Origin of the sequence: Psychrobacter pacificensis (assembly GCF_018336615.1) — a bacterium.
Taxonomy (GTDB): domain Bacteria; phylum Pseudomonadota; class Gammaproteobacteria; order Pseudomonadales; family Moraxellaceae; genus Psychrobacter; species Psychrobacter pacificensis.
Genome location: NZ_CP048752.1, coordinates 692,058 through 807,400, shown reverse-complemented (window position 1 = coordinate 807,400; position 115,343 = coordinate 692,058). Strand labels below are relative to the sequence as shown.

At 44.7% G+C, this 115,343-nt stretch carries 97 protein-coding genes and 1 tRNA gene (2 of these 98 cut by a window edge); 40 read left to right on the top strand and 58 right to left on the bottom strand.

Going from position 1 to position 115,343, the window contains the following annotated elements:
* Both purM and purN read left to right on the top strand, forming a co-directional pair.
* On the top strand, positions 1–294 hold the end of the coding sequence (purM, locus tag GYK50_RS03510; RefSeq protein WP_186473916.1) for a phosphoribosylformylglycinamidine cyclo-ligase. Its footprint begins 756 nt before the window's first position; 294 of the gene's 1,050 nt are visible here — the last part of the coding sequence; the start codon falls outside the window, past its left edge; the stop codon is at positions 292–294.
* A complete protein-coding gene (purN, locus tag GYK50_RS03505; RefSeq protein ID WP_186473914.1) occupies positions 294–977 on the top strand; it encodes a phosphoribosylglycinamide formyltransferase in 684 nt (227 codons plus the stop codon). The genes purM and purN overlap by 1 nt, the downstream gene beginning before the upstream one ends.
* 271 nt (positions 978–1,248) lie before the next feature.
* On the opposite strand, the gene GYK50_RS03500 is transcribed toward purN, so the two are convergent.
* Both GYK50_RS03500 and GYK50_RS03495 read right to left on the bottom strand, forming a co-directional pair.
* Positions 1,249–2,628 carry an NAD-dependent succinate-semialdehyde dehydrogenase gene (locus GYK50_RS03500; protein WP_212564276.1) on the bottom strand — a complete coding sequence of 460 codons (1,380 nt, stop codon included), beginning with the start codon at positions 2,626–2,628 and terminating at the stop codon, positions 1,249–1,251.
* A 386-nt stretch (positions 2,629–3,014) separates the two neighbouring features.
* Positions 3,015–4,004, bottom strand: coding sequence for a LysR family transcriptional regulator (locus GYK50_RS03495; RefSeq protein WP_071002118.1), 990 nt, complete (start codon positions 4,002–4,004; stop codon positions 3,015–3,017).
* A gap of 653 nt (positions 4,005–4,657) precedes the next feature.
* Between GYK50_RS03495 and GYK50_RS03490 the strand changes: the two genes are divergently transcribed.
* Positions 4,658–6,244, top strand: coding sequence for an isocitrate lyase (locus GYK50_RS03490; RefSeq protein WP_071002119.1), 1,587 nt, complete (start codon positions 4,658–4,660; stop codon positions 6,242–6,244).
* A gap of 154 nt (positions 6,245–6,398) precedes the next feature.
* Positions 6,399–7,985, top strand: coding sequence for a CYTH and CHAD domain-containing protein (locus tag GYK50_RS03485; protein WP_093071326.1), 1,587 nt, complete (start codon positions 6,399–6,401; stop codon positions 7,983–7,985).
* Positions 7,986–8,220: 235 nt separating this feature from the next.
* Here the strand turns inward: GYK50_RS03485 and GYK50_RS03480 are convergent, their stop codons facing one another.
* Positions 8,221–8,736, bottom strand: coding sequence for a L,D-transpeptidase (locus GYK50_RS03480; RefSeq protein WP_093071327.1), 516 nt, complete (start codon positions 8,734–8,736; stop codon positions 8,221–8,223).
* Positions 8,737–8,877: 141 nt separating this feature from the next.
* On the opposite strand from GYK50_RS03480, the gene GYK50_RS03475 reads away from it, so the two are divergent.
* Positions 8,878–10,155, top strand: a complete 1,278-nt coding sequence (locus tag GYK50_RS03475; RefSeq protein WP_093071328.1) for a hypothetical protein — start codon at positions 8,878–8,880, stop codon at positions 10,153–10,155.
* 145 nt (positions 10,156–10,300) lie between these two features.
* Here GYK50_RS03475 and GYK50_RS03470 read toward each other — a convergent pair whose 3' ends face one another.
* A complete protein-coding gene (locus GYK50_RS03470) occupies positions 10,301–11,539 on the bottom strand; it encodes an argininosuccinate synthase (RefSeq protein WP_093071329.1) in 1,239 nt (412 codons plus the stop codon).
* A 293-nt stretch (positions 11,540–11,832) separates the two neighbouring features.
* Between GYK50_RS03470 and pyrC the strand changes: the two genes are divergently transcribed.
* The 3 genes from pyrC (at position 11,833) to GYK50_RS03455 (ending at position 14,454) form a co-directional block, all read left to right on the top strand.
* Entirely contained in the window at positions 11,833–12,903 is a 1,071-nt protein-coding gene (gene pyrC / locus GYK50_RS03465) for a dihydroorotase (RefSeq protein ID WP_093071330.1), read from the top strand.
* A gap of 164 nt (positions 12,904–13,067) precedes the next feature.
* On the top strand, positions 13,068–13,847 hold the full coding sequence (gene rnt / locus GYK50_RS03460) for a ribonuclease T (protein ID WP_223333204.1): 780 nt from the start codon (positions 13,068–13,070) through the stop codon (positions 13,845–13,847).
* 531 nt (positions 13,848–14,378) lie between these two features.
* A tRNA-Glu gene (locus GYK50_RS03455) sits at positions 14,379–14,454 on the top strand.
* Between the two features lie 270 nt (positions 14,455–14,724).
* On the opposite strand, the gene GYK50_RS03450 is transcribed toward GYK50_RS03455, so the two are convergent.
* The 12 genes from GYK50_RS03450 to GYK50_RS03395 all read right to left on the bottom strand — a co-directional run bounded on the left by GYK50_RS03450 (position 14,725) and on the right by GYK50_RS03395 (position 30,387).
* Complete coding sequence (locus tag GYK50_RS03450; RefSeq protein ID WP_093071331.1) at positions 14,725–15,333, bottom strand: BLUF domain-containing protein; 609 nt, start codon at positions 15,331–15,333, stop codon at positions 14,725–14,727.
* Between the two features lie 359 nt (positions 15,334–15,692).
* Positions 15,693–16,427, bottom strand: coding sequence for a 2-C-methyl-D-erythritol 4-phosphate cytidylyltransferase (gene ispD / locus GYK50_RS03445; RefSeq protein ID WP_093071333.1), 735 nt, complete (start codon positions 16,425–16,427; stop codon positions 15,693–15,695).
* A gap of 130 nt (positions 16,428–16,557) precedes the next feature.
* On the bottom strand, positions 16,558–16,866 hold the full coding sequence (locus tag GYK50_RS03440; RefSeq protein ID WP_093071244.1) for a septum formation initiator family protein: 309 nt from the start codon (positions 16,864–16,866) through the stop codon (positions 16,558–16,560).
* 161 nt (positions 16,867–17,027) lie between these two features.
* Positions 17,028–18,344, bottom strand: a complete 1,317-nt coding sequence (gene eno / locus GYK50_RS03435) for a phosphopyruvate hydratase (RefSeq protein ID WP_058024089.1) — start codon at positions 18,342–18,344, stop codon at positions 17,028–17,030.
* Positions 18,345–18,669: 325 nt separating this feature from the next.
* On the bottom strand, positions 18,670–21,027 hold the full coding sequence (locus tag GYK50_RS03430; protein ID WP_186473910.1) for a heavy metal translocating P-type ATPase: 2,358 nt from the start codon (positions 21,025–21,027) through the stop codon (positions 18,670–18,672).
* 345 nt (positions 21,028–21,372) lie between these two features.
* Positions 21,373–21,597, bottom strand: a complete 225-nt coding sequence (locus GYK50_RS03425; RefSeq protein ID WP_071002129.1) for a heavy-metal-associated domain-containing protein — start codon at positions 21,595–21,597, stop codon at positions 21,373–21,375.
* 232 nt (positions 21,598–21,829) lie between these two features.
* The gene (locus tag GYK50_RS03420) at positions 21,830–22,084 is read right to left on the bottom strand and encodes a heavy-metal-associated domain-containing protein (RefSeq protein ID WP_093071246.1); all 255 of its coding nucleotides are present in this window, start codon (positions 22,082–22,084) and stop codon (positions 21,830–21,832) included.
* Between the two features lie 27 nt (positions 22,085–22,111).
* Positions 22,112–22,987, bottom strand: coding sequence for a 3-deoxy-8-phosphooctulonate synthase (gene kdsA, locus GYK50_RS03415; RefSeq protein ID WP_093071247.1), 876 nt, complete (start codon positions 22,985–22,987; stop codon positions 22,112–22,114).
* Between the two features lie 233 nt (positions 22,988–23,220).
* Positions 23,221–24,855: a CTP synthase gene (locus GYK50_RS03410; RefSeq protein ID WP_212564275.1), complete on the bottom strand. Its 1,635-nt coding sequence runs from the start codon at positions 24,853–24,855 to the stop codon at positions 23,221–23,223.
* Positions 24,856–25,085: 230 nt separating this feature from the next.
* Positions 25,086–26,171 carry a porin gene (locus GYK50_RS03405; protein WP_134292215.1) on the bottom strand — a complete coding sequence of 362 codons (1,086 nt, stop codon included), beginning with the start codon at positions 26,169–26,171 and terminating at the stop codon, positions 25,086–25,088.
* Between the two features lie 297 nt (positions 26,172–26,468).
* Entirely contained in the window at positions 26,469–27,578 is a 1,110-nt protein-coding gene (locus GYK50_RS03400; RefSeq protein WP_071002135.1) for a porin, read from the bottom strand.
* A gap of 610 nt (positions 27,579–28,188) precedes the next feature.
* The gene (locus tag GYK50_RS03395; protein WP_212564274.1) at positions 28,189–30,387 is read right to left on the bottom strand and encodes a malate synthase G; all 2,199 of its coding nucleotides are present in this window, start codon (positions 30,385–30,387) and stop codon (positions 28,189–28,191) included.
* Between the two features lie 872 nt (positions 30,388–31,259).
* Here GYK50_RS03395 and GYK50_RS03390 point away from each other — a divergent pair.
* Positions 31,260–31,916 carry a MiaE family protein gene (locus GYK50_RS03390; RefSeq protein ID WP_058024125.1) on the top strand — a complete coding sequence of 219 codons (657 nt, stop codon included), beginning with the start codon at positions 31,260–31,262 and terminating at the stop codon, positions 31,914–31,916.
* 173 nt (positions 31,917–32,089) lie between these two features.
* Here GYK50_RS03390 and GYK50_RS03385 read toward each other — a convergent pair whose 3' ends face one another.
* The 6 genes from GYK50_RS03385 to mtgA all read right to left on the bottom strand — a co-directional run bounded on the left by GYK50_RS03385 (position 32,090) and on the right by mtgA (position 36,868).
* Positions 32,090–32,284 (bottom strand): hypothetical protein, encoded by a 195-nt coding sequence (locus tag GYK50_RS03385; RefSeq protein ID WP_212564273.1) that lies wholly within the window; start codon positions 32,282–32,284, stop codon positions 32,090–32,092.
* Positions 32,285–32,415: 131 nt separating this feature from the next.
* Positions 32,416–32,775 (bottom strand): hypothetical protein, encoded by a 360-nt coding sequence (locus tag GYK50_RS03380; RefSeq protein WP_071002138.1) that lies wholly within the window; start codon positions 32,773–32,775, stop codon positions 32,416–32,418.
* Positions 32,776–32,833: 58 nt separating this feature from the next.
* On the bottom strand, positions 32,834–33,079 hold the full coding sequence (locus GYK50_RS03375) for a hypothetical protein (protein WP_071002139.1): 246 nt from the start codon (positions 33,077–33,079) through the stop codon (positions 32,834–32,836).
* A 69-nt stretch (positions 33,080–33,148) separates the two neighbouring features.
* The gene (locus GYK50_RS03370; protein ID WP_167337591.1) at positions 33,149–33,319 is read right to left on the bottom strand and encodes a hypothetical protein; all 171 of its coding nucleotides are present in this window, start codon (positions 33,317–33,319) and stop codon (positions 33,149–33,151) included.
* 360 nt (positions 33,320–33,679) lie between these two features.
* Positions 33,680–35,824, bottom strand: a complete 2,145-nt coding sequence (gene ppk1, locus GYK50_RS03365; protein WP_223333326.1) for a polyphosphate kinase 1 — start codon at positions 35,822–35,824, stop codon at positions 33,680–33,682.
* A gap of 357 nt (positions 35,825–36,181) precedes the next feature.
* Entirely contained in the window at positions 36,182–36,868 is a 687-nt protein-coding gene (gene mtgA, locus GYK50_RS03360; protein ID WP_186473901.1) for a monofunctional biosynthetic peptidoglycan transglycosylase, read from the bottom strand.
* Positions 36,869–37,157: 289 nt separating this feature from the next.
* Between mtgA and GYK50_RS03355 the strand changes: the two genes are divergently transcribed.
* From GYK50_RS03355 to GYK50_RS03340, 4 genes are all read left to right on the top strand, one after another.
* Positions 37,158–37,469 carry a glutaredoxin family protein gene (locus GYK50_RS03355; protein ID WP_186473900.1) on the top strand — a complete coding sequence of 104 codons (312 nt, stop codon included), beginning with the start codon at positions 37,158–37,160 and terminating at the stop codon, positions 37,467–37,469.
* 38 nt (positions 37,470–37,507) lie between these two features.
* Positions 37,508–38,695 (top strand): alpha-hydroxy acid oxidase, encoded by a 1,188-nt coding sequence (locus GYK50_RS03350; RefSeq protein WP_212564271.1) that lies wholly within the window; start codon positions 37,508–37,510, stop codon positions 38,693–38,695.
* A gap of 106 nt (positions 38,696–38,801) precedes the next feature.
* The gene (locus GYK50_RS03345; protein WP_071002142.1) at positions 38,802–39,824 is read left to right on the top strand and encodes a rhomboid family intramembrane serine protease; all 1,023 of its coding nucleotides are present in this window, start codon (positions 38,802–38,804) and stop codon (positions 39,822–39,824) included.
* Positions 39,825–39,964: 140 nt separating this feature from the next.
* Positions 39,965–40,780, top strand: coding sequence for a MipA/OmpV family protein (locus GYK50_RS03340; protein ID WP_212564270.1), 816 nt, complete (start codon positions 39,965–39,967; stop codon positions 40,778–40,780).
* Between the two features lie 81 nt (positions 40,781–40,861).
* Here GYK50_RS03340 and fumC read toward each other — a convergent pair whose 3' ends face one another.
* Positions 40,862–42,265: a class II fumarate hydratase gene (gene fumC, locus GYK50_RS03335; protein ID WP_212564269.1), complete on the bottom strand. Its 1,404-nt coding sequence runs from the start codon at positions 42,263–42,265 to the stop codon at positions 40,862–40,864.
* A gap of 207 nt (positions 42,266–42,472) precedes the next feature.
* Here fumC and GYK50_RS03330 point away from each other — a divergent pair, with 207 nt between their 5' ends.
* Positions 42,473–43,138, top strand: a complete 666-nt coding sequence (locus GYK50_RS03330; protein ID WP_223333231.1) for a 5-formyltetrahydrofolate cyclo-ligase — start codon at positions 42,473–42,475, stop codon at positions 43,136–43,138.
* Complete coding sequence (locus tag GYK50_RS03325; RefSeq protein WP_186473894.1) at positions 43,138–43,392, top strand: hypothetical protein; 255 nt, start codon at positions 43,138–43,140, stop codon at positions 43,390–43,392. The genes GYK50_RS03330 and GYK50_RS03325 overlap by 1 nt, the downstream gene beginning before the upstream one ends.
* 101 nt (positions 43,393–43,493) lie before the next feature.
* On the opposite strand, the gene GYK50_RS03320 is transcribed toward GYK50_RS03325, so the two are convergent.
* Positions 43,494–44,855 carry a Na+/H+ antiporter family protein gene (locus GYK50_RS03320; protein ID WP_212564268.1) on the bottom strand — a complete coding sequence of 454 codons (1,362 nt, stop codon included), beginning with the start codon at positions 44,853–44,855 and terminating at the stop codon, positions 43,494–43,496.
* A 608-nt stretch (positions 44,856–45,463) separates the two neighbouring features.
* On the opposite strand from GYK50_RS03320, the gene lon reads away from it, so the two are divergent.
* Both lon and GYK50_RS03310 read left to right on the top strand, forming a co-directional pair.
* Entirely contained in the window at positions 45,464–47,869 is a 2,406-nt protein-coding gene (gene lon, locus GYK50_RS03315; protein WP_178379264.1) for an endopeptidase La, read from the top strand.
* 369 nt (positions 47,870–48,238) lie between these two features.
* The gene (locus GYK50_RS03310) at positions 48,239–48,796 is read left to right on the top strand and encodes a superoxide dismutase family protein (RefSeq protein WP_212564267.1); all 558 of its coding nucleotides are present in this window, start codon (positions 48,239–48,241) and stop codon (positions 48,794–48,796) included.
* 80 nt (positions 48,797–48,876) lie between these two features.
* On the opposite strand, the gene topA is transcribed toward GYK50_RS03310, so the two are convergent.
* On the bottom strand, positions 48,877–51,543 hold the full coding sequence (gene topA / locus GYK50_RS03305; RefSeq protein WP_212564266.1) for a type I DNA topoisomerase: 2,667 nt from the start codon (positions 51,541–51,543) through the stop codon (positions 48,877–48,879).
* Positions 51,544–51,836: 293 nt separating this feature from the next.
* Positions 51,837–52,439 (bottom strand): hypothetical protein, encoded by a 603-nt coding sequence (locus GYK50_RS03300; protein WP_071002153.1) that lies wholly within the window; start codon positions 52,437–52,439, stop codon positions 51,837–51,839.
* A 400-nt stretch (positions 52,440–52,839) separates the two neighbouring features.
* On the opposite strand from GYK50_RS03300, the gene GYK50_RS03295 reads away from it, so the two are divergent.
* Positions 52,840–53,373, top strand: a complete 534-nt coding sequence (locus tag GYK50_RS03295) for a DUF2799 domain-containing protein (protein ID WP_058024115.1) — start codon at positions 52,840–52,842, stop codon at positions 53,371–53,373.
* A 200-nt stretch (positions 53,374–53,573) separates the two neighbouring features.
* Here GYK50_RS03295 and GYK50_RS03290 read toward each other — a convergent pair whose 3' ends face one another.
* The 3 genes from GYK50_RS03290 to GYK50_RS03280 form a co-directional block, all read right to left on the bottom strand.
* The gene (locus GYK50_RS03290; RefSeq protein WP_071002155.1) at positions 53,574–53,975 is read right to left on the bottom strand and encodes an ExbD/TolR family protein; all 402 of its coding nucleotides are present in this window, start codon (positions 53,973–53,975) and stop codon (positions 53,574–53,576) included.
* A gap of 50 nt (positions 53,976–54,025) precedes the next feature.
* A complete protein-coding gene (locus GYK50_RS03285; RefSeq protein WP_071002156.1) occupies positions 54,026–54,712 on the bottom strand; it encodes a MotA/TolQ/ExbB proton channel family protein in 687 nt (228 codons plus the stop codon).
* Between the two features lie 108 nt (positions 54,713–54,820).
* Entirely contained in the window at positions 54,821–55,801 is a 981-nt protein-coding gene (locus tag GYK50_RS03280; protein ID WP_212564265.1) for an energy transducer TonB, read from the bottom strand.
* Positions 55,802–56,312: 511 nt separating this feature from the next.
* Between GYK50_RS03280 and GYK50_RS03275 the strand changes: the two genes are divergently transcribed.
* The 4 genes from GYK50_RS03275 (at position 56,313) to GYK50_RS03260 (ending at position 60,573) form a co-directional block, all read left to right on the top strand.
* Positions 56,313–57,350, top strand: coding sequence for a siderophore ABC transporter substrate-binding protein (locus tag GYK50_RS03275; protein WP_093070508.1), 1,038 nt, complete (start codon positions 56,313–56,315; stop codon positions 57,348–57,350).
* 199 nt (positions 57,351–57,549) lie between these two features.
* Positions 57,550–58,527, top strand: a complete 978-nt coding sequence (locus tag GYK50_RS03270; RefSeq protein ID WP_071002159.1) for an ABC transporter permease — start codon at positions 57,550–57,552, stop codon at positions 58,525–58,527.
* A gap of 114 nt (positions 58,528–58,641) precedes the next feature.
* Positions 58,642–59,727 (top strand): iron chelate uptake ABC transporter family permease subunit, encoded by a 1,086-nt coding sequence (locus GYK50_RS03265; RefSeq protein ID WP_093070511.1) that lies wholly within the window; start codon positions 58,642–58,644, stop codon positions 59,725–59,727.
* A 75-nt stretch (positions 59,728–59,802) separates the two neighbouring features.
* Positions 59,803–60,573, top strand: coding sequence for an iron ABC transporter ATP-binding protein (locus tag GYK50_RS03260; protein ID WP_093070513.1), 771 nt, complete (start codon positions 59,803–59,805; stop codon positions 60,571–60,573).
* Between the two features lie 93 nt (positions 60,574–60,666).
* Here the strand turns inward: GYK50_RS03260 and GYK50_RS03255 are convergent, their stop codons facing one another.
* Positions 60,667–62,004 (bottom strand): PepSY-associated TM helix domain-containing protein, encoded by a 1,338-nt coding sequence (locus GYK50_RS03255; RefSeq protein ID WP_093070516.1) that lies wholly within the window; start codon positions 62,002–62,004, stop codon positions 60,667–60,669.
* A 163-nt stretch (positions 62,005–62,167) separates the two neighbouring features.
* Positions 62,168–64,255, bottom strand: coding sequence for a TonB-dependent receptor domain-containing protein (locus GYK50_RS03250; protein WP_186473869.1), 2,088 nt, complete (start codon positions 64,253–64,255; stop codon positions 62,168–62,170).
* Between the two features lie 515 nt (positions 64,256–64,770).
* Between GYK50_RS03250 and GYK50_RS03245 the strand changes: the two genes are divergently transcribed.
* From GYK50_RS03245 to GYK50_RS03230, 4 genes are all read left to right on the top strand, one after another.
* The gene (locus GYK50_RS03245) at positions 64,771–65,046 is read left to right on the top strand and encodes a Trp family transcriptional regulator (protein WP_093070521.1); all 276 of its coding nucleotides are present in this window, start codon (positions 64,771–64,773) and stop codon (positions 65,044–65,046) included.
* 87 nt (positions 65,047–65,133) lie between these two features.
* On the top strand, positions 65,134–66,552 hold the full coding sequence (locus tag GYK50_RS03240) for an anthranilate synthase component I family protein (RefSeq protein WP_212564264.1): 1,419 nt from the start codon (positions 65,134–65,136) through the stop codon (positions 66,550–66,552).
* Positions 66,553–66,585: 33 nt separating this feature from the next.
* Complete coding sequence (locus GYK50_RS03235) at positions 66,586–67,233, top strand: anthranilate synthase component II (protein WP_186473865.1); 648 nt, start codon at positions 66,586–66,588, stop codon at positions 67,231–67,233.
* Positions 67,234–67,560: 327 nt separating this feature from the next.
* On the top strand, positions 67,561–68,514 hold the full coding sequence (locus GYK50_RS03230) for a DMT family transporter (protein ID WP_186473863.1): 954 nt from the start codon (positions 67,561–67,563) through the stop codon (positions 68,512–68,514).
* 132 nt (positions 68,515–68,646) lie between these two features.
* Here GYK50_RS03230 and GYK50_RS03225 read toward each other — a convergent pair whose 3' ends face one another.
* The 5 genes from GYK50_RS03225 to GYK50_RS03205 all read right to left on the bottom strand — a co-directional run bounded on the left by GYK50_RS03225 (position 68,647) and on the right by GYK50_RS03205 (position 72,950).
* Positions 68,647–69,159, bottom strand: a complete 513-nt coding sequence (locus GYK50_RS03225) for a hypothetical protein (protein WP_152978606.1) — start codon at positions 69,157–69,159, stop codon at positions 68,647–68,649.
* Positions 69,160–69,470: 311 nt separating this feature from the next.
* Positions 69,471–70,214: an amino acid ABC transporter ATP-binding protein gene (locus GYK50_RS03220; RefSeq protein ID WP_058024436.1), complete on the bottom strand. Its 744-nt coding sequence runs from the start codon at positions 70,212–70,214 to the stop codon at positions 69,471–69,473.
* Between the two features lie 76 nt (positions 70,215–70,290).
* A complete protein-coding gene (locus GYK50_RS03215) occupies positions 70,291–71,028 on the bottom strand; it encodes an amino acid ABC transporter permease (RefSeq protein WP_071002167.1) in 738 nt (245 codons plus the stop codon).
* A complete protein-coding gene (locus tag GYK50_RS03210) occupies positions 71,028–71,864 on the bottom strand; it encodes an amino acid ABC transporter substrate-binding protein (protein ID WP_071002168.1) in 837 nt (278 codons plus the stop codon). Before GYK50_RS03210 ends, GYK50_RS03215 begins: the two co-directional genes overlap by 1 nt.
* Positions 71,865–72,206: 342 nt before the next feature.
* Complete coding sequence (locus GYK50_RS03205; protein ID WP_212564263.1) at positions 72,207–72,950, bottom strand: UTRA domain-containing protein; 744 nt, start codon at positions 72,948–72,950, stop codon at positions 72,207–72,209.
* A 293-nt stretch (positions 72,951–73,243) separates the two neighbouring features.
* On the opposite strand from GYK50_RS03205, the gene hutU reads away from it, so the two are divergent.
* The 10 genes from hutU to GYK50_RS03155 all read left to right on the top strand — a co-directional run bounded on the left by hutU (position 73,244) and on the right by GYK50_RS03155 (position 83,395).
* Positions 73,244–74,956, top strand: coding sequence for a urocanate hydratase (gene hutU, locus GYK50_RS03200; protein WP_212564262.1), 1,713 nt, complete (start codon positions 73,244–73,246; stop codon positions 74,954–74,956).
* Between the two features lie 63 nt (positions 74,957–75,019).
* Positions 75,020–76,582, top strand: a complete 1,563-nt coding sequence (hutH, locus tag GYK50_RS03195; protein WP_071002171.1) for a histidine ammonia-lyase — start codon at positions 75,020–75,022, stop codon at positions 76,580–76,582.
* 42 nt (positions 76,583–76,624) lie between these two features.
* Positions 76,625–77,656: a formimidoylglutamase gene (gene hutG, locus GYK50_RS03190; RefSeq protein ID WP_071003668.1), complete on the top strand. Its 1,032-nt coding sequence runs from the start codon at positions 76,625–76,627 to the stop codon at positions 77,654–77,656.
* A gap of 62 nt (positions 77,657–77,718) precedes the next feature.
* Positions 77,719–79,044 (top strand): imidazolonepropionase, encoded by a 1,326-nt coding sequence (gene hutI, locus GYK50_RS03185; RefSeq protein WP_197496746.1) that lies wholly within the window; start codon positions 77,719–77,721, stop codon positions 79,042–79,044.
* A 243-nt stretch (positions 79,045–79,287) separates the two neighbouring features.
* Positions 79,288–79,650, top strand: a complete 363-nt coding sequence (locus GYK50_RS03180) for a roadblock/LC7 domain-containing protein (RefSeq protein WP_071002172.1) — start codon at positions 79,288–79,290, stop codon at positions 79,648–79,650.
* Positions 79,651–79,733: 83 nt separating this feature from the next.
* A complete protein-coding gene (locus tag GYK50_RS03175) occupies positions 79,734–80,228 on the top strand; it encodes a PAS domain-containing protein (protein WP_071002173.1) in 495 nt (164 codons plus the stop codon).
* Between the two features lie 3 nt (positions 80,229–80,231).
* Positions 80,232–80,981 carry a PhnD/SsuA/transferrin family substrate-binding protein gene (locus GYK50_RS03170; RefSeq protein ID WP_212564261.1) on the top strand — a complete coding sequence of 250 codons (750 nt, stop codon included), beginning with the start codon at positions 80,232–80,234 and terminating at the stop codon, positions 80,979–80,981.
* 99 nt (positions 80,982–81,080) lie between these two features.
* A complete protein-coding gene (locus tag GYK50_RS03165; RefSeq protein WP_212564260.1) occupies positions 81,081–81,710 on the top strand; it encodes a hypothetical protein in 630 nt (209 codons plus the stop codon).
* A 67-nt stretch (positions 81,711–81,777) separates the two neighbouring features.
* Entirely contained in the window at positions 81,778–82,392 is a 615-nt protein-coding gene (locus GYK50_RS03160; protein WP_186473855.1) for a hypothetical protein, read from the top strand.
* Positions 82,393–82,765: 373 nt separating this feature from the next.
* The gene (locus tag GYK50_RS03155) at positions 82,766–83,395 is read left to right on the top strand and encodes a class I SAM-dependent methyltransferase (protein WP_212564259.1); all 630 of its coding nucleotides are present in this window, start codon (positions 82,766–82,768) and stop codon (positions 83,393–83,395) included.
* A gap of 53 nt (positions 83,396–83,448) precedes the next feature.
* Here GYK50_RS03155 and GYK50_RS03150 read toward each other — a convergent pair whose 3' ends face one another.
* The 7 genes from GYK50_RS03150 to nfsB all read right to left on the bottom strand — a co-directional run bounded on the left by GYK50_RS03150 (position 83,449) and on the right by nfsB (position 91,470).
* Entirely contained in the window at positions 83,449–84,009 is a 561-nt protein-coding gene (locus GYK50_RS03150; protein ID WP_414706386.1) for a GNAT family N-acetyltransferase, read from the bottom strand.
* Between the two features lie 25 nt (positions 84,010–84,034).
* The gene (locus tag GYK50_RS03145) at positions 84,035–84,745 is read right to left on the bottom strand and encodes a nucleotidyltransferase family protein (protein ID WP_071002178.1); all 711 of its coding nucleotides are present in this window, start codon (positions 84,743–84,745) and stop codon (positions 84,035–84,037) included.
* Complete coding sequence (locus GYK50_RS03140; RefSeq protein WP_212564258.1) at positions 84,742–86,034, bottom strand: XdhC family protein; 1,293 nt, start codon at positions 86,032–86,034, stop codon at positions 84,742–84,744. The genes GYK50_RS03145 and GYK50_RS03140 overlap by 4 nt, the downstream gene beginning before the upstream one ends.
* 124 nt (positions 86,035–86,158) lie before the next feature.
* Positions 86,159–88,582, bottom strand: coding sequence for a xanthine dehydrogenase family protein molybdopterin-binding subunit (locus GYK50_RS03135; RefSeq protein WP_212564257.1), 2,424 nt, complete (start codon positions 88,580–88,582; stop codon positions 86,159–86,161).
* Positions 88,583–88,584: 2 nt separating this feature from the next.
* Positions 88,585–89,577: an FAD binding domain-containing protein gene (locus GYK50_RS03130; RefSeq protein WP_186473844.1), complete on the bottom strand. Its 993-nt coding sequence runs from the start codon at positions 89,575–89,577 to the stop codon at positions 88,585–88,587.
* A complete protein-coding gene (locus GYK50_RS03125) occupies positions 89,574–90,230 on the bottom strand; it encodes a 2Fe-2S iron-sulfur cluster-binding protein (RefSeq protein WP_186473843.1) in 657 nt (218 codons plus the stop codon). Before GYK50_RS03125 ends, GYK50_RS03130 begins: the two co-directional genes overlap by 4 nt.
* 625 nt (positions 90,231–90,855) lie before the next feature.
* Complete coding sequence (gene nfsB, locus GYK50_RS03120) at positions 90,856–91,470, bottom strand: oxygen-insensitive NAD(P)H nitroreductase (RefSeq protein WP_228724544.1); 615 nt, start codon at positions 91,468–91,470, stop codon at positions 90,856–90,858.
* Between the two features lie 420 nt (positions 91,471–91,890).
* On the opposite strand from nfsB, the gene GYK50_RS03115 reads away from it, so the two are divergent.
* Positions 91,891–92,544: a DsbA family oxidoreductase gene (locus tag GYK50_RS03115; RefSeq protein ID WP_186473842.1), complete on the top strand. Its 654-nt coding sequence runs from the start codon at positions 91,891–91,893 to the stop codon at positions 92,542–92,544.
* Between the two features lie 120 nt (positions 92,545–92,664).
* On the opposite strand, the gene GYK50_RS03110 is transcribed toward GYK50_RS03115, so the two are convergent.
* Positions 92,665–93,774: an S-(hydroxymethyl)glutathione dehydrogenase/class III alcohol dehydrogenase gene (locus GYK50_RS03110; protein ID WP_186475487.1), complete on the bottom strand. Its 1,110-nt coding sequence runs from the start codon at positions 93,772–93,774 to the stop codon at positions 92,665–92,667.
* A 311-nt stretch (positions 93,775–94,085) separates the two neighbouring features.
* On the opposite strand from GYK50_RS03110, the gene GYK50_RS03105 reads away from it, so the two are divergent.
* Positions 94,086–94,952 (top strand): LysR family transcriptional regulator, encoded by an 867-nt coding sequence (locus GYK50_RS03105; RefSeq protein ID WP_186473841.1) that lies wholly within the window; start codon positions 94,086–94,088, stop codon positions 94,950–94,952.
* A 110-nt stretch (positions 94,953–95,062) separates the two neighbouring features.
* Positions 95,063–95,149 carry a hypothetical protein gene (locus GYK50_RS12810; protein ID WP_323970246.1) on the top strand — a complete coding sequence of 29 codons (87 nt, stop codon included), beginning with the start codon at positions 95,063–95,065 and terminating at the stop codon, positions 95,147–95,149.
* Positions 95,150–95,351: 202 nt separating this feature from the next.
* Here GYK50_RS12810 and GYK50_RS03100 read toward each other — a convergent pair whose 3' ends face one another.
* The 8 genes from GYK50_RS03100 to epmB all read right to left on the bottom strand — a co-directional run bounded on the left by GYK50_RS03100 (position 95,352) and on the right by epmB (position 106,318).
* The gene (locus GYK50_RS03100; protein WP_186473840.1) at positions 95,352–95,639 is read right to left on the bottom strand and encodes a DUF4031 domain-containing protein; all 288 of its coding nucleotides are present in this window, start codon (positions 95,637–95,639) and stop codon (positions 95,352–95,354) included.
* 113 nt (positions 95,640–95,752) lie between these two features.
* Entirely contained in the window at positions 95,753–97,984 is a 2,232-nt protein-coding gene (locus GYK50_RS03095; RefSeq protein ID WP_186473839.1) for a transglutaminase TgpA family protein, read from the bottom strand.
* Positions 97,981–98,952, bottom strand: a complete 972-nt coding sequence (locus GYK50_RS03090) for a DUF58 domain-containing protein (protein WP_227517189.1) — start codon at positions 98,950–98,952, stop codon at positions 97,981–97,983. Before GYK50_RS03090 ends, GYK50_RS03095 begins: the two co-directional genes overlap by 4 nt.
* Positions 98,953–99,123: 171 nt before the next feature.
* Positions 99,124–100,152 (bottom strand): AAA family ATPase, encoded by a 1,029-nt coding sequence (locus GYK50_RS03085; protein WP_186473837.1) that lies wholly within the window; start codon positions 100,150–100,152, stop codon positions 99,124–99,126.
* A 48-nt stretch (positions 100,153–100,200) separates the two neighbouring features.
* Positions 100,201–100,659, bottom strand: coding sequence for a c-type cytochrome (locus tag GYK50_RS03080; protein WP_058024410.1), 459 nt, complete (start codon positions 100,657–100,659; stop codon positions 100,201–100,203).
* A 58-nt stretch (positions 100,660–100,717) separates the two neighbouring features.
* Complete coding sequence (locus GYK50_RS03075) at positions 100,718–102,805, bottom strand: EAL domain-containing protein (RefSeq protein ID WP_212564256.1); 2,088 nt, start codon at positions 102,803–102,805, stop codon at positions 100,718–100,720.
* Positions 102,806–103,279: 474 nt separating this feature from the next.
* Positions 103,280–105,019: a hypothetical protein gene (locus GYK50_RS03070; protein WP_212564255.1), complete on the bottom strand. Its 1,740-nt coding sequence runs from the start codon at positions 105,017–105,019 to the stop codon at positions 103,280–103,282.
* A 291-nt stretch (positions 105,020–105,310) separates the two neighbouring features.
* Entirely contained in the window at positions 105,311–106,318 is a 1,008-nt protein-coding gene (gene epmB, locus GYK50_RS03065; protein ID WP_212564254.1) for an EF-P beta-lysylation protein EpmB, read from the bottom strand.
* A 162-nt stretch (positions 106,319–106,480) separates the two neighbouring features.
* Between epmB and efp the strand changes: the two genes are divergently transcribed.
* Positions 106,481–107,053 carry an elongation factor P gene (efp, locus tag GYK50_RS03060; protein WP_058025610.1) on the top strand — a complete coding sequence of 191 codons (573 nt, stop codon included), beginning with the start codon at positions 106,481–106,483 and terminating at the stop codon, positions 107,051–107,053.
* Between the two features lie 218 nt (positions 107,054–107,271).
* On the opposite strand, the gene GYK50_RS03055 is transcribed toward efp, so the two are convergent.
* From GYK50_RS03055 to gspN, 6 genes are all read right to left on the bottom strand, one after another.
* A complete protein-coding gene (locus tag GYK50_RS03055; RefSeq protein ID WP_420070469.1) occupies positions 107,272–109,047 on the bottom strand; it encodes a GAF domain-containing hybrid sensor histidine kinase/response regulator in 1,776 nt (591 codons plus the stop codon).
* A gap of 21 nt (positions 109,048–109,068) precedes the next feature.
* Complete coding sequence (locus tag GYK50_RS03050) at positions 109,069–109,950, bottom strand: tRNA threonylcarbamoyladenosine dehydratase (RefSeq protein WP_212564252.1); 882 nt, start codon at positions 109,948–109,950, stop codon at positions 109,069–109,071.
* Between the two features lie 69 nt (positions 109,951–110,019).
* Positions 110,020–111,006 carry a TatD family hydrolase gene (locus GYK50_RS03045; RefSeq protein WP_212564251.1) on the bottom strand — a complete coding sequence of 329 codons (987 nt, stop codon included), beginning with the start codon at positions 111,004–111,006 and terminating at the stop codon, positions 110,020–110,022.
* 512 nt (positions 111,007–111,518) lie between these two features.
* A complete protein-coding gene (gspD, locus tag GYK50_RS03040; protein ID WP_212564250.1) occupies positions 111,519–113,774 on the bottom strand; it encodes a type II secretion system secretin GspD in 2,256 nt (751 codons plus the stop codon).
* Between the two features lie 78 nt (positions 113,775–113,852).
* Positions 113,853–114,749, bottom strand: coding sequence for a type II secretion system protein N (locus GYK50_RS03035; protein ID WP_212564249.1), 897 nt, complete (start codon positions 114,747–114,749; stop codon positions 113,853–113,855).
* Positions 114,750–115,343, bottom strand: partial view of a type II secretion system protein N gene (gene gspN, locus GYK50_RS03030; RefSeq protein ID WP_212564248.1) — the 3' portion only. It continues 243 nt past the right edge of the window; 594 of the gene's 837 nt are visible here — the last part of the coding sequence; the start codon falls outside the window, past its right edge — the gene reads right to left on this strand; it ends in the stop codon at positions 114,750–114,752. It lies immediately after the preceding gene.

Here is a 115,343-nt window from a genome sequence, read left to right as displayed (position 1 = left end):
ATCACAGGTGGCGGTCTCACTGACAACTTGCCACGAGTGCTCCCTGATGACCTAGCGGCTAGCATCGATACCAGCAGCTGGCAGTTCTCAGAGTTATTCACTTGGTTACAGACCCAAGGCAATATTGAGCAAAGTGAGATGTACCGCACCTTTAACTGCGGCGTTGGTTTTGTCATCGTCGTTCCTAAAGACAAAGCTGAAGCAACGATCAAGACGTTGACTGACGCTGGTGAAAACGCTTGGCAACTTGGCGAAATGGTCAAACGTGAAGCCGATGCCGTGGTATACCGTTAATGTCATTTGATAAGACAAACCAACCTGTCAAACCATTACGCATTGCGGTTTTGGTATCAGGCAGTGGCAGTAATTTACAAGTTTTAATCAATGCAGTGCAGCAAAAAGCACTACCGATTGAGATTATCGGCGTTATTAGCAACCGTGAAGACGCCTATGCCATCACCCGCGCCAAAGACGCGGGCATCGAGGTCGCCGTACTCTCGCACGTAGAGAGCGGCAAGCGCATGGGCATCAAAACCTTTGAAAAGCACGCCACCGCACAGCTTGAAGTGTGGCAGCCTGACTTGGTCGTTTTGGCAGGCTTTATGCGGGTATTGAGTGCAGACTTTATTGATAACGCGCCTGCACCGATGATTAACCTGCACCCATCGCTACTTCCCGCTTATAAAGGGCTAGACACGCATACCCGTGTACTCTGCTCAGGTGAGCGTGAGCACGGCTGTAGTATCCATGTGGTCACCGCCGAGCTGGATGCAGGACAAGTGTTAAGCCAAGCGGTTTTGCCTATTCGTCATACCGACACGCCTGATAGTTTGCAAAAGCGCGTACAAGTGCTGGAGCATCACTTATTGCCGTGGACGATATTACAAATTGCTATTGGCGGCGTGTCATTAACGCCAAGTGAGCAAGCCTCTAGCATCTTGCCTGCCCTGCCCTTACGTCTATTGATTGACGCTTAGTTGTTTTAAGATATTAGGGCGTGTCCCTAATTCAAGTGTTTATGACTAAATGGGCTAAAAATGGCTAAATCTTTGGCAAACGGTGTCAAATAGCTGGTCAATATCTTGATATTACCTGCGTTATTTTCCTTGTTTGCCTGTGATTTATCTCATTTTTATCACCATTTTTAAAATAGGGACACGCCCTATTTTCAACCACACAAAAAAACCCAGCTATTAAGTAGCTGGGTTTTTCTTTTTAGTCTTTAACAGTTTTACGTGTTATTCACTATTATTTTCCAAATACGTGTACTGCTTTAATGTTGACAAACTCTTTGATACCAAAGCCGCCGTGCTCGCGACCATAGCCTGAGTTCTTCACACCACCAAATGGCAGTGCAGGATTGGCAAGACCGTAACCATTGATATAGACCATACCAGTATCGAATTGCTCACTGGCTAAACGAATGGCTTTTTCTTCATCTTTTGAGAAGATAGCGCCGCCTAGGCCGTAACGACTGTCATTTGCAATGCGCATGGCATCGTCGTCATCTTTGGCGCGAATCAATGACGCCACTGGGCCAAACAATTCGTCGTCGTAGGCAGGTTGACCTTTCTCGACATTTTCTAAGATAGTTGCTGGATAGAAACTGCCTTTACCTTCTGGTACTTTACCGCCAACAGCAATCGTTGCACCTTTTGCTACGCTTTGTTCTACTTGCTCATGCAACTGATCTCGCAAGTCTGCACGCGCTAATGGACCGATATCTGAGCTGTCATCCATTGGGTCGCCAGATTTTGTACCTTCAAATTTTTCTACGATACGCTTGCGGAATTCGTCATACACGCTATCGACCACGATAAAGCGTTTTGCTGCTACGCAAGTTTCACCGTTATTGACTAAACGGGCTTGGGTACAGGTCTCTACAGCGGTTTCTATATCGGCGTCTTCTAGTACGATAAAGGCGTCATTTGAACCGAGCTCTAGTACTGATCTTTTGATTGCTTTGGCCGCTTGTTGACCAACGATACGACCAGCAGTATCACTACCTGTGAGCGTTACGCCACGTACTTTGTCATTTTCAATCAATTTTTCTGATTGGTCATGATCAATCAAAATCGTACGGAACAAATCATTTGGCAGTTCAGACTCATGGAATATTTTTTCGATCAATAAGCCAGAACCTGTGACGTTTGCTGCATGTTTAAGCAGAACGCTGTTACCTGCCATCAAGTTAGCAATGGCATAACGGAATACTTGATACGCTGGGAAGTTCCAAGGTTGCATACCATAGATGACGCCGATTGGTTGATAAGTCACGATACCTTTTTTCATGCTTTCGATATCTCGCTCATCATCTGCAAGCGCAGCGACACCATTTTCAGCAGTGTAATCACAAATTGCTTTACAGAGATCTACTTCTTGCTGACTTTGACCATATAGCTTACCGCGCTCTTCGGTCATAAGCTTAGATAGCTCCTCCTTATACTCCATCAGTTTGTCACCGATGGTCTTGATGACACGTCCACGTTCTTCATGGCTCACAGTACGCCATTCTAAAAATGCATTATGTGACGCGTCGACAATCTTGTTAACTTCGTCATTGCTCATGTAATCATAATTTTTAATGTCTTCGCCCGTTGCTGGGTTAACAGTAGTAATATCTGACATGTAGATGTCCTTATTATTTGATTTTATATATTCAGTATTATTGTCACTTTTAATTGTTTGGTGTTACGTCTAATTGTTTGGTGTTACGTCGATAGGATAACTCAATAAATGAATCGATAAGTTTGTTTCTATCTGTGCTTATCATAACAAGGTATTTGGCGAAGAGTTTTACAATATATTGTGAAGTGTGTTGAATATGTTAACAGTGTAACCGTCTTATTAAGAATAGCTAAATATTGAACAAGACTACATAGCGATACTAAACAAGAAAACCAGCCTAGTGGCTGGTTTGGCTCGTTGAATATACCAAATATAGGTTAAACAATAATATTCAAAGTGAGTTGATTACTTACTATAAGATACTTACTACTTTATAAAAACTCTTATTAAAACAAGTGATTAATCACAGGTATTTCTTGTGGTGGATTTTCTTCCTCAGCCACTACTTGCCGTGCCACATGCATGATTAATTGACGCAACCAACGGTGAGCAGGATGGTGCTGTAGCAATGGTGACCATGCCATGGTCAGCTCAAACTCAGGAATAAAAAACGGCGGCTCTTCCATGATAATACTGTCGTTATTAGCCTGCATACGAGCCACACGGGTTGGCAATGTCGCTATCAAGTCTTTATTTGCGGCAAGCATGGCTGGCATCTGATAATGACGAGTGAAGACACTAATTTGGCGTTTTTGGCCCAAACGTTGCAATGCCTGATCAATAGATCCTAGGCCACCTGATTTTTCTGGATTAACCCCAAATCCCACGCCCATCCCTGTTTTAGATACCCAAACATGTTGCGCTTTAAGGTAGTTTTTCAGATTAAAGCGGTTGGCATAAGGACTTTCAGACGATAGCAAGCAACTAAACGTATCACGCCATACCAATACCTGATGAAAGCTCTGTGGTATCTCATTAAAACGATTAATCGCCAAATCAACACGCCCCTGCTCCATATCGCGATAAGAGACATCTGAGGGTGTCAAAAAATCCAAAATGACGTTGGGTGCTTCCGAACGTAGTGCCTTCACTAGCCTCGGTACCAAAGTCGCTTCGGCATAATCTGATGTCATGATTCGAAAAACACGAGAGGTACTATAAGGACGGAATTCGGTACGCGGCTCTAGTACTTGAGTCAAATCTGCAAGTATCTCACGGATGCGTGGCTGCAACTCAAGGGCGCGCTCAGTCGGTGTCATCCCTTCAGAGGAGCGCACCAGCAATGGATCATTAAATAACTTACGCAGACGGCGTAAGATATTGCTCATGGCAGGCTGGGTGATACCAAGCTGCTCAGCTGCGCGAGTGACGTTTTTTTCTCGTAGCAACACATCTAGATGGACTAATAAATTTAAATCAACCCGCTGCAAATTCATATGTATTTCTCTTAGCTTTTAAAAGATAAGCACCACGGCATGCTTGGTGTTATCAGTACTGAAATGGTGATTTTCGATCTAGGACCGCATAATTTTGCGAATTTTTATTGGTTTTACCGCAAAAGATACTCAGCATAACTCAATTTCATCACCATAAGATACTGTTATAACTACATTATAACCTATAAAAATACTAAAGATAAGTATCATAAATTAGATAAATCTTGGTAAGGCAGTTATAGTGAGTTCCATAAAGGATTTGCGGTACAGACCACAAACCTGAGTTTTACGAACGGGTTATCGTCCAGAAAACAACATAGTTAAATAGCATAGTAACGGTTTATCTCGACAGTGAAACACTACCAAGTGTCAGTATAATTGTAACATCTCTTGTTGCTAATTATGACAACGCTGTTTATTAAATGCTCAAACACCTTTGATAGACATGGACAAGCTGAATCAACACTATACATCAGTAATTATTTGTCAACTGCTGAGTTCAGCAATCTTCTTGTATTCATGCACAGGTTTGTTTAGGGTAAAGAAGACCTTTACGAGGTATTGATAGCATCACTACCAAATTTATTGATAACGCAAATTATTACTTTAACGCTCAATTTATTATTTTTTACACCCTACCAAGGAGACTATAGATGTCAACTGCATATAAATCAGCGATCGACCTAGTACGTGAATTAAAGCAAAAGCACGGCAACTGGCAGAACATTAGCGAGACTGATGCCGCACGTATGATGTCACAAAACCGCTTTAAAACGGGCTTGGATATCGCAAAGTATACTGCAAAAATCATGCGTCAAGACATGGAAGATTATGACAATGATACGTCTCAGTATACACAGTCTCTAGGTGCATGGCATGGTTTTGTGGCACAGCAAACCATGTATGCCAAGAAAAAATACTTCGGTACGACCTCTAAAACTTATATCTATCTTTCAGGTTGGATGGTAGCGGCGTTACGCTCTGAGTTTGGTCCATTACCTGACCAATCTATGCACGAAAAAACATCCGTACCTAAGCTAATCGAGGAAATCTACACGTTCTTGCGTCAAGCTGACGCTAAAGTATTGAACGACTACTTCCGTGAGCTAAATGCTGCTGAAGAAGCGGGTCAAGACACCTCAGCTATCCTAGAAAAAATCGAAAACTTTGATTCACATGTTGTGCCAATCATCGCTGATATCGATGCAGGTTTCGGTAACGAAGAAGCGACTTACCTATTGACTAAGCAAATGATCGAAGCTGGTGCTTGTGCTATTCAGATCGAAAACCAAGTATCTGATGTGAAGCAGTGTGGTCACCAAGCGGGTAAAGTGACTGTACCGCACGAAGACTTTATCGCCAAACTAAACGCCATCCGCTATGCATTCTTAGAGCTTGGTGTTGAAGACGGTGTTATCGTTGCTCGTACTGACTCTGAAGGCGCATCGTTGACGCAAAAAATCCCAGTATCAAACGAACCAGGTGATCTTGCTTCTAAGTACATCGATTTCCTTGAAGTTGAAGAGATTGAAATCGACGAAGCAAAAGAAAATGACATGCTGCTTAAACGTGATGGCAAATTGGTACGCCCAGTACGCCTAGCAAACGGTCTGTACCAATTCCGCGAAGACACCAACATCGACCGCGTTGTACTTGACTGTGTAACGGCTCTTGAAAACGGTGCTGACTTACTATGGATCGAAACACCGACTCCAGACGTAGCACATATCAAATCAATGGTTGACCGTATTAAAGAGCAACAGCCTAAAGCCAAGCTTGTATACAACAACAGCCCATCATTCAACTGGACGCTTAACTTCCGTAAGCAAGTCATCGCGAAATGGGAAGAAGAAGGTAAAGACATCTCTGCATACAATAAAGATGACTTGATGAGTGCTGACTACGACGGTACTGAACTTGATGCAGCAGCTGACGTTGCCGCTAAGAACTTCCAACGTGATGCGTCACGTGAAGCTGGTGTATTCCATCATCTAATCACGCTACCGACTTACCACACGACTGCTCTTAGCGTTCATGAACTTGCTAAAGGTTACTTCGGTGAAGAAGGCATGCTTGCTTATGCAGCTGGCGTACAACGTAAAGAAATCCGCGAAGGCATCTCTTGTGTTAAGCACCAAGCAATGGCTGGTTCTGACCTTGGCGATGACCACAAAGAAATCTTCTCAGGTGACAACGCACTAAAAGCTGGTGGTGGCAAAAACACGATGAACCAGTTCTAATAAACCCTAGACTAGCAGTACGTACTTAAAAAACCGCCCTATATCATGTAGGGCGGTTTTTTATTGCGGTTTAAATAATCAGAGAGTGGTAGACTAATAATTATCAAGCAAAACCGTCAATCAAAGCCATCAGTCAGAATTATTAGGAGCCAATATGCAAGAGATAGAGCTGAAGTTTTTAGTACCAGAGTCACGTCTAAAGGGTTTAATGCGGCAAGTAAAAGTTAAATCTTCCCAAGTGACGCAACTGGCTGCACATTACTACGATACTCCTGACCAGCAGCTTGCACAGGCAGGTATCGGTCTGCGTATTCGCAAAGAAGGCGATACTTGGGTACAAACCATCAAAGCTGGTGGCGATGGCATTGCCGCTCGTTTGGAGCACAACGCTGTGTTAGATGACAAGCAAGTGCAGGAAATGCTTCATAATAATGGGCTGATGCCTGATTTGACGATATATGCAGAAACTCCTGTCGCCTCTGCGCTGACTAATTTTAAACTCAAAAAGTTAGCACAAAACCTAACACGACTGTATGTCACCAACGTCGAGCGCACCACGCGCTTACTGATAGAAGATAGTAGTGACGAAACAAATAGTTGTATCGAGATGGCTTACGATCATGGAGAAGTTGTCCATGGTACTGATGACTCTCAGCGAAAAACCATTCAGGAGATAGAGTTCGAGTTGGTGTCAGGAGATTTAGATTTTTTGTTTACGACAGCCAAAACATGGTGCAAACGTTACAAGCTGTGTCTATCTACCGTGACCAAAGCTGAGAACGGTGGCTTGCTCATCAACGGACAGAACCACAGTCCAGCAGTTGGCGCTGACCTAAGCCAACTAGATTTGAACAAAGACAGTAGCATGCCCGCCTTTATACGAGCAGCCGTACATAACTGTCTATTACAGATACTGCCAAATAGCAGTGCTATCGTCGCTGGAAGCATTGATGACGAGCATGTTTTGCAGGTAAGCATTGGTCTTGAGCGCTTGCAGGCTGCGTTAACAGCATTTGATAGCTTTTCTGACGAGATCAATCCTGACTGGCTACCGATACTAAAGCAAACCTCGTCGTTGCTGGACAATTATTACCAACTCACTCATATCAATACCTATATCGAGCCTGAGCTACAGGCACTCGGAGCCCCTGCTGTTGATTGGACGACAGATATCGAGAACATAAAAATCACACCGATCAATACACTCCGAGCCAATGACTTTCAGCTCACCTTGCTAGAGCTGATTGCCTTTACCATGAGTGACCCTAGTATTGAGCCTCAAACGGATAAACTTGCTCTCGACAAGCTAGCAAAAATTCTATCGAAACAATATAACAAGTGCCTCAAAGCAGATAAAGAAACTGATGAAGTAAGCAGTACCGAGCTTGGGAGCGATGATGTAAATGTTGATATGGATATCTCTGAGGATAATCAAGACGAAGCGCTACTATGCGATCACTTAAAAGCGTTACGCTATATAAGTGAGTTCTCTGCGCCTTTGTTAAGTAAGAAAAAAGCCAAGAAGAAAACCAAGCGTTGGTTAAAGCGTCTGATAAAAGCGCACATAGCGCTAGAGCAACGCAATGATGACAATCAATATCAACAGTTCTATGCCCTAAAATCAGCGAAAGATACCAATGCTCTATATGGTGCAGGTTGGTTTGCTGCCATGCTCACCGATGACCCAATTTATATCGAAACGCGTTTGGCTAAATTTAAAGACAGCTCAACATTTTGGTAAAACGTATTACTCGGTAAAGATACCTCGATAAAGATACATTGCTTAGTAAAAAGGACAGCTTTTATCAATGAAGCTGTCCTTTTTTATAGATAAACCATTTTATTCTTCGCTTCGATCTTATCGTTCAATATTTATATTCACTACCACCCTTAGCCGTCATCGGATTTTTTGGCTCAAATACCGATAAGTAAATATGCTATAGAAATGTAGAAATAATAAGCACAATTAATCTTAGTTAATCTGCAACGATCATTACCGGCATACCCTCTTCGACTTGCTCAAATAATTCCACGATATCTGTATTACGCATACGTATACAGCCATGTGAAAGCGGTATACCCATCGGCTCAGTATCTGGTGTGCCGTGGATATAGATGTAGCGCTCATAAGTATCACAGCCGCCTTGACTGTTGCTACCTTTATTCGAGCCTTCTTCCAAACCGCTCAACCAAAGAATACGGCTCAGTATCCAATCACGCTTGGGATGTAACGTGCTAAGAGTGGCATCATACACCTCGCCAGTCGGCACACGGCCCACAAACACAGCATTCATAGGCTCACTGCCGCCTATTTTTTTTGCAATGATATGCTGACCAAGTGGCGTGCAACCACTATCTTGCTGACTACCGATGCCATTTTTTGCCGTAGAGACGGTATATTCAGTGACCTCAGCTTGCTGCTTATGCATTGTTAATGTCTGCTTAGCAATATTAATCACTAGATGTTTATTAAAAGTTTCATTATTCGTCATAAATGCTTCCCGCTATCAATCATCCATAAGATAACTGTTAAGGTAATTAGTAAAACTGATTCAAAATTTCTATTATCAAGGGATTGTGTCAATGCTTTTGGCACCGTAATATAGAGGCACACTTTTTGATGCTAGCAGATTATGACGACTATTTCACCGACACGTGTGTCGATGTATGATTTTTTATATCATGATACCAAGCCTATGCTGCCACTTTTGGCTGATGCCGCACAGCTCTCATTGCCACAAGCGAGGCTGGCAATGGATGCCAGTCTACAAGCTATTGTGAGCGCGCTTCTTGCCTATCAGCAGCAACATCAAGAACAAGCACTCAGTAAAAGACTATTTGGACGTGCTGCTGTCAAAGAGTTACGACAATATAACTCCATGAATTTTGCGACTCTTAAGGCGACGTTATATCACCGAAACGATGCAGCAGATGCCGTTTTTAATAACAGCGCCCGTGTGATAAAAATCAGTGATCATATTGCTGAAGATATTCAAGCAAAAACGCAGCAAGTTCAAATCTTACTCACCTCTTTATGCGTGATTGTCCTTCGAGAACTGGCCATCTTGACAGAATACAGTCAACTCGATAGTGACGAGATGAATAAATGGTTTGCCCTACAGCCACAGTTTTTGTCCGCAGCACGCTTTAACAATGTACAAACGCAAGCAGTGCCTACTCTTGAGTCAGAGCGTGCTAACAGCGAGCCGGCCACACTGACAGAGTCTGTAGAAAACAAAAAGTCTTTGGAAAATCATGCGCAGAGTGTAGAACTCAAACTATTACACGCTGAGCAGCTATCAAGCACCCCGCCACCTTTTGATAGCCACTGGTACGAGTTGACAGGGTTCGAGCCTAAAAACCATGAGCCTGTACAAGACATGCAATTGGCAACGGGTAATTACCTAAAAGCTATTGGACGCTCACCGGAGAACTTGCCGCAGGGTCGTCACAACGACATGCTAGTATTTGAAGAGATGCATGCTATTGCTTTGCCACATCAGCGCTGGTTATTACAGCTGGCGAAAATCTCTGATATCTATCTCAGCAGAAACCGGCTGCGCATTAACTCTGAACCTGCCAATCCACCAAAGCCGCCTTTAGTAAGCTTAGGATTGATCGGTGGCAATAATGACAACACGCCAGCGACAACGAGCGACAAGCCGATAGAATATGACGCTTCCACACCGCTTTGGAAAAACCCTGTCATTCTTATTATTATACTTGTCATCGGTGTACTGGGGGCGCTCGCTACGCTCAAATATCAATCGCAAAAGTCTGATGGCGTCGTGCTCGCCACCGAAGAAATATTAGCACAAGATATCACTGATGAGCGGCAGCAACAAGATGTCGCTATTGTGAGAGTGGACGATAAAGAGTCTGATACGGCAGAGACAGCACAAGCTCAATAAAGACATCTGCTTTTAATAAACTAATGTTCAAAACAGAGTCTTGATAGAAACGCATCAGCCATAAAAAAAGAGGCGCTATTTATATAGGCCTCTTTTTTATTGCTGTTGAGCTAAATAGTTAATTAACTATGTATAATCGAAACGCTTATTTAGACAAATCGCGACCACGGCTAGCTTCGATAGCCAAACGCAGACCATTTAGACGGATAAAACCTTCTGCGTCTTTTTGATCGTAAGCACCTGCATCATCTTCGAAAGTTGCAATTTTTTCGTCAAATAACGAATCATCTGACTTGCGACCGACGACGCTCACAGCACCTTTGTATAATTTTACACGTACCGTACCGTTGACGTATTCTTGTGATTTGTCAATCAATGCCTGTAGCATCATACGCTCAGGGCTGAACCAATAGCCATTGTAGATGGTTTTTGCATAGCGTGGCATGAGCTCATCTTTTAGGTGGGCAGCTTCACGATCAAGCGTTAGTGACTCGATACCGCGATGGGCTTTTAGCATAATTGTGCCAGCTGGCGTCTCGTAGCAACCACGTGACTTCATGCCAACATAACGGTTTTCAACGATATCTAAACGGCCGATACCATGTTTACCGCCGATTTCATTCAGCTTAATCATGACTTCATAAGGCTTTAGGGCTTCGCCATCGATAGCAACGATATCGCCTTTCTTGTATTCTAGTTCTAGATATTGCGCTTCATCAGGCGCGTCTTCTGGGCTGACAGACCAGCGCCACATGTCTTCTTCTGCTTCAGTGTACGGCTCTTCTAGAACACCACCTTCATAAGAGATATGTAACAAGTTGGCATCCATTGAATAAGGAGATTTTTTCTTATTGCCTGCATAATCAATAGCGATGTCATGCTCTTTGGCATATTGCATTAAGCTTTCACGGCTTGATAAATCCCACTCACGCCAAGGAGCAATCGTTACCACGTCTGGTGACAAAGCGACAGCACCTAGCTCAAAACGAACTTGGTCATTCCCTTTACCAGTTGCGCCATGACTGATGGCATCGGCATTGTGTTCTTTAGCAATCTCAACCAAACGCTTTGCGATTAGTGGACGAGCGATAGACGTACCGAGTAAATACTCACCTTCATAAATGGCATTGGCACGGAACATCGGGAATACGTAATCACGGGCAAACTCTTCACGCAAATCTTCGATATGGATGTGCTTGATACCCATTGCTTGAGCTTTGGCTCTTGCTGGCTCAACTTCTTCGCCTTGACCGATATCAGCGGTAAAGGTGATCACTTCCGCATCATAGGTTTCTTGCAGCCATTTAGCGATGATTGATGTATCAAGACCACCTGAGTATGCCAATACGATTTTATTAATATTTTTTGGATCAAGTTGAGCCATGAAAAACTCCTGTTATGAGAATTTAGTTTTAGTAAACGCGCTAAGATCAAATCGTAAGCAAGTTAAAAAGAAATTACCTGCTCAGTGTACATCATATTTACTATAGGCAAAAGTCTAACTGCCATAAGGCGTGTGCTTTTGGCTTAAATCTTAAAAAGGGTTAAATAGTACTCAATGAATTATGTACAGATATTTCGCCTTATATTTAGTCAACTGGGCAAATCTGTTATGATAGTCGCACAGTATTATCCTCTTTTTTTCCTTTATTTGACGATATAGAGCGCTTTGACACTATGACTGATTCGATTAGAGAATTAACCATCCTTCAGCCAGATGATTGGCATATTCACTTGCGCGACTATCAGGCTTTGAGCACCACTGTGCCGCACGCAGCAGGTAGCTTTAACCGTGTGATCTGTATGCCAAACCTGGTGCCGCCAGTCAAAAATGCACATGATGCGCAGGCCTATCGCGCGCGTATCATGGAAACTTTGGCAGCAAGCGATTTAAGTCTTGAGCGAAAATCAGCCTTTGATCCACGTATGACTCTGTACTTAACGGACAATACCACTGCTCAAGATATCGAATTGGCCGCACAGTCAGGCATCGTACAAGCGGTCAAACTTTATCCTGCTGGAGCGACCACCAACTCTGCCGATGGTGTGACCAATATCAATGCCTGTGTCGATGTATTTGAAGCACTAGAAAAGCACAATTTACCACTATTGATACATGGTGAAGTGACGCAAGACCATATAGATATCTTTGATCGCGAAAAACGCTTTTTAGATGAAGTGTTGGCGCAAATCATCGTCAAATTTCCAACATTAAAAATCGTGGTAGAGCATATAACGACCAGCGATGCAGCAGATTTTGTATTGGCTCAAGGCAACCATGTTGCTGCTACTATTACGCCGCAGCATTTAATGTTTAATCGCAACCATCTATTAGTTGGTGGTATCAAACCGCACTTTTATTGCTTACCTATCTTGAAGCGTGAAAGCCATCAAAAAGTCCTGTTGGATGTGGCCACGAGTGGTAATCCAAAATTCTTCTTGGGTACCGACTCTGCGCCACATGCTACCGACAAGAAAGAAGCCGCTTGCGGCTGTGCTGGTTGCTATAGTTCAGCAACTGCCCTGCCGTTATATGCCACTGCGTTTGATAGCGTTGGCAAAATAGATAAGCTAGAAGGATTTGCCAGTCGCTTTGGCGCGCAGTTCTACGGTCTACCTCTAAACGAGAGTACCATTACACTTGTCAACACGCCTATGCAAGTACCAAACGACTACCCTTACTTTGATGGTGCATCATTAACGCCGCTCATGGCAGGTGAAACGTTACCTTGGTCGCTTAAGATTTAGTAGCCACACAGCCTAGCACTAACAAAGCAACCTATTATTTTTTCTATAATGCCAATGATACCTTTGTACTAAACCTCATTAGTGCAAAGGCGTTATCGATGTTATGAAATAATGATGTGCAATTCCATATACCAGCACGACTGATAAAAGTGATTGAACTTGATATGACCAATCAAAATACAGCAACCTTGCCTGACGCAGATGTCTCAAATTCCACGGATGACGACCTGAACGTAATTCCAAGTGCTGCTACTGAAGACAAGGGCGACGATGAGCAAACACCCTTGAGTCTAAAAGACCGATTTCGTAAGTTTTTGCCTGTCGTCGTCGATGTCGAGACAGCGGGTTTTAACTCTCAGACTGATGCGCTATTAGAAATCGCCTGTATCCCTGTACTACTTGATGAACATGGCGTATTTTACCCAGGTGAGGCATTCAATGCGCATATTGAACCATTTGAAGGGGCAAATTTAGAGCCCAGTGCCCTTGCCTTTACTGGCATCGATCCTAACAACCCAATGCGCAAAGCCATTGCTGAAGATGAAAAAACGGCCCTTCGCCGTATCTTCAAAGGCTTAAAAGAAGTACGCCGCGAAGAAGAGTGCCGTCAATGTGTTCTGATTGGACACAACGCGCATTTCGATTTGGCATTTCTAAATGCAGCTGTGCTACGTACCAATAGTAAAAATCACAATCCTTTTCACAATTTTTCAGTGTTTGATACCGTGACTTTGTCTGCACTGGCATTTGGACAAACTGTACTAGCACGGGCATGTAAGGCAGCAGGACTCGAGTTTGATGGTAAAAATGCTCACTCAGCACTGTATGACACTCAAAAGACAGCCGAGCTGTTCTGTCACATACTCAATAATTATCCTATGCTCGCTAATGCGATGCACAATGAAGAAGCTACAGAAGCATCAGCTGATAACGATAGTGAATAAGTCACATATCATATATTGCCAATCATAAATAATAGTGCTATTTGTAATATTTGATGACTTTGACATCTTGATTTGATAATCAATAGGGATATGATTGATATCACGATAAGCAGATGGAATTATTTTGTATAATAATAAATGTCATATTTTTGGACGGCTAATATGACTACTTAAGATGAATGTCGCGCTTAAGCGATGCAGTTATATCCTATAGATAGTTCAAGTTGCTCACTCTGCCTTGTTAGCGAATACTATCGAGGCCTAATAGGAGGGACTTTATTATGGATCCACAACTTAAGTTATGGGGAACCATCCTAGGCTATATGTTGCTCGCTTTAACTATTAGTGTTTGTACTTCCCTATGGATTCGGTATCATTTAAAGCGCAATGATCTCCATCCTCGCCGTGCAATTAAAAAAAGATATTTAATTTTAAAAAGACGTAGAAAAAGGCTTGACAGGAAACGCAGACGCTACTAAAATACGCACCACTTCAGCATAAATGGTGAAAACAGTTGAAGTGTTGTTACTAGTCCCCATCGTCTAGAGGCCTAGGACACCGCCCTTTCACGGCGGTAACGGGGGTTCGAATCCCCCTGGGGACGCCACTATTTGGCGTCACTTGTTAGCACTCAATAAGACTAACAATGGTACCACCGAAACCCCCACTCATAATATGTTATGAGTGGGGGTTTTTATGTCTGCTCTTAATATCCAAGCTAGTTGTTTAAATAGAAAAAGCCAGCATTGATTCAATGCTGGCTTTTTCTTGTTTGTCTGCTCAACTAGATATAATTAGTATTTAGCTCGATGAGCAATCGTATGAACATACTTAAAATCATAAGAGAATTAACGCCTATAACTATATTATTTATTGATTACAGCATTAGCCATAGCAATGTGGCAGCTATCATCAAGCCGAGTACCGTCTGAATTAAAAAGAATGCTTGGTGTTGACCAACGACCTTACTCAACGTCACGCCTAGCGTACTGTATTTGACAGGAGGCGTATCAACGTTACCTGTTCTCGTTTGCTCTTCATAGTAGCCCTGCAATATGTCTAAGAACTTCTGCCACTCATTAGAATCCCACTCATACGGCTTAAATGGCATTAACTTTTTAAGCTCAGGCTCTTTAGTCATCCAACGCTCAAGGGTAATTGAACGTAATGACCAACTGGCAAAACGACGTTTGGTAATCTCAGAAAAATCTAAAACCTTCAATTCTTTATGTCGATCATCTATCAACAAACGATTTTTTAGGTTGGTTAGTGCCTGCTCTGAGCCTTCGACACACTGCAAAAAGTAGCCATTGCCATAGCAAAGAATACCCGTGATATTATCTATTTGATTGCGTTCGACCGAGGTCTCTGAGATATCATTAAGCGTGCTAGGACTTGAAAGACCAGTAGAGGTAATCCGGCTTATATATACAAGCTGGCAGAGATCTGTCGTTACTGGATTTGTTGAATCGTTGATTGTTGACAATCAGCTTCTCCCTATTATCAGGTAAATGTCGCTAAAACAATCATGCTAACTTCAGAAAATATAGAGACAACATAACTAAGCGTAATGAATCGATCTGATATATTATTGATTTTATAAGTTTTTTTATATTAATTGTATTAAGTTAGTTACATCATAGGTTAGATTGGTCATCAAAGCAACCTTTTATTAATTGATAGTCTTGCTTATATACAAAAAACATGTTTTAAATATATATTATATATTAAATTAATATATTTTAACTTTTATTGAATCTAAAACTTGCCGTGAAATTGATGCGATATTGACAGTCATTACCTTGAGCTATCTGATATAAATACGAAGCAAATCTATAGATTTGATTAATGTGAGAATTGGATATCAAGAATTGCTGCCAGTAATATGGCATCATCAGGATACGTAAGCTTGATGTTTTGTCGACTACCCGGCACCAAACGTATAGGTAGCGCTAAGTGCTCAAAAGCACTGGCTTCGTCTGTGATGCTAAGCTGATGTTCAGACACATAGCGTAGGACGCGTTTTAGCTGACCTAAACGAAAAACTTGCGGGGTTTGGGCTTGCCATATGTTGCTACGGTCAATAGTGCATTTCGCATAAGGAATGAGTCTATCTTTCTCAGTAGGTGTGATTTTCTGATGGGAGGTCTTCAACGTATCGGCCACCGGTGTCGCTAAAATAGCACCATAAGGCTCCCTCATCGCCGCTTTAATAACTCGATCGACATCTACACTCGGTACAGCGGGACGTGCCGCATCATGAATGAGTACTAAATCCGAATCATCGGCGCCTGACTCACTGATGGCCTCTACCCCTGCCTGCACTGATTGCCAACGCTCGGCCCCACCAACTGCGTAATATATAGGAAGCTCAAACTCTAGCTCCTGCGCTGTGCTGTCGTCTGCTGCTACGACCAATAGGCATTTATTAATATAATCGCTATGACCAAGCCTAGCCACGCTGTGCTGCAACAACGTCTGCTCTTGTAGCATTGTGTACTGTTTGGCAATGGATGCACCAAAACGGCTGCCGCGACCAGCTGCGACAATCATGGCATGTATATTAGGAGTTTTATTCATAGTGTGATACCGATGGTTGAACCCATGACGATATATTTAAAGAGAGATAGTGAAAATGATAAGAATGACGGATGGCTTTATAATAAATGATAATGCTTGATATCACATCATACAGATCGATAGCTATAGCTTAATAGCTACTATGCGTCGTTGGTGCAGTTGATACTTGGACAAAAGTTTCATTTGGTTTGATTAAGCCCAAATCTAAGCGAGCGTGCTCTTCTACCGCCTCAAGTCCAGTTTTTAGATCTTGCACATCGGTACGTAATAGATTGTTTGCTGCCACTTGGTTATCATTTAAGCGTTGTTGCTCTTCAATTTGAGCCGTCAACTTGCTATGTTCAAAATGGCCATTTTCCCCCAGCCAATACTGATATTGCAATCCCAAAAGCACTGCAACGGCTAGAGCAAGTAGTATAAATTGGCTAAAATATTTCATAAGATGACAACGCCAAACAACATAGAAAGAATGATATAAGAGTTTTAAGATAATTAGGCGATACACAAATGATTATATATCGCCTAGATTCAATGATAAGTTCGGCTTTTGAGCTTAGACTTTTTGACGCATATTACACGTTAAAAAGCCAAGTCAGTCTGTTAACCACGTAGACCGATAAACTCTTCACGGCCACGGTAGCTTGCACGTACTTGCTGCTCGATACGTAGCAATTGGTTGTACTTAGCAACACGGTCTGAGCGGCATAGTGAGCCTGTTTTGATCTGACCGGCAGCGGTACCAACTGCTAAATCCGCAATGGTGCTGTCCTCAGTCTCACCTGAACGATGTGAGATAATCGTGGCATAGCCATTTTTCTTCGCCATATAAATCGCATCTAGCGTCTCTGACAATGTACCGATTTGGTTGAACTTAATCAAAATGGCATTGGCAATATGCTTATCAATGCCTTCTTGCAAGATTGTAGGATTGGTCACAAATAGATCATCACCGACCAACTGGACTTTATCACCAATCTGCTCGGTCAGATACTTCCAACCATCCCAATCTGACTCATCAAGACCGTCTTCGATAGAGATAATAGGATACTGACGCGTGAGCCCAACGAGATAGTCTGAGAACCCTTGGCTATCAAAGGCCTTATTACCTTCGCCTGCCAAGACGTATTGACCGTTCTTGTAAAATTCACTAGCCGCACAGTCTAGCGCAAGATGAATGTCTTCACCCGCTTTGTAGCCGACTTGTTCGATCGCCTGCATAATAACCGTGATGGCTTCTTCGTTGCTACGTAGATTTGGTGCAAAACCACCTTCATCACCAACAGCGGTATTTAAGCCTTGTGATTTCAATACAGACTTTAAGCTGTGGAAAATCTCTGTACCAGCACGCAGCGCTTCTGAAAAGCTGGTAAAGCCAACTGGCTCAATCATAAACTCTTGAATATCAACGGTATTGTCCGCGTGCTCGCCACCATTTAGGATGTTCATCATTGGCACAGGCATGGTCAATGACGTCTGATTACGCAAGTTAGCAATATACTGATGCAATGGCAGATTCTGTGACTTGGCAGCCGCTTTGGCCGTCGCAAGTGACACCGCTAGCATGGCATTCGCACCAAGGCTCTCTTTGTTTTCTGTGCCGTCTAGCGCAATCATGGCATCATCAATACCCTGCTGTTCAGTCACATCTTTATCAATCAAAGCACTGCGAATCTGACTGTTGACGTTGGAAACGGCTTTTTTAACGCCTTTACCCATATAGCGAGATTTGTCGCCATCACGTAACTCAAGCGCTTCACGTGAGCCTGTGGATGCGCCACTTGGCGCCGCAGCACGGCCGACAGTGCCATCAGCTAAGATCACATCAGCTTCGATAGTTGGGTTGCCGCGCGAGTCTAAAATTTCACGAGCGCGAATGTCTTTAATTGCGGTGACGTTGTTGGTTTCTTCAGCGTACATAATGTCTGTTAATTCCTTTGGTCATGCCAAGTTTGTGAGATAAATAACGGCAGCTAGCATACAAAAAAGATAAAGAAAAATATCATATAGCCAATATACCTAGAATCCCTTCAAGCCTTTCTGCCATATGGCTGTATTTGCATATGAAGGAAGGCTTATTGAACAGATTAACGGTTGGCTATCGTGCTTGGCATCATAGCATATATTTTACCAAACTTCCCTTATCTTACACTGACTTGCGGTCATAAATATCATCATAGATAGGTATATCTCAAATACTCGTTTGGTCTACGTTGATGAAATATCAGTGCTAATACAGCAATTATTATTTCGCTAAACGCGTTTCATTGGTGTGCGGGTCAGATACCGTATTCTCAAGCGCAACCTCTGTCTTAAATCGTGTCAAGCGTAATGCATTCATCAAAACTGAGATGGAGCTGAGTGCCATCGCTGCTGCTGCAATCATCGGATTTAAGAAGCCCAAAGCGGCAAGCGGGATACCAAGGCAGTTATAAATGAAAGCAAAAAACAGATTTTGTTTAATATTGCGTAGCGTTGCTTGGGCAATCTTCTGCGCCGCATCAATATGCATGAGCGACTCGCCCATTAGACGGGCAGAAGCGCTGTGCTGCGCGACATCTGTTCCCTCAAACATTGCAAAGCTGGCATCGGCAGTGGCCATCGCTGGCGCATCATTGACCCCGTCTCCTGCCATCGCCACCTTATGACCAGCAGTTTGCAGCCGTGCAATTTGACTGGCCTTATCGCGTGGACTCATTTTGCCGTAAGCTTTTTCAATACCCAGCTGCCCTGCCACATGATCGACGACCGACTGCTTATCACCACTCATCAAGATCACATTAATACCCGCATTTTGTAGCGCAGTGATTGCTTGCGGGGTATCCGCTTTCAAGTCATCTGCTAAGGCAAATGCGCCTAGTGGCTCATCATTGATACTAATGGCAACGGTACTGGCAATTTGCCATACTTTTGGCATCAGCTTAGGTAACGTCATATTAGCAAATTCAGCCGTCCCGACGTTTACTCGTCCAAGTCCTTCGATGTTTGCCTGTATACCAGATCCTTTTATCACACTGATATCAGTCACATCGAACAAAGACAGCTGACGCTCTTTAGCCGCGTTGGTCAAAGCAGTTGCCAATGGATGACTGGCATGTGCTTCGACACTGGCGGCGATCTGCAAGACATCATTAACAGCGATCGACTTATCCATCATGACATGATCGACGATAGTGGGTCTGCCAATGGTCAGCGTGCCTGTCTTATCGAGCACCACCGTGTCAATATTCCCTGCCGCCTCGAGACTTTGCGCGTCTTTGAACCACACGCCATGACGCGCCGCAACCCCCATACCCGCCATGATAGCTGCTGGTGTGGCCAAACCAAGGGCACAAGGGCATGCAATGACCAATACTGATACGGCGTGCATCAAGGCAGTATCGACCATACCAGTCAGCCACCATGTTAGGCCAAAAGTAACCAACGCAATAGTGACCACGATTGGCACAAACACAGCAGTCACTCTATCCGCCAATCTTGCCAAGTTAGCTTTTGAGCCTTGCGCATCACTCAATGCTTGTACCATATCGCCCAGCTTGGTGTCACTACCCTTGGCACTGACGCGATAGAGCAAACTACCATTCTCCACCAAAGCACCTGCCAGTAATCCATCGCCCACTTCTTTTTTAAGGGCAATTGACTCACCTGTTAAGTGACTCTCCACGCACCAGCCGCTACCATCTGTGACGATGCCATCGGTCGCGATACGGCTACCTTGCTTGGCACGTAGGATGTCACCTACTTGTACATCAGACAGTGCAATAGAGTGAAAATCACCATTTGGCTGCTGCTGCTCGACTTCATCAGGCGTTAATGACAATAATAAATCAATGCTGTTGAGGCTATGCTTCTTGGTACGTTCCTCTAAGTATTTACCAGTCCGCACAAACGCAATGACCATCACCCCTGCTTCAAAATATACGGCTGGGCTATTACTAGCACCGTGTCCGCCCATGTGTCCACTTTGCAAGAGGCTCCCCAAAGTGCCATCGCCATGAGTAAGCCACAGATAAGCCGAATATGCCCATATCGTCACGGTACCAATCACCACCAGTACATCCATATTGGCAAGACCGCCTTTGATGGATGCCCATGCGCTCTTATAGAATGGTAACGCAAAGCCAAACTGTACAATCGTCGCTAAAATAAACTGAATCCAAATGGGCGGCATCCACGCCATCCCAGCACCCACCAACATGCCTGCCATACCCACCAAAAATGGCACCAAACACAACCATAAACCAATCAATCGCCATGGATATTGGGTGGCTGTGTCTTCATCTGTTTTTGCAAATAAACTGTCGCTGGCCTGTAGATTGGCAACAAAACCCGTCTTGTTTACCCATTCTGTGACCTGTTCTGGCGTCGTTTGCGTCGGATCATAATCTACATTTGCCGTCTCACCAGCAAAATTCACACTCACTTCATACACCGAAGGCTTTTTATTCAGCACCTTTTCGATTCGTGAAGCACAGGCCTGACACGTCATGCCATCAATCGCCAATTGCAGATGCGCACGTTGCGGTGCAAGTGGCGTATTTGATTGAATGTCAGTCTCGACATCGTAGGATCCATCACTAGTGGTACGGGTAGTATCATTCATAAAAATAACTCTTTATAGCGTCTATATACTCATAGAAGCCATAATAAAATATCAGTGGATTGACAAAAAAATCAAATGAAACAAGTAAAACACGATAACAATCAGTATGAATACGCTGTTTAGGCTACCCAGTTATTATAGACAGACATATTGCAATATATTCAGGTAGCACCTATTAGATGGTCACAACCATCATCTATTCAAGTAAGCCTCAATCATTTAGTAAATAGCAGCAAACTAGGACAGCCATGGACGTAATCTATAGTCAGAATTTTTAACCATTAAAAAACCAGCTAACATGCCAGTAATAACATGGTAGCTGGTTTTGTAGATAGATGACGACATTTATGAATTAGCGACAGTCGCCTCAAATCCAGCCTCATCAATGGCCGAAGCAATCGCTTCTGCACTGGTTTTGCTATCATCAAAGGTGACCGTCGCTAGATTGTCAGCTAGATCAACGGTGATCGTATCTAAACCGTCGATGTCGGCAGTAGCAGTATGTACACTTGCCACACAGCCGCTGCAAGTCATGCCATCAATTTGAATAATACGTGTTTGGCTTGCCATGGTTAGCTCCTTATTTTTATTAGTGAAAAGTAGCCTTGATAGCTGTTCTTCAATATTTACTTCTCAAAACCTATCAAAGTACCACTAAACAAGCATAAGCCCTATCATCAGCGACAGCAAGACACTTTGGTTGTTACTTTATTAACGAGATGCTATTAACAAGACAGGAACTTCTTAATAAAAACCTGAACGCTACTCATTGCTTATGTAGCATTCAGATCGTCCATATATCTTAGTCTCTATGATGCGGATTTTGCGGCGCATCGATAGGAAATGGCTGAGTCACATAATCAACCATACTAATCGCCGCCGTCAAAGCATGAATACTCGTATCCGTATCATCATAACTGACCGTTGCAACATCATGCACAGGATCTAGATCGATAGCAGTCACGCCTGAGATATTCTTAAGAGCGGTCATTACACTATCTAGACCATCTTCATCGTCGATATTTTCTATACTGACTTGTGCGGTTTGAATCGCCATTGCATCACCCTCTTATCATTTATAATATCAATGAGTATCTAATGTCTCAAAGCCTTTGACCAAATCATCAATTTGCTTAAGCTGACGCAAAAACGGCTCTAGCTGGCTCATGCGCAGCGCACATGGCCCATCACATTTCGCCGTTTCTGGATTTGGGTGCGCCTCTAAGAAAAGCCCTGCCAATCCTGTCGCCATACCAGCACGTGCCAGTGTCGTAATCTGCTCACGGCGCCCACCTGCACTGTCACTACGCGCGCCTGGCTGCTGCAAGCTATGTGTCACGTCAAAGAATACGGGGATATCCATCTGCTTCATGGTATCAAATCCGAGCATATCAACGACTAAGTTGTTATAACCAAAGGCGCTGCCACGCTCACAAAGTATCAGCTTATCATTACCGCCTTCTAGACACTTATTGACAATATGTCGCATCTCATGCGGCGCCAAAAACTGTGCCTTTTTGATATTAATAATCGCGTTTGTCTTTGCCATCGCATGAACCAAGTCCGTCTGACGTGACAAAAAAGCTGGCAACTGGATAATATCAGCAACTTCAGCGACTGGTGCTGCTTGATGAGGTTCATGTACATCAGTGATAATCGGTACTTGGAATTTTTCTTTGATTTGCCCGAGCCAATCGATACCTTGCGCGAGTCCCGGCCCTCGGTATGAATGCAGGCTTGAGCGGTTGGCTTTATCAAAACTCGCTTTAAACACATAGCCGATACCCAAGCGCTCACATATCTCAACGTATTGCTCAGCAATCTCAAACGCCAACTCTTTAGATTCTAAGACGTTCATCCCACCAAATAATACAAAGGGTTGATCATTACCAATGTTGATCGTCTTATTATTAGGCGTGTTAAGTGCAATGTGTGATTGCGCCGTTAATAGGTTTTCCATTTAGCCACTACCTCTTATTTTGTTATTAATATCTCCATCCCATATTGTAACCGATAGCCTGATTAAAAAAAGTATGCAAGCGTAATTAGAGATTATTAATGAGGATATTGACTCGTTAATAACAACAAACAACCTGAGTTGAGCAAAAAAAAGACCAATCCGAAGATCAGTCTTTTTTATAATAAATACTTTTACTTTACACTACATTATATAGAGTTACTCTATTATGAAGACTATTTTGCTTCGCTATGGTTCTTCGCCGCTTTGACAAAACTATTAAACAGTGGATGACCACCGCGTGGTGAGCTAGTAAATTCAGGATGGAACTGTACAGCAACAAACCATGGATGCTCGCTAATCTCTACCGACTCTACCAAATGCTGCTTGGCAGAATAACCAGATATAGTCATACCCGCTTGCTCTAATGGCTCAATATAACGGTTATTCATCTCATAACGATGGCGATGGCGCTCAGTGATATTGTTAGCACCATAAATCTGAGCAAGCTTGCTACCAGAAACCAGCTCTGCTTGCTGCGCGCCTAGGCGCATGGTGCCGCCAAGATCTGAATCATCGCTACGAATCTGTAGCTCGCCGCGCTCATCCAACCATTCGGTAATCAGACCAATGATAGGCTCCGCGCTTTTGCGGTCAAATTCAGATGAATTGGCATCGATTTTTAGCACGTTACGGGCATATTCAATGACTGCCAGCTGCATACCTAAGCAAATACCCAAGTACGGTACGTTGTTTTCACGCGCATAGGTGACGGCTTTTAGCTTACCGACTGTGCCACGCTCACCAAAACCACCTGGAACCAAGATAGCATCGGCTTGCTTTAAGCGCGCAAACAGGCTGTCATCTGTTTCTAGACGTTCAGCATCAATATAGTCGATGTCGACAGACACCTGATGGGTAAAGCCAGCGTGCAATAACGCTTCGTTGATAGACTTATAAGCATCAGGTAGCTCGACATATTTGCCAACCATAGCGACAGTGACTGTCGACTCTGGGTTGAGCTGTGCTTCGACCACTTTGTCCCAATCGCTAAGATCTGCTTCTGGCACATCAAGACCAAAACGCTCACAGATAAGATCATCAAGGTCTTGCTCATGTAGCGTGCGCGGGATCTGATAGATACTTTGTGCATCTTCACACATGATAACGGCACGCTCTTCTACATTGGTAAACAGTGCAATCTTACGGCGATTGTCAGGCGAGATATGATGATCAGAGCGGCAGATTAAGATATCAGGCTGTAGACCGATAGAACGCAGCTCTTTTACTGAATGCTGCGTTGGCTTGGTTTTAGTCTCACCAGCACTAGCAATATACGGTACCAGCGTTAGATGCATTAGCATGGCTCTATTACGACCAAGCTCTACTTGCATCTGACGGACAGCTTCCATAAAAGGAAGGGATTCGATATCACCGACGGTACCGCCAATCTCAATAATAGCAATATCATATCCTTCGCCGCTCGCGAGGATTTTGTTTTTGATTTCATCGGTAATATGCGGAATAACCTGTACCGTACCGCCAAGGTATTCACCGCGACGTTCTTTATTTAAAACATTTTGATAAATACGGCCACTGGTGAAGTTATTACTTTTACTCATTTTTGAGTGACGTAAAAAACGCTCATAATAACCCAAATCCAAATCTGTCTCTGCGCCATCTTCGGTGACGAACACCTCACCATGCTGAAACGGACTCATCGTACCTGGATCGACGTTAATATACGGATCCATTTTGGTCATCGTGACAGTCACGCCACGTGCTTCTAAGACCGCTGCAAGAGAGGCTGCGGTGATACCTTTTCCTAGTGAGGACACTACCCCACCGGTCACAAATATAAACTTGGTCATAGTACTCTGTCGGTAATTGGTAAAGAAGGATTTTACTAAAAATACGCTACAAAATATAGGGCAAAAGCGCAAACTCTTTAAAACACTCAGTTTTTAACGCTTAATTGTCATAAGTGCGTAATCATCGTAAATACGTAGCTATTATAACCCACTGCGGCTTTAAAAAGGTCACAACAAAAAAACTCACCCCGAAGGATGAGTTTTTTATAATACGTTTTCTAATGTTTAGATTAGAATTTGTATTCAATACCCGTACCTACAATCAAGTCATCTTTGTTATTGTCACGGCTGATTTGCCCTGCATAAATATGACCCGTGGTCGCTTTATTGAATGCATATTCTCCACCAACTGCGATTTCATTTACATCAGCATCTTTTACGCCTTTTTCGTCAGTGGTATTAACATACTGTGCTTTAACTGCCCAAGGTGTTGCACCAACTTTATATTTACCACTAATTAGCCAAGATTTTTCATCTTCACTGGCTTTGTTAACGCGGTTGTTGTTAACGATGCTATAATTATCGTAGTATTGGCTTTGTTGGTATAGAGCACCTAAAGTTAAGCCCGAAACCATATTCATTTTGCCCATATCTAAACCAGCAACCAAACGCCACGTATTATCAATCACGCCAGTATTTACATTGTTAGCACCCATGTCTTTGTCATAAGCACCGGCTAGATAAACACCATTTTTGTCATAGGCTAATAAAGCAGAATAACCGTTATCTTTTACTTTTCTATCACGATAGACTGCAGGCTTCGTACCAGATGCTGCGGAAACGAGAATATCACCGTCGGCATCAGTTTCTGATAATGCGGTAGCTGCCATAAAACTCACTGGCATACCGACAATAACAGGTGATTGATAGGCCACCATATTGTTAGCACGGTATTCACCTGAAACACCCGCATTTTTAATATCAAATAAGCTATCATTAAACACGTCAACTTTGTTTTGTGCAAGTTTCAATGGGGTATCATGGCGTCCCGCTAGTACAGTACCTAAAGTGTTGTGGGCTAAGCCTACATAAGTATTACGTGATCTAAACTGTTGGCTATCGTCATCATGGTAGATTTGATATTCTAATTGATAAATAAGTTTAGTGGTATCAGTTAAATCGTCGTCACCTTTAAAACCGATACGTGATTGATTAGAGTTAAGTTTAAATGTATCTTCATCTGTCTTGTTAGCTGCATCGTAGTCTGTACTAACATAATCTAAGGTTAAAAATGCTTTACCATATACAGTTGGAGCAGCATGGGCAGCAGAAACTGAAAGTGCAGCGACGGCTGTGGCTAAAAGTAATTTTTTCAAAGGATATCTCCACTTTACGATTTGAGTGATAAATGGTCTAAGATCATTAGATATATAATGGCAGGGTGACTACCCTATAGAACATTTATATATATGAGCTAGAAGCATTACTTAGACACAACTTTACCAACCAAATATTACAGTAAGGTGAAAAAACCAAAATTTACACAAATGTTATTATTAATTTTACGGATTCTGTTATTTAAGACACGCTGTTGTTCAAGACACAGTATTGATTACAAAACAAAAAAACCCACCCCGAAGGATGAGTTTTTTATTTAGATTCTAATGGTTAGACTAGAATAAGTATTCTAGACCGCCACCGATAGCGAGTACATCAATATCACCACGTAAGTCGATTTCATTAACATTGCCGTCTTCGTCTCTCGAACCAAAACGACCATTGTTTAATTCCGCTGAATTTAGACCAGCATAGGCATGAGCGATCATATTATTTTTAAACGCATATTTGCCACCTACAACGACTTGATTTGAGTCATTATTCTCAAGACCACTGATATTGTCGGTTTTGTCATACTGAATATAAACAGAGGCTGGACGGGCAAAATTCGAAAGACCCATTTCAGCACTCACCACTAAACCGTCCTCTGTTGCAGTAGTAGTACCGGCATAGTCAGCTTCTTGATATAGAACGCCTAACTTTACAGGAGCTGCGATATATTTACCTAAATCGACGCTAGCACTGCCACGGATAATATCACCACTAACACTCATGTCTTGCTCATAAGCAATACCAGCGGTAATGCCTGTACCTGGATCAAACATCAATGAGGCACCATAGCCTGCGTCACGACCACTCTCAGATATAAAGTCTTCATCAGCACCATACATCAGCGCAAGCGCTAATGGTAGATCGTTGTATTTAGGAGCAAACCAGATGATAGAGTTGTTGATACGGTTACCAACGGTCGGGGTCAAAATATTAGCAAAGCTGTCGTTGTTGTTCAGAGTACTAGAGCCAAGATTATCCCAATAACCTTCATTAACTGATACGTTATTGATATAGTCAATGACTGTGTAGTTACGACCAAAACGGAACTGACCGAAGTCTTTGTTTACTAGACCAAGATAAGTGTCACGGCTTTTGAAGCCAATGTTATCGCTACCACTATCATCAACTTTAACGCCGTACTCTAATTGGTAAATTACGTCAGTGTTGGCCGTTATCGCTTCAGAGCCTCTGAAGCCTAAACGTGAAATATTAGAATTAACTTGTAATGAACCGTTGTCTTCATTAATTCTGTTATTATTATCCATATTCTGACCATCAATTTCAGCATTAACGTAATCAGTAGTAACGAATACTTTACCATAAACGGTAGGTGCTGCCTGTGCGGCAGATACAGATAGGGCTGCGATTGCTGTAGCTAAAAGTAACTTTTTCATGGGGTATCTCCACTTTACAATTGTAGTAATGAGCAAGCCATTATTAGCTGGCGCCCATAATGGTATCGTCACAAATCCTCAAAGATATAATGTGTAACTGGCTACCAAGTTTAGTCAGAAACAAGTATGGCGAATTTCTATTACAGTTAAGATAAAAAACCATGACTCACATAACTGGGATTAAAAACGTAACTGCCATGTAAACTTAAGTCTTATGCGTCCTACTGCGTAACATCCGTTACCAAACTCATACTTCGAGTACAAGCATAACAACTTTGACATAATTTGCAACATATTTTTTCGCTTTTTCGATACCCCCAGTATCAAATGACAAGTCACCTATAAAATCCAAATAGCTACAAAAAAAAGCACTATCTACTCAAGCAGATAGCGCTTTTATTGATTAATATCATTACTTATAGTATTAAAATATTTTAATAAAAACAAAATAATTGCCCAAGAAATAGCGCTATCCATTGATAAATAAATAGCGCTTATGAAGAATCGACCAACGTATTTATGACATATTTAGCGTTACAAACGAGCAAGATTAGATACTACACCTTAGACTTCAGCATACGCTAAAATACCCATTGCTAAGCCGGCCTCTCTAAGCATTGGCTTTTAGATCAAGGCGCGCTTGATGCAACAATGGTTCAGTATAGCCGCTAGGTTGCGCGCGTCCTTTAAAGACCAAATCACAGGCTGCTTTAAATGCATAAGAGTTATCAAAGTTATCTGCCATTGGCTGGTAATCACTATCGCCTGCATTTTGCTCATCGACGACTTTTGCCATACGTTTCATTGTGTCCATCACTTGCTGCTCGCTTACCACATCATGATGTAACCAATTGGCAATATGCTGGCTAGAGATACGTAAGGTAGCACGATCTTCCATCAAGCCAACATCATTGATATCAGGTACTTTGGAACAGCCTACGCCTTGGTTTACCCAACGTACCACATACCCTAAGATACCTTGAGCATTATTTTCAAGCTCTTGCTGCTTCTCTTCTTCTGTCCAATTGGTATTTTTTGCCAATGGAATGGTCAAAATATCATCTAAGCTCGCACGCTCACGTGATTTAAGCGTATCTTGTACATCGGCCACGCTAACTTGATGATAGTGTATGCTGTGCAAGGTAGCGCCCGTTGGTGAGGGTACCCAAGCCGTACTGGCACCAGATTTCGGATGAGCCGCTTTGGTGTCCATCATCTCTTTCATCTCATCAGGTTTTGCCCACATACCTTTACCAATTTGAGCATGACCTTGCAGACCAGTCTCTAGACCGATATCAACGTTCCACTGCTCATACGCAGGTAGCCATGCTTGCGACTTCATGTCGCCTTTTGGCACGAACGGACCGGCATTCATACTGGTATGCATCTCATCACCCGTACGATCTAAGAAACCTGTATTAATAAAGATAACACGCTCTTTTGCTTGGCGAATCGCTTCTTTCAGATTGACTGTGGTACGGCGCTCTTCGTCCATGATACCGATTTTGAGCGTATTACGCTCTAGACCCAATAAGTCCTCTGATGCGTTGAACAAATCATTGGCCATTTTAACTTCTTCAGGGCCATGCATTTTTGGCTTCACAATATACATAGAGCCTTGGCGTGAGTTTGATAGCTCGTTTTTGCCTTTGATATCATTGAGTGACAATAGTGGCGTGATTAAACCATCCATTAAGCCTTCAAATATTTGCTCTTGGCCATTGCCTAAATCAACCAAAATTGCGGGGTTCTGCATGAGATGACCCACGTTACGAATCAAGAGTAGCGAACGACCTGGCAAAATCAGCTTACCGCCATCAGGTGTATTATATTCACGATCTGGGTTTTGTTTGCGAGTACGGGTTTTGCCACCTTTTTCAAAGGTCTCTTGTAGATCGCCGTTCATCAAGCCAAGCCAATTGCGATAGACTTCCACTTTTTCTTCTGCATCTACAGCAGCGACCGAATCTTCACAATCTTGAATCGCAGTCATGGCTGACTCAAGCAAGACATCTTTGATATTTGCTGGGTCATCTTTGCCAACTGGATGATTGGTATCTATTTGAATCTCAGCATGCAAGCCATTGTTTTTGAGCAAAATACCAGAGGGGCTATCTGCCTCGCCGACATAACCGACAAACTTAGCCGTATCTTTTAGCTCGGTACTGCTATCACCCTGTACGACTTCAAGCTTGCCATCGACTACTTTAAAACTGGTCACATCATTGTAAGAGCCTGATGCTAGTGTGAAATGCTCATCTAAAAATGCTTTGGCATAAGCGACAACAGCAGCACCGCGAGTAGGATTATAGCTACCACCCGCTTCTTGACCATTGTCACTACTGATAACATCGGTGCCATACAACGCATCATATAGGCTACCCCAACGTGCGTTGGTCGCATTTAATGCATAACGAGCGTTACGTACTGGTACGACCAGCTGCGGCCCTGCGATGTGCGCGATTTCGTCATCGACATTTTCTGTACTGACCGTAAAGTCATCACCTTCTGGCAACAGATATCCAATTTCCTTCAAAAACGCTTTATAAGCTGGATAATCGATTTCGCCATCTTTTGCAGGGTGTTGTAGGTGCCACTCATCAATCTGTGCTTGAATCTTGTCTCGAGTTTCTAGCAACGCTTTATTACGTGGCGTAAATTCCTTGATAACCTTCTCAAAACCTGACCAATAACTGTCTGAATCAACACCAACTTTTGGCAGCACTTCGTTTTCAATAAAGTCATACAACTGTTGGTCGATGGCAAGAATGCCTTTTTGAATGCGATTGGCGTTAGAAGACTGGCCCATGTCGTTATCCTTATCTATTGGTGAGTATTGGTAATACTAAATTGCTACAGCGACTATTTAAGACACGTTATTTTTATCAACAATTATTTATACAATGAAAGATATCATTGCTACCTACGACAACCTATGGTATTTAATGCTGATAAATAATTATTCATTAAAGAGTTTTTCATCAGCCCTAAAATAGACTGTATAAATCTTCTGTTTTGATACAAGAATTGTCATTGGTATAATGCTTGCGATTCTCTACTAAGTGCTATTGATAGCAAGACACTGTGACTAAAGAGCAAAATCTCATCCTACTATCAAATAATAAAATAAACAAGCAAACGCCATTTAGAAAATAAATATTGGGGTTGTATAATAATGATATCGTATAAGACGTAAGCCTCACAGACCATGAATACTATCTAGAAATTAATGAATGCTCAGTTGAGACTAAACTGTAAGTAATCATTACCATTTATAGTTATATAGTGAAACCATTATAAAAATGGTATAGCAAGATTAAACGCTATTTTTCGCAGCCTCTGGAGACGCAGTCACAGCAAGCAAGAAAAGTAGCGTTTAATCGAGCGCGTTTCCTATGCTGTATCAATTTTATTGAGGTTCTACTATACTTAAATACTGTCCATGATCTAGACAACTTACTTAGCCGTAGTAACTGTAGCCCATTATTTTGAAAGCATCTATAAATTAGCTGCTTTAAACTCTCATTTATAAAAAAGCCCTTTTAGATTATGACTATAAACCAGCCCGACCTCTCGTCCTTACAATCATCAGCGCATGGTACTGATCACTACGATATTCATAAGGATAACCTCGAAAAAGAAGCGCCCTTTTCACCAGTAAATGTCGTTGACGAAAGCAGTATGGACGTAGGGGAAGACAGCGTCGATATTACGCATCTGCGTACTCCTATAAAGGTAGACCTATCCCCTATTTATAATTTTTTGGGTGCGCGCACGACGCAGGCGTGGGTAGATGCGGCTATAGATAACCTACCACTTATCATTCAGGATCATGCCAATTGCGAAAAAAAAGCCGCTGGCACTGCGATGAATTTGATATTTCGATATGAGTTCTCTTATGATTTGCAACGTAAATTGGCACAGCTCATACGTGAAGAGATGCTGCATTACGAGCAGGTGCTTGGCATCATGAACGAACGCGGCCAGGACTGGAAGTATTTGAGTGCAGGTCGCTATGCCAAGGGCATGCTGAAACATAAACGTACTTATGAGCCAGCAGCGATGGTCGATGTACTGATCATTGGGGCGTTCATTGAAGCGCGCTCTTGTGAACGCTTTGCAGCGTTGGCGGAAGTCATTGATGATGCGCGTTTAGCAAAATACTATCGCTATCTACTAAAGTCAGAGAGCCGCCATTTTGAGGATTACCTTGCGCTTGCCCAGTCATTATCAGATGATAATATCGATGAGCGCGTTGCATTTTTTAAAGAAGTAGAAGCAGAATTAATAGACAGTCCAGACGCGGAGCTACGCTTCCATAGTGGTACGCCTGCTTAATAGACAGGCATCATTCGTTTGTACTTTGAAATCTATAGGTTATAGACACAAAAAAGGCATTACCGTTATTCGGGTTATATTTGAACAACGGTAATGCCTCTTTATTTATGCTGATTATTTTCTGACGATCAGCGATACTTTTATGGATCAGAGATACTGGTATATAAATAGTATTACTTATCATCTTCCATCAATGGGCTGTCGTACTGCTTGTCACTCTTAGCCACATTATGCGGATCATGATCGCCTGCTGCTTTGTCTGCTGCCGCTGGATTTACTTTTTGTAGAGCGTCGTCTGGTACGATACCGTTGTTGTCATCTGCATCTTTTAGACTATACTCATCAGTGATGGGCTTGTCATTTGGCATATTTGTCTTACTCCCTATAATAACTATTCATCCAATATTGTAAGCGCCTTTAACTGCTATCTAAATAATGTAGATATCAGTCGATAATTACGCAAATATCATAGTCTTTTGCTCAGCTTTCTATTGTCGTTCTAGTCTTTATCATCAGGATTTAAGGTGCGAGTCTGAGCATTATCAACATTAGCATAGCGATTCATGTTGTTAATTTTTTGGCTATCAGGCCCTTCGCTTGCAACGGTGCTTTCATTGATATTATCATCAAAACCATTACCTGGTTGATCACGGCGATCTGGCTGGCGCGCTGGGTTATCACCATCATTGACGTGCTCAGACTCCACTACACCCTCTTCAAAAGTGTCGGTACCTTTATTTTCATTGACGTTTTCTTCGAGCTTCTCATGGTTTTTCACCGTTTGAGCACTGTCTAAAGTTTCATGCGTGTCCGTTTCTGCGATTCGAGTTTTACTTAAAGCAGGATCTCTGGTTTCCATTGTTTTGTCCTTATTATAATTATTGTTCGTATCGATAACATATTGTGCTTATCATTTGTTAGTCGTCTCGACTCAGATCATAAGCATTTAGGTCCGATACGTTTTTGCCACCCGCAGGCAGATTTTCTTCTTTGCGCGGGTCGACATAGACCTCGTCTGTCTCCTGTGAGGCTTGTTCCGGCCCATCTATATTTGGCTGGTACTTTCGGCCTTCGTAGCTGCCTTGAGGATTTTCTTGCGTCGTAACGGCGGGATCCTCTACAAGGAATTTTTCTTCAGTATTGTTTTTTTCTGGCATGGTCATGGCGTCTCCCTCGCATTATTTATTATCGTTATCTGATTAGTGCTTTGGACGTATGCTGCAAACACACTCTTATTTGTCAGTGCGTAGGTCATCCTCAATGAACGCTGTTTGCTCTTCTTCGCTTAGTGATTCAGGCGCATCGACTTTTTTGTTGTCTTCTAGATTTTTCTCAATCTCTTGACCGTTTGCTTGCTCTGCTGCTTTTTTGATGTCTGAGGTATCATTGTTCGTCGTACTCATGATTTATTCCTTATTTTTATTGTTGACTTAATTTAGAGTTTCTCCGGTGCGGTATCATTATGTACTCAGCCACTTTTAGTCAGTTGCTTTTGTTCAGTTACTTTTAGATAGATGAGTGATGAGGTTTTTGATAAAAATAATAAACTGCACCAGAACTGATGTTAATTATAGGTAGGATACTGTGAGATTCACCAGTGTACTGCCGTATCAATATGTGAATAAATGTGAGGTTACAACACAGTTTGTAACTTTTACAGCGCATTAACCAGAAAAACCAAGCACTGGTATGTACCAATACTTGGTTAAATAGTGTTTGACTAAATAGTGCTTGGTCAAATGATGAAGATAGCACTCAATCAGTTAGCTGGACTCTTCAACACCATTAATCACTTTCAATAAGTGCTCTTGAGCAACGTGTGGCACCTCCCCTGCTGCTGGCTGAAGCTGCTGCCAAACGCCTGTGCCATCCAGTGTCCACGCTTGCGTGTTGTCTTGTAAGTAATTGATCAAACCATCTTGATATATCTGCTTAAAAAGCTTCTTATTTTCGATTGGAAAGGCCACCTCAACGCGGTGGAACAGGTTACGATCCATCCAGTCTGCGCTGCCACAATACAAACGCTCATCCCCATTATTATAGAAATAATAAATACGAGTATGCTCCAAAAATCGGCCAATAATAGAGCGTACAGTGATGTTTTCAGACAGTCCTTTTACTTGCGGACGCAAGCAACACATAGAGCGCAGGATCAGCTCAATCTTGACACCTGCCTGCGAGGCGTCGTACAGCTTATCGATCAGGCGCCGCTCGGTCAAGGCATTGGCTTTGACGATAATATGAGCGCGCTTGCCTGCTTTAGCATGAGCAATTTCGTCATCGATAAAGCTCATTAGTTTTTCGTGCAACGTAAAAGGGGCATGTAGCAGTTTTTTGAGATTGGCAGGTTTGCCCATACCAGTGAGCTCTTGAAATATCTTATGCACATCTTCTGAGATATCAGGATCGGCACTGAATAAACCATAATCTGTATAGACCTTGGCATTGGCCGCATGATAGTTGCCTGTGCCTAGGTGGACATAGCGGCGGATTCGATCTTCTTCACGGCGCACGATGAGCATGAGCTTGGCATGGGTCTTGTAGCCGACGATGCCATAAACCACAACCGCACCTGCTTCTTGTAAATAGTTGGCGACAGCAATATTGGAAGCTTCATCGAAACGCGCACGCAACTCAATGACGGCAGTGACTTCTTTGCCGTTACGAGCGGCAGCGGCAAGCGCTTTGACGATCTCTGAATTGGTACCTGAGCGGTATAATGTCTGCTTGATCGCCAACACTTTGGGATCGCTAGCTGCCTGCCAAAGCAGATTAATAATGGGTGAAAATGCATGAAACGGATGATGCACGAGCACATCGCTTTTACGCATAGCGGCAAACATACTGGATGATTTATCTGATTTATCCATCTCTCGGCGAAAGGCTTTTGGCACGGCATAAGTAAATGGCTGATAACGCAGTCCCGGAATATTAAAATCAAACAATAAGCGCGTCAGATTCACAGGGCCATTGACACGATACAGCTGATTGTCATGCAACTCAAACTCGTTGAGCAGATACTCACTGATGTGCGCTGGACAGTCGGTTGTGACCTCAAGACGGACTTTGTCACCGAAGCGGCGATTTTCAAGCTCGCCTTCTAGCGCTTTGGCGATATCTTCTACATCATCCGCCAGATCTAAATCTGCATTACGCGTGAGCCTGAACTGATGACAACCCGTCACACTCATACCAGGGAACAGCTCACCGATATGCTCATGAATGATGGCTGATAGCATCACATGATGCTCTTTACCACCCGTTAGCTCATCTGGCAGACGAATCACACGCGGCAGACTGCGCGGCGCTGGTACAATCGCCAAGTTGATGTCGCGACCAAAAGCATCTTTGCCTTCTAATGTGGCAATAAAGTTCAGGCTTTTATTGACCAATCGCGGGAATGGATGCGCAGGATCAATGCTTATCGGCGTCAATACTGGCACGACTTGCTCGGTAAAATAACGCTTCATCCAAGCAGACTGCTCGGCATTGAGCTCATCACGTTTTAGGTAGCGGATATCCTCGAGCGCAAGAGCGGGCAAAATATCTTCATTCAGAATGCGATATTGCTCATTGATAGCGTCGTGAGTGATCGCAGAGATCTCGTTTAACACCTCGCTTGGGCGCATACCATGCGCACTGGTCGATACGTCACCGATATTGAGCTTTTGCATGATACCTGCAACACGAATCTCAAAGAATTCATCGAGATTCGATGAAAAAATAATGAGAAAAAACAAGCGCTCAAGCAGTGGGTGACGAGGACTGGCTGCCTGCGCCAATACACGCAGATGAAACTGTAATAAAGACAAATCTCGATTGATATAACTGCTGGGTGAATAGCTGCCGTCTTCTGAGCGTTGCCAGTCGATGTCGGTCAGATCATTATAGTTACTGCTTACGCTCATATTTTTATCAACGTTTTCGTTGCCATCTTCACTCACACTATTAACGTCGATAATCTCGTTCATATCACCGCTGTTCTGATTATTATTTATCTCTACCACGTTACTACTCCTTTTGCGTTATCGATGCGCCGTCGTCTTTATACTATCGTCTTAAAGGTTATTAACTATAGTCGGTTCACTATAAAATCGATACAATAAGATTAAACGCTATTTTTCTTGCTTGCTGTGACTATGTCTCCAGAGGCTGCGAAAAATAGCGTTTAATCAAATGAATTTATTATCCTGTATCGTTTTTATTTAGACTTAACTATATTATTCTTTCCCGTTATTCTTGTTGTTAAGGCTTCTTTTAAAAGATTAAGACGCTTGCGGTAATACGGCGTTTTTCATGCGTTTTTTGATAATACGTTGCTTGTTGCGCAAGCCTCTGTCACCTTGATTGTCTTCGTAATACTTCGGATTGGTAAGCATCCCAATGAGGAGCGCTGATTCGTCTCGGTTCAGATTGGCCGCAGATTTATCAAAATAATGGTGCGCGGCGGCATCGATACCATAGATACCATTACCAAATTCTGCCACATTGAGATAAGCGGTCAAGATACGCTCCTTGTCCCACAGTGTTTCTATCATGACAGTAATGACAGCTTCTTCTGCCTTACGTACATAAGAGCGATGCGAGGTCAAAAACAGGTTTTTTGCCAGCTGTTGGGTGATGGTTGAACCACCAGCGGACATTTTGCCCGTTTCTTCATTTTTCTTTTGTGCCGCTTTGATACCGTCGATATCGAAGCCATTGTGCTGGCTAAACGTGGAATCTTCACTCACGATCGCTGCTTGTTTGACAGACTTGGCGATGGCATCGTACTCAGCCCATGTCTGCGTGACCGTGCCACCCGTTAGGCGATGCGTCAACATAAACATGCTGTTGTTAATCGGCTGCGTTTTCCAGATTAGTAGTAGTCCGGTGACCAAAATATGGAATGCGACAACCAATAACATAATAGCCAATAACAGACGTTTGATAAACTTGCCAAAACTTGTCATGCGCGATATCCGAGTGATTAAAAAAGTAATAAGATAATATAGGTCATCTGCTAATAACTAAAAACAGCAACTATGAACCAATAGTCCTAAAATAGCTGTCATTGTCTTTTATTAACAAGCAGTCATTAGTAATGACCAGTAGCAGGTCATCTTACCTAATCTCACAATCGCTGTCATTATTTACACCAATTCTTTATGATGTAATAATAAACCAACTATTTTTTACTTTTTATCAAAATAGCCTAATAATCAGCATTTTTTGGCATACTTTAAGCTCAGAGATCTCACCATGCATAATAATAGTATAGAAGTATTACGAGCGCGTGTTATTGCCGCAAGCTCAAACCTCAATACTACTGAAAATAGCAATCAATGGTGGCTACTAGGGACCTCTGGTTGTCATTTGTGTGATATCGCTGAGCAAATACTTGCACAGTTTCAGTCGGTACAACCAATCACTTACCAAAATGTCGATATTGCAGACTTTGATGAGGCGCTTATGATGGATTTTGCCACATCTATCCCTGTGATTTTGACTCCATCACAGCGATTAAATTATCCGTTTTCAGTGATGGATTTGCAGCAACTGCTTACGTCATAACATCAAACCGTCTATACATTATTTGTAGTGAGGATCCTATGATAAATCTAGAAAAAATGACCGATATTGAAGATCTGCGCCGTGTCGCTGAGCGTAAAGTGCCGCGTATGTTCTATGACTATGTCGATTCAGGCTCGTGGACTGAGACCACCTATCGTAATAACGAGACTGACTTTGACCGTATCAAGCTGCGCCAGCGCGTATTGGTCGATATGGATAACCGCAGTCTGGCAACGAGTATGATCGGTGAGCCAGTCAAGATGCCTGTAGCCATTGCCCCAACGGGATTTACCGGCATGATGTGGGCAGATGGTGAGATACATGCCGCACGCGCCGCTGAAAAATTCGGCGTGCCCTTTTCACTATCGACCATGAGTATCTGCTCTATCGAAGATGTCGCCACTCATACTAGTAAGCCGTTTTGGTTTCAGCTCTATGTCATGCGTGATCAAGCATTTATGGCCAATCTGATTCGCCGTGCCAAAGAGGCCAATTGCTCAGCACTTATCTTGACCGCCGACTTACAAGTGCTTGGACAACGTCACAAAGACATCAAAAATGGTCTATCCGCACCGCCTAAGCCAACACTAACCAATATCATAAACCTCATGACCAAGCCGCAATGGTGTATGAATATGCTGGGCACCAAACGTCGCACGTTTGGTAATATCGTCGGTCATGCACAAAATGTTGAGGATCTGTCATCACTCTCTGCGTGGACCGCTGAGCAATTCGATCCGCGTCTGAGCTGGGACGATGTGGCGCGTATCAAAGACATGTGGGGCGGTAAACTTATCATAAAAGGTATCATGGAGCCTGAAGATGCTATTATGGCAGCTCGCAGTGGCGCGGATGCCCTAGTCGTCTCAAACCATGGCGGTCGTCAATTGGATGGCGCGTTATCTTCTATCTCTGCCCTCGCAGACATCGTACAGGCAGTACAAGCCGAAAACAGCGATATCGAGGTATGGCTAGACAGTGGCGTTCGCTCTGGTCAAGATGTACTAAAGGCTATCGCATTGGGCGCAAAAGGCACGATGATCGGTCGCGCTTTTCTCTACGGATTGGGAGCGTATGGTGAAGACGGGGTGCGCCGCGCGCTTGAGATTATCTATAAAGAGTGTGATATATCTATGGCATTCTCTGGTCATACCGATATCAATACTGTCACGGATAATATCTTGGTAAAAGGCACGTATGAAAACCTCAAAGTGGGTCGTTTTTAGAGCGGCTGATTGTAGAACAATCAACGTTTAAAACTGGCTATACATAACATAATTTGCTCATACCCTTTATACTGTCTCTATAACTTTTTGATGACAGTTAGCCTTTATGACCATTCAACAATTATTAAAAACAGCGCCCGTCACTACCCTGCTATTAGCCAGCTTTATCGGGCTATTTGTCATGCAGCTAGTCACGGGCGTCGATGCCAATAACCCGTCAACTGAAGCGTTAGTTAAATGGGGTGCCAACGCCTTACCCTTAACGATGATGGATGATCCATGGCGCTTGGTGAGTAGTGCGTTTTTGCACATTGGTCTCATGCATCTCCTATTTAACGGCTTTGCCATGTATTTTTTTGGGCAGATTGCCGAGCCGATATTTGGCTCAGCCAAGTTTTTGGCATTGTTTTTACTAGCAGCCATCGGTGGTAACTTGCTCAATAACTATGTCACATGGCAAAGTATCATAGAAGGAACAGGACAGCCCGGCCTATCAGCGGGAGCTTCTGGTGGTATCATGGGTATCGGTGCGGCGTTACTGATCGCTGCCCTGTTTAAAATATCGGTCAATGGCATGGTACTCAATCTCAAGAGCTTGATCATCATCATGGCGATTAATTTGGTTTATGGCTTTGCCGTACCGGGTATCGATAATGCCGGTCACATCGGCGGCGCGATTACTGGCTTGCTTATCGCCTTGCCTATTGCTCTCGTTTATCGTAAGCGAGAGCTGGCACAGCAAGCAGCTATGGCGCAAGCTCAGCAAGCTTATCAAAACGCGGTCCAAGCGAACTATGCAAGCAATCATCAGCCAAGCTATCAAACGAGCTTACACGATAATCAGCGCGGTAATCCGCCGCTTACCAATATATTTGCTGATAATAATATCCAAACCCCTGTAGACTTAAACAACACCGCAGATACTGCCGATTTCGACCAAAGTGGTGGCTATATAAATAACTACCCCACTTATATTGATCCCAAGAAATTTGCACCAGAGCCTGTTAACGTGAGCATAATCTGGCAACTATTGCCATGGCTTGCGATGCTGATTATTAGTATTGGCTTTGTCTGGTGGTGGCAAGATATTCATCAGCAAATCCTACAAGTGCTAAAAGCCATTGAGTAAATGCGCGTATTTATCTATCATTGCTAAATAACTACCAATAACAGCCGAATTATTTAGACCATTTATTCTTATTCGCTTTTTGCTCGTTTTTTACCTGATCTTACTACCCCGTTATTTATACTCACTTACGAGACCCAATTATGTTAAAACTTGCAGCGCAACCTCACTTCTCTACGCGAGCCATGCTGAGCACGTTAACTGCTACGGCATTACTCAGTGTGTCTAGCCTGTCTAGTGCCATCCCTTTTCTTAATAAAAACCTACCGACTGACAAAGACGCCGAATTGAGCGTTGGGGTCAATGTCATGGCGGTAAAATCCGCCTATGATCTCGAAGACAGCACTGAAGTGCGTGTGCTACCGGGCATTTTTTATGACAATAATAGGATCTATGCGCGCGGTGCTCAAGCGGGTGCGTACTTGATCAATGATGGTGTCAATCAGCTCTCTGCTTACGCGCAGCTCGCAGGGAATTCGTTTGATCCTGATGATGCTAATGGTGCCCTGCAAGGTCTCGATGAGCGTAAACTATCTGCAGAAGCAGGTATAAGCTACCAGCGTCGCACGCCTATCGGTGCGTTTCGTGGTCAGTTTGCGACCGATGTGTTGGACGAAAGTGGCGGTAATACTGGTCGCTTAACTTACCTTGCCAAGATCACGAGAAACAAGCTGACGGTCTATCCAAGCATCGGCTTTGAGTATCATGACGCGGCCTACAATGAATACTACTATGGCGTCAGTGAAGAAGAGTCAGCGGAGACAGGCGTTGCCGCTTATAAATCTAACTCGAGCTTGAATCCGTATGTCAGCGTTAGTGCCAACTACGACTTTAACGATAAATGGGCAGGGTTTGCCAATCAAAGCGTGAGCTATGTACCCAATGAGCAATATGATAGCCCAATGGTCGACTCACGTACTGAAGCGTCGACCACGCTTGGTTTGCTTTATAAGTTCTAATTAAGTTTAGTTTTTTGATAATAAAAAAGACCTTGCCAAATGACAAGGTCTTTTTACTATTCTAAAAAACTATTAGATAGCTTACTTAGGATGTACCATATCAGCAGGAATGACCCACTCATCAAACTGTGCTTCAGTTAATAGCTCTAGCTCAACCGCCACTTGCTTCAACGTTTTGTTTTCTTTATAAGCCGTCTTAGCGATTTTTGCTGCATTTTCATAACCAACATGACGGTTTAATGACGTCACTAGCATCAATGAGTTATGCAAGAAATCATCGATTTTGTCTTTTACTGGCTCGATACCAACGGCACAGTTCTCGTTAAAGCTGTTGCAAGCATCGCCAAGCAGCTTGATAGATTGCAACAAGTTAAATGCGATCACAGGCTTATACACGTTTAGCTCAAAGTTACCTGATGCGCCAGCTATGCTGATCGTCGTATCGTTACCCATCACTTGTGCCACAACCATGGTCATCGCTTCTGACTGCGTTGGGTTCACTTTACCTGGCATGATAGAAGAGCCTGGCTCGTTCTCTGGAATCGTCAACTCACCCAAACCACAACGAGGACCTGAAGCGAGCCAGCGTACGTCGTTAGCGATTTTATTGAGGCTACCTGCTAGGGTTTTTAGCGCGCCAGAAGCAAATACTTCGGCATCACGCGCCGCTAGTGCTTCAAATTTATTTGGGGATGTGACAAATGGCAAGCCCGTCAAAGTCGCTAGTTGCTCAGCTGCTTTTACGGCATAGTCAGGATGGGCGTTTAGACCAGTACCAACCGCAGTACCGCCTAGTGGCAATTCATATAGACCTTGTAGCGCGTTGTCGATACGAGTCAATGCGTGGTCAAGTTGGCTTACATAGCCGCTGAACTCTTGGCCTAGGGTCAAAGGCGTGGCGTCTTGTAAGTGCGTACGGCCGATTTTGACGATGCTATCGAACTCTTTGGACTTTTTATCTAAGGTATCACGTAGCGCTTTGACCGCTGGGATAAGTAAGCTGTTGATCTGACGCGCAGCTGCCACACGAATCGCCGTTGGGAAGCTGTCGTTGGTAGACTGTGCATGGTTCACATGGTCATTTGGGTGAATTGGCGTGTAGCTGCCACGCTCAGAACCCGCGATTTCGTTAGCACGGTTGGCCAGCACTTCGTTCATGTTCATGTTTGACTGCGTGCCAGAACCTGTCTGCCATACGACCAATGGGAACTGATCAACCAGACCACCATTGATGATTTCGTCAGCGGCTTGCACGATAAGATCACGCTTATCGCTTTCGATACGCTCTAGGCTGGCATTGGTAATCGCAGCGGCTTTTTTGACCAGTGCCATCGCTTCGATCATCGGACGCGGCAAAGTCTCGCCACCGATTTTGAAGTTTTCGCGGCTACGCTGTGTTTGCGCGCCCCAATAGGCATCAGCTGGGACTTCTACGTTACCCATGGTGTCTTTTTCGGTACGAGTTGCCTGATTCTGTGTCGACATAACTACCCTCTTTGATGGTTTGTTGTTTTATGACTGCTCTAAAAAATGCAACATCCGCTGCACATAAAGGAGAATACGATATAAAGTGGCGTTATGATAGCATGACTAAGGCGTATTGAATATTCACAAATCACTTTGGTCAATGCCTAAAAACGAATGTCTAGAAGCGCCCCTCATCAATCTGATATATCATTGGATAAGATACCTATGCACTCTGAAACCATGCCCACTGAGTCAAAAATGCTTAACTCACAAGAACCTACGCTAAGTAATCCACCCAGACGGCACTTCACTCGCCAGCGTCGTCAGTTAAGTGATGGCGCGCGTAGGAATATGGCGCAAGCAGCGAGCTTGCATTTGAGCAAATTACAGCAGCGGCTATCAAAAAATGCACGTATTGGGCTATATTATGATGGATTTGGTGAGCTACCCACTCAGCCACTGCTGGATTGGTGCATATGCTTAGGCTATTCTCCTTATTTACCTGTCGTTGGTTCTCTCGGTCGTACTAGTAATGGCAGTGATGATAAACGGTTGCGTTTTGTACCTGTTTACCACTCAAAACTAATCAATGTCCCCACTCGCATTCATCAGCTCGGCATGAAACAAAATCATAGCCGCGCTCTATTATGGGCGTCAGAATTAGATGTGATCATCTGTCCGTTAGTCGCGGTAGATAAACACGGCAATCGTATGGGCATGGGTGGCGGTTTTTATGATACGACGCTTGGCAAAAGCTATCGCTCAGGGGCCAAGAAACCATTAAAAATTGGCTGGTGTTATGACTTTCAAGTGGTTGAACAATTAGCGCGTCAGCCGTGGGATGTGCCATTAGATGGCTTAATTACGCCAAGTGGCTTAAGGTGGTTTTGATGAAAGACGATGAACAATTTGAAAAAGACTCTAGCGCTGCTGTTTCCAGTGCAGACAGTGTGGATGAATATTTGCAAAGGTTAGGTAGCGATGACGCTAGAGAGCAACGTTATTACAGTCAAGAGCAGCCGTTTAGCACTGATGAGATGACACGATTAGTCAATGAAGAACGCTTAAATGAGCTACTTGCGCAAAGTGATGCGTTTTTGAGCAGTTTGAACGGTGAGATTGAGGATTTTGATAAAGATTGTTAAAAATATAGGCAGTTTGAGCAATTAATAGAAACGAAAAAAGGCGAGTATAGTGATTGTTTATACTCGCCTCTCCTATCAAACCCAATCATTCAAATCATTTACTACAGCACCATCGCGGCGATCCAACCAAATGCCAGTAGCGGAATATTGTAGTGAATAAAGGTTGGCACCACACTGTCTTTGATATGGTCATGCTGTCCATCAATATTAAGACCAGAGGTTGGCCCCAATGTCGAATCTGACGCAGGAGAACCGGCATCACCAAGCGCGCCAGCTGTACCGATAATAGCAACCGTTGCTAATGGCGAAAACCCTAAAGAGATACATAGCGGTACATAGATCGCGGCCAAAATAGGAATGGTCGAGAAGGACGAGCCGATACCCATGGTCACAATCAAACCAATCAAGAGCATGATAAATGCTGCCATCGCTTTATTACCACCGAACAGTGACGCCGCCCCATCAACGAGTGGCTGAATCTGCTCAGTGGCTTTCATGACTTCCGCAAAACCCTGCGCCGTAATCATAATAAAGCCAATCATCGCCATCAATTTGATACCATCATTAAAGACGCCATCAGCATCACGCCACTTGACCACGCCTGTCGCCATAAAGACTCCAAAGCCAAACATCGAACCCAAGAGTAGCGAATCAGTGTATAGCTGCACGACGAAAGCCGTCACGATAGCAGCCAATGCAACCAGCGTCTTTAGCTTGCTTTGCGACTGAGCGCCAGCGGCTGTTTTACTTAATGCATCGCCTTCTACGACGGCATCATGCGCTTGCTGATCTATCGCAATCTGCTGATACTCGCGCGGCTTACGGTAGCTTATAAATACCGCGACCAGCAGACCAATGAGCATGCCAAGCGCAGGAATTGCCATGGCCTTCACCACAGAAATATTGGCAACATCAATGCCCGCTTCACCGACGTTTTTTAGCATAATTTGATTGAGGTAAATATCGCCGAACCCATACGGTATAAACATATAGGTGGTGACCAGTCCAAAGGTAATCAGACAGGCAATCAGGCGTCTATCAATCTGCATACGGTTGAACGCCAAAAGCAGTGGCGGTACCAGCAGTGGAATAAAGGCAATATGAATGGGGATTAGGTTTTGGCTAAAGCAGCTCATGGTAATGAGGCCTGCAAACAGCATATATTTAATCATGCCACTCGTGCCCGCAGCATCAATGCGTCTAATCACCGCCCCTGCCAATGACTGCGGCAATCCCGAGTGCGCGATCGCCACGGCAAACGCCCCTAGCAAGGCATACGATAGCGCAATCTGTGCGCCATTACGGATACCTTCTTGGAAGGCATTGAGCGTATCGGTAATACCCAGACCCGCTAACAGACCACCTGCCAGCGCCCCGATTAATAAACTGAGCACCACGTGCACGCGCGAAAGTGACAGTCCTAGCATAATAATAACTGCCAGCAGTACCGCATTGATGGCCATGTATTGCCCCTTGCTCTTTATAACTTGGTCTCATTGAGACCGATGAATATTGACACTAATGAATATCGCTATGATGTCTAAAATACTGCCCTAACAGCCCCTGTTTTTAGACGGGCGCCAGTTTACCTTATTTTGGGTATAAAGCCCATGCATAGAACCGATTAGACACCCGCATCTCACACACGCTCTCGCTATCTAATGGTGAGATTTTACTTATTTAATCCAGACACAGCATTTTTAATCCAACTTTTTAATCCAATAACCGCATTGAAACGTCGGCGTTTGTCGCACTATTTAACAAAGATAACTGTGCATCTTTGCCAATGAGACTTGCAATTTTATCTGTGGACACCATTTATCTAGACATGAACCACGAACTTGACTTTACAAGTCCGGGGAAAGAGGAAAAATATATGAGTGAACATAAAATTACCCAAGACAATATCGACATTGATGTCGACGTTTCATCCACTGCTACAGACAACAATGAGGCAGAGACCTTGTCGAATGCAGCACAAAAAGCGGCGTCAACCAATGAGACAGACACTGGTCTTGATAACACTGACTCTAATAATAAAGATGTAAACGACAACCAACCTGAAAACTACTTGCCACTCTTGGCATTGCGAGATGTGGTTGTCTACCCGCACATGCAGATTGCCTTGTTTGTGGGACGCGCGCCATCGGTCAAAGCCGTTGAGCTGGCACAAGCTGAGTATGGCAACAAAGTACTGGTCGTCGCCCAAAAAGACTCATTGACCGAAGACATTGATCAAGACAACTTGTATCAATACGGTACGGTGTGCCGCATCGTCAGCACCATGCCGCATGACAGCGATGAGAACTGCATCAAAGTACTCATCGAAGGTCAATATCGCGCCCGTGTCGACAATATCGAAAGTCATGACGACTTATTGATGGCGAGATTTGAGCGTGCTGATCTTGATGTCAGCATGGATGAGAGCCAGAAGAAAAACACTATTCAGGCGTTGACCACCCTGTTTGAAGGCTATGCTGATGCTCGTCTGCGTAATGCCCGTGAGCTGACCCGCGTGGCCAAACGTATCGATGATTTGCTTGAGCTTGTGTACTTTATCTCAACTCGCGTCTCGATGGATTTGGATGTTAAACAGTCGTTCTTAGAAGAAAATGATATCAAAACGCATATCAACACCTTGACGGAATATCTGGTCAAGCAAAGTGCTGAGCAAAATATCGAGCAAGATATTCAAGATGCGGTCCGTCAGCAGATGGAAGACAATCAGCGCGAATACTTCTTAAACGAAAAGATGAAAGCGATCAAAAACGAGCTATCAGATCTCAATGATGGCGCGTTTGATGGCGAAGATGATGTCGCTGAGCTAGAGCAGCGTCTAGAAGATGCTGACTTGCCAGATGATGTGCGCAAAAAAGCAGAGCAAGAGTTTAAAAAGCTCAAAATGATGCCACCTGCATCAAGCGAATCGTCAGTGGTACGCAACTACATTGAGTGGATTTTGGATACGCCGTGGAATGCGACGACCAAAGTCTCAATCAATTTAGATAAGGCAAAAACGGTGCTGGACGAAGATCATTATGGCTTGCAAGATGTGAAAGACCGCATCTTAGAATATCTCGCCGTACAATCTCGCGTGAAAAAACTTCGTGGCCCGATTCTTTGTCTCGTTGGCCCTCCAGGTGTGGGTAAAACTTCATTAGGTGAGTCGATTGCCCGTGCCACAGGTCGTAAATTTGTCCGTATGGCACTGGGTGGCGTACGTGATGAAGCGGAAATTCGTGGGCATCGCCGTACTTATATCGGTGCGATGCCAGGTAAAATCGTTCAGTCACTGGCCAAAGTAGAAGTCAAAAACCCGCTGTTCTTATTGGATGAAATCGATAAGATGGCGCAAGACTTCCGCGGTGATCCAGCATCAGCATTGCTTGAAGTATTGGATCCATCACAGAACGACACCTTTAACGACCATTATTTAGATATGGACTTAGATTTGTCGCAAGTGATGTTCATCTGTACGGCTAACAGCATGGATATTCCACCTGCGCTACTTGACCGTATGGAAGTCATTCGTCTGCCGGGTTATACCGAAGAAGAAAAGGTCAATATCGCACAGAAATACCTCGTGCCAAAAGCGATCAAGAATAACGGCCTTAAAGAAGGTGAAATTGAAATCGTTGAAGCGGCCCTACACAGTATCGTACGAAGCTATACGCGTGAAGCGGGTGTGCGTAACCTTGAGCGTGAAGTCAATAAAATCTGCCGCAAAGTAGTACGCGGTTCGGTTGAAACTCATGGCGCGCGCGCTCCGAAAAAAGCGGAACGTCAGCTAGTGACCGTCGATGACAAGAACATCGATGACTATCTAGGTGTACATCAGTACGACTACGGTCTGGCGGAAGAAGAGCCTGAGATTGGACGTATCACTGGTCTTGCGTGGACACAAGTGGGCGGCGAGCTGCTTACTATTGAAGCGGTCGCTATGAAAGGTAAAGGTGAGCTTAGCTTCACCGGCTCACTTGGCGATGTGATGAAGGAGTCGATTCGTGCGGCGATGAGTGTGGTGCGTGCTCGCGGTGACAGTCTTGGCATTGACTATGAGACAGTCAAAACCACAGATATCCATGTGCACATGCCAGAAGGCGCCACGCCAAAAGACGGTCCTTCTGCTGGTGGTGCATTGACGACTGCACTGGTCTCTGCCTTGACAGGTATTGCCATTCGTCCAGATATCGCCATGACAGGTGAGATCACCTTGCGCGGCAAAATCCTACGTATCGGTGGTCTCAAAGAGAAGCTACTGGCAGCGCATCGCGGCGGCATCAAGCATGTCTTGATTCCAGAAAGTAATGAGCGTGATTTGGCCGATATCCCTGATAATGTCAAAGAAGGCTTGACCATTCAGCCAGTTGCAACGATTGAAGAGATTTTAAAGGTTGCTTTGGTAGATATGCCAAAACCGCTCAAGCCTGCAAAAGTAACGGTTGATAAAACGGCAGGCAAAGCGCTACACAACTAATTGAGTATTCGTTAGTCAATGCTTAAAACATAAAAGCCGCTCATCACTATGATGGGCGGCTTTTTTATGCTTATTGATCATTAGTTTACTAACACCTTGGTCATTACCAATTCGTGTTTTTATGTAATCTATGCATTCTGTCGTTCATTTGATGTCATTAATTTTTTTGCCATCTGCTTTTTCAAACCCATACGTTACTTACATTTATTAACCGATTGTTGCGCATTTAATGAATAACTATAGGGTTTGCTTGGCTATACTGACGATGATGTTAACGAATATCGATACGCGCTCTAACAGAACAATAAATACAGATATTTGTGACTTTAACTACGTTCTAAATAATGAATAAAATAACTGGAGATAATAATGAATAAGACAATGCTTGCAAGTGCCCTACTATGCGGATCAGCGTTAGCCATGACTGGTTGCCAAACGGTCGAAGGTCAAATGCAAACAGGCAATCCTGTCAATCAGCCAGCACTAAAATCTACCATCAAAGCAGTGAGCGGTGATAAGAACGAAGTCGGACAGATGTTCCTGCGTCCTGTCGATGGCGGTGTACAAGTCTACGGTAAGCTCATGAATCTACAGCCGGGCCAAACGGTTGCACTACATATTCATGAGACAGGTAGCTGTGCTGATATGGGTAAAGCGGCAGGCGGTCACTTCAATCCTGACAACAAACCACATTCTAATCCCGATGATATGAATGGTCATGCAGGTGACCTACCTAACCTGACAGCCAATGAAGATGGCGTCGCTACTATCAACTATGTGAACAAAAAAATCACGGCCGATAAAGCAGGTAAGTATAGCGTGAATCGCCGCGCCTTTATCGTACATTCTGGCGCTGACGATTACACCAGCCAACCATCAGGCGCATCAGGTGACCGTGTTGCTTGCGGTATTATCGAGATGAACTAATACTATATATATTAGCCATAAAAAACCTCTTAACTATTGTATACGGTTAAGAGGTTTTTTTATGACCGGTAGAAAAGTGGTTACTCTTCTACCCACTCGCCTTTACGCCAGTACACACCCCAACGGGTGGCCTTGCCGTTTTTCTCAGAGCCGATGTACTGCTCTTTTTTCTTACGTGACCAACGTAATATAGTTGGGTTACCATCTGGATCTTCATCTGGTCCCTCAAACAGATATTGGAACTTGTCTTCCATTTTATCTTTTATTTCACGTAGCTCAGCGAGCTTGGGCGCACGAGTCTCACGCACCTTTGGAAATTTAGAAGCCGCAAGGAACATGCCAGCCGCCCCTTCACGCAAGATGAAGTAATCATCATGTTTGGTCGATTTCAGCTCTGGCAGATGAATAGGATCCATACGCGGCGGTGCTGCTTCGCCTGTTTTTAGCACCTTGCGGGTGTTATCGCATTTCTGACAAGCAAAATACGGACCAAAGCGACCTGTCTTTAGCTCCATCTGACCATCACACTTGTCACAGTCGATGGTTGGCGCATCTGAGCCTGGTACTTCAAACTTACCTTCTTCTAGAATATAACCGTCACAATCAGGGTTATTACCGCAGATGTGTAGCTTGAGACCACCATCAACGATATAACCATTCATCGCGGTGCCGCATTTCGGACAGCGTTTTTTCTCCATCAAATCTTTGACTTCTGCCGTTTCATCATCCCCTTCTGCATCATCTAGATTGGCAAACGCTTCGACTGGCATTAGATTTTTGGTGCCTTTACAGCGCTCTTTCGGCGGCAAGTTATAGCCAGTACACCCTAAGAATACGCCTGTTGAGCCTGTACGCAACTGCATCGGACGATCGCAAATATCGCAATGCACATCTGGCACATCAGTCGGATCATTCGGACGCATGCCATCTTTGCCTTTGGCATGCTCAAGAGTAGTCTTAAACTCGCCATAGAAATTATCGAGCACGTCTTTCCAATCTTGCTCACCCTCGGCGACATGATCGAGCTTGTCTTCAAGCGCAGCAGTAAAGGTATAATCCATCAAATCTGGGAAGCTGGCTGTCAATCTATCGGTGACGATATCGCCCATTTTTTCGGCAAACAAGCGCTTGTTCTCAAGCTTCACATAACCACGATCTTGAATGGTCGAGATAATTGAGGCATAAGTCGAGGGACGACCAATACCTTTTTTCTCAAGCTCTTTGACAAGACTTGCCTCAGTATAGCGCGGTGGCGGCTTGGTAAAGTGTTGGCTCGGATCGAGCTTATCTAGGGTGAGCTTATCGCCTTTTTTGACATCAGGGAGCAGCGTATCATCAGTTTTGGCCGGCGGCATAACACGAGTATAGCCATCAAAAGTCATCGTACGGCCGCGCGCTTTTAGCTCGACATTACCCGCCTCTACCAAAAGATTGACTGATAGATACTTAGCAGGCGTCATCTGACAAGCCACAAACTGCCGCCAGATCAGCTCGTATAAACGAATAGCATCACGCTCAACGCCTTTCATTTGCGTTGACTTTAAGTTGACATTAGAAGGACGAATCGCTTCATGCGCCTCTTGAGCACCTTGCTTATTGCCATAAAAATTTGGCTTTTCTGGCACGTATTTTGCGCCATAGCTGTCTTCAATATGACCACGGACAGCCGCGAGCGCATCGCCAGACAAAAAAGTCGAATCGGTACGCATATAAGTGATGTGACCCGCTTCATACAGACGCTGCGCCAAAATCATGGTCTTTTTGACCGAAAACCCTAGACGCGTACTGGCTGCTTGCTGCAAAGTTGAAGTGATAAAGGGTGCGCTAGGACGTGACTGGGTTGGCTTCTCTTCACGCTCTTTAACGATAAAATCGCTTGCTTTGAGTATCTCAAGCACTTTATCGGTTTGCTCTTTATTACCAAGCTTTAGCGTTTTGCCGCCCTGCTTGGTCGCCTCTAGACGGATACCGATTTGCTCTGCATCTGAGGCTTTTTTGGTTTTATCATGAGCGACATGTGTATCTGCATGAATCTGCCAGTATTCTTCTGGAATGAACGCGCGAATTTCATGCTCACGCTCAACAACCAAGCGCATAGCAACTGACTGCACACGGCCTGCTGATAGTCCGCGAGCAATCTTTTGCCATAATAGTGGCGATACCATAAAGCCAACGACACGGTCCAAGAATCTGCGCGCTTGCTGAGCATTGACGCGATCGATATCAAGCTTTGAGGGTTGTTTAAAGGCATTTTGGATGGCTGATTTGGTAATCTCGTTAAAGACCACACGTTGATACTTGCTATCAGGCCCACCGATAACTTCTTTTAGATGCCAAGCGATCGCCTCCCCCTCTCTATCCATATCCGTTGCCAGATAGATTTTGTCAGCGTCTTTGGCCAGTGCTTTGAGCTCTTTGATGACCTTGGTTTTGTTTGGCAATACTTCATAGACCGCCGCCCAATCATGCTCTGGATCTACGCCCATACGGCGCACCAGTGCTTGCTGTGCTTTTTCTTCTTTGGTCAGACTGTCATCTTTTTTGGTCGTGGTTGCTTTTTTTGCGCTTTTATTTGCACTAACTGGTAAATCACGGACGTGGCCGATGCTCGAGCGTACGATAAAATCATCGCCAAGATATTTATTAATCGTTTTTGCTTTGGCTGGTGATTCTACAATCACCAAAGACTTGCCCTTTGGGCTGTCAGCAGCTGATGCTGCGGTTTTTTTGGTTGTGGTTTTTGCCATATTTGACGACACCATAATATAAGTGATTAAAAGTATAAGTAGATTGAAAGTAACATTACAGTCAGCAGCAGAGTAATTTATGGGTGCTGATGATCAGGGGTTAGCCATGACTCAGCGATTTATAGTAATAGTAGCTGCTGATAAAAAAGGTTATAAAACAAATTATAACCATAAAATAAAGATATAGTTATAAAGACGTTACACTGCTAAGCGATAAACTGTCAACTTTAAATAAACTGAATATGAAAAACTACTTGCATATCGCCCTTTAATGGAGACAAAAAAGCGCTTTACTAGCCTCTCGCGTCTTTTTGCATTTGTATCGCCCATTTCTCAAGATTGGCTTTGAGCACTAACAGATCTGCCTCAATCCGTTGCTGATGATACGTGGGATTAGAGTTTGGGCGCACGTAAGCAATGTCTTCCCAATAAATGATAATGCTATTGGCCTTGGTCATCAGCCCTTTAACAAACGGCTCAATGCTCACTGGTAGCTCTAATGGTGCTTTGTCCAAACTAAAATCGGTTTTTTTCACCGTCACATTATTGCTGCTTTGCGTAGAGCGAATGGCACTTGGAATATGGAGTGTTTTTGCATCATCGCTGGTATCAACAAAACTGCTATCTGGTCGCCATTGTCCATCGATCACTTGATAGCGTGTGTGCGGCAGTTTGGTCTCTTCTAATATCAGACAATACTGTCCAAGCATACCGCGGCCATATTCATTATCACGACCTTTGATCCAATCAGGGCAAGCAACGAGCTTTGGATTAAGCTGCAAACGGCGTGCGGTCATACGCAGCTTGTCTAAACGCTGATCGATACCATTCGGTTTGAGCGCCATCATACTCCCTAAGACGAATAGTACAATGATAACGCCAATCAATGTTCCCATGATGCTCTGGCCTTTTAACTAAATAAAAATGATGCTAAACAATATCAATATAACTGCCACGGCTAATAACCGCTGTCTACGCCAACAGTAAAAATAACGGCTTTATAAATAACTATCCTATAAATCGTTAACGTGAACTGGCTGCTACTCACATGACAGATAACGATATAGCAAGACTTATAATGAGCTCGAACCCGCAAAAATCAAGCACTGCCACTCAACTACTATTCAAAAACTGGCTATATGGCTCACTCTTTATTTGTCAGTTATACTGTTAAATCAGACATTTAGCGTGCCTAATCATCAGTAGCATAGCCACATACAAAAACCAGATACAAAAAGTGGTCGGCGTAAAAAAGTGCTATGATAAACCATAATTTTAAACGCGCGCAGGTTTATTATGAATTATCTTATTAAGTCAAACTCGTCAAGCGCTTATATCGCTAGCAAGCTGACAGGTAAACTCCTGAGCAACACTGGCATAAGCTTATCATTACTTGGCGCAATCGTACTAACAGTGTCAGGCTGTGCCACTACCCAAAGCCTGACCCCGCAGCAATGTCAAAGCAGTAACTGGCAAGAAGTCGGTTATGCCGATGGTCTACAAGGTCGTTCAGGGGCTTACTTCGGGCACTATACCAACAGCTGCGCCAGTGTCGGAGGCGCCAGTCCTAACCGCATACAGTGGGAGCAAGGACGACAGCAAGGTCTCAAAAACTACTGTACCGAGCTGAACGCTTATAAGCTCGGTCGCGAAGGCTATGACTGGCAGCCAGTCTGTCCATTAGAAGGTATTGAGAAATTAGAAGAAGCTTACTCTCAAGGACGCTACTACTATATCCGTCAGCGCGATCTGGATTACTTGCGCTCGCCTTATCCGTTTGGTTACGGACATCTGGGCTTTGGCTACCGTCCATTTGGCTATGGCTGGTAAAAAGAAAACCTCAGTGATGACTTAATTTGAGGTTTAAGTCGTCACTGAGGTCGGAGAGAAGCTTATTATTTTGATCGTTCTTATTATTGTTATGGCGCTCGTGCTATTCATTGGCTTGTTGATTTATATCGACAATTTTTTGCTGTAACGGACGTTGCATTTCGCTGCTTATTACTACTTACTACCGTTTATCGCTGCTATTATTCATTGACAAAGGCAATCTTGGTAAGTCCTGCTTGACTGGCAGCCGCCAAGACCTGAGCGACCGTATCATACTTACCTTCTTTATCGGCGCGCAGTTGTACTGAAGGATCTTTGCCGGTTGCGCCTTGCTCCTGCAAACGCGCCTCTAGCGCTTCCATGCTGATGGGATCGCTGTCCCAAAATATCCCCGCGTCTTTATCAATACTGATTTGAATGGCTTCTGGCGGCGTTTGATTGACCTCAGCACTGGTCTTTGGCAAATCTAAAGGAACCGTCGGATTCAGCACGGTCGCTGTCAATAAAAAGATAATCATCAATACCAGCATGATATCGATAAGCGGAATGAGGTTCATCTCATTCATACCTTGAACGTCATCATCACCCAGTTGAAATGCCATAATTATTCTCAATACTTGTGTTTATTGTCATGCCACCAAGAGGTGCTTTTTTATTCTGCCACAGAGCTGCTGTAGTGGCGCGCTTGCTGCGTGTCTACTGCTGCATCGATAGTATTTGAGCGATTGCCTTTAACCGCCTGCACCGATGTTGCGCCCGCATTCGGGCTAGTAGACGATGGCACAGGCTCAGCAGACCCGGACAACAGATCATGTGCTCTATCATTGGCTTGATACATCACACGGCGATTGATACGTACTGCTAGGTTGTAAAACACCACAGCTGGAATAGCCACAGCGATACCAAGACCCGTCATAATTAGTGCCTCACCAACGGGGCCTGCCACTTGTCCCAATCCTGCCTGTCCACTCATACCAATATTATGCAGCGCGTGGAAAATGCCCCACACCGTGCCAAATAAGCCGATAAATGGCGCGATCGCTGCCGTCGTTCCAAGAATAGGTAAGCCGCGCTCGCTGGCAAAACGGTAGCGCCCTATGTGCTTGAGTAACGTCTGTTCAGTGACCAAACGACGAGCGGCAGCATCGGAGCCGACCAAATCGGCCTGCTTTGCTTGTAGTTGTTGACTCAAGTCATCTGCTACACTGGTCGCCAGTTTGCGACTTTGCAATACGCGGACGATACCTGTCACCCAAGAGAGAATAGATAACGCAAGTAACAAAAAGAATAACGTCTTTGTCACCATGTCGCTGATCTGCCAGTATTGCATAAAGTCCATATCAGACTCCTTAATGTTTTATGCCATCACATGCTACTAAAATGAGTATCATGCCTTGTCTTATTATGAAAGATTATCAATAAATACGTTGTTATAAAATATAAATACTTAAGGAACCGCATAGCTGATCGGCAAGGTCACATTGCCCACCACGGGTGCGCCATTCTTGGTAAAGGGTTTGAACTTGCCAGAGCGTACTTGACGCTGGGCTTCTTTATCCAGCAAAGTATTGCCTGAAGACTGCGCCACTCGCACGCTATCGATACCACCTTGTTTATTGACACGCAATACCAATACCACGTTGAGCGTATCACCTGAACGCGCTCTACGTGCCGCACGATCAGGAAAGCTAAAGTTTGGCGCAGAGGCCCAATTGGCAGCGCTCGCAGTAAAGCTTACAGGCTCATTACTCTGTGCTCGAGCAGCAGCTTCCGCAGCTGCCTCAGCTGCTTCTCTAGCGGCTTGTGCTTGGGCGGCGGCTTCTGCTTCTCTAGCAGCTTTTGCTTGTGCCGCAGCCTTAGCATCCGCGACTCTTTTGGCTTCTTGCGCTGCTCTGTCTTGTGCTTCTTGAGCGGCTTTTTTGGCTCGAGCAGCAGCCTCTTTGCGCTGTTCATCAGCAGCTGATGTATCAACTGTCGGTTCTGGGCTGATCTTTTTGGGTGCTGCTTCTTTTGGTACAGGCTTTTGACTACTCTCAGTAGATGTTTTTTCGGTTGCGATGATTGGCGGTGTTTCAGATACTTTTTTCACCACAGGCTTCGCTGGTTCTATAGGTGTCTCGACATGCTTCTTAGGCGGTGGCTCTGCTTTTGGCTTTTGTACAGGCTTAGGTTGCACTTCTTTTTTGACGGTGACCTTTTTGACCTGCTGCACAGGTTCTTTCGTTTCTACTTTCGCTACTGCATTATTAGCAGGTAACGTCACAAACTCTATTTCGACAGGCGTGATATCTTCTTTTGGCGCAGGCTGTGGTTTGGGCGTTTTGATCACCGCCAAGGCGACTGCGGTGAGTACATGCAGCCCTACTACTACGAGAAGAGATAGCAGTATCAATCTGGTTGGTGGTGTCTCTAAATCCGTTGAACTCATAACAGCCTAATGTTTATTATCCGAGGTGGAATGGCGTTGATAATAATGCAAACGATAATTATTATCAATAATAATTTATAATATTTTCTTTGCTTTGTGAACTCATTGCCTCTTATCTCTGACAGATGTCCTATAACTATTGAGCATTACTGCCATCTCGCCCGTATTTAGCTCGCTTTTTTAATAAGTCTTTTAGATAAATACTTATCGTCAATAAAAATCATTATCATTATTATTATTGATAATGAGTCTCAACTACTTTATCATAACGGCTGTTTGGTTTTTCCGTATCATGATCAAAAACTGATACCCATAAAAATATCCAAACCATAAAACGCTCAACCCAAAAGAATAAGGCTAGAGAGTAAAACTGACAGGCGCTCTATCGGCACCCCTTTGATATGAGCATTACTCTGCCCAGCTGCTCTCATCATTTTCTATTTCTATTGTGCTACCTGTGCAGTTGTCTTATTAACAGACTGCTTAAACATCCTGATATACCGAGTCCCTTATGTCTACTACCCCATTATCACACCGTCGTACTAATCCTATTTTTAAACGTCCATTATTGATGATGACAGCTCTAGTCACTGCTATCAGTGTGACAGGTTGTAGCTCGCCTGAGACTGACACCGCTGATGCTACAGCTACCAATCAAACGGCCAATGAGTCGTCAAACGTGGCCAATAACGATGCCGTCTCTGCTGAAAAAATCACGGTGAATACGGTTAAGGGTGATGTTGAATTGGCAATGAGTCCCTCACCGTTGGTGGTTTATGACATGACCTTGATGCAAGACTTGGCAGCACTAGATGTGGCTGTTGACGGTATGCCAGGCAGTTTGTTGTTAGACAATTTACACTCAAAAACGCAGCCTGAACCAAAAGCGGTCGGCACTGTGTTTGAGCCAGATCTTGAGGCATTGAATGCCATGCAACCACAAGCAATATTGGTGGGCTCACGCATGGCAGAAAAGTATAATGAGCTGTCAAACATCGCGCCGACGTTGGATATGTCTATCGACACGGCTAATATTTATGAGTCGAGTAAGCAGCGTTTGCATGATTTGGGTGCGTTGTTTGGCAAAAGCGATCAGGCCGCTAGATTGCAACAAAACATAGATACGCTTATTGACGAGACAAAGGGTGTCACTAAAGATAAAGGCACTGGTCTGGTCGTTATGGTTAATGGCAATAAAATGTCAGCATATGGCGATAAATCTCGTTACGGGTTTATCCATACGGTGCTAGATGTGCCAATGGCAGATAAGCAAATTGCCGATGCCCCTCATGGACAGCCGGTCTCTTTTGAATATATCCAAAAAGCCAACCCAGACTGGTTGTTTGTTATCGATCGCAGCGCCGCGATTGGTGAAGATGGTATCGGTGCCAAAGCCGTATTGGACAATCCGCTGGTCGCGCAAACCAACGCTTGGAGCAAGCAGCAAGTGGTTTATCTAAGCCCAGACTCTTACCTAGCGTTTGGTGGCTATTACCAATGGATGCAGGATCTCACAACGATTAAAGATGCTTTTGCTAACGCTAAATAACGTCGTTCTCTATACAAGCGATTATTGCACAAGTAGGTAATTATTACCGTTAACCTTGCTCATTTTTAAGCCAATAAAGATTATGTCGTTATTTTCACACCGTGCTCGTGCTAGGCTCAAACCTAACGCTTCTCTGCCAGTATCAAATTGGCAAGGAAGCGCTAGCCATACTTTAGGCTCGAAATATCGACGTGCTGCCATGCCACCGTGGTTAATCAACACCGCAAGCCTCATTATCATGGGGCTTTTGGTGTTATTGAGCTTATCTATTGGTGTGGCTGACTTTTCGTGGTCGGGTATCTTACAAAGTATCATTAGTCATAGTGCAAACTCTGATAGCTCGCTACTACTGGTCAGCCGTATCCCGCGCACCGTTGCGATTATTTTGACGGGCATTGCGATGGCAGTGGCGGGAATGATCATCCAAGTGGTGCTAAAAAACCGCTTTGTAGAGCCGTCCATGGTCGGTGCTACCCAAAGCGCCGCGCTCGGTTTGCTGGTAGTCAGTCTGCTATTTCCTGCCAGTGCGCTCATTGTGAAGATGAGCGTAGCGACCATCGCCGCTGTATTCGGCATGATGCTATTTATGCTATTGATTCACCGTATTCCGCCGACTGATTTTTTGATGGTTCCACTGATTGGTATTGTCTTCGGCGGCATTATCGAAGCAGTCACTACCTTTATCGCCTATCAAACCGAATCGCTACAGATGCTCAGCGTGTGGCAGTTTGGGGATTTCTCAGGCGTCTTGGCAGGTCGTTATGAGCTTTTGTGGCTCACGGGCGCGCTGTGTGTACTCGCCTATATCATCGCCGATAAGCTAACCATCGTTGGTTTGGGTGACAATATCGCCTTGAACTTAGGTATTAGTAAACGCCAAGTGACGTGGATTGGTGTGGGGATGGTGGCCATGATGAGTGCCGTTGTCGTCGTGACGGTCGGTATGATTCCTTTTATTGGCCTCGTCGTGCCAAACATTGTGAGCCGACTGATGGGAGATAAGTTGCGTCGTAGCTTGCCTGCAGTCGCGCTACTTGGTGCTTCGGCAGTATTGCTGTGCGATATTATCGGTCGCTCGATTCGCTATCCATTTGAAGTGCCTGTTGCCACCATATTTGGCGTGGTCGGTACAGTGCTGTTTTTATGGCTATTACTGCGCGCGCCAGCTGAGCAATAAGACTAAGCAGTAAAGCTGAATAATAAAACAGCAATCTTTAATCGATTAACCACTCACTTACCGTCGTTCATTTTTTGCCTTATTTAGATAAGCTTGGCATCATAGGATTTATTTATGTTCTCATCAACTAAGCTTAGTGCCACAAAGGCTCGTTCTACGGAAACCAACACAGCGATAGATAACTCATCTGCAGCAGATGGTCAGTATTCAGCTGCTGCCCAAGGTCAGTTGGCAAAGCTTTGGGCATGGATAGCTGCGCATCCGAAATCCATTGCAGCTATTATTCTACTGATCTCGATGACCTTGTTTATGACACTCAATGTCAATGGCTATTGGGACTTTGCGCTACCGCTACGCGGCAAAAAACTGCTGGCACTGATGGTGGTTGGCTATGCGATTGGCGTGTCGACGTTATTGTTTCAAACGTTGACTCACAATCCAATTCTAACGCCCTCCCTACTCGGGTTTGATTCGCTCTATGTTTTGCTACAAAGCTTACTGGTTTTCTTTTTAGGGGCGATTAGTTTTACCAGTCTCGATCCTATTGCCAAGTTCACGCTAGAGATTGTCCTGATGTTTGGGGCATCTTTATTATTATTTAAGCTATTATTTTCTAAAAGCAGTCAGGATCTGACACGCTTGATATTGGTGGGCGTTATCTTTGGTGTGTTGTTCCGCAGTTTATCAGCACTCATTGCACGGCTGATTAACCCTGATGATTTTGTGGTCGTACAGTCCGCTAGCTACGCGCAGTTCAATACGGTCAATCCTCAGCTATTAGGCATTAGCCTATTTATCTGTATCATCACTGCGGTGTTTGTCTGGCGCTGGCGCTACCAATGCGATGTGCTGATGCTCGGACAAGCCCAAGCCATTAACCTTGGTATCCATTATCAACGTCTGGCATTTGGCCTATTAACTGTTATCGCAGTGCTAGTCGCCACAGCCACGGCACTGGTCGGTCCAGTGACTTTCTTTGGTCTATTGGTTTGTGCATTGACCAATCGTATCGCTCGACACATGTATCATACTGAGCGGCTGATATTGGTCAGTTTGGTCGCTATGATTTGCTTGGTGTTGGGTCAGACACTCTTTGAGCAAGTGCTAGATATGGCAGGCGTATTGTCCGTTGTGATAGAGCTCGCAGGTGGCCTCGTGTTCTTGGCATTGATATTTATGTCCCAGCGCCGTTCGTTATAACGACTTAGCCGACATTGTTTATTTGGCTGATGCTGTTGATAAAGAAAGCCCTAAGACTTTTTAAATAAGACGATTATGATTAAACTGAATAATATCTCTCACCATATTGGCAAACAAAAAATCTTGCATGACATTACGTTGTCCCTACCAACGGCGCAGGTCATTGCTTTGATTGGGCCTAACGGCGCTGGAAAATCGACGTTGTTTTCTGTCATGGCTCGCTTGCAACCGTTACAGGCTGGGCAAGTGAGCTTCGCTGTAGATAATGAGGAACGTGATATTGTCAGTTGTCAGGCGCGCACACTTGCCAAGACGGTCGCGATGCTCGGACAAGACAACCATGTACAAGGACGACTGCGCGTGCATGAGCTGCTGATGTTTGGTCGTTACCCTTATCATCAAGGACAACCAACCGCAGAAGATCAGCAAAAAGTACAGGAAATCCTCGAACGCTTTGAGCTTGAGCCACTTGCCGAGCGTTTCTTGTCAACGCTATCAGGTGGACAGCGTCAGCGCGTGCTGATTGCGATGATTGTCTGCCAAGATACGCCCTATCTATTGCTTGATGAGCCACTCAATAACCTAGATATGTATCATGCTGGTCGACTCATGCGTGAGCTACGTACGCTTAGCCACAGCCAGCAAAAAACCGTGGTGATCGTCCTACATGATATCAATCAAGCAGCACAATTTGCCGATACGGTCGTTACAATGAAAGCAGGAGAAGTGATGGCTGTTGGTCGCCCTGCTGATGTTATTACTCAAGAGACAATGAAAGATTTATACAATGTCGATGTGACTGTGCTCAATCATCAGGGTCGTCCTGTGATTGTTGATACGGTGTAAAACCCCACTTCTTCTTATGTAAAAAAGCTCAATATAATGCTAGTACATTGGTACTAGCACTATATTGAGCACATCAATTTTATGTTTTAATATCTATTTGAGCTTTTGCAACGCCTTTAAACGCTGCTGTCGGCCTTTCCACCATAGATACACACCTGTCCCTGATAGCACCGCAACTGCCAGTCCAATCATTGCCAAAAATGCTTGATACAGTCGATGGCTCCAACCTTGACCTACATGTCCCATATGCAGCGTTGACAGCCATTGGTCTACTTTATTACCAAAACCGCTTTGATAACCAAAACTAACACGCGCAACCTCTCCTGTGGCAGCATCAACCGTAATAGATGACGCGCCGCTGTGTGTACCAATATCTCTATCTGTTTTGAAACGCATTTGCCATTGCTCGTCCTCTGCAACCCAGCGGATACCCAATAACTGCTGTACAGCCGTGCCATTCTGCCGCGCCGCAATATCGGCTTGTGCACTCAGATAGGCAATGCTGTTGCTCTTATTGACTGCTTGAGCAATGGCATCCGCTGTATTGCGGCTATCGTTAACAGTCGTATTTGAGTTTATAGACTTATCTGCCCTACCCTGATTTTCTACTGTTTTATTCGGTTCAGGCTTGGTTGGCGGTCGCCCTCTTTCTTTTGGCGTCAGTCCGACCACTGCCTGCATCACAGGCTGATAAACGGGTTTTAGATTAAACCCAACGCTCGACCACGCGATGACAAACAGCATCACCCATAGCCACAGACCAAAAGCATGATGCAAATCATAGTTAAGCTTAAAGGTATTGGTCTTAGTACGGATTTTCCATGCAGGTAGCCAGCGCTTAAACAGCGAGGCGCGTTTTTTGCTAGAGACTTGTTTTGACTGACTCGATTTGACTGCTCGAGGAAACGTTAAGTAAAAGCCAATAAAGCAATTAATCGTCCAAACTAGCGAGACAATGCCCAAGACCCATTTACCAATATCACCCAGCAATAAATCACGATGCAGCCAAAATACCTTCCACATGGTATTGTGCCATGCCCATGCCTCCTTATCACGCGTACCGATAATCGCGCCGGTATAAGGGTTGACATAAACCTCATTAAAAGCAGGCTCAGGCGTGGTAGGCTTGCCGCCGCGCCATCTATCTACCGAAAACACCGCTGACTTGCCCGCCTCAATGGTCGTCGGCAAACTTGAAAAACCATATTGCGGATAGGTACGGATCACACTATCATGCAGCGCAGCGACAGACTGTATCGGCGTGTTTTGCGCCTCGACACGCGCCAGTTTATGGTTAAACAAGTCATCTAACTCATGATGAAAAGCGAGCAGCGCCCCTGTCAAACCTGCAAGCAATAAAAAGCCTGCCACCACAAGACCCGTATAGCGATGAATCCACAAGCAGGCTTGACGAGGATTGAATGTAATCATTGGTCTTGGTTCTTTATTATATGTTGTTTGGGTAGGTATTTATCCGTTAGCACGTCATTGCTGCTATAGCCAATCCAAAAGCCAGTAGGCAATAAAAAGCCAGCTCCCATGTACAGACAGCTGACTCTATAAGTACGATTAGACTCAAACCAGATAAGCTATATTAGAACTGATACGTTAAAGACGTTTTGATATTACGTCCCATCTCAAAATCAGTATAGGCATCATCGATAGAGTTGCGAGATGCATGACTTGCATAAGTCTCATCAAAGATATTGTAGACACCTAGCGTGGCCTTTAGACCTTCGATTTGAGTTGGTGCATAAGTCATAAAGATATCATGCACGTCATAGCCTGGTTTTTCGTTGTCATCACCGGCGGTATTTGGTGTCACATCGGCGACATAAGTACTGCGCCAGCCAAGCTCGGTGGTGCTGGTTGGAGCGTAACCAAGATTGACCATGTACTTGTCACCAGACTCTGAGCCACTGCCGCTGACAGAAGAGATATTGTAACCCGTATCTTCGCCTTTGCTACGTGCACGAGCATAGCTTAGACCCATGTTGAAATTATCTGCGCGATAATCAGCTGATAACTCTACGCCTTTGATCTTAAAATCTTCGTCATTGTTGATGACACCTTGGCAGGCTTCAGGGGCAGCACTTGTACCTAGTTGCCCAGTGGTACAATTCATACCAGTTCTACTGCCACCTGCACGTACGAACTCAATATAGTTTTCGATATTGGTTTCAAAGTACTTAGCGCTCAGTTTTAAAGAGTCATCAGCCATGGTCAAACCACGCAGCGTTGTCGCAATACCGACTTCTGCATTGTCACCTTCTTCTGCTTTTAGGTCATTGTTTACATAGGTATCAACACCGTCGGAATTAAAGATCGTTTGGCTAAGATCTGGGCCATTAAATAACTGCGTATAGCTCGCAAATAGCTGGGTACGCGGTGCAATCTCATAACTGGCGGCCAATGCGCCAACGACATTGTCGTAAGTCTTGCCAGCCGATACGTACTCTGGAGATTCATAACGGTCATAGCGGACGCCTGGCGTTAAACTAAGCTTGCCCATCTGCCATTGGTCTTCCAGATAGACTGAGGTATTGGTTGCCTCATCAGTGCTCGCTTTGCCAAAATCACGTGTCATCTCAGATTCTTTTTTGTAATGCTCAACCCCAGCGATGAACTTATGAGTCCCTGGCAAACCATTGATAATAGTGCTATCAACGATACTGGTGTTCTGTATTTTGCCGCCTGTGGTTTTGACTTCCGCATCAAACTCAAACCCAGGTACGCCATCAGAGTTACGCAAAATCTGCGTGCTGGTCTGATATACATTGGCGTCTACATTGACCAACTGGTTGGCAGGACTGTATGCGTAGTCAAGCGCATAGGTATCGCGTTTGACTTCCTGCGGGATGATTGGGTTCCAACCACCAGCAGGAAAATCTGGACGTAATGGGAACTTGCCTTTGTTTTCAGTACGGCTAAAGCTAGCGCCCACATGATGATCACTACCGACATACGCACCCGCTTTTAATAAGATGTTTTCGCCTTCGCTATCTTCCGTTTGGATTTTACGGCCTTTACCATCTTCACCAGCATTAGCATCACGTTTGCCATAATAAGCCAGTAAATCAACATTTTCTGTTGGCGCACCATACACAGTAGCTGAGGTTAGCAGTTCATCATTGTTGCTGCCGTAGCCTGCATGCAGCTTAGCACCTACTTTTTGACCAGGCTTAAGTAAATCTGCCGCGTCGACTGTCTCAAAAGCAACCGCACCGCCGATAGCATCATTACCGAGCGTCACTGAGTTATTGCCTACCGACACCTCTGCTTGTTTTAGCAGATCTGGATCAATCGTGACATCACCCATGTGGTAGAACAACGCGCCTTCTTGACGTGCGCCATCAATCGTTACTTTTAGGTTGGTATCATCAAGACCACGTACACGAATACGTTGGTTGACTGATGAGGTACCGCCTACGCTTACCCCCGGTACGACGTCCAGAAAATCGCTCAGATGGCTTGCTTGAGCTGCTGGCGTATAGTCATCTATATAGACAGAGTCTTCTTGTACACTATCGCGGACAGAGCTATTTGCTGTCACGGTAATCGTTTGCAACGTCGTATTTGGCATATCTGCTGCCGTTGCAGCACTGGCAGCTTGTGCACACAATACCGCTGCTACACCCATAGATAGCACAGTCAATCTGCTAGATAACTTTACTTCGCGCATAACACATCTACTCACTTTATTTACTGTCAAAAATTAGAATTATTTTTAAAACCTATCATCGAATAGTCCTGAAAATAACGCCTATCAGAAGATTCATTACCTTAAAAACACTCAATCATGTCGTGCAAATAACACTATTAATACTAATGATAATGATTAGCGTTTAGATAAAGAGAGGCATAATAACTAAGTATTAACAATTTGGCAATAATTAATATCATACATTCTCAATTCTAGTACTTAGTACGCCAGGTGGACGTAGCAATACAACGCAGCAACGTTTGGTACTAACTATAAATATGCTATCGAATATGATGCTAACCACGAGTTGAATCTATATAAACAAAGCTTAAAAATCATCACTTCTATCATCACGTCTATAGCAGCCTGCTATTAACTTAGCTCATCACTTGTATTTCTTGTACTACTGTACTAGAATGCTGATACAAGCCAAAAGTATCATGGCTATCCTGACTGTTTTTTGATGAAAACTTTATTTGATTAAGACCACGATTATGAGTACCGACCCTTATCACAGCTTACTGAGTCATCTGGCAAACTGTACTGATAGCACAGAGATTGAAAAGCTACTCAGTGCCCTGCTGACAGATAAAGAGCAGCACGACATTGCTAACCGCATTCGTATCTTTGACTTGCTTGATCGAGGTATCACGCAGCGTGATATCTCTGAGCAACTGGGCGTTGGTATTGCGACTGTCTCTCGCGGTGCTAGAGCCATGCACAGCCATGATGTGAGTGCATTACTTGCGACCCATAGAGAACGGTCTTAAACCACCGATCCCAATACCGTTTACCCTTTTCCTCATTACTTTATTAATTGTTGATTGACACATATTTGAACCATTTTGGACTTTATTATGACTGCTAGTACGCCCATACATACCCAACCTGCACCGATTGATATCCCGAGCAAACCACAACGTATCAAGCTCACGCAAGATATCGATTTTTTTGCATTATTCAAACGTATTGAGAGCGCTTTTGACACCTGTTATTTGCTCGAGTCATTGGGCGAAGACAGTCATATCTCACGCCACCATGCCATCGGCTTTGATCCTGTGATGACCATCGCTGCGCTTGACCGTAATACGCTCGCTATCACGGACAATAAAACGGCTGAAACGACTCGTTATCAAACTGACAATCCTTATCAATTGCTCCGCGCCATCACGCCGCAGCACGTCATCGCGCGTGATCAAAGTGGCGGTCTCGTTGGCTACTTGGGTTATGACTGCGTCAATTTTTTTGAGCCAAGCCTGACGGCCAAAGCCAGTGACGACTTTGAGCCGTTCAAATTCGGTGTCTATTTAGATGGATTGACGCTCGATAAAATGACGGGTGAGATTTTCTACTTTTATTATCCAACCGCTCAACAGAATAATCGTATTGAGCAAATCAAAGCCCTACTTGATGAGCCAGTTCCCAGTTACGAAGCGCCCACCGTTGAATTTTTGGGCGATGGTATGAGTCAAGAGGAGCATGCCAAGGTAGTGATGCAGGTCAAAGAAGACATCATCTCTGGTCGTATCTTTCAGTGTGAGGTTGGGTTTAAGTCCAAATATCGCATTACTGGCGACAAGATGCCGATTTATGAAAAACTACGCGCGGTGAATCCTTCACCGCACATGTATTTTATGAAATTTGCTCAGCAGTGCATCATTGGCGCTTCCCCTGAGCTACTGTTTCGCTTGCGTCAAGGCGAGATGGAAACTTACCCACTCGCAGGTACTGCCAAGCGTGGCGTCGATGTAGCAGAAGATCGCAAACTTGCTCGCGCCCTACTCAACGATGATAAAGAAATTGCCGAGCACAATATGTTAGTCGACTTGCATCGTAATGATATTGGCCGCGTGGCGCGATTTGGCACGGTAAAAGTGCGTAGTTTGATGGACATCAAGCGCTTCTCGCACGTACAGCATATTTCCTCTGAGATCGTCGGCATCCTGCACCCTGACGAAGATATGTTCAGTGCCCTTGCCAGCAACTTCCCCGCTGGTACGTTATCAGGCGCTCCTAAGGTAGAGGCTATTAAGGTGATTAACGAGCTTGAACCAGATGGTCGCGGCGCGTATGGCGGCGCGCTGGGTTCATTTAACTTCAATGGTGATTGCATCTTTGCCATTCCAATTCGTAGCCTATTTATCAGTGGCGAGTCAGCCTACGCACAAACGTGCGGCGGCAATGTCTATGACTCAAACCCAGAGGATGAGTATCTAGAGATTCAGCGTAAACTGTCGGCGATGAAAGTCGTATTAGACAGCTTTATGCAACCATAATCACCCCTATTTTTATCAAAGAGTTTATGACCCATGAATGTTTTAATTATCGATAACTACGACTCGTTTACCTTCAATCTGTACCAATATGTCGGCGAGATTCTGCAAACCTTGAGCGATGATAAAGAAACCAGCGTCACCGTGAAGCGCAATAATGAGATTACCCTCGCAGAGGTAGAAGCAATGAATCTTGATAGAATCATCATTTCACCTGGCCCTGGTTCCCCTGATGATCCTGCCTATTTTGGTATATGTAGCGAGGTCATCGAGAAACTGGGCAAAACTGTGCCAATACTCGGCGTGTGCCTCGGTATGCAAGGTATCGCGCATGTGTTCGGCGGCGATGTGATACGCGCTAGTGTGCCGATGCATGGCAAGGTCTCATCGATTCGCCATGATGGTAAGGGTATCTATCAGGACTTGCCGCAAGCGCTTGAAATCATGCGCTATCACTCACTGGTGGTAAAAGCCGATACCATCCCAAGCTGCCTAACGATCACCTCAGTTGTCGCCAATGAGAACCGTGCTGATTTAAGCTTTGATGAATCTGCGCTGACGGGCGATGAGATTATGGGACTAAAGCACAAAGAATACCCAATCCAAGGCGTACAATTTCACCCTGAATCCTTTGCTACTGAAGGCGCTAAGCGGTTGCTGAGTAATTTTTTACTGCAGGTGTAAATGCTACTATCTAGCCATGTCTTCCATTTTAAATGACAGTCGATTGAATTTAGACCACGCCCTAGTAGCAGTTTATAATCTTTTAATGATAGACTGAAATAACAAACAAAAGACAGCCCTTGAACCGGTTGTCTTTTCTTATTGCAGTATGGCTTGGTGCCTTTACATCACAGGCGCTTTAGCAATATAGTCGAACCACTATTAAAATGTTACAGCGTTAGACTCGTTTAGCCTACTACTGTAGCACTTGCACTCGTCCGCCTTGTACCACTTTTAATATTGATTGACTATAGCCCAATGTCATTTAGATCGTAAGAAGAAACCATTATGGCAAATATCGACAGTACAGCGGCGATACACTCGCATCAGTCATGGATGGGCATTGTCCAAATCATCACCGCGGCAACCTGCTGGGGGACGCTTGGGATATTCTCAACCTACCTCAATCAAATGGGCTTTAGTGGTTGGCAAGTCACGATATTACGCATTGTGACGGCAGCAGTGATTATCTTAGCCATGCTACCGACCCTATGGCCACAGCTGATCAAACTACGACCCAAGCAGTGGTTTGGGCTAGCACTTCAGTCCTTGATTGGTGTGCTGGGGATGTCCGTCTGCTATTTTTTTGCTGTCAGTTATGTTGGCGCGGGCCCTGCGGTGGCTTTGCTTTATACCGCGCCTGTGTTTAGCTTGTTATTCTCAAAGTTTTTGCTCAGTGAGTCCATTACGCGAAAATCTATCGCGCTGGCATTCATGGCGGTTTTTGGGGTTGGGTTGACGATGCTGGGTGAGCAAGCGGAGGTCAATTGGGGTGTTTTGCTCGGATTGGCAGCAGGGATGTGCTACTCACTATACGGCGTACTCGGTAAGCGCGCGATGCATGACGCGCATCCAGCTCCTTTGGTGTTTTTTACCTCTGTGGTCATCAGCGCGTGCGGGCTGCTACTACTGCCTGAAACGTATCAGACGTACGCGCAGCTAGTTACCTTGCCGTTATCGACTTGGGGTTATGTATTAGGACTATCGCTCTTGGGTACTGTCGTGCCCTTTGGCCTTTATATGAAAGCATTAGAGAAGCTGCCCGCCTCTCGTGCGTCTGTTTTTACGATTTTTGAGCCGTTGACGGCGATTGCGCTGGCAATGATACTGCTACATCAAGCTTTGTCTTGGATTCAATATCTGGGCGTGACACTGATTTTGCTGGCGGCGTTGTTAAATGCAGTGGTCAATGGCACGACCACGCGCGTTCCTCGCTGGCTTAAAAGACGGCAAACGGTCTAGCCTTATTATTTGGTTGTCTGGCAGGGTGCGATAGCCAAATTTGGATTAAAAAACGACGCAATAGATAGGCTTGATTAATGGTATAAACTTCAAGTTAAATTAAAATGATCATTTATAATCTATGAATTAGAACTATTTATCATGCAACGCTCTTCCATCTGGCAATCCAAATAAAACTAAGATCTTATCCAAGTTGCACTTATCTGAAGGTGTGGTTTTTAAGCCTTTTAGAATATAGCCGTTAGGATTATCTTTAGAAGTTAGAGTCCCTCCAGCGCTTATAGTATCGCCTACTTGGTAAATGACATTAAAATATTTTAAAGTCTGATTCTTTTTATCCCAGCTCGAAACCCCGTATGGTAGCAGCGGTACGGCTTTGTGTGGGCCATACTGGAAATAAATACATTCATTTTCGTATTTAAGCTGTACATTTACACCTTGTAAAATTTCACTCTCATTGAGATCGGAAAAATTGAAAGGGTAAGTATAAAATAAACCCTGACCACTAGTAGAAGAGTAATGAACTAAAGGCATAGTACTTTGAGAATAGTCCTTTGCTACTTTCATGTCTTTCGAAGGAGAGGTTGTAACTTGACAAGCAGTCAACAAAACGCAAAAGAAAATTGATACGTTACGAATATTCAAACCAGCTCCTTTAAGCACTAGGTTAAGAGTGTTTTTAACTTTATTAAAACATCAATATAAATAAAAAAAAGTTTTAATATATTACTATTTTGTTAAGGTGGCTATGATGCTTAGAATAGTCAAGTATGAGTATATGTATTCTTAACCTTACCGACTTGGCTTTTAAAAAAGGTATTTTTCTCGCTTGCTGTATCTACGCTAACAGAGGCTATATAAAATTTATCCAAAACCGTCAAACTAAAATTATAAACACAAAAAAAACCCTCAATGGGCTTCTTTCTAACTAAACATATTGCAACGATATAAATCGCTTACTGCTCGATACGCTGCAAAAATGCCTGCGTACGCGGATGCGTTGAGTCTTCAAACAGCTGCTTAGCGCTGCCCTCTTCGACTACAACGCCGTCTTCGATCAAGACTACATGATCGGCAACGTCACGGGCAAAGTTAATTTCGTGAGTGACCACGACCATCGTCCAGCCCTCAGAGGCAAGCTGCTTCATCGTCTCAAGGACATCCTGTACCAGCTCTGGATCTAGTGCAGACGTTGGCTCATCAAACAATAACAATGAAGGCTCAATCGCGAGCGCACGAGCAATCCCAATACGCTGCTGCTGACCACCAGATAGCTGGAACGGGTACAGCTCAGCTTTGTCCGCCAGTCCGACTTTTTCAAGCAATACCAGCGCGTCTTTACGCATCTCAGCCTTGTTTTTACCTTGTACCACTGTCGGGCCGAGCATGAGATTTTCGATCGCAGTCTTGTGCGGAAACAAATTATAAGACTGAAATACCATACCTGATTTGCGCTGCAAAGCGAGCAGCGTTTTTTTGCTTGGCTTAGTTGCAAAGTCAACTTTTAAGCTGTCATCATCAAATGCAATGACACCTTTATCAGGAATCTCCAGCGCATTGAGACAGCGCAAAAACGTGGTTTTACCCGAGCCTGAAGGTCCTAATATGACGACCACTTTACCTTTATTGATGGTCAAGTCGATGCCTTTTAGCACCTGATTGCCACCAAAGGCTTTATGAATATTAGTGACTTTGATCATAAAAATTCCTATTGTACTGGTCTATATGTACGATGGTCGGTTGCTAAGCGCTCTTGTCAAGCAGCTCAGCTATGACTTACTTTGCCACGTAACGGTCTAATCGAGTCTCAAGCTTGCCTTGGATAAAGGTCAAGAACAGACAGATACCCCAATAAATAATCGCCGCTTCGGTATACACCAGCATAAATTCATAGTTACGAGCTGTGATGATCTGCGCTTGTTTAAACAGCTCAGTGACCAATACCAGTGATGCAAGTGAAGTGTCTTTTACCAAGCTGATAAAGGTATTAGACAATGGCGGCACTGACACGCGCAGCGCTTGCGGTAAAATCACATGACGAAATGTCTGTAAATACGTCAAGCCGACAGTTGAACCCGCTTCCCATTGCCCTTTTGGAATCGACAAAATCGAGGCGCGCACCGTCTCTGATGCATAAGCACCAATATTGAGCGAGAATGCAATGATCGCTGAGGGAAACGGGTCGAGCTTGACGCCCACACTTGGTAAACCGTAGAAAATAATAAACAGCTGAACCAGCATCGGTGTACCCCGAATCGCGGATACATAGATACGAGCCAATCGATAAATGATCTCATGGAACCAACCAGTACGCGGTACAATTCGAATCAAAGCAACGGTCAGGGCAATCGCCATACCGATAGAAAACGAGATCAATGCCAGCGGTATCGAATAATAGATACCGCCTTTGAGCATTGGCCAAAACGACGAGATGACGATCTGTGCTCGATCAGGACTCATAAATGGCAATAATGCCAATAGTTCTGCGAGCACAGATGTGATAGAAGCCAACATTACTTTTGTTGACTTACATCAGCACCAAAGAACTCTTTACTAAGTTTGGTGAGTGTACCATCAGCGGCGAGTGCGGCCATTGCTTCATCCAGTTTTGCCACCACTTCATCGTTGCCTTTGATGAGCACGAGACCTGAGCCTGTTTGTTCACTTGGTGGGGCTGTCAATTTGATCTCAAGATCAGAATCTGGGAATTTTTTGAGATAATCAAGCACGGCTAGATTGTCATTCATCGTGAAGTCAGCGCGGTCTTGCTTGACCAATTGGATCGCTTGTGCCATACCATCGACAGGGACGATTTCTGCGCCGTATTTTTCTGCCAGCTCGCCGTAGTTACTGCTGAGTGATTGAGCCGTACGTAAACCTTTTAGGTCATCCCAAGAGCTATAACGGTTGTCATCAGTCGGTGCCAATGCAACCGCGCCTGACCAGCTATAAGCCATAGATTTGTCATATTTGGCTTGACGCTCAGGCGTCGTTAAGCTGACTTGGTTGGCCACCATATCAAAGCGTTTTGAATCCAAACCTGCTAGCATCGCATCCCACTGAGTCTCTTTAAACTCAACATCAACGCCTAGCTTGTCAGCGACCGCACGAGTCACTTCGACGTCATAGCCTGTCAGCTTGCCACTCTCATCATGATAGGTAAATGGAGGATATGTACCCTCTGTACCGACGTTAATGGTGCCGCCGTTATTGATACGTTGCAGCAAATCAGAACCGCCAGTCGAGGTGGTGTCAGTGGCAGTAGTGTCAGCTTCATTAGTATTAGACTGACCACAAGCGGCAAGTAACACAGTACTAGCAGCAAGGGCTAAAAGAGTACGACGTTTCATAAGACGTCCTTATAAAAGTAGATGAATGAGATAAAAGGGTTTACATGAAAACAGTTAGCGCCAATAAATAGGGAAAAGCCGATACAAAAGGGCAATATAATAATCGCCCTGCAACATTCGGCTTTGGTTGCTCGATTTGAGGTTAGTCAGCATATTTTTCAATGCTGCGACCCTGTTATTTTCGAATTTTTATAGCGTATGATCATTCAATAGGCAGCCGATCAGACGTTCATAGTTGCTACTGGATCAATCGCTGCTCATAAATATAATATCTTACTTTAGATAAAAAAGCGTACAAACTCCGTGAGCGTGCGTCAGGTAATGACCGCCATTAGCGCAAAACTACAACTCACCTGAGAATTGATAGCGATCACCAGCATGCCACATCTTGACAAAGGTGACGACTTGACCGGCTGAATAAGTCTGGCGACGCAATACCAATGTCGGCGACTGCGGCGCAATCTGCAACGCATCTGCCACCTCGTTTGGTGCTGCAAGCGCACGTATGGTGTAGCTGCCACTCTCTAGCGGTATTTTGGCAACCAAATAATCACTGGTATTGACCACGGTAAAATCCTGATCAATAAAATGTGGCACTTTTTTGGCATCAACCCAGCGCTCTTCGAATTGTATGGGCTGACCATCTGCAACGTGAATGATTTTCACCTCGTATAAAACGGGCGTATCACTAGCGTCTGTATGAGTCACGGTAGCCATTTCATCAATACCAAACTTACGGCGCAACTCATCATCGAGCATAGCAGCAGTCACCGCGCGCTTACTCACCACTTTTGCTTCATAATCGCGATTGGCAGATTTGAGATCCTCTGCGATATTACGCACTTCTACAAAGGTATGGTTGAATTGCTGCTGCGCGACAAAGGTTCCTGAGCCTTGACGCCGCTCCAATACACGCTCTTCGCTTAGCTCTTTGAGCGCGCGATTCACCGTCATCCGTGAGACACCAAACTCTGTCGCCAGTGCCATTTCTGTAGAGATCGCACTGCCCGCTTGCCATTTGCCAGAGTGAATATTGTCTAATATCGCATTTTTAATCCGCTGATACGCCGGAATCGTTTTTGTCATATTCGTTTTAAACCGTCAGTTCCGCTAATAAGAGTAGCGCCATAATATCACGACAATCATGCGAACTTTTATTCATATCACTCTATCAGTTATGCTCTTTTTTTTCATTAATTCTAATTCTTATCAAAAATCCTTGCATGAAAAAAGTATCTTTGATAATTTGTATATACAACTTATAGCAAGTCTAAAAATCTTGATCTAGCTACTCTATATTTCGATGCCTTTATAGACTGCCTATAAAACATTTACTCTGATTATTTTATCGCCCTATGAGCTACCACAAGGATATGACCATGACTACTGAAAACGGAACCAACAAAAAACTTACCCGCCGTGATGAGTCTCGCGATATCGCCGCCCCTACTGGCAGCACGTTGCACTGTAAAAGCTGGCTGACCGAAGCGCCGTATCGCATGCTACAAAACAATCTACATCCTGATGTGGCAGAAAACCCAAAAAGTCTTGTGGTATACGGTGGTATTGGACGCGCCGCGCGTAACTGGGAGAGCTATGATCAAATCCTAGAGTCGCTCAAAGAATTAGAAGATGACGAAACCTTACTCGTACAATCAGGCAAGCCTGTGGGCGTGTTTCAAACTCATGAGAACGCACCGCGCGTATTGATTGCCAACTCAAACCTTGTGCCACGCTGGGCAACGTGGGAGCACTTCAATGAGCTCGATCGCAAAGACTTATTTATGTACGGACAGATGACCGCAGGTAGCTGGATTTATATCGGTACGCAAGGCATCGTGCAAGGCACATACGAGACTTTTGTTGAAGCAGGTCGTCAGCATTATAATGGCAGCTGGGCGGGTCGTTGGATTTTGACCGCAGGTCTTGGCGGTATGGGTGGGGCGCAGCCACTGGCCGCAACCTTTGCAGGCGCAACCTCATTGAACATCGAATGCCAGCAGTCTAGTATCGATTTCCGTTTGCGCACGGGTTATGTCGATAAGCAAGCGCGCGATCTTGACCATGCTTATGAATTGATTGAGCAGCATACCAAAGCAGGCGAGGCGATCTCTATCGCGCTACTTGGTAACGCTGCAGATATCTTGCCTGAAATCGTTAAGCGCGCTCGTGAAGGAGACATCAAACCTGATTTGGTGACCGATCAAACCTCAGCGCATGACCTGATCAATGGCTATCTACCAAGCGGCTGGACGGTCGAAGAATGGATGTCCGCTCAAGAAGATCCAGAGCAACATGCAGCTCTCACCAAAGCCGCTGCTCAATCTTGTGCCGTACACGTCCAAGCGATTTTAGACTTGCAAGCGATGGATATTCCAGCGACCGATTACGGTAATAATATCCGTCAGGTGGCGTTTGATGAAGGCGTCAAAGATGCCTTTAATTTCCCCGGTTTTGTCCCTGCTTATATTCGTCCGCTGTTTTGCCAAGGCAAAGGCCCATTCCGCTGGGTAGCGCTCTCAGGTGATCCAGAAGACATCTATAAGACCGATCAAAAAATCAAAGAGCTGTTCCCAGAAAACACCCACGTCCACCGCTGGCTCGATATGGCAAAAGAGCGTATTCAGTTCCAAGGCTTGCCTGCACGTATCTGCTGGTTGGGTCTTGGCGAACGTGATAAAGCAGGTTTGGCATTTAATGAAATGGTCAAAAACGGTGAGCTAAAAGGCCCAATCGTTATCGGTCGTGACCACCTCGACACGGGCTCGGTCGCCAGCCCCAACCGCGAGACCGAAAGCATGAAAGACGGCTCAGATGCGGTATCTGATTGGGCACTGTTGAACGGTATGCTAAACGTAGCAGGCGGCGCAACGTGGGTATCACTACATCATGGCGGCGGTGTCGGCATGGGCTACTCGCAGCATTCAGGCATGGTCATCGTGGCGGACGGTACAGATGCCGCAGCCAAACGCTTGTCACGCGTACTGGTCAATGACTGCGGCTCAGGCGTCATGCGTCATGCCGATGCAGGTTATGAGTTGGCGATTAAGACAGCGCAAGATTATGGTTTAAATCTGCCAATGATCAAATAGTTTGAACTACCTTAATATTATAAAGACAAACACTTATATGTCTATGCAACTAGGATTACCCTTATGAGCAACATCAAACAACTTACCCTACATCCACGCCAGCTTAGCTTCAAGATGCTACGCGACATCTACGATCAGCCCGTGGTATTGAGCTTGCCTGAGAGTGCGTATGAGGCGATTGACGCCTCGCATAACAATGTCAAAACCATTATTGAGCGTGATAAGAGCGCCTACGGCATTAACACCGGCTTTGGTCTGCTTGCCAAAACCCGCATCAGTGATGACCAGCTTGAGCTGCTACAGCGTAACCTAATCATTTCTCACTCGGTAGGTACAGGTGACGCGCTACCAGAGGGCGTGGTGCGCCTGATTATGGTGATGAAAGTTGCTAGCCTAGCACAAGGTGTGTCTGGCGTACGTCGCGAGGTGGTAGATAGTTTACTTGGTTTAATCAACAATCAAATCACCCCAAATATCCCAGCCAAAGGCTCAGTTGGTGCCTCTGGTGACTTAGCGCCACTATCACATATGACACTTGCGATGATGGGTGAAGGTGATGTGTTTGTCGCTGGTAAAAAAGTGCCAGCTGCTGATGCCCTAGCAAAGCATGGACTTGAGCCAATCACATTGGCAGCCAAAGAAGGCCTTGCGCTTATCAACGGTACGCAAGTCTCAACTGCGCTAGCATTACGTGGTTATTTCTTAGCGCGTGATTTACTTGAGACTGCTACTATCGTCGGCTCACTGTCAATTGATGCCGCCAAAGGCTCAGATTCACCATTTGATGCGCGTATTCACGAAGTACGCGGTCATCATGGTCAAATAGAGATCGCCAAAGCACACCGTCAACTGATCAAAGGCAGTGCTATCCGTGCCTCGCACGATGGCGAACAAGATGATCGCGTTCAAGACCCTTATTGCTTACGCTGTCAGCCACAAGTCATGGGTGCTTGTCTTGATATCATCAACCAAGCAGGGAAAACGCTGCTCATCGAATCTAATGCGGTAACAGACAATCCGCTTATCTTTAATAATGAAGATGGTCCGGTCGCCATATCAGGTGGTAACTTCCATGCTGAGCCAGTCGCTTTTGCCGCGGATATTTTAGCATTGGCTATCGCTGAGATTGGCTCGATGTCTGAGCGCCGTGTCGCTTTGCTGATCGATGCAACTTTGTCAGGTGGTCTGCCACCATTCCTAGTCGATAACGCTGGGGTCAACTCAGGCTTTATGATTGCGCATGTGACCGCTGCTGCACTGGCTTCAGAAAACAAATCTATCGCCCATCCAGGTAGCGTCGATAGCATCCCAACCTCTGCCAACCAAGAAGACCATGTATCCATGGCTACCTATTGCGCACGCCGCCTATATGAGATGGCGCAAAACACTGCGACTATCATAGGTATTGAGCTACTGGCTGCTGGTCAAGGTATTGATTTTCATCGAGGACTCGAGACATCAGAGCCGTTGACTGTGGCACATCAAAAACTACGTGAGAAAGTGACGTTCTATGATAAAGATCGCTACCTCGCCCCTGATATCGAAGCGGCCAAGCAGTTAGTACTAGACGGTACACTTGCTGAGCATTGGCAAGAACTACGTCAGAACTGGTACGAGTCTAAATAAGCATTGGCTGGTAAAAGGAGAGCCATGATGGCAGTCACAAACATGACCACACCCATTTGCCATACACCTGCTGATATGACTCAGTGGACAGGACGCGCAGAGCCGTTTGAGACTGCACGCGCCCGTTATTGGTATCAGCTTGCTCAGCCTTATGAGGCTCAACATATTGGGCTAATTGGCTTTGCCTGTGATCAAGGCGTCAGACGCAATCAAGGACGCGTGGGTGCTAGAGCTGCCCCGCCATTGATTCGTCGAGCTTTTGCTACGCTGCCAGTCATCGCTGATTTGCAACAACGCTTTGATAGTCAATTATCAACCTTATTGGGTGATGCTGGCGACATTCATTGTGATGACAATGATGGCTTTGCCGACAGTATTCTTGAGCAAGCTCAGATCAAATATGCCGATGCAGTGAGCACTATCGTCAAGCAAGGTGGATTACCCATCGGGCTTGGCGGTGGTCATGCCATTGCTTATGGTAGCTTTTTGGGATTATGGCAGGCCTTAGAAAAGGCAAACGATACAACTATCAGCACAAACACAGCGCCTACTATCGGGATTATTAATTTCGATGCCCATCTTGATATTCGTCAGTCTGATGTGGCGACTTCTGGTACACCGTTTCGCCAGATTGCCGAGCATCTTGACGCACACGATCAGCCCTTTCATTATTGCTGTATTGGCGTCAGTCGCTTTTCTAATACCGCCGCGCTCTTTGATCGCGCTGAGCAACTTGGCGTACAGGTTATTAGTGATGAAGACTGTCATTATAAGCCTTGGGACACCATTGCCGAGCAGGTCAAAAGCTTCATAGATCAGGTTGATATTATTTATCTCACTATTGATATGGACTGTCTCCCCTCTAGTATCGTTCCGGGTGTCAGTGCGCCTGCTGCTTTTGGTATTGAGCTTGGTTTTGTTGAGCGTATGGTCAAGCTGATTGTGTCATCAGGCAAAGTAAAAATGGCAGATATTGCTGAGATCAACCCAACCTTTGATGTGGATAGTCGTAGCTGCAAAGTCGCTGCTCGATTGCTGGCAACGATTGTAGAACAGCACTTACTTGTCACTTAGATCTTACAAGCAAAGGTCTTGCAAACAAAGATCGCTCGCCTCCCAATTATTAGGAGCATACTATGAATGAATCAGAAAATTTTAAAGAGCAGACGCTCGACGAATCTACTATGACATCGTTTGACCACCTTATTATCAATGCCAATATTGCGACGTTTTCAGCGCACTATGGTTTTAATCTTTATGAAAATTCAGATACTAATAACGTCCCATACGGTCAGCTAGAGAGCGCGGCTATCGGTATTAAAGACGGCAAGATTGCATGGATTGGGGCACAAGAGCAAATCACGACGCATCTGCCACATTATCACGAGAACCAAATCACAGACGCCGATGGCAAATGGCTAACGCCTGGGCTTATCGATTGTCATACGCACATTGTCTATGGTGGCAACCGCAGCAATGAATTCGAAGCGCGTTTGCAAGGGGCCAGTTACCAAGACATCGCAGCACAAGGCGGCGGTATTGTCGCAACCGTGAGTGCCACCCGCACGGCCAGTATTGAATCGCTATTTACCCAAAGTGAAAAGCGCCTACTTGCGCTGATGAAAGAAGGCGTCACCAGCATCGAAATCAAATCAGGTTATGGTCTTGACTTAGATACTGAGCGCAAAATGCTCACCGTCGCACGCCAGCTTGGCGAAAAATACGACATCCACGTCAGCACCACGTATCTTGCAGCGCACGCCTTACCACCTGAATATAAGTCCCATATGCAGGACCGTGCGGACGACTATATCGAGCAAGTCTGTGAGTGGCTACCAATCCTGCATGCAGAAGGCTTGGTTGATGCGGTCGATGGCTTTTGTGAAAACATTGCGTTTAGTAGCGATCAGATTAGACACGTTTTTGAGGTTGCACGCTCCTTAGACCTGCCGGTCAAACTACACGCTGAGCAGTTATCTGACATCGGCGGTAGCGCTTTAGTTGCCGAATACAAAGGGCTATCTAGCGACCATTTAGAACATTTATCAGAAACTGACATAGAGAAAATGGCTGCTAGCAACACGGTTGCGGTGATATTGCCCGGAGCGTTTTATACCTTGCGTGACACCAAGCTGCCACCGATTGAGGCACTTCGCAAGCATCAAGTTCCTATAGCGATTTCAACCGATTGCAACCCCGGTACATCACCTTTGACATCGCTGTTGTTGGCAATGAATATGGGCTGTACGCTGTTTTACCTCACGCCTGAAGAGGTATTGGCAGGATCAACCGTTTATGCAGCCAAGGCTTTGGGTCTATCTAATAAAGGCAAAATAGAAGTGGGCTGTGATGCTGATTTAGCACTATGGGACATCGCCCGCCCTGCTGATTTGGCCTATCAGATGGGACTGAACCCTATTGCAGGCACTATGTTTCAAGGTCAATGGCGTAATAAAGCTTAACGAATACGCCTTGATTTATCGTCACTAAAAAAGCCCCTATCATTGAATGATGGGGGCTTTTTGGTCGTTACATTGCAAGTTTTATGAAATAGCAGAAAAAACTTATCATAACCTTAGTTTAAATAGGGATTTACTATATCAATATTTTTAGTAAGGATTTATAATACCCTTTTTCAAACAGGGTTATTTTTGGCTAACTATAGTTCATAAATAAAAATTAACACACAGTATAGAGAAAGCGATATGCGTACAGATTCATTTCAACAGATATTGGAAGACTTAAACAGCTCATCAGCAGATGTTGAAGCATCTGCCCTAATCTCTAACGATGGTCTGATGATTGCCTCAGCTCTACCAACTGGCGTTGATGAAGATCGTGTGGGTGCGATGTCAGCAGCACTGCTATCATTAGGCGACCGTGCAGGCCGCGAATTGGCACGCGGTAGTATCGATCGCATCATGATTCAAGGCGAGATGGGCTACGTAATCATGACGTCATCAGGCGATGAAGCGGTACTCACTATCATGGCAAAACCCAATGCCAAGCTTGGTTTGATATTCTTGGACATCAAGCGCGCCTCAGAAGCCCTAGCAAAACTCATTTGATTGGTGGCTTTGGCTTTTTGACGAGTGCCCTATGTACTCGATTTTACTCATTATAAATATAACGACCAACGAAGGAGATGACCATGGGTTCTCCAATCCCTGATGCACACAAGCCTGACCTGCCTGCTGAGCAAATCACCCTGACCTATCATGATGGCACCTCTCGAACTGTCTATGATACAGGTGTAGAGCGTCCCTACCCAGATGGTAAGCTCATTGTCTCGCGTACCGATTTAGACGGTATTATCACTCACGTCAACGACGCCTTTGTTGAGATTAGTGGCTACCACGTCGATGAGCTCATCGGTCAACAGCACTATATTCTGCGTCATCCTGATATGCCAAAAGCGGCTTATCAAGACTTGTGGGACACAGCAAAAGCTGGAAAGAAGTGGCATGGCTATGTCAAAAATTTATGCAAAGACGGCAGTCACTACTGGGTATATGCCACGGTCGTGCCCAATGTTCGCCGCGGCGAAACTGTAGGATACACTTCAGTACGCCGTAAGCCATCACGCAGTAAAATCGAAGCGGCAATGGCTCAGTACGCCCAAATGAAACAAGATGAGGAAGGCTAAATCATGACGACACACAATATGTTAATCGCCCCTGATTTTTCGCCTGAGCGCTTTGCTGGCTGGCACATGTTCAATACGCTGATTCAAAAACGTGCCAACCTAAACATGCACCTCAATATCCCAGCCTCACATGCTGAGCAAGAGACCTTGATTGAGGCAGGTGTTATTCAAATTATCTACGCCAACCCTTTTGATGCCGCTGCCCTCATCCGTGAGCAAGGCTACCGTGCAGTTGCTCGTCCCATTGGCAAATCTGATGAGATGGTCATTGCCGCGGCGGCCAATAGCGACATCAATCACTTAGAAGATATCCATAAAGGCGCAACCGTTGCGATGGCAGACAATCGAGACGTCAAGCTGATCGGTTTGCGTTTGCTCGAAGCTGTCGATATAGAAGAATCTGACCTCAACTGGGATATCACTGAGACCTATCAAGCAGCTGCTCGCAAAGTCATCAAAGGCGATGCCCAAGCGGCGTTTTTCTTGGCGGAGATCTTTCACAGCTTCTCACGCTTGACCAAAGCTCAGCTCTCAGTATTGATTGAAAGTGATCTGGCAGACATAAGCCACGTCCTTCTCATCAAAGACGACTTTCCAGATGCGCAAATTTTTATAGAAGCCATCCTGGATTTGCATAGCGATGATGATGGAAAAGAAGCCTTAACTGAGCTTGGTATGCCTGAAGGGTTTGAGGCAATGAGTGAAGAGGATGCTGAATTTATGATTGATTTGATGCAGACATTGCTGGATTGATGACTCATTGACACTCATATTATCAGAGGTTGTTTTGCTGAATGAGCTCATAGCCTGAGGCACTGGTTGTCGTCACGGCTATGACACAAGGAGACCATTATGTCTGACTCAGACCTGATCAAAGAAAACGAGAAAGTGGCGCACCGAGTCTTTCGGTTTTATTCACGCAAAGTGTTTTTGGCACCCAACAACCGTCACTTTCATGAGCAGCGCATCAACGCCGCCTTATTACTCACCGAAAAAGAACCCCTACAGGGCGCGGTAGCAGATTTTTTCTATGGGTGCTGGTTTGACATTCCATACGATGTCAATAATTTGTTTACGCGTATCAAAGACCGTTTGACCCCTGAGGCCAAGCAAGGGTTTCGCGATTGTATTGATAAAAAAAGCTATATTCAGCGCAACAGTATGCTCGCCACTCGCTGGAGCGTTTTGGTATCGCCTTCGCTCAATGAGCAAAAGCAACGCTTGCGTATCAGTAGTGATGACGCCAGAGAGATCGCAAGAGACATCACCGCTGAGCTGCTGCAAGCACGTGCTAGCCAAGACTGGGGCACGCTTGAGCAAATTGAAAATGAGTTTTTTGCCTATTGTACTGTGCGTAATGATCGTCTGGCATTTTCCTTAGTATGGTTTAGCTTGGGCAAAAGTGATTGGCAATTTGATCAACGCTGGGATAACTGCCAACAGCATTTGGATCAGACCATCAAGCCTACCACGCCACCATAAACTGTCATGCGTTTATAACTTAACTTCTATCACTTTTTACCACTTTTTCATCGCTAAGGTAGCCGCTATGTCTTCTTATTTGAATGCCGATAAGACCTATCTAACATTAACGCCTGCTGGTATTTTTGAGGCGTTTTCACAGAATGAGCCGACTGACGAGCAGTTGGCGCTACAAGATTTATTGTCTTATGGGCAGACACTACTCGCCGCTGATTGGTTACAGCGTTATTCTGATATATGGCTACAAAGCTTTATAGAACACGGCTGGATCGAAAAACTGTCTTTGCTTTTGCCAGCGCCCAATCTACCATTGGATCAGTTTTTGCCTTACGTAGTCGCGAGCTTATCTGGCAAACGCCGTGCCGCGATTGGCTCTGATGAAGGGTTTTGTCTGGCTCGGATTGGTTATAGTCAAGAAGAAGCGGACATGCTCAGTGTTGCCGCCGCTGACTTTTCCGGCTTTATGCTGCGCCAAAAGCAGCGCGGCTGGGCAGTAGAAAGCCAAGCGATCTCGTTTTTTCAGCAAGTTGACTTGCTCATACCTGAAACCAGCTTTGTGTTTTTATGGATCGATGGCGCAGGTTATGTACTCATCATCGATGGCGAACCCTTAACCAACAGTCGCGCCTTTGTAGAGCTGGTCTGGGCGCTCAAGACCTCTGGACTCAAATTTCTAAATTGATTCAGCAGCACACGCCAGCCTTAATCCTCTCTTGTATGGGCTTGTCAAAATAAACGACAAGCCTATCATGCCAGCATAAAAGCCATTCAACATCTCTCATACGCTTCTTTTACCGTCCGCTTTCACCAGCCCTTTTATCCAGCAATAACAATACCTTCAGAATTAACAATAACTTGTCATCATTTAGGTCATACTCTTTTTGCACCTTTAAGAGTACTGTTTTGACAACATGTGTTTTTGTCAAATAACAACCTCTACCAAATCACAGTCAATACTATATCCAAGATGCACGCCCACCTTTGTATGCCCTACCTCACCGAAAGCGGCAATCTTTGCCAACCTTTGCACTTTTGCTTGTTTTTTAGGACAGTTTATGACTTCGCTGACCACTGTGCGCGTGCACTATCAAACGATCGAAATTGGCAACACCGACGTTTGCACCCTGCGTGACAATCAGCAATTTAGCGATCCTGATGATGAGGCATTAAACTTGGGCATTTGCTCTGCTTCTTGGCCGATGTTTGAGGTGATATGGCCATCAAGCTTGGTGCTGGCCAATCACATGCTTGATTACGATATTAAGGACAAACGAATTTTGGAGGTGGGCTGCGGCATGGCGCTATCGAGTCTATTGCTCAATCATAGACAAGCAGACATCACAGCGACCGACTATCATCCGACCGTTGAGTATTTCCTTGATAGAAATACCACGCTAAATAATAACAGAGGCATCAATTTTGAGCGTTTAGACTGGTCAGAGGATAACAGCCATCTTGGTAGGTTTGATATCATTATCGGCAGTGACTTGCTCTACGTAGACCAACATATTGGGATATTGGCTGGGTTTATCGAACGTCATGCGCTGCCAACCTGTGAAGTCATCGTCGTTGACCCTGGACGCGGGCGTAAAAACAAGCTAACCAATAAGATGATTGAGTTTGGCTTTAGCAGTCAGCACGTCAAACCTCAAAACACCGCTTATCTAGCGTTGCCGTTTGTTTAAGGGGGCATATTTTGACGCTTTCAAGATCGGCCGTATGATATAAATAGAGTCCGTTATACTATAAGGGCTTGCCACTGCTGACGCGTGATTTTATATAGAACATGCTCAGCCAGTCGATGATCAGCATCGAGCATCGGATGAGAGAAGTTGTCCTGCGTATCAGTCATACCAAGACGCTGCATAAGCTTTTGCGAGCGCTGATTGATGACCGCCGTAAATGACACCACGTCCTCAAGTGCCAGCTCGGTAAACGCAAAATCCAGCGCTGCACGCGCCGCCTCGGTGGCATAGCCTAGCCCCCAATAATCCTTGTGCAAACGCCAACCAATCTCGACAGCAGGGGCAAAGGGCATATCAGCATGCGCGTTATTTAACCCAACCATACCGATAAAGTCATCACTTTTATCTGCGCCATCTTTACGAGCCACCACCCAAAATCCCCAGCCATGCTCTTCAATTAATTTTTGACACTTATTGGCAATGGTATTACTCAATGCAGGGGTTAATAGTTTAGGAAAATATGCCATCACTTTAGGATCAGCATTCATCTCGGCAAACCGCGCACGATCACTTGCTTGCCACTGTCTTAGGTAGAGACGCTTGGTTGCTATCATGCTTGTCATGTCAGTCGCTTACTATTCATATTCGTTCAGAGTGCTGATCAAGCCAGCCTTTTTTTTGAGCAAACGCTAGCTGTGCTGGTGTATCGATATCATAACTGAGCTGCTTATTGATCACTGTATGTATTTGGCTTGGCGGTAATGCTCTGATTAAATGACGCAAGCCTTTATCACCTGTCAATTCAGTTTGCCATTGTCTGAGTAAACCTGTATCAATCACTAGCGGTAAGCCGATGATATTTTTTTGCTCTGTAGCGCTTAATTCATCTGAATACGTCCAGCTATGATAACTGCTGGCTACCACAGACTGTTCACCAGCCAGCAAAGCCATTAAATGCGACTGATCTAATAGAACCTGATCAACCCCTATGATAAGCACGCGCTCGATTGACGAATTTCCAAGACTCGCAATACTCTCAATACCCAAACGCAAACTGTCCGCCATACCAGTTTCAGGTTTTGGGTTTACTACCGCTTGAACCGCTGGATATTGCACAGCCAACTCTGTAACTACACTAGCAACTGCAGGATGCTTATCAGGAATCACAACGATAACGGCTTGCGGATTGGTGCTCACTGCCGATCGGATCATGTGCACGATTAATAGCTCGCCATTCTTAACGAGCAGCTGCTTAGGTTGGCCAAGGCGCTGACTGAGGCCACTTGCCAATATGATGACCGCATGATTTTGCACCTGTCTGTCCTTGTCTTCTAAGACGATACTACTCATACGGTACTCGGCACAATATCAGCATCCGTATTACCAACGCTTGCTTCTGAATTCGAGACCCTACTGTAGGAGCCTTCTACTGATGCAGTTTGATCGTGCATGACTGCATTTATCTGTGCCATGATACCCAGTGCGAGTGCCTCTGGACCATCTCCTCCTAGCTTATAGCCAATCGGATAATGCAGTTTTTGAACGCCAGTATCCAAGATAGCAGGATGATCCATGTTAGCGCTTATCTCATTGATTAAGCGTTCGGTACGATAGCGCGGCCCTAACTGTCCTAAGTATCTATAGTTTTGCGCATGTGCTAGCAATATCGCCAAGCGAGCGCGGTCTTGGGTCAGACTATGTGACATAAGAGCGACCGCTGCGTTATTACTCAGCTTTAGCAGGGTATCACTATCCTCTAAAGATAATGACATCACTGCATCTGCCTGAGGAAAGCGCATACGAGTCGCATATTGCGCGCGACTGTCTATGACCGTGACATGCCAATCTTGTAGCTTGGCCATGGTCACCAATGGCATCACATCATTACCTGCCCCGCAAACGAGCAGGCGCACTTGTGGTTGCAGGCGTTGTACGAGCCACTCGGTGGTTGCCTCGTCCGTTTTTATGGTCACGTATTCAGTATTGCTCTCAGACAGCTCGTACTCTGCTAACTTTTCTACAATATCGGCAATTATATTCGAAGGGTTTATTATCTCTTGTTCTAGTGAATTTTCCGAATTGTGATATTCGTCTAGATTGATACGCAGGCCAACTTGCAACTCGGTATTCTGACAACCGTTGTTGCGAATCAAAGTAGCGACCATAACTGGCTGCTGATGACGTCGCACCTGACGAACTGACTCTAAAAATGGTGCGGCTGTTGCCAGACGCTCAAACAGCACATGCACACGTCCATTACAGCCAAGCCCAAAATTCAACTCATCAAAGTCCATGTCATCTAGGCCATCCAAGTCGTCTAGATCGTCTGTATCGCCAGCTTCTTTGTTGATCGCTACCTGCGCTTGACCATTATCAGCGTACTCAATGTCATCACCTGTCTGATAAACCTGCACATTGGCACCGTCACGCGTGAGCCAAAAGGCACGTTTGATGATGTGGGGCTCCAAGCAGCCACCGCTGATCATTCCGACCGAACGACCGTCATCACAGATGAGCATCATGGCACCAGCACGGCGATACGCTGAGCCTTCTGTATGAACGACAGTAGCCAATACAGCATCAACACCTTGCTGCTGAGCCTCGCTTGCCAGCTTCAGAATGTCAGCGACTTGATTCATAATGCCTCTTATTTAATAATTGTTTTTTGTTAGTGAATTTTTTGCTAGTAATAAAATATACTACCGACTCAGTTACAAAAACCCGCTCAGTAAGCGGGTTCTTGTCATACATAAGCTGATAAAACTACTCTGGCATCTCATAAAGCAGCTTGTCGAGGGTAATCGGGAAGTCATAAACACGCACACCGACCGCATTATAGATAGCATTGGCAATCGCGGCAGCAGCACCTGCAATAGCCGTCTCACCGATACCTTTGATGTGCATTGGATTGGTATAAGGATCATCTTCTTCTACCAATATGACATCTAACTGCGGTACGTCCGCATTAACTGGCACATGATACTCGGCAAGGTCATGGTTACAGAGACGACCGTCACGTTTGTCATGAATCACTTCTTCCATCAACGCTGAGCCAATACCGAACACCATACCGCCATAGCATTGCGACGTTGCAGTTTTGTGGTTCAGAATACGACCAGCGGCAAATGCACCTGTCATACGTTTCACCCGAATCTCACCAGTGACTTTATGAACCGCCACTTCAGCGAAGTTCGCACCAAAAGAGGCTTGGCGATGGCTCTTACCGTTCTTACCCGGTTTTATCTGGCCTTTGGCAGTGATTTTTTGCTCATCATAGTCAGCGACCACATCCGCAAGCGCATAATACTCTGTATTATCAAAATCATACTCTTGTGATGCTGACTGTCCTGATAGCGAAAGCCCTGTGGTTTGCGATAGCTTATCAATAGTGCTGTCAGCAAATGATTGGCCACTCTTTTTGGCAGCTTCCATTGCCGTTAAAGCATGCTCTCCTGTTTTCTTGATTTGACCATTGTCTAACTGAATGTTGTCAGGATACAGACCAACTTTTTCTGCTAGCATTTCACGCAGCTGCTCACAAGCAAGATAGACACCACTACCCGCACTCGCAGCACCAAAACTGCCACCTGAGCCTGATGCTGGTGGCAATGCACTGTCACCTAGTTTCATCTCAACATGGTCGATAGGTAGTCCTAACAGGTCTGCCGCTACCTGAGAAAACACCGTATAAGACCCTGTACCGATGTCTGTCATGTCTGTCTCGATAACTGCTTTGATACCAAGTGCTTTTGACTCATCTACCTGTAGGGTTGCACGTGCTTCAGATGGCTGTAATTGGTTACCACGGGCAGCCGCCGCCATGCCTGTACCTATCCACCAGTCACCTTCTAATTGACTGGCAGGCTTGGCGTTTCGCTCACTCCAACCAAAATGCTTGGCACCTTGTTCCATACAGGCAATCAATTGGCGCGTTGAGAAAGGAATATTTTGACTCGGATCTTGCTCTGGCTCATTACGACGGCGTAGTTCAACCGGATCAATCTCCAACTGTGTGGCAAGCTCATCCATGGCACATTCAAGCGCGATCATACCTACCGCTTCGCCAGGCGCACGCATAGAACCTGACAACACTTGGTTCATGTCTACCATCTCATAATTCACACGGCGGTTTTTGCCGCTATATAGATGGTGCGTAGATAGAGCAGTTGGCTCAAAGAAAGCCTCACCTGGCAAATTACTAGAGATCGTATCGTGAATCAATGTATCGATCACGCCGTCATTGTTCGCGCCGATTGCGATACGCTGACGCGTGTTTGAGCGTCTGACCGTTGCTTCCATCACTTGTGAACGCGTCATGGTAATCAATACCGGACGGCCAAGATCTTTTGCAGCAATCGCCGCTGCAATAGATTCAGGAGCAATACCGAGCTTACTACCGAACCCACCACCCACATAGTATGCGATCAGTTGTACTTGATCTTTATTTAGGTCCAGAGCATCCATGACTTGCTGTTTGCAAGAAGCGAGCATCTGATTGGAAGTATACAGAACGAGCTTATCGCCTTCCCAATGAGCCAACGTTGCATGGGGCTCCATCGGAGAGTTGCTTTGACTTGGGGTATGATAAAAGCGATCAACGGTCACTGCCGCATCAGCTAAGCCTTGGTCTGGATCGCCTTGGACATTATTTTTATCAGAGCCTTTTTTTTCATCTACCGCATGTGCGTTAGAGAGCTCTTGGGTAAAGTTCAGTGCCGCTTGGTCAGTCTCATCCTTATAAGTCACTTTCAGCGCTTTAGCGCCTTCTCTTGCCGCCTCAAAAGTCTCAGCAACCACGACAGCAATAGGCTGACCATGATAAAAAATCTCGCTAACCCCTTGCTTGGGTGCTTTAGTTTTTGTCCCTTGTTGAGAGTTACGCAAAAAGTGCTCAGGATCGGTCACGACTTTAATAATATTAGGAATGCCTTTTAGAGAGTCACTATCGATACTCTCAACTTGACCTTTAGCAATGGTCGCGCCTACCAATACACCATAGGCTTGATTGTCCAAGTGTATTTCGGCACTGTATTTCGCTTGACCGCTAACCTTTAGGGAACCATCAACACGGTTGATTGGCTTACCAACTAGCTTGCTTGCCGTTGTGCTAAATAGCGTTTCAACAGGCTCATCCATGGTCAGTTTTTTGGTTGGTTCTGACTGGGTGATTGATTCTAATAGTGCCATGATTATGCTCCCTCGCCCGCTAATGCGCGCTGAATAACTTGTTTTAGTAGGCGACGCGTCAACGGTATTTTAAAGTCGTTCTGACCATTACCTTTGGCATCATGCAATAATAGATCAGCGGCCTGCGTGATAACGTCGCTATTGCCATCGGTATCCATTAATAGTGCCTCAACCTCTTCATTACGCCATGGCTTGGTACCGATGCCGCCGAACGCCAATCGTACTGTCTTTAGGTTGCCATTGTCGTCAGCATCGATGACTGCGGCACAAGATACCAGTGCAAAGGCATAAGAAGCGCGATCACGCACTTTGTCATAGGTATGCATGCCCTTAATAGGGGCAGGTAATACAACATGAGTAATCAGCTCGCCTGCTTCTAGCACATTTTCGATATGCGGCGTGTCTTTTGGCAAACAATAAAAATCTTTCACATCGATAGCGCGAGTCGAGCCATCTGCTTTAACTGTCTCTATCGTGGCATCCAGTAAGCGCATTGCCACTGCCATATCGGATGGGTGCTGAGCAATACATGAATCACTGGTACCTAAGACAGCTAGGGTACGGTTCTCCCCGTTGATAGCAGGACATCCTGTGCCCGGTTCACGTTTATTACAAGCGCTGTCTGTTTGATAAAAATAATAGCAACGAGTACGCTGTAAAAAGTTGCCGCCCGTTGTCGCTCTGTTACGTAGCTGACCAGTCGCTCCTGCCAAGATAGCTCGGGACAATACTGGATAGTTTGCAATCACCTCAGGATGCGCGGCCAAATCGCTATTGGTCACAAGCGTACCAATACGTAAACCACCATCGGCAGTCGTTTCTACTTGCTCTAATTCTAAACGAGTGATATCGACCAGTTTGATTGGGGTTTCGATCTCTAGTTTCATGAGATCTAATAAGTTGGTACCACCTGCGATAAAAGAAGCGTCTTTGCCGCTAGCAGAGGTTGCGGCTTGCTCTGGTGCATCAGCGCGGCTATATTCAAAACGTTTCATGAGTGGTCTCCTGCCTTGCCTGTTATTGTTTTGTTATTCGCTGAGGCTTTATGGAACTGAGTCTCGCTTGACGGCGGTGACCAAATACCTGTTACGCTTGAGTTTTGCGCAGCGTTGTCAACTGTTTTAGAAGTAGACGCTGATGCTTCATTCTCAAGCACTTGTGAGATGGCTTTGATGATATTGGGATAAGCGGAGCAACGGCAAATATTACCACTCATGCGCTCAGCGATTTCTTGTACTAGAAGGCTATCAGGATGTTGTAAGTCTGTGCTCACATGGCTTGGCCAATTTTGTTTTACTTCTTCTATTAATGCAGTCGCTGAACAAATTTGACCTGGGGTGCAGTACCCGCACTGAAAGGCATCGTTATCTTTAAAGGCTTGTTGCAGCGCCGATAGTGAATCCGGCATACCGATGCCTTCGATGGTCGTAATCTCATCACCATCATGCATGATAGCAAGTGTGAGACAAGAGTTGACTCGGCGACCATTGATGAGCATGGTACAAGCGCCGCATTGGCCGTGGTCGCAGCCTTTTTTGGGTCCAGTAATTTGTAAATGTTGACGACAGACGTCGAGCAGTGTCGTACGGGCGTCAAGATTCTCGAGCTGATAATCCTGCTTATTGATTGTTAACGTCAAGGTAGACATGCTGGCTTCTCGCTGGCAGATGAATATAATGGGTGAAAAAAGCGCCTTATAGCTACGGCGGCAATAAATCCATGGCAATAAATCCATTATGGCGTACCAAAAAACTTGTTTTGTTTTTATTTTGTAGTTGTTGCAGTGTAGTTTTTAATCCGAGGCAGTACCTGAAAGTGTGTACTACCAATCGCTGTAAGCTAACTGATAATCATTTACCTCAATTAGCCTAACCATCCGCTGCTAGCTAGTATCACTTGATTTTTATATATAAGCACTCAAATTCAGGCCATATGATTTAGCAATATATAGTGAATTCAGTATAAAAACGATACAGTGGGACTGGGATAAATTTTTCGCAACCTCTGTCTGCGTAGGCACAGCACGCAAGGAAAATTTAGACCAGTTCCACCTTGATATATAATGTATCTGTTTTATTTAGGATTGACTATATTATGTGAAGTGGGCAATCTATTTTTTAGAAAAAGGTAGTATATTAAATAGACTTCAATAAAGAAAAGCCCCACAAACGAAAGTTTATAGGACTATTATGAGGCTACTTTAGAATGATCATTTCAAATCAAACACCTAAAACTAGGCTTTAGTGATGATTGTTTTTTCGTCAAATCGAGACTTAGGCATCAGCATTAAAATCATCTTCACTACGGTAGCCAAGCGATATCACGGCAACAGCGGTATAGCCCTTACTACGTAACTCAAACTCTTCATCAAGTGCTTTTAAATCTGCGCCTTCCATCGGCACAGCATCAATACCCAAAGTAGCAGCGCCTAGTAGTAATGTACCCATATTGAGATACAACTGCTCTATCAACCAATGCGGCTCGTCCTTTTGCTCATAACGACGAATGTCCAAGAACATTTTGTGCGTTTGATGCATTTGCTCTCGGAACTTTGGTTCTGCAAAGCGACCATCGGCATCTTCTTTGTCGAGCAAGCCTTCTAAAAACTCGTCATCGGCATAGACACGACTACAGAATACAATGACATGCGAGGCATCTTTTACTTTGGCATCATTGAATTCATACATGCCCTCTGTGCCTTTAGCGATTCGAGCTTTCCCAGCTTCGTCATCAGCAATCACAAAATGCCAAGGCTGAATATTGGGGCTCGACGGACTGAGACGTAAGATATCTTTTAGACTCTGAAAGTCTTCTGCTGATATTTTTTTGTTGGTGTCAAAGTCTTTGGTGCTGTAACGCCATTTCATTGCTTCAGTGATATTTTTCATATATGACACTATAGTGAGTGTTAAGTTTTTATTGTTTATTGAATTATTATTATTAGCGTTATTTATAAATAATCATCGCTAATCTCAATGGAGCAACTTTAAATAAAAACCTGTTTTGTGACCACGGCAGATTGGTTAAGTAGTCATGGGTTTTGTTATCAGTGCGTCAGTTGTTAGACCGTTTTTGCAAAAATTTCGGCTATCCTACTGATAATAGATACAATTGAGCTACCGAATTGGCGACGCCGACTGCGCAGACTACATTGTAATCACTTAGTCATTCTCTTAGTATGAACTGACTTGATACATGGTAACTAGTTATAGTTGTCTGATAACTAGGTATATCTGCTTGATTCCAACTGATATGCCTCTATCTATACATCCCAAACAAAACATAAATAATAATACCCGCGAGGAAATATGAGCACATCAGAAAAACCACTCCGAATAGATATCGTCTCAGACGTCGTCTGCCCTTGGTGCGTCATCGGTTATCGCCAACTGGCAGCAGCACTTGAGCAAACCAATACCGCACACACCATTCATTGGCATCCGTTTGAGCTGAATCCTCACATGCCAAGCGAGGGGCAAAACTTGCGTGAGCACATTATCGAAAAGTATGGTTCGACTAAAGAAGAGTCAGATGCTAGCCGAGTCAGAATGACTGAAGCTGGACAGGAAGTCGGCTTTGAATTTAATTTCAATGACGACACTCGCATGCACAATACATTTAATCTGCATCAGCTGCTGCATTTTGCAGACCAGCAAGGATATATGCATGAGTTAAAACAAGCGTTATTTGCGGCACATTTTACCGATAATAGAAACATCTCCGATATCAATGTGCTTGCTGACATTGCAGCTGAGACTGGACTGGATCGTAGTGAGGCACTGGCAGTGTTAGAAGGTCAGTTCTTTGCAAAAGAAGTGCGAGCAGAAGAACAGCATTGGCAGCAGCAAGGCATTCAAAGTGTGCCGGCGATTATCTTCAACGAGCGCCATTTGGTCAGCGGTGCGCAAGGGGTTGAAAATTACGTCAGCATATTAGAACAATTGGCGAATATGACTGACTAAACCGTCTGTCATTGTAAAAAATAAAATAAAAAAAAGCTGCTTCAAAATTGAAGCAGCTTTTTTTATTGTAGCGTCATCAGGTTAAAACTGTGATTTTGATATTACTGTCAGTAACGACGCTTAGAAATTGACAACCGTACGAATGCTCTCGCCTTTGTGCATTAAGTCAAACGCTTCGTTCACGTCTTCTATTGGCATCGTGTGGGTGATAAAGTCTTGTAAAGGAATCTCACCTGCCAGATAGCGCTCGACATAACCTGGTAGCTCCGTACGGCCTTTTACACCACCAAATGCTGAACCTTTCCAGACGCGACCCGTCACTAACTGGAATGGACGAGTTGAGATTTCTTGTCCAGCACCAGCGACACCGATGATGACTGACTCGCCCCAACCTTTGTGGCAGCACTCTAGCGCTGAACGCATGACATCAACGTTACCGATACATTCAAACGAATAATCCACACCGCCATCGGTTAGATCAACGATAACTTCTTGAATCGGTTTGTCGTAGTCTTTTGGATTGATGCAATCGGTTGCGCCTAGTTTTTTAGCCAACTCAAACTTGCTCTCGTTAATATCAATCACGATGATACGGCTGGCTTTTGCCATCGCCGCACCGATGACTGCGGATAGTCCAATGCCGCCTAGACCAAAGATAGCAACGGTAGCGCCCTCTTCAACTTTTGCTGTATTCATGACCGCACCCATGCCTGTGGTGACACCGCAACCAAGCAAGCAAACTTCTTCTAATGGCGCCTCTTTATTGACTTTAGCCAAAGAAATCTCTGGTAGCACAGTATATTCAGAAAACGTTGAGCAACCCATATAGTGATAGATAGGCTCGCCGTCTTTGTAAAAACGCGTCGTGCCATCTGGCATCAAGCCTTTACCTTGCGTCTCGCGTACTGCTGAGCAAAGATTGGTTTTGCCTGAGCGGCACATTTTACAAACGCCGCACTCTGCCGTGTATAACGGAATGACATGATCGCCGACCTGAACGCTGGTTACGCCTTCGCCGACTTGCTCAACGATACCGCCACCCTCATGACCCAAAATCGCTGGGAATACGCCTTCTGGGTCTTCACCAGATAAGGTAAACGCATCTGTGTGACAGACACCGCTGGCCACGATTTTTACCAGTACTTCGCCTTTACGTGGTAGCATGACGTCTACTTCTTCGATAGACAATGGCTGCTTTGGGCCCCAAGCGATGGCGGCTTTTGATTTGATAAATTTATCTGACATAGGAAAATCTCTTTTTGATTGTTATCGATGGATTGTAACGTAGCGTAAACTTAAAACGTCATTCACGCCCAATCATTCTTTTTGTTCAATAAGGCTATCTGCTCGTTTTAATCGTCACGATTTCTACGATTAAAACGGATAAAGATAGACTGAGCTTATCTTGCCTGCCCTCTGTAGGCAAGCATTGATGACCATAAAGCAGCATCTATTTACATTGATACTAACCATTATATTTATTTCTGAGCAGATAACAATATGCTATATTTGCAAATATCTTTTACATATTGGTAATAATCATGCGCTGGGAAGGGATTAGTGAGTTTGTCTGTGTGGCAGAGTACGAGAGCTTTACACGCGCTGCAAAAGCGCTTGGTATCTCGACTGCGCAAGTCAGCCGTCAGATTAGTGCGTTAGAGGAGCGACTGAAGATCAAGCTGCTATATCGTACCACGCGTAAAGTCTCACTTACTGAAGAAGGCCGCGTTTTTTATCAGCATTGCCGCAGTGTGCTCGATGGTTTGAACGCGGCTGAGCAAGCGGTGAGCAATTTGCAATCAAAACCTCAAGGCAGAATCAAACTGACTGCGCCTGTGACTTATGGCGAGCAACAATTGCTGCCCTTAATCAATGATTTTATGGTGCAATATCGGGACATTGAGGTGACCGCTTTTTTGAGTAACCAAAAAATTGATTTAATCGAGGGTGGCTACGATTTGGCCATTCGTATTGGCAAGTTGTGCGACTCTACGATGATGGCAAAAAAGCTTAGCCTGCGCACCAATTTTGTCTGTGCGACACCAGCTTATCTCAATCAATACGGGGTACCACGCACGCTTGACGATCTCAGCCAGCACAACTGCTTACTAGGGACACGCGACTATTGGCATTTTGTCGAAGATGGTACAGAAAAGAACTTGCGCGTCTCTGGTACCATACAGTGCAACAGCGGTTATAGTCTGGTTGATGCGGCGTTAAAAGGGCTGGGTATCGTACAACTGCCCGATTACTACGTACAAAAACATCTGGCATCGGGTGCGTTGGTGAGCGTACTCGACGACTATAGAGAACCCAAAGAAAGCATTTGGGCCATCTACCCACACAACCGTCAACTATCGCCAAAAATCAGACTACTGGTCGACTATTTGGCAGAGCGCTTGGTATAACGATCGATTGGAATATATTGCCACCCCCTGCCTGATGACGCACAATGGATATTCGCCATGACTCACTAATGAATCGCTCAAGGATATCGCCATAATTAAGATCGTCTCTGATGAATTGCGAGCAAACCGTCGCCATTGATTTACCACAAAAAATCCTCATTAGCAAAGGTGCCAATAAAAAGGTATGGCTATCATAAAACAATCCTGAATATCTAAAAACACGCCATAATATCAAAGGTTGCGATACCGTTATTGATAATGTCTCAAAAGCGCTCAACGCAATCAGCACGGCGGCAGTTGCCAAATAATACCAAACGAGAAAAGTATCATCTAAGCAAAAAAAAGGTGGGTGAGCAAAATCTCTACCCACCTTTTTCTTTGTGTAACTTATAAGCTGCATCAGTCACTATCAGATAACGACATTTCAGACTGCAGCTCTACTTTTAACTTCTTTGCGCACTCAATAATTTTTTTCCTTTCGGCAGGCAGCGCCCCATTCTCAAGGGCTGTTTCGCGCATTTGCACGGTAACATCATAATGCGGGTAGCTTGCGGTGCGGTGGAATAAACGTGGATCTACCTCAATCAATGCTGCAAAATCATGCAGCTCTTGCAAACTATCCGCAAGCATATGACACCATTTATAGCCTTTGAATTTTATCTGCACAAAATCTACATATACCGCCATGAGACACTCTCTCTTACTTATCTTCTCAAAACAACCTTTACTGATATTTGCTACATATCCATGTGTCAGCATCTTTAATCTCACTCAAATTATCAACGCCATCCATTAAAACGTTACAATAATTCGCGTACATTTTTTTTCAGCTGCTTAAGTAGTTTTTGATATTCACTATGGTTAGTATCCAAGTTACTCAGGCGCCCGTAACGTAGCTGACGGTAATCTTGTCTAATTTCAACCAGCTTTGTCTGAATCGCTATCGGGTTTTCACTGTCTGTTAAACGACTTGCATGACGGTGAGTATCGTTATCTAAGCGACTATCGATAGCAGATGCTAAACGCTCAAGCCATGCCAACTGTCCTTCATTATCTTCTCGAGCCAGCAATTTATCACGTTTGCCGATACGTTTTGAGAGCTGGGCAAGCGGCAAATCTGCTGGATGCCAGCGTTTACGGCGGCGCTGCCAAATGATGAATACTAAGGTAGCCATAATAATAACAGCACTGGCCGCTAACCAGATGATTTGCTGCATGATGGAGCTGATGTTGAACCACTTTAGTAGCGAATCTGCTTGTTTGTCTTGGTCATAACCGACCACATCTTTTTGCCAGTAATAGCTGGCTTGGTCAGACAAGCGACGTAGTGTTTGCAGCATTTGATACTGCTGATAGCTGATTTGCGCGCTAGCACCACTGCCAAACATGGCTGCCCCTTGCTGCTGGGTCATCGCATTCATACCCTGCTCAACTCGCTCAGGCGCCACAAACGACGTGGGATCGACGCGTACCCAGCCTTGGCCTTCGAGCCAAACTTCAGTCCATGCATGCGCATCTTTTTGACGCACTTCCCAAACATCACCACCTTGACTCAGCTCACCACCTTGATAGCCTGCTACCACCCGCGCTGGGACACCAGCTGCGCGCATCATAAAAGTAAAACTTGAAGAGTAATGCTCACAAAATCCTGCTTTGGTCTGAAACAAAAACTCATCGATACGATCAGTATTGAGTCGTGGCGGTGACAACGTATAGCGAAACTCTGTTTGATTGATCCAGCGCTCGATAGCAGCCATGTAGCGCACGGGATCTGAGCCTGATTGTACAAATAACTGCTGAGCAAGCGCGCGTGCTTGCGGATTACCCTCTGCTGGTAGTGCCAGATTTAGGCGTCTTGATGCCTCTGTCAGCACAGGGTCAATACGCATCGGCGCAAACTGCAATACATCATAACGCAGCTGCTGCGTAACAGGCTGATCTTTTGATAATGTAAAGTTGGAAGTAATGTTGATATCTGGCTGCTGAGAAAAAGGATAATCAAGCCCGAATAACCAGTTCTGCTGAGTAGGTTCTAGGATAATTTGATAGCGAGTAGGTGCGGCTTGCACTTGCTCAGGAACGGTAGCAAAGGCATTTTGAATCCATGTAGGGGCTTGCGATCTAGTCGACCATTGGCTTACCTGATTGCTTGGTCGCCAGGTAACTCCGTCAAAATCACTAAACACGAGTCCGCGCCAATATAGTTGCTGTTGCGGTGGACGCTCATCGCCAAACTCTACGCGAAAAGCCAGCTCAGTTGACTGGCCTAAATTGGCAAAATCACCGGGTGACATACTATCAGACACACCAGTAGTGGCTTGCTGACCTGATAGTTGTACAGACCACAGTGGCGGCAGTCTTGGGAAAAATAGAAACAGCACCACCAACAATGGCAGTGCCCCAATCCCTAACACCCCTAAAGTACGCAGGCGTCCATCACCGTCATCATTGCTATCGTCGTTTAGGGCAATAAACGCCAGCAGGACAATAACAGCGCCCAGTACCACTTCTAAAGTTGTCAGCAACCCTTGATCCATCAAAAACAAGGCCGCCAGTACAAATAACGATAGATTCAACACCACGTAAGCATCGCGCCGCTTGTACAGCTCCCAAAGCTTACTAGCGAGACATAGCACCAAAAATGCCACGCCCATGTCTAGCCCAAAGGCTGTGTTATACGTTAGCCACAGACCCACTAGGCCTAATAAAAAACCCAGCATCTGCATGCTTTGATAGACACGTTTTAAATGCGAGAGTTTTTTTAGCCGACTCTTGAGACGCGGTAGTTGGGCAATAATACTAATCGCCGCAAACCCGATTAACCATATTGGCAAGTGAGCAGCATGTGGCAACACGACTGCTATTTGAGCAATTAGCACCCAGTGGTAGGCTGGTAGAGCCAGTAGTCGCCGATACCGTTTATTATCAGCTGCTATGCCACTTTTCGCTTGTATATTTTGACCGAGTGCTAACTGCTCAAATCTTGCCGTTTTTGTGGCATCGGTTGCAGAAAACTGTTTGGGTTCATTCATGGTGCTTTCGCCAGCCTTAGCAAGCACGCTTGCGCAAAAGTCTCGCCATCACCCACCGCTGCGCTAGTAGGCGTATCATTGGGTAAACGCATTTGAAAGGGCACGTCTAATTGACCCAATGTCAACGCCCCATGAGCCAATTGCGCAAGCTTCTGTTCATGATGAGCACCTGGCATATCTGCATAATCAAGCGTTTGCTCATGACCGACAGGGTCTGCAAAGTGCTTGGTAAACATGCCTTGACCCCGTGCCACATGGCCCCAAGAGACACGGGCCAGCGACTCCCCTTCGACATAATTATCCAGTCGCTCAAAGTCGTCTTGCCCTTGTCGATATTGTCCGCCAATTGGCAGATCCTCCGAGCTTGCAACTGAATACTGCACCTGCCAGTCAAATGCTTCAGGTTTGGGATACACCCAAGTCTTACGCGCAAAATAGACATAAGACCAAGCACGCATAATACCCAAAGGATAAACGGTTTTAATTATTAGTCGTGGCAGCTCAAGAGGACCGCGATTGTAGGTTTGAACAGGTAAGCGAATAGTTTGCTCACTTTGTAGACTCGTCACGAGTATGGAGCTTTGCCGATTCGTGCCACTTTTATCCTTCTTGTCAGCTACTTGCTCAAACTCAAATAATAACTGCCGCCGTGGCTGACGGCTCTCACTTTTGAGTTGCAGTGTCACCCAAGCAGGAGTACCGGCCTCTGTCATAGTCACTTCTAGCAGACGCATTTGCAGACCCGATATGTGCGCAAAAGTCACATGAAAACTAATCAACCAAACGCTGACCAGATAAAAGCACAAGCCAAGTACCAAGTTATTGCCATAATTGATACCCGCGATAAAGGTAATCACTAATAGCACAGCAAATAGCATACCCTCACGACTAAAAAAAATATAGACGTTGCGTAGATTGAGCGTCGCGCTATCATTTTTGGGTGCGCGCGAGGCAAACCAACGGCTCATTGCTGACCTGATTGACGCGGTTAAGGCTTTTGGTAAAAAGCTCATGACTACCCTATTCTTACCATGTAATTGACTCTAGTCGCTAGTCCTCAGACTAACGGACTCGATGATATAGCCATGTATTATTAAACCTGCTCGTACTTCAATATAGATAACTAAAAATATAGACAGCTAAACGATGACAGGCACGTCTGCTAAAATGCGTTGGGCGATGGTCTGCGGTGCTTGCCCACCTACCACTTGTGCAGGTGCAAAACGCTGCCCGAGACGATGATCAGCCACGGCAGCAAAGACCGCTTGGATATCTTCAGGCGTCACCTCCATATGCCCCGACACATAAGCATAAGCCTGTGCAGCACGCTGTAGCGATAGCACGCCACGTGGTGATAACCCATGATACTCTTGGCTTGCTCGAGTCTTTGCAACAAGTCTTTGTAGGTAATCCAATACCACGTCCGCCACATAAACTTGTTTTACGCCTTGTTGTGCCAATAGCACAGCCTCAGTATCAAGCACCGTATCTAGATCCTTTAATAGCTCACGGCGATCTTGACCTTTTAGTAGTTCACGCTCTGCCATAGGTGATGGATAGCCCAATGACAGACACAGCAAGAACCTATCTAACTGTGATTCAGGTAACGGATAGACGCCAGCTTGTTGCAGTGGGTTTTGGGTTGCAATAACAAAGAACGGCTGCGGCAAGGGATAAGTTTGTCCATCTTGCGTCACTTGTCGCTCTTCCATTGCTTCAAGGAGTGCGCTTTGCGTCTTGGGGCTGGAGCGGTTGATTTCGTCAGCAAGTAGCAGTTGAGTAAAAATAGGACCGGGACGAAATTCAAAACGCAGTTTACTTTGGTCATAGATACTCATGCCTAAGATATCGGCAGGGAGCATGTCATTGGTGAACTGCACTCGGCTAAAACTCAGGCCTAACAGCTTAGCCAAACCTTGAGCCAGAGTTGTCTTACCCATACCAGGTAAATCTTGTAGCAATAAATGCCCACCTGCTAGTATGCCACTGAGTGCCAATTTAACTGCTTGCGGTTTGTCCAATACAATTTGGTTCAATTGCGCCATCAATTGTGCAATTTTCTGCTGATTGCGTTGCAAATCGGTGCCACTAGGAACGGATTGACCAAGCGTTTTGGCTATTTTTTGATAGGTAGGTGATGGTGCTCTATCGTTAGGGGCATGGGTCATAGTAAATTATCGGCTCATTTTTTGGGTCATAACGATCAACCAGTAAGGTCAGTTCGCATCATCTACGACGATCGGCGCATCAGCGCGGAGGGTTGATAAATACGCAATAACATCCGCGCGCTCTTTAGCATCTGGCATAGGGTCTGATAGCATCTTTGAATCTGGCATGGCTTTTTGTGCATCCGCGATATAGGGATCGAGTGTTTTGGCATCCCATACCCATCCTGACTCTGTGAGCCCTTCGCTATAAGTGTAATCTTTTAGCTCAGCAGCTGGTGCGCCGTATATATTCATTAATTGCGGGCCCTTTTTATTGAGACCAGCGTTGAGCTGGTGGCATTGACTGCAAGCATCTTGATAAATTAACGAGCCATTATCTGCATCCCCATTGACATATAGTGGTAGTGTCACAGGGTCGCGATGATCAGGCGGGGTATGCTCACAAGCAGTGAGCAATAAAACAGCGGCAAAAAGACTGCTTATTTGATATTTACTAATAATAGACATTTTGGCAATCTTTGGTTGGTGAGCATTAGCGATAAAGATTTTGTAGCATCGCAATATGTTAACTGGCAATCTTTAGCGTTTTGCTAGGCTTTTCTAAATAGTATCCTTGCAGATAGCGCGCCCCCACACTCCATGCGACTGACATAGTCGCTGCATCTTCAATATACGGCATTAGCACATCAACATTTACCTCATTGATGCGCATGATAAGTGATTTAACCGTGTCTAAGTTATCTGCTGAATTGATATCTTGTACATAGTTACGCGCCAAACGCACGATATCCGGCTGCACTAAATTGGCAATTTCGATAGATTTGGCAGAAGAACCAAAATTAGTAATGCCCATTTGACAGTTGACTTCGTTAAGGGCCGAAAACTGGGATTTTGCCACAGTTAAATGATCTGAGATGTCTTTTTCGTTAAATTGCAACGTTAAGACACCAGCAGCGCCGCCTACTGCCTTGATCAGTTGGCTTGCCACATTGGGCAGTTTCTTGTCAATTAATGAGGCACTGGTTAGCTGCACCAATAGTCTGGCCTCAGGATGCTCTTTACGGACATCATTGATTTTTTTGCACGCATTAATGAGTACCCAGCGATCTATCTTTTCAAGTAGCTTGTGTTTTCTGGCCACAGCCATAAACTGATCAGGAGTCAATACCGTGTTATCGGCATCGGCCAATGGCAGACGTAGATACACTTCAAAAAAGTCACTACGATCTTGATTGATATCGTATATTGGTTGAAATGACAGCTCAAATCGACTGTTTGTAATAGCATTAATCAGAGACTCAGCAAGCGCCTGATCATCACTATTGGCATGCTCACTCGGATCATATAGATGATAAGTACCACCATGGTTAGAGGTTTCGACCATGATTTGGCTAATAGCATCCATAGCACGCTCTATTATTATAGCGGGCTCTGCGGTATTTTTTTCGATTTTGACGATTGCGATACTTACCGTGGTACTCGTCGTACGCTTATCTACCTCAATGAGCATCTCACTGATACGCGAACCGATGTTCTCAGCCAGCTCTTCGAGCTCTGAGGTAGTTTTGTTTTTGACAAGTAACATAAATGCGGTATCACTAAAGCGGCTGACATGTCCATCCGATACCAGTTCATCTAGTGCATAGGCAACCTGTTTGACAGTCGTATCTACTCCTTGCAGACCGAGGCTACTTCTTATTTTTCCAATGTTATCGAGCTGTACATAGAGCAATGCTGCTGTCAGCACGCCTTGAGTTGCTTGCTGGTGCACTATCGCCATTTGCTCCTCAAAGCCGTGGCGATTATTCACACCTGTCAGGTTATCTTTACGCTCTGCTTCAGCCAAGCGTTTGGCAACCTCTGCGCTGTTGCTAGCATTTTGTTGTATGATAATCTGAGTAACGGGTTCGCCATCTAAAGTCGCAGATGCCAACTGTAATTTTGCCTCAAAAGTACTGCCATCCGTGCGCACGCTTTCAAAGTTAAACTCAACTTCGTCACGGCTACCTTTATCGAACTGACGTAGAAATTGCTTGAAGTCCTTGACACTATCGCCACCTGAAATCAAATCAATCACAGGTACCCCTATGACATCATTCATTGACCGAAAGCCAAACAGTTGAAGATAGGGATCATTGGCAAAGATATGGATACCTTCATCGATATAGGCAACTGCACTTTTCGAGTTTTTAATCAGCACATTGGCACGTTGCTCTGCTTCTGATAGGACATGGCGTAGTTTCTTGAGCTCACGGCGACTACGCAAGCTGTCATGCTGTAAGCAGATAGCCATAACGATAGCCATCTCTTGATCAGCCTTGAGTGCTTTGACCATGGTTCCGCTCATCACCGCAGGCAACCCCTCATCATTACACGCGGTCGATATTGCCTCACCCTTCATCAAATAAATCATCGGCAAATCAATGCTCTGCTCTTGAATGATGCCAACCACATCCGTAAAGCTCATATCATAAGCACTAACGAATACCAGCACATCCCACGACTGGCGCAGTACTTTTAGTAGCTCTTCTTTATCATCCAAAAATCCTAAATTCACGCTGTCATAATAATCACTCAGTAGATGTACAAGACGCTCAGCATAGAGCTGATCATCGTTAATCACTAATAGATTTAAGGTGGACTGAATGCGCATAGGTGGCCTTTTAATCTTATGGTTGTATCTTTATCTCTTATTTTTGACACCTTATACTGTTTCCAAAAATTAATCTGGCTTAGAAAACATTATAGAGAGTAGGCTCAGTGATTATTGTGATAGTAGCTGAGTTTTATGGCGTAATATATTCTAGCGCCCGAGGCATCTTATAAATTAGAGTAACAATATCGCTCATTATAGACAATAATTTGATTGACTGCAGGTTAACTTATGACCTTGTTTGTTTAATATTATTATCAAAAAAAACATCAGCCTTTTTTCTTATACGGTGCAACCCCTCTTTCTTTCAATATAGTAGAACCTCAATAAAATTGATACAGCATAGGAAACGCGCTCGATTAAACGCTACTTTTCTTGCTTGCTGTGACTGCGTCTTCAGAGGCTGCGAAAAATAGCGTTTAATCTTGCTATACCATTTTTATAATGGTTTCACTATAAATACATAAATAGACATTATTTTGCTATTTCGTATTGACTAAACCCTTCAGTTATCATCAATCTACGACCCAAACGTAGATGGGTTTGTTTACTGCTGATACGCATGATGACTCTATCATCAGGCTGAAAGTAAGACGAAGGTACAATCAGCGAACTCATGGTTTGCAGCTGCTCATCCTTACCCAGAATCAGCGCTGGCACAAAACAATGCTTCTGTGGGTCCCTCCCTTCCAAGCGCAATCCGCATGCCACAATCTGATGACCAAGCAATTGCCATTCAACCTCTTTGTTTTTGGTATCAAAATGCCGCCAACGTACTACCCCTATTGACCGATCAGGCTGCTCTGTCACATCAGGTTGACAGAGTAAGAACAAACTCATGATATGTAATGATGGCGGTGTGGTTGCAGCAAGCTCGCCATCTATCATATCCATATCAAGAGCTTCCTCTCCAACATGCTCTTCATTCAAGACATCTACTGTTGGCACCAATCGCAGTGTACGAAATAATGACAGACTGTCATGGCTGTCAAACACCTCTATGTCTAATACGCTATTACTGTTTTGCTCTGTATTAAACGTGTCATAACGAGGGCGCTCATCTATGGATAACTCATCTATTGCTATCAAGCTAGCAAAGCTGCTTGAGTCAGCAACATGGTGATGGATACTGTTAAAACCAGCGATTAAACTCGCACGGTGTTTGAGACTATATTTAGTAGGCAGCGTGAGCTGTGGTTGTAGATAACGATAACTGACTGTCATTGATATTGTATTCAACAGACCGTGTCCTATCCCCACATTACTGCTCTCAGTGGATAGCTGCCTACGTGAATTAAAATACTGCACCATAGGAGTCAGCTCTAAAAACAAACAGTCATAGCGATCTTCATAGGGATTTATCTCAGAGTTGGGCGTTAGATACGTTGGTGGTTTATCACTCTGTAAATCTACGAACACGCGTGTTTCCGTCGTTGGTTCTATTGTCGCAACAATATAATGAGACCATTCAGGCAATAAACGTTGTACCAATAGAACATTAGGACGACGCATGGCACATACATTCAATAAACTATGCAAACATATTTGGCAATAAAGCTGATGAATACTATTTGTGTAGGGTGTCACTGTTTCTCGATTCAACTCGAGATGAGACACACGCTGTTGATAAGCGAGGTGGTACAACTGATTAATTCTGAACCAGAGATAATCTGATGGCTTGCGATAGCAAAGTGCCTCTTCACACAATAGCTTGTGGTACCTCAGCAGCGACTGATAAATGGCAACCGTAAGCGTATTGGCGCGCTTTTTATTGGTATTAAAATAGCGCGGAAAACCTTTCTTTAAAATATTTTTTGGCGGACTGTTTGATATTAATTCTTGACGACGTACAACCTTGTCATAAGCCAAAATAATTAAATAATGCAAGGATTTTACTTGAGCCACATAACCCAACTGCACCTCACTCAGCGCGCCTGTTTCATAAATATACTGCTGTCGTAACGTGGCAATCAACCGATCTGAAGCATCGCTCACAGCCGTCATCAGTTTAAGGCATTGAAGCTCATCTATATTGGCCTCGCATAATACGGAGAGAACTTTTTCTAAGTGCTCAGCTTGCTGCTCTTGGGTTTGTGAAGATAGCGTTGTCAATAGTTTGAGCAAATGATGCTCTTGGCCGCTCACTGATTGGTTTGGCGTTGGTAGTGGCTCTTTGGAAGAAAGGGCTTCTTGAAACTTAGATAAAGTTATCATCAGTATTCCTACTCACTGTTGGTCACTCTGAGTAAGTTGACAAGAGGCAAGTATGCAACCACACAAAGTAGAGCAATATCAGGTAAAAAGCATGCAAACTGTGTATTGTTTTAAAGAGACTATGGGTATGAACGATAGACGTTTTATTGTTAGACAATATATTTTAGGCGTTCTATCAATATAATGTCTGATACCGTGACCCCCTTCTTATAAAAAATCAGTCACTGACCAATTTTTATCAACAATCGTCTCTTTTTAACAGGTTTTTACTGCACCCCTATATTGCCTGCATTAAATATGTTTGTAAATATCAATCGGCACCTTAAATGGCCTATTCGGCAGTTCTCTGACCAACTTAGGTACCAAATATCCCGGTAATGCTGCCAATATCGACCAGTAAAGCTCAATTGACGACCGCTCGTCGCTATCAAAATGCGCGGCACCAGCCACCTTATCCAATACGTACAAATAATACGGTAGTACGCCACAAGCAAACAAACGCTGGCTTAATTCTGTCTGAGCATCGATATTATCGTTAACACCTTTTAATAGTACGGCTTGATTTAGCATCGTCACGCCAGCTGCGCGAGCACGTTGAAGGTACTCTTCTGTCAGATCATCAATCTCGTTGGCATGATTGCAGTGAATCACCATCACAATACGGCAACGACTTTGAGACAGTCTGTCTAATAGTACGTCATCCAATCGGGCTGGAATCACCAGCGGTAGACGAGTATGCAGTCGAATTGTCGTCAGCTGCGGAATAGATTCCAAAGTATCTAACCATGCAAACAGACGTCTATTGGTCACATTTAAAGGATCACCCCCGCTCAAAATCACTTCATTGATTTCAGGATGCGCGCTGATATAGTTGATGATATTTTCTTTTGCATCAGCAGTTGGCATATTGGCGCTATAATCGAAATGCTGGCGGAAACAGTAACGACAATGAATCGCGCACGCCCCAGTAATCGTCAGTAATACTCTTGATTGGTACTTGTGCAGCATTCCTTTGACAGGGTTTTGGCTGTTTTCGCTTAAAGGATCTGCTACATAGCCTGTGACGTTGATTTGCTCTTGTTGGTCTGGCAGTATTTGTTTTAATAGCGGATCATCACGGTCGCCCACAGTCATTTTTGCCACAAAGCCGCGCGGCACACGCAGCTCAAAATGCTTCGGCACATAGACCTCTGCACGTAGTGAGTCGAGTTTTAGGAGACTGAGCAACTCGTCAACAGAGGTAATGGCTTCCGATAATTGCGTTTGCCAGTTTTTTTGTGTGATTAAATGGTTTATCATGACAGCCTACTACCTGTGCCCAAAATCGGATATTATACGCCCTTAGTGTCTACCCTATCAAAGTATATCGCTAATACGTAAGCACTTGGCTTGGCAGCAACTTTTGGTACAGTCAGCCTCATATCTATCTACTACCATATCTACAACCCCTAGGAGTCTCTTGTGGCAAGTTTTTCTACTAATGAATTTAAAGCTGGTCTAAAAGTCATGCTGGATGGCAACCCTTGTGCCATTCTTGAAAACGAATTTGTCAAACCCGGTAAAGGTCAAGCCTTTAACCGCGTTAAGCTGCGTAATCTTCGTAGTGGTAAAGTACTGGAGCAAACATTCAAATCAGGCGACAGCTTAGAAGCGGCTGATGTGATGGATACAGAAATGAACTATCTATACAATGATGGTGAGTTTTGGCACTTTATGCACCCTGAAAGCTTTGAGCAAATTCAAGCTGACAAAAACGCGATGGGCGACGCGATACAGTGGTTAAAAGAGAACAGCAATGCTCTATGCACCATTACTTTGTTCAATGGCACACCTTTATCAGTAACGCCGCCTAACTTTGTTGAATTACAAATCACAGAAACCGATCCTGGTGTACGCGGTGACACCTCAGGTGGCGGCGGCAAGCCGGCTAAGCTAGAAACTGGTGCCGTGGTACGTGTACCGCTATTTGTACAGCAAGGTGAAATCGTCCGTGTTGATACGCGTACGGGTGACTACCAAACTCGCGTAAACTAATAGCGCGATAAGCGTGATTGATCGCTGAGATTGTTGTGTTGATCACTAATAAAAAAGCTTAACCGCTCTATAAACGGTTAAGCTTTTTTGTGTTTACAGCGGCTGTATTTATTGTCGCATAGTCGCCTTTAACGTTTGGTAGCGCCTAGTATTTAGTTAGTCGCGCCTAATATTTAATAGTCATTGTCATGGCAATTATCATGATAACGACCTGTGACTTACTCTTCTTCTAATTGCTTTTGTATCAACCAATATTGTACTAAAGCATTTAGCTGCTCCTGTTTGAAGGGCTTGGTGCAATAATCTTGCATACCAACTTTTAAGTACTTTTCGCGCTCTCCATCCATCGCATTGGCAGTCAAAGCGATAATAGGTGGTAGGTCTTGAGGGTCATAAAGCTCATGCAGCTTAATAGTGGCCTGTACACCATCCAAAATCGGCATATGATGATCCATCAAGATGACATCATAACGTTTGGGAAACAAAGCAAAAGCTTCAATCGCTTGTTGACCGTCAGTCACATGAGTGACGGTATGACCGCTATTGGTCAGTGCCTTTCTGGCAATAATGGCATTAACGGTATCATCTTCTACCAATAAGATATGACCTGCACGCTCGTGGCTAGGCTCTGCCATTGTGAGATCATGAGAGTCTTGCCATGCTTCGTATTTCTCTTCATCAATAGTCGGTAGCGGCAATAACACTCGAAATGTAGTACCAACGCCTACGGTACTATCGACACAAATATATCCACCCATCAGATCGACAAGAGATTTGCAGACGGAGAGCCCAAGACCTGTACCACCATAGAGACGATGCGTGAATTTATTGGCTTGATCATAAGCATCAAATATTGCCTCTAATGACTCAGCTTTTATACCGACACCTGTATCTGTGACCTCAATACATAAGGTCATATTTTTATCCGCCTTACGTTCTAGCGTCTCCTGCCTCATGCTATTTTTGTCAATATTTTCGCGATAGCAGTTATCCATATGCTTGACATCAATACTCACTCGCCCGCCCTCACGAGTAAACTTAATCGCGTTATTGACAAGATTTGCAATGATTTGTTTGAGACGTACTGGATCCCCTTTTACATAAGGTAATAACGACTCGGTATAATGGTAATCTAGCGTCAAACCTCGTTGACGTGCCTTAATAGAAAATAGGCTGACCACTTCATTACATAATGTAGATAAATTGAGTGGGATAGAATCAATAGTCATTTTTCCAGACTCAACTTTCGATAAGTCCAAAATCCCATTAATAATCACCATCAAATGCTCATTAGAGACTTTGATGTTATCTACATACTCTCGCTGTTCAGCGCTAAGCTCGGTGTCACCTAGCATCTCTACCATACCAATGATACCGTTCATTGGTGTTCGTATTTCGTGACTCATATTGGCCAAAAAGTTAGATTTCATCTCATTGGCGTGTTTGGCATCACGTTCTTTATCCTGTAGCTTCAACGCATCTGCTGCCATCATCGCAAACTGCGCCAATACCTCTTTTTGTTGGTCACTAAAGCTATGGTTGGGCTTGGTATCCATCAGGCATAATGAACCTAACCGGTAACTTTTATTGCCCTCATGCAAAATGATCGGTGCACCCGCATAAAACCGCAAATGAGACAAGCCAGTAACTAATGGGTTCTGACGAAAGCGACTGTCCTCCAATGCATCTGGCACCACAAAGACTTCGTTAGATAAAACCGTATAATTACAAAAGGCTACTTCACGTGTTGTGGTACGTACACTCTCAGTCTCACTGTTGAATTTGCAGGCTGTTTTTAAATATTGCGTTTCCTCATCCATAAAAGTGATCGTTACCACCGGCACATCAAAAAACAGCTTTACGAGTGCAACGAGTCGATCAAATGCAGGCTCCTCATCTTCATTGAGTACCTGATATTTTTTCAACTTGTTGATACGCTCTACTTCATCTACCGCTACTGGGTAGCTGCTTTTAGGTGAGTTAGATATAGACAAGATCGACTCCATTAAATAATATCAGACGCTCGATTGGTGACTCGTCTGCTTTATCAATAATTGTAACGCTTCATTGACCATAATCATTGCGACCACCGATGTGACGACCACTGCCGACCCATAACCACCACATTGTAATCCGCCTGCTTGGCAGCTCTTATCCACATGTGGTGGCTCGGTAGAATAAACACATTTGATACCGAACTTCTCTTTTAGCGCGCTATTGATGCCTTTTTCGTGGCGCAGCTTGTTACGCAATTTGGCAAGCAATGGATCTTGATAGCTATCACGCAAGTCGCTCACTCTTATTTGACTTGGATCTATCTTACCACCTGCACCACCTGCACAGACCAGCTTTAATTTATTAAAACGGCAATGTAGGGCAATCGCCAGCTTGGCATTCATATCATCCACGCAATCTAAAATTACAGTAGGCCTACCTTGATCGGCAGCTGCTTTCGCTTCGTGGCGACCCGGCAGTAGCGCTGCGACGTTTTCGACGGTCAAGAAATCATCAACGAGATTTAAGGTGACTTGAGGGTTGATCTCCTTAATACGTGCCGCCATTGCCTCAATTTTGCTTTGACCAAACGTACTGTCTAACGCCGGTAGCTGCCGATTGACATTAGAAGCAACCAACACGTCCAAATCAATCAAGGTAATCATACCGACTGCCGTACGTGCCAACGCTTCTGCTGCCCAAGAACCAACACCGCCTACCCCAATGATATAAACATGCGATGATGCAAACGTATCGACAGCGGACGTGCCATAAAGCGTACGCGTACCTTGGAAGCGGCGGTCATACTGCTCATTTTTTTCATCTACGCTAGCTTGTACATTATCATATTCGGTAGTGACTGGCTCTACGACTGGGTGCTCAATTTGTCTGGTTTCATTCATAGCTTTTTAAATACTCTTTTTAAATATTTTGACTGTGCTTACTTCATCTTTTAAGTATAAGTTTAATAATTATGTTGGGTAGGCCCAGTTTACTTTTAGGGCATCGCAGCTATTTTGCCATAACTGCTTAGCAAGTTTATCCTGTGAGACACCCAATAACTCACTTAAACTCAACAATACCCAAGGCAAATTAGCAGGGATATTTCTATCGTGTGCATGTGCCATTTTTGATTCGCTATCTGGACTTTGTCCTAGCGCCAACTGCTGACTATTTGAAGTTTGGCACATAATCGGCGTCATGTCCGGACAGTCTGTCTCAATCACCAAGCACTCAATACCATATGTATCCACAGCGGCCTGAATAGCACGGCGCAGTTTTTTGGCGTTCGGATTGGTCACCTGACCTGTAACACCCAGCTTAAACCCTAGTTTCACAAATGCCTTGGCTTCTTGTTCACCACCACTAAAACTATGCGCAATACCGCCCAATGTATGAGCATCGTATTCATGCGCTTTTAATATAGCAAGCGCTTCGGCATGCGCCTTACGAATATGAAGCATCACTGGCAACTGATAGGTCACAGCGGTATCTAGCTGCGCCTCAAAGAACCGCTTTTGTTTATCAAAAACATCAGGCTCTTTCATTGCATCAGTAAAGGTATCCAAGCCAATTTCACCGATGGCTAATGGTCGACTATCCGCAACCATTTGTGCCAATTCTGTCAAATGAGCATCAGTATGCTGCTCGATATAAAAAGGATGTAAGCCTAGCGCAATATGGGTACAGAAATCAGACTCGTTATGCTCGCCAGTGTCTATGCCAAAACGCTTTGATAACTTATCGATCAACTGCTTAGTGTCATACATACGCTCAAAATGCTGATAAAGATAACCAACCAGCACAAGATGACGTATACCTTGATGGTAAGCTTTTTGCACCTGTTGCTCTCGATCATTATCAAATACTGGCGCATCAAAATGTGTATGGGTATCAATGAGCGGATAACAATTGCTCAAGGCTTGATTTACCCTATTTGATGACTCAGGACCAGACATAAATACCCTCCAAAAACAACGTGTTTAGCAAAATACCTTATCAACCATCATATTATACACATGGTTGTAGTAACAGCTTATTCAAGCAATGCCTCGTTTATTATAAAGCGCTATGCGCCCCTACTGGGTATCCTTATCCCCGTGATGAGCATTCTTATTTTTTAAATTTGCGATATTAGTGTCAGTCACCTTATCGGATTTTCGACTACTACGCCGAGGAATAATCAATAAGGCGGTGGCCACAGCACCCAAGACCAGCCAACTTTTACCCCTTTTATGATTTGCCATGACTGTCTCTACCTATTGATACAGCAGCAATTTTATGGATATAAATGTGCATACCTATTTTTATCTCACTAAAGTTTAGTATACGTAAAATACGACGGTCGCTCTGTTTAGCTGTGTTACGAATACGCAAGCCAATGTATGATGTAATTTTTGTTTATTACACCGTACATTGGCTTGTGCTGATTTAATATATCAGTTGTTTAAAGTGGTGGTTAATAGCTGCTTTAACGATTGAGAGGATATGTCGTTATACCATCGTTGGGACTATCTACCTTAGTGAAACCTTGAGGGGTTGACCGCGGGGTTTGATCGCGCTTAGGAATAAGGGGGTTGAGCGGCATCAATTCATAGTCTGCATCGACATTACCATCCCAGCCCTGTGTTCCGCTCAACGGGAGCTGTTTGATCGTACCATTTTTATCGATGACCAATTGCAGTACACGCATCTGGTTAAATTTACGCTCGGTCACACTGGCAACCGCGCCACCATCACGTAAGATGGTTGGTTGTAAAAATATAATCAAGTTACTCTTTTGAGTACTGTCATTGTCAGAGCGGAACAACCTGCCAATCACTGGTACATTTCCTAAGCCCGGAACTTTTTGCTGGCGTGTGGTGCTATTGTCACGCATCAAACCACCTAGGGCGATGGTCTGCTGATCATCGGCTAAAATCGTTGTATTAATGAGACTTTTATTGGTAGTCAAACCACTAGCATTGCCAGTAGTACCTGGTACGACGGAAGATACTTCTTGTGAGACCTCCAAACGTACGGTGCCATTATCACCAATATGGGGGATAACGTTAAGATTGATACCAATATCTTGACGATCAATGGTCTGAAAAGGGTTGTTTGAGTTGTTACCACTAGTAGTATAAGAACCTGTGACAAAAGGTACGTTTTGACCAACCAAGATACTGGCCTTTTCATTATCCAATGTCAAAATAGACGGCATGGACAATAGATTGGCACTGGTAGAAGAGTCGAGTGCCTGCAAAATGGCACCATAAAATTCCGTATTACCCTGACTGTCTTTTCGGCTATCGCCAATCCCAACCAAAGCACCAACGATAGAGCTGGCAGCGGAGCTAATACCTGCGGCGCCCGCAGCAGCACTACCACCCAATGCGGCAGCGGCCAAGGTGGTCGCACTAGCACCGACATTATTGAAGTTAACGACACCATAGCCACTATTGGCATTACCAAGCGCCCACTGAACGCCTAGCTGGGTTGCATCATCACCTGAAACTTCGACGATAGCAGCTTGAATTAAGACTTGTGCGCGGCGACTATCCAATTGGTTGACCGCATCTTCAATCTCAAACATGAGCTCAGGATCTGCATTGACGATGACGGCATTTTGCGTCTCGTCAGCGATGATACTAAAGGGTTTTCCACCAACGCCTGTGCCCGCACTACTGGTACTGCTGGTCGGTACAACGGCTGTGCTACTACTACCGATGCTGTCACTCGCCGCATTATTGATAGCGGCACCTGTACTGCTGGCATCATTTAAAGAAGCGGACTCTAACGTTGAGGTGGCTCCAGCACTATTAATCGATTGATTGGCCAAAAGGCCTCGTAGCATATCAGCAATATGACTGGCGCTGGCATACTTTAGGCGAAAGACACGTAAACCGCTCAGTCTTCTTGTCGGTGTGGTATCTAATTGATTAACCATCTCCTGAACTTTGGCAATCATCTCAGGGCTGCCTTTGACCAGCAATCGATCACTTGATGAATCAGCGATCACTTTGAGTTGATTATTACCACCTTGTGCTTGTCCGCTACCAGCGCTTGCCACCAAGGCACTGATTAGCTCCATCATACGTTCGGCATCGACGTGGCGTAATGGTATCACTTGAAGACTATCATTGACGTTGCTGTCCAAATCACGGATAAGGGCCGTGAGTTGGTTCAGACTATCCGCACGATCTGATAGCACCAGCGCGTTCACACCAGGCACAGCGGCGGCATGTGCAGACTGCGGCATTAAAGGTCTTATAACGCCCAATACTTCTGCTGCTTGAGTATTCGTCAAATAAATCACTCGGGTTGCGAGCGACTCACCGACACTATTGCCGCGCAAATCAACGGCGACACCAGACTGCTTGGCGACATTATCTGGCACCAGTTTGATTGTCGTACCTGACTCTATCGCTGCAATCCCATTGACCTGCATGACACTTAAGAACAGCTGATAAATCTCATCACGCGATAAGGCTTTGTTTGAGATGACCGTCACATTGCCGTTGATACGAGGATCAAGGACAAAGTTTTGGTCGGTGATGGTTGCCACCTCATTAATAAAAGCTTTGATATCGGCATCTTGTAGGTTGACCTTCCAGCTTTCAGCATTCGCAAGGCTCATACCAACAGCCCACAATGGTACCGCTAGGCAAAGAGGACGACACAGGCGCATCAAACGCGGCAGGATACGGTGTAACGGTGTGGCTGAAAATTGATGAAAACTTACCATATTGATAATTACCTACAGTGATATTGCGTCATATGTACTGAGTTTTTAACGAGCAATCTTTGCTAAAAGTCCGTCTTATTAGAACTGCTGGCGGATAGTAATAACTTGCTCACCACGTTGAACCTCGATTTGTGCTTCGCCTGCTTGCTGTACTTGCTGTAATACGCTTGCATCCTGAGCAGGATTATTGCCCACGTTTTGCCCGTTTACTGTCAACACTTTGTCGCCTGGCTCCAGTCCGAGTCGATTGCGTAACTTCGATGGCATCGCTGCGGTGACTTGATAGCTTTCACCTGAGGCCATCACGCCCATTCTACTTAAATAACTGGCAGGATTTTCTTGCAGCGCGGTGACCGCCTCTTCAATCGCCGTTTGCGGACTGCTTTCACCATTCGTCTCTGTCGGTTCAGGCGGCGTATCTTGTAGTGTCTGAGGCGCAGTCGGTAACATACTATTGTCTGGCAGACGCTGATTACTGACGCCGCCTGCCAGCATATCACTTTGATCTAGCGGGATAGCATCTGGCATGCTAATCACTGTTTCTTTATCATTGGCATCCGCGATAATAACCGAATTCCAGTCAACAGCGACAAGAATATAGTCGCTGTCTTTTAGTCCATCACCAATTCGGTAATTTTTCACCTCACCATTTATGTTAAGCAACGCTGAAGACATGCTCTCCGGTATGGCGAGTAGTACGCCTTTAAGCTCAACATTGGGTGGTGGCTGGACTGCCGCTGCAATAGGGTCAGGATCAGCAAATATCGCAAACAAACCACTATAGTCATTGGCAGACTTTGTATTGTTTTGCAAAGGGGCTAGCGGCAATGCTGGTGCTAAGGGCGCTGCTAATAGTAACCACAAAAGACGCGCCGCTGTCCAACATAGCCAAGCAATTGCCAGTAGCAACAACCACCCTGAAAAACGATTGAGAGTATTCACGACAGGCTTTAAGCTGGCAGCAATATTTGACATTTAAGGTGCCCCCAGACCAGCTAGCAGCGGCTGGCGCACACTAACGACTGGTGTATCCTGCGGTGCTTGCCCTTTATATTCAGGCATGTTTTCTAGTAGGCGCTGAGTCAGACTGACATCTAGCATGTTATCCCCGTCTATATACAGATCGCCTAAGCGCTTATCTTGATTATTCAATAGATTGATATGCAGCAGGTTTTTATTGTTTTTTTGCTCAGCACTCAGCTCAGCTCGCAATGCAGGCATAGTAATATAAAAAACCTTACCACCACTTGGATAGCCGACTTCACCGCCAACCCAGGTCAACTGACCATCAGCTTCACTAAATCCCGCCGCATTTTTAGCAGACTCATTCTCAGCGGATTCCGATGATGCATTGTCGCTAGACTGACGCTTTAACGAAACGCCATTGACTTGAATGGGTGTGTTAGGCAGTTGCCAATCAACCACACTTACCAAAGTCTCAGGAGCAATCTTTCCGCTCATATCATCAACTTGCCATGAGTTTAAACCCAGCTTTACCTGTCCGTTCAACCTCGTTTGCTCTGAGTTGATAGTCACATCGGCACCAAGCTTGCCTGTGAGCAGTTGCCA

Coding starts and splice junctions, on each gene's coding strand:
- epmB (WP_212564254.1), bottom strand. CDS start 106,318: ATGATAAACCATTTAATCACACAAAAAAACTGGCAAACGCAATTATCG.
- GYK50_RS03385 (WP_212564273.1), bottom strand. CDS start 32,284: ATGCCAAATGACAAGCCCATCACTGATGAGTATAGTCTAAAAGATGCA.
- GYK50_RS03130 (WP_186473844.1), bottom strand. CDS start 89,577: ATGAAACGTTTTGAATATAGCCGCGCTGATGCACCAGAGCAAGCCGCA.
- eno (WP_058024089.1), bottom strand. CDS start 18,344: ATGTACGCTGAAGAAACCAACAACGTCACCGCAATTAAAGACATTCGC.
- pyrC (WP_093071330.1), top strand. CDS start 11,833: ATGACTGATTCGATTAGAGAATTAACCATCCTTCAGCCAGATGATTGG.
- GYK50_RS03295 (WP_058024115.1), top strand. CDS start 52,840: ATGAATTATCTTATTAAGTCAAACTCGTCAAGCGCTTATATCGCTAGC.
- GYK50_RS03350 (WP_212564271.1), top strand. CDS start 37,508: ATGATAAATCTAGAAAAAATGACCGATATTGAAGATCTGCGCCGTGTC.
- GYK50_RS03135 (WP_212564257.1), bottom strand. CDS start 88,582: ATGGCACTATTAGAATCAATCACCCAGTCAGAACCAACCAAAAAACTG.
- GYK50_RS03495 (WP_071002118.1), bottom strand. CDS start 4,004: ATGAATTTGCAGCGGGTTGATTTAAATTTATTAGTCCATCTAGATGTG.
- GYK50_RS03490 (WP_071002119.1), top strand. CDS start 4,658: ATGTCAACTGCATATAAATCAGCGATCGACCTAGTACGTGAATTAAAG.
- GYK50_RS03420 (WP_093071246.1), bottom strand. CDS start 22,084: ATGGCGATTCAAACCGCACAAGTCAGTATAGAAAATATCGACGATGAA.
- GYK50_RS03330 (WP_223333231.1), top strand. CDS start 42,473: ATGCACTCTGAAACCATGCCCACTGAGTCAAAAATGCTTAACTCACAA.
- GYK50_RS03170 (WP_212564261.1), top strand. CDS start 80,232: ATGACGACACACAATATGTTAATCGCCCCTGATTTTTCGCCTGAGCGC.
- GYK50_RS03285 (WP_071002156.1), bottom strand. CDS start 54,712: ATGGACTTTATGCAATACTGGCAGATCAGCGACATGGTGACAAAGACG.
- GYK50_RS03300 (WP_071002153.1), bottom strand. CDS start 52,439: ATGGGAACATTGATTGGCGTTATCATTGTACTATTCGTCTTAGGGAGT.
- GYK50_RS03230 (WP_186473863.1), top strand. CDS start 67,561: ATGGCAAATATCGACAGTACAGCGGCGATACACTCGCATCAGTCATGG.
- fumC (WP_212564269.1), bottom strand. CDS start 42,265: ATGTCGACACAGAATCAGGCAACTCGTACCGAAAAAGACACCATGGGT.
- ppk1 (WP_223333326.1), bottom strand. CDS start 35,824: ATGAGCGTAAGCAGTAACTATAATGATCTGACCGACATCGACTGGCAA.
- GYK50_RS03165 (WP_212564260.1), top strand. CDS start 81,081: ATGTCTGACTCAGACCTGATCAAAGAAAACGAGAAAGTGGCGCACCGA.
- GYK50_RS03375 (WP_071002139.1), bottom strand. CDS start 33,079: ATGACCATGCCAGAAAAAAACAATACTGAAGAAAAATTCCTTGTAGAG.
- hutG (WP_071003668.1), top strand. CDS start 76,625: ATGACCACACCCATTTGCCATACACCTGCTGATATGACTCAGTGGACA.
- GYK50_RS03100 (WP_186473840.1), bottom strand. CDS start 95,639: ATGGCGGTATATGTAGATTTTGTGCAGATAAAATTCAAAGGCTATAAA.
- GYK50_RS03145 (WP_071002178.1), bottom strand. CDS start 84,745: ATGAGTAGTATCGTCTTAGAAGACAAGGACAGACAGGTGCAAAATCAT.
- GYK50_RS03390 (WP_058024125.1), top strand. CDS start 31,260: ATGGACGTAGGGGAAGACAGCGTCGATATTACGCATCTGCGTACTCCT.
- kdsA (WP_093071247.1), bottom strand. CDS start 22,987: ATGGAAAACCTATTAACGGCGCAATCACACATTGCACTTAACACGCCT.
- GYK50_RS03090 (WP_227517189.1), bottom strand. CDS start 98,952: ATGAGCCGTTGGTTTGCCTCGCGCGCACCCAAAAATGATAGCGCGACG.
- GYK50_RS03215 (WP_071002167.1), bottom strand. CDS start 71,028: ATGTTGGCTTCTATCACATCTGTGCTCGCAGAACTATTGGCATTATTG.
- GYK50_RS03235 (WP_186473865.1), top strand. CDS start 66,586: ATGAATGTTTTAATTATCGATAACTACGACTCGTTTACCTTCAATCTG.
- GYK50_RS03280 (WP_212564265.1), bottom strand. CDS start 55,801: ATGAGTTCAACGGATTTAGAGACACCACCAACCAGATTGATACTGCTA.
- GYK50_RS03180 (WP_071002172.1), top strand. CDS start 79,288: ATGCGTACAGATTCATTTCAACAGATATTGGAAGACTTAAACAGCTCA.
- GYK50_RS03475 (WP_093071328.1), top strand. CDS start 8,878: ATGACGACTATTTCACCGACACGTGTGTCGATGTATGATTTTTTATAT.
- GYK50_RS03470 (WP_093071329.1), bottom strand. CDS start 11,539: ATGGCTCAACTTGATCCAAAAAATATTAATAAAATCGTATTGGCATAC.
- GYK50_RS03095 (WP_186473839.1), bottom strand. CDS start 97,984: ATGAATGAACCCAAACAGTTTTCTGCAACCGATGCCACAAAAACGGCA.
- GYK50_RS03045 (WP_212564251.1), bottom strand. CDS start 111,006: ATGTCTGGTCCTGAGTCATCAAATAGGGTAAATCAAGCCTTGAGCAAT.
- GYK50_RS12810 (WP_323970246.1), top strand. CDS start 95,063: ATGAATTGCGAGCAAACCGTCGCCATTGATTTACCACAAAAAATCCTC.
- GYK50_RS03245 (WP_093070521.1), top strand. CDS start 64,771: ATGAGTACCGACCCTTATCACAGCTTACTGAGTCATCTGGCAAACTGT.
- GYK50_RS03105 (WP_186473841.1), top strand. CDS start 94,086: ATGCGCTGGGAAGGGATTAGTGAGTTTGTCTGTGTGGCAGAGTACGAG.
- GYK50_RS03240 (WP_212564264.1), top strand. CDS start 65,134: ATGACTGCTAGTACGCCCATACATACCCAACCTGCACCGATTGATATC.
- GYK50_RS03395 (WP_212564274.1), bottom strand. CDS start 30,387: ATGGGCCAGTCTTCTAACGCCAATCGCATTCAAAAAGGCATTCTTGCC.
- GYK50_RS03440 (WP_093071244.1), bottom strand. CDS start 16,866: ATGAAATATTTTAGCCAATTTATACTACTTGCTCTAGCCGTTGCAGTG.
- mtgA (WP_186473901.1), bottom strand. CDS start 36,868: ATGACAAGTTTTGGCAAGTTTATCAAACGTCTGTTATTGGCTATTATG.
- topA (WP_212564266.1), bottom strand. CDS start 51,543: ATGGCAAAAACCACAACCAAAAAAACCGCAGCATCAGCTGCTGACAGC.
- GYK50_RS03125 (WP_186473843.1), bottom strand. CDS start 90,230: ATGTCTACCTTGACGTTAACAATCAATAAGCAGGATTATCAGCTCGAG.
- GYK50_RS03370 (WP_167337591.1), bottom strand. CDS start 33,319: ATGAGTACGACGAACAATGATACCTCAGACATCAAAAAAGCAGCAGAG.
- GYK50_RS03275 (WP_093070508.1), top strand. CDS start 56,313: ATGTCTACTACCCCATTATCACACCGTCGTACTAATCCTATTTTTAAA.
- GYK50_RS03035 (WP_212564249.1), bottom strand. CDS start 114,749: ATGTCAAATATTGCTGCCAGCTTAAAGCCTGTCGTGAATACTCTCAAT.
- GYK50_RS03430 (WP_186473910.1), bottom strand. CDS start 21,027: ATGAATGATACTACCCGTACCACTAGTGATGGATCCTACGATGTCGAG.
- GYK50_RS03070 (WP_212564255.1), bottom strand. CDS start 105,019: ATGATAACTTTATCTAAGTTTCAAGAAGCCCTTTCTTCCAAAGAGCCA.
- GYK50_RS03085 (WP_186473837.1), bottom strand. CDS start 100,152: ATGACCCATGCCCCTAACGATAGAGCACCATCACCTACCTATCAAAAA.
- GYK50_RS03140 (WP_212564258.1), bottom strand. CDS start 86,034: ATGAATCAAGTCGCTGACATTCTGAAGCTGGCAAGCGAGGCTCAGCAG.
- GYK50_RS03500 (WP_212564276.1), bottom strand. CDS start 2,628: ATGTCAGATATTACTACTGTTAACCCAGCAACGGGCGAAGACATTAAA.
- gspD (WP_212564250.1), bottom strand. CDS start 113,774: ATGGTAAGTTTTCATCAATTTTCAGCCACACCGTTACACCGTATCCTG.
- ispD (WP_093071333.1), bottom strand. CDS start 16,427: ATGAATAAAACTCCTAATATACATGCCATGATTGTCGCAGCTGGTCGC.
- GYK50_RS03485 (WP_093071326.1), top strand. CDS start 6,399: ATGCAAGAGATAGAGCTGAAGTTTTTAGTACCAGAGTCACGTCTAAAG.
- GYK50_RS03265 (WP_093070511.1), top strand. CDS start 58,642: ATGTTCTCATCAACTAAGCTTAGTGCCACAAAGGCTCGTTCTACGGAA.
- hutI (WP_197496746.1), top strand. CDS start 77,719: ATGAATGAATCAGAAAATTTTAAAGAGCAGACGCTCGACGAATCTACT.
- GYK50_RS03115 (WP_186473842.1), top strand. CDS start 91,891: ATGAGCACATCAGAAAAACCACTCCGAATAGATATCGTCTCAGACGTC.
- purN (WP_186473914.1), top strand. CDS start 294: ATGTCATTTGATAAGACAAACCAACCTGTCAAACCATTACGCATTGCG.
- GYK50_RS03150 (WP_414706386.1), bottom strand. CDS start 84,009: ATGATAGCAACCAAGCGTCTCTACCTAAGACAGTGGCAAGCAAGTGAT.
- GYK50_RS03220 (WP_058024436.1), bottom strand. CDS start 70,214: ATGATCAAAGTCACTAATATTCATAAAGCCTTTGGTGGCAATCAGGTG.
- GYK50_RS03325 (WP_186473894.1), top strand. CDS start 43,138: ATGAAAGACGATGAACAATTTGAAAAAGACTCTAGCGCTGCTGTTTCC.
- GYK50_RS03340 (WP_212564270.1), top strand. CDS start 39,965: ATGTTAAAACTTGCAGCGCAACCTCACTTCTCTACGCGAGCCATGCTG.
- rnt (WP_223333204.1), top strand. CDS start 13,068: ATGACCAATCAAAATACAGCAACCTTGCCTGACGCAGATGTCTCAAAT.
- GYK50_RS03260 (WP_093070513.1), top strand. CDS start 59,803: ATGATTAAACTGAATAATATCTCTCACCATATTGGCAAACAAAAAATC.
- GYK50_RS03250 (WP_186473869.1), bottom strand. CDS start 64,255: ATGCGCGAAGTAAAGTTATCTAGCAGATTGACTGTGCTATCTATGGGT.
- GYK50_RS03320 (WP_212564268.1), bottom strand. CDS start 44,855: ATGGCCATCAATGCGGTACTGCTGGCAGTTATTATTATGCTAGGACTG.
- GYK50_RS03480 (WP_093071327.1), bottom strand. CDS start 8,736: ATGACGAATAATGAAACTTTTAATAAACATCTAGTGATTAATATTGCT.
- GYK50_RS03400 (WP_071002135.1), bottom strand. CDS start 27,578: ATGAAAAAGTTACTTTTAGCTACAGCAATCGCAGCCCTATCTGTATCT.
- GYK50_RS03345 (WP_071002142.1), top strand. CDS start 38,802: ATGACCATTCAACAATTATTAAAAACAGCGCCCGTCACTACCCTGCTA.
- GYK50_RS03050 (WP_212564252.1), bottom strand. CDS start 109,950: ATGAATGAAACCAGACAAATTGAGCACCCAGTCGTAGAGCCAGTCACT.
- nfsB (WP_228724544.1), bottom strand. CDS start 91,470: ATGAAAAATATCACTGAAGCAATGAAATGGCGTTACAGCACCAAAGAC.
- GYK50_RS03425 (WP_071002129.1), bottom strand. CDS start 21,597: ATGGCAAGCCAAACACGTATTATTCAAATTGATGGCATGACTTGCAGC.
- GYK50_RS03255 (WP_093070516.1), bottom strand. CDS start 62,004: ATGATTACATTCAATCCTCGTCAAGCCTGCTTGTGGATTCATCGCTAT.
- GYK50_RS03205 (WP_212564263.1), bottom strand. CDS start 72,950: ATGACAAAAACGATTCCGGCGTATCAGCGGATTAAAAATGCGATATTA.
- GYK50_RS03290 (WP_071002155.1), bottom strand. CDS start 53,975: ATGGCATTTCAACTGGGTGATGATGACGTTCAAGGTATGAATGAGATG.
- hutH (WP_071002171.1), top strand. CDS start 75,020: ATGAGCAACATCAAACAACTTACCCTACATCCACGCCAGCTTAGCTTC.
- GYK50_RS03355 (WP_186473900.1), top strand. CDS start 37,158: ATGCATAATAATAGTATAGAAGTATTACGAGCGCGTGTTATTGCCGCA.
- GYK50_RS03310 (WP_212564267.1), top strand. CDS start 48,239: ATGAATAAGACAATGCTTGCAAGTGCCCTACTATGCGGATCAGCGTTA.
- GYK50_RS03210 (WP_071002168.1), bottom strand. CDS start 71,864: ATGAAACGTCGTACTCTTTTAGCCCTTGCTGCTAGTACTGTGTTACTT.
- GYK50_RS03080 (WP_058024410.1), bottom strand. CDS start 100,659: ATGTCTATTATTAGTAAATATCAAATAAGCAGTCTTTTTGCCGCTGTT.
- GYK50_RS03155 (WP_212564259.1), top strand. CDS start 82,766: ATGACTTCGCTGACCACTGTGCGCGTGCACTATCAAACGATCGAAATT.
- GYK50_RS03410 (WP_212564275.1), bottom strand. CDS start 24,855: ATGACCAAGTTTATATTTGTGACCGGTGGGGTAGTGTCCTCACTAGGA.
- hutU (WP_212564262.1), top strand. CDS start 73,244: ATGACTACTGAAAACGGAACCAACAAAAAACTTACCCGCCGTGATGAG.
- GYK50_RS03160 (WP_186473855.1), top strand. CDS start 81,778: ATGTCTTCTTATTTGAATGCCGATAAGACCTATCTAACATTAACGCCT.
- GYK50_RS03075 (WP_212564256.1), bottom strand. CDS start 102,805: ATGCGCATTCAGTCCACCTTAAATCTATTAGTGATTAACGATGATCAG.
- GYK50_RS03175 (WP_071002173.1), top strand. CDS start 79,734: ATGGGTTCTCCAATCCCTGATGCACACAAGCCTGACCTGCCTGCTGAG.
- GYK50_RS03270 (WP_071002159.1), top strand. CDS start 57,550: ATGCCACCGTGGTTAATCAACACCGCAAGCCTCATTATCATGGGGCTT.
- GYK50_RS03380 (WP_071002138.1), bottom strand. CDS start 32,775: ATGGAAACCAGAGATCCTGCTTTAAGTAAAACTCGAATCGCAGAAACG.